We start from the raw sequence: 113,334 nt of genomic DNA on the forward strand, positions 1-113,334 counted from the left end.
GTCCCCCGGGTCGTAGTTCGTGAGGTACTCGTACATCAGCCGGTGGACGCTCGTGCTGAGCAGCCGCTGCGCCAGGAACGGGCTCAGGGAGTCGACACTCTGGGCTACCGCGACGGTGAGGACCTTGTCGTCGTCCGCCGCCACCGCCTGGTGCGGCGCGAGTCCGGCCGACACCGTCAGGGTGGCGGCTGCGGCGGCGAGGAGACGCCGCGCTCTGCTGTGCTGCTCTCGTGTGCTCATGATCGTGACCTCACGTCATTGCTTGCACAGGGACGGCTGGTTGAGCGGCTTTTGGACTGTCAGCGCTTTTCTGCGCGCGTCGACGGCGCATGAAACCCCATGTGGCCTGCGGAAAACAACGAAGTGATGAGATTGAGACAGCCATTGGTCCACACCGGTGAAGAGCCCCTGGTGGCGCCCTGACGGACGTTCGCGGGCTTACGGACCGGGACGGTTGCGGCCGGATGGGCTAACGGGTCCTCGGATGGGCGCCCTGCGCATGCGGGGCCCTTGGCGGCTGCCGATATTTGCTGCCAGGGCGCGGCGATTCCCGCGGCGCGGTCAGGAGGAGGCACCATGCGGGGAGCCACCCATGCCGGACGGATCGCGGTCGCGGTGGCCGTGGCTCTCGCTGCCACGGCCTGCGGAGGCGGGGGCGACAGCGCCGGCGCAGGCGGCGCCGTGCTCAGCTCCTCCTGGACCGATCCGCAGAACCCGCTGGAGCCCGCCAACACCAACGAGGTGCAGGGCGGCAAGGTCCTCTCCATGATCTTCCGGGGCCTGAAGCAGTACGACCCGAAGACCGGCGCCGCCGAGAACATGCTCGCCGAGAGGATCGAGACCTCCGACTCGCGCAACTACACGATCACCGTCAAGGACGGCTGGACCTTCAGCAACGGCGAGAAGGTCACCGCCAAGTCCTTCGTGGACGCCTGGAACTACGGGGCGAGCCTGAAGAACAACCAGAAGAACGCCTACTTCTTCAGCTACATCGAGGGCTACGACGAGGTCCACCCGGAGCGGGGCGAGCAGCGCGCCGACACCTTGTCCGGACTGAAGGTCGTCAACGACCGGACGTTCACCGTCCGGCTCAGCCAGAAGTTCTCCAGCTTCCCCGACACCCTCGGCTACAACGCCTTCGTCCCACTCCCGCGGGCGTTCTACGACGACCACGCCGCCTGGCTGGCCAAGCCCGTCGGCAACGGCCCCTACACGGTGGAGTCGTACACCAAGGGCTCCGAGATGCGCCTGACGAAGTGGGACACCTACCCGGGCCCGGACGCGGCGCAGAACGGCGGCGTCACCCTCAAGGTCTACACGGACAACAACACCGCCTACACCGACCTGATGGCCGGCCACCTCGACCTGGTCGACGACGTCCCGGCCCAGCAGCTGAAGAACGTCCGCGCCGACCTCGGCGACCGCTACCTCAACACCCCCGCCGGCATCATCCAGACCCTGGCCTTCCCCCACTACGACAAGGAATGGAGCACCGCCGGCTCGGTCAAGGTCCGCAAGGGGCTGTCCCGGGCGATCGACCGCGAGCAGATCACCGACACGATCTTCCACAAGACCCGCACCCCGGCCACCGACTGGACCTCACCCGTCCTCGGCAAGGACGGCGGCTACCAGGCGGGGCTGTGCGGCGAGTGGTGCCGGTACGACGCCGCCGCCGCGAAGAAGCTGATCAAGGAGGGCGGCGGGCTGCCCGGCGGGCAGGTGAAGATCACGTACAACGCGGACACCGGCTCGCACAAGCTGTGGGTCGACGCCGTCTGCAACTCCATCAACAACGCCCTGGACAACGACCGGGCCTGCGTCGGCAACCCCATCGGCACCTTCGCCGACTTCCGCAACAAGTCCACGACCCAGAAGCTGTCCGGGCCCTTCCGGGCGGGCTGGCAGATGGACTACCCGCTCACCCAGAACTTCCTCCAGCCGCTCTACTACACAGGCGCCTCCTCCAACGACGGCAAGTGGTCGAGCGAGGAGTTCGACAGGCTCGTCGACGAGGCGAACGCCGAGACGGACCCCGCGAAGGCCGTGAAGATGTTCCAGAAGGCCGAGGAGGTCGTCCGGGACGACATGGCCGCCATCCCGCTCTGGTACCAGAACGGCAGCGCCGGCTGGTCGCAGCGGCTGTCCAACGTGGCCCTCAACCCGTTCAGCGTCCCCGTCTACCACGAGATCAAGGTCGGCTGAGCCCGCCATGGGCCAGTACGTCGTACGCCGCCTGCTCCAGATGGTGCCGGTGTTCGTCGGAGCCACCCTGCTGATCTTTCTCATGGTCCATGTGATGGGCGACCCGGTCGCGGGCCTGTGCGGCGACCGGCAGTGCGACCCGGCGACGGCGGCCCGACTGCGCCAGGAGTTCGGCCTCGACATGCCCGTGTGGCAGCAGTACCTGACCTACATGGGGAACGTCTTCACCGGCGACTTCGGTACGGCGTTCAACGGCCAGGAAGTCACCGAACTGATGTCGACGGCGTTCCCCGTGACCTTCCGCCTCACCATCGTGGCCATCCTGTTCGAGATCGTCATCGGTATCACGCTGGGCGTCCTCACCGGCCTGCGCCGCGGCCGCCCCGTCGACACCGGTGTCCTGCTGCTCACCCTCGTCGTCATCTCCGTCCCCACCTTCGTCACCGGCCTGCTGCTCCAGCTGCTGCTCGGCGTGGAGTGGGGCCTGATCCGCCCGTCGGTCTCCCCGGCCGCCCCCTTCGGCGAACTGCTCCTGCCGGGCCTCGTCCTGGCCACGGTCTCCCTCGCCTACGTCACCCGGCTGACCCGCACGTCCATCGCGGAGAACCGGCGCTCCGACTACGTCCGCACGGCCATCGCCAAGGGCCTGCCCAGGCACCGGGTGGTCACCCGGCACCTGCTGCGCAACTCCCTCATCCCCGTCGTCACCTTCCTCGGCGCCGACATCGGCTTCCTCATGGGCGGCGCGATCGTCACCGAGCGGATCTTCAACATCCACGGCGTCGGCTTCCAGCTCTACCAGGGCGTCCTGCGCCAGAACATACAGACCGTCGTGGGCTTCGTGACGGTCCTCGTCCTCGTCTTCCTCCTCTGCAACCTGGTCGTCGACCTCCTGTACGCCGTACTCGACCCGAGGATCCGCTATGCCTGAACAGCCGTTCCAGCCCGAGGGCGCGGGAGCCGTCGCCGGCAGCGGCGGCACGGGCGGTGCGATGCAGTGGGCGACGAGCGAGGCGGAAACCCTCGAAAGCCCCCTGGCCCCCCACACGGCCACCCCGGGAACCACGACCCCGGCGGCCCCCTCCCCTCCCCCCGAACGCCCCCGCAGCCTGTGGTCCGACGCCTGGCGAGACCTGCGCCGCAACCCGGTCTTCGTCTTCTCGACCCTGATCATCGTCTTCCTCGTCGTCATCTCCCTCTGGCCCTCGACGATCGCCTCCGGCAGCCCCCTCAAGTGCGACCTCGCCAAGGCCCAGCAGGGCTCCGCGCCCGGCCACCCCTTCGGCTTCGACGGACAGGGCTGCGACGTCTACACCCGCACGGTCTACGGCGCCCGTACGTCCGTCGCAGTCGGTGTCTGCGCCACGCTCGGGGTCGCCGTCCTCGGCTCGGTGCTGGGCGCACTCGCCGGCTTCTTCGGCGGCCTGTGGGACTCGCTCCTGTCCCGCGTCACCGACGTCTTCTTCGCGATCCCGGTGATCCTCGGAGGCCTGGTCCTGCTCTCCGTGGTGACCAGCAACAGCATCTGGCCGGTCATCGGCTTCATCGTGCTGCTCGGCTGGCCCCAGATCTCCCGCATCGCCCGCGGCGCGGTCATCACCGCCCGGCAGAACGACTACGTCCAGGCAGCCCGCGCCCTCGGCGCCTCCAACTCCCGCATCCTGCTGCGCCACATCGCGCCCAACGCCGTGGCCCCGGTGATCGTCGTCGCCACCATCGCCCTGGGCACCTACATCGCCCTGGAGGCGACGCTGTCCTACCTGGGCGTGGGCCTCAAACCCCCCAGCGTCTCCTGGGGCATCGACATCTCCGCGGCCTCCCCGTACATCCGCAACGCCCCCCACGCCCTCCTCTGGCCCTCAGGCGCCCTGGCCATCACGGTCCTCGCCTTCATCATGCTGGGCGACGCGGTCCGCGACGCCCTGGACCCGAAGCTGAGGTGAGCCCCCGGCATGTTGCTCGAAGTACGTGACCTGAAGGTGGAGTTCCAAACCCGGGACGGGCTGGTCGCCAAGGCCGTGAACGGCGTCAGCTACGCCGTCGACGCGGGGGAAACCCTCGCCGTCCTCGGAGAGTCCGGCTCCGGAAAGTCGGTCACCGCACAGGCGGTGATGGGGATCCTCGACATGCCGCCCGGGCGGATCACCGGGGGCGAGATCCTCTTTCAGGGGCGGGACCTGTTGAAGCTCAGGGAAGGGGAGCGGCGCAAAGTCCGGGGCGCCGAGATGGCGATGATCTTCCAGGACGCCCTGTCGTCCCTGAACCCCGTGCTGAGCGTCGGCGACCAGCTCGGCGAGATGTTCGTCGTGCACCGGGGGATGTCGCGGAAGGACGCGCGGGCGAAGGCCGTGGAGCTGATGGACCGGGTGCGGATCCCGGCCGCGAAGGAGCGCGTCAAGCAGTACCCGCACCAGTTCTCCGGCGGTATGCGCCAGCGCATCATGATCGCGATGGCCCTCGCCCTCGAACCGGCCCTCATCATCGCCGACGAGCCCACCACGGCCCTCGACGTCACCGTCCAGGCCCAGGTCATGGACCTGCTCGCCGAGTTGCGGCGCGAGTACCGCATGGGGCTGATCCTCATCACCCACGACCTCGGCGTCGTCGCCGACGTGGCCGACCGGATCGCCGTCATGTACGCGGGCCGCATCGTCGAGTCCGCGCCGGTCCACGACATCTACAAGGCACCCGCCCACCCGTACACCAAGGGCCTGCTGGAGTCGATCCCGCGCCTGGACCAAAAGGGCAGGGAGCTCTACGCCATCAAGGGCCTGCCCCCCAACCTCATGAACATCCCGCAGGGCTGCGCCTTCCACCCCCGCTGCCCCCTGGCCCAGGACCTGTGCCGCACCGACGAACCCCCGCTGTACGAGGTCACCGGCACGGACACGACCCGGCACAGTGCCTGCCACTTCTGGAGGGAGTGCCTGCATGGCTGAGGCGATTCTCGAGGTGAGCGGCCTGGTCAAGCACTACCCGCTCACCCGGGGCATCCTCTTCAAGAAGCAGATCGGCGCCGTCAAGGCCGTCGACGGCGTCGACTTCACCCTGCACCGCGGCGAAACCCTCGGCATCGTCGGCGAGTCCGGCTGCGGCAAGTCCACGGTCGCCAGGATGCTGGTCAACCTGGAACGCCCGACGGCCGGTTCGATCAGGTACAAGGGCGAGGACATCACCAGACTCTCCGGCCGCGCCCTGAAGGCCGTACGCCGCAACATCCAGATGGTCTTCCAGGACCCGTACACCTCCCTCAACCCCCGTATGACGGTGGGCGACATCATCGGCGAGCCGTACGACATCCACCCGGAGGTGGCACCCAAGGGCGACCGCCGCCGCAGGGTGCGCGAACTGCTGGACGTGGTCGGCCTCAACCCCGAGCACATCAACCGCTACCCGCACCAGTTCTCCGGCGGCCAGCGCCAACGCATCGGCATCGCACGGGGGCTGGCCCTGCGCCCCGAGGTCATCGTCGCCGACGAACCCGTCTCCGCCCTGGACGTCTCCGTCCAGGCCCAGGTCATCAACCTGATGGACCGCCTCCAGAACGAGTTCGACCTCTCCTACGTCTTCATCGCCCACGACCTGTCGATCGTCCGGCACATCTCCGACCGCGTCGCCGTGATGTACCTCGGCCGGATCGTGGAGACCGGCAGAGACGCCGAGATCTACGACCACCCCACGCACCCCTACACGCAGGCCCTGCTCTCCGCGGTCCCCGTCCCCGACCCCGAGGCCCGAGACCGCCGCGAGCGCATCATCCTCGCGGGCGACGTCCCGTCCCCGACGAACGTCCCCTCCGGCTGCCGCTTCCGCACCCGCTGCTGGAAGGCGGAGGATCGCTGCGCCCAGGAGGTGCCGCCGCTCGCGGTGCCCTCGCGACTGCGGAAGCCGGGCGGCCCCGAGGCACACGACTCGGCCTGCCATTTCGCGGAGGTGGCCGCGGCGGTGGCGGGGCAGAGCAACGGGCCGGGGTGACATGGCGCACCCCGGCCCGTTTACGGCACCCGCACGGCCGTACGCTGTTCAGCCTTCACCGTCCGTATATCGGTACCGCTTCGGTGAAGTTGCCTGCGTGTTAACGCGGTTCGTGCGCCTTTGCGTGGCTATGCCAGGGACCGCTGCAGGAAGTCCAGTTGGAGCAGCAGCAGGTTCTCGGCGACCGCTTCCTGCGGGGTCATGTGCGTGACGCCGGACAGCGGCAGCACCTCGTGCGGACGGCCCGCGGCGAGCAGGGCCGAGGACAGGCGAAGGGAGTGGGCGACGACGACGTTGTCGTCCGCGAGGCCGTGGACGATCATCATCGGGCGGTGCGGTTCGGCCGGGTCCACCAGTCCCGCGTCGTCGATCAGTGAGTTGCGCCGGTAGACCTCCGGCTGCTCGTCGGGGTGTCCGACGTACCGCTCCTGGTAGTGGGTGTCGTACAGCCGCAGATCGGTGACCGGTGCGCCGACCACCGCCGCGTGGAAGACGTCCGGGCGGCGCAGCGCGGCGAGCCCCGCCAGGTAGCCGCCGAAGGACCAGCCCCGGATGGCCACGCGGGTCAGATCGAGCGGGAACCGCTCGGCAAGCGCGTGGAGCGCGTCGACCTGGTCCTGCACCACGATCGCCGCGATGTCGTCCTTGATGGCCTTCTCCCACGCGGGCGAGCGCCCCGGAGTCCCGCGCCCGTCCGCCACGACCACCGCGAACCCCTGGTCGGCGAACCACTGCGAGGTCAGGTACGCGTTGTGCGCGGCGACCACCCGGGAGGCGTGCGGTCCCCCGTAGGGATCCAGCAAAACCGGGAGCGGAGTGTCCCCGGCGTAGTCCCGAGGCATAAGCACGGCGCACGGGATTCTCCGTGCGCCCCCCTCGGTGAGGGTCACGCGCGGGGTCAAACCGGGATCTTCGGCGTGCGACCGGACCGTCGCCGTCGGCTTCCCGTCGCGCAGCACCCGGACCTGGGCCCCGGGCCGATCCGGCGTATGGGACACCAGCACCGTCACGCCCCCGGCGCGCACCGCCGAATGCACACCGGGCTCCTGTGACACGCGCTCCACGCCGAGCTCGTTCACCCGGTACACATGCACTTCACCGATCTCGGGCTCCGCCGCACCCTCGCCCGCCGACGCCGAGACCAGCACGTCGTCGGCGGAGACGTCGAGGACCGCCCGGACATGCAACTGCGGTCCGGTGAGCGGGCGTTCGCCCACCGTGAGCACCCGCGCCCCGCCCTCGTCCGCGATGCGTACAAGGTGCCCGGAGGGGCTCCAACAGGGCACCCCGGGGAAAAGATCCAGCCATTGTGGATCTTCGTCCGCGTGCACCATCCGCGTCGCCCCGGTCGCCGGGTCCACGGCGAGGAACAGCTGGCTGCGCTGGTCGCGCGCCTGTACGAGCAGCAGCGGCGCACCCGCCGCTGACCAGTGCACTCGCGCCAGATACGGGTACCGCGCCCGGTCCCACGCGACCTCCGTGCGCACCCCGTCAAGACCGATCACGAACAGCCGTACCTCCGCGTTCGCCGTCCCGGCCGCCGGGTACGCCACCTGCTGCGGCTCGCGCTCCGGACGCGCCGGATCGGCGATCCACCACCGGCGCACCGGCGTGTCGTCCGCGCGCGCCACCAGCAACGAGTCCGACTCCGGACCCCACCAGAAGCCCCGCGAGCGCCCCATCTCCTCGGCGGCGATGAACTCGGCCAGTCCGTACGTCACCCCGTCCGACTCCGGCTCGGCGAGCGCACGGTCGCCCTCGCCCTCGGCGCCGACGACCCTCAGCGCGCCCTGCGCGACGTACGCGATGTGCCGTCCGTCGGGGGAGGGGCGCGGGTCGATCACCGGCCCGGGTACCGGGAGTTCACGTGCCGTACCGGCCCGCAGTTCGGCCGTGAAAAGCCGCCCTGACAAGGCAAAAGACGCCAACTCGACGGCCGCGTCGGTGGCCTGGGCGACGATGCCGGCGCCGCCCTCACGGCTGCGCTCGCGCCGCGCCCGCTCCTCGGCCGAGAGGTCCTCGGAGGCACCGCCCAGCAGGGCGCGCGGATCGGCCGCCACGCGCTCCCGGCCGTCCGCCGTGTCGAGCACCCACAGCGAACTCGCCGGATCAGTACCGGAGCTGGAGCGCAGGAACACGACGCGGGAACCGTCGGGCGCCACCGCGAACGCGCGCGGCGCGCCGAGCGTGAACCTCTGGGTGCGGGCGTGCCGGCGGGGGAAGGAGACAGGCTCGGTCGTCATGCCCCGACCATATTGGCCAGTGCGCCCCCTTGTGCGGCTGTGCGCCGATCGATGCGCACGGACGGATAGTTATGATCACAAGCGCATAGTGGGTATGAACCTGCTGGCTGCTGCATGGATTTATCTGCCCCCATAGTCCGACCCCCCGCCCCTGGGATTCTTGGAGGTGAACCGCCGTGGCACTCTCGATTTCGGCGGTGGTGCTGCTGGCGATCATCGTCTTCCTGCTGATCAAGAAATCAGGACTGAAGGCGGGCCATGCGGTCGTGTGCATGCTGCTCGGCTTCTATCTCGCGTCCTCGACCATCGCTCCCACGATCAGTGAGCTGACGACGAACATCGCGGGCATGATCGGCGGCATCAAGTTCTGAGCCGCTCGGCGCGGCGCTGTCAGTGGCGCCTCGTAGGGTGGTGCCCATGACGGAACTGCCCGACCGGCGTCTGCTCCTGGTGCACGCGCATCCGGACGACGAGTCGATCAATAACGGCGCCACCATGGCCAGGTACGCGGCCGAGGGTGCCCGGGTGACCCTGGTCACCTGCACCCTCGGTGAGCACGGCGAGGTCATTCCCCCCGAGCTCCAGCACTTGACCGGCACCGCGCTCGGCGAACACCGCCTGGGTGAGCTCACGGCCGCGATGCGCGAGCTCGGCGTCGAGGACTTCCGTCTCCTCGGCGGCAAGGGCCGCTACGAGGACTCCGGGATGATGGGCATCGCCGACAACGACGACCCGGCCTGTCTGTGGCAGGCGGACGTCGACGAGGCGGCCAGGGAGCTCGTCGAGGTGATCCTGGAGGTACGTCCCCAGGTCCTCGTCACCTATGACCCGGACGGCGGCTACGGCCACCCGGACCACATCCAGGCCCACCGCATCGCGATGCGTGCGGCCGAGCTGGCCGACGACGCCGGCTGGCGGATCCCCAAGATCTACTGGAACCGCGTCCCGCGCACGGTGGCCGACGATGCCTTCGCCCGGCTTCAGGCGGATCTGCCCGGGCTGCCGTTCGGCAAGGCGGCCGTTGTCGCCGACGTCCCGGGCGTCGTCGCCGACGAGCGGGTCACCACCGTGATCGACGGCACCGCGCACGCCACCGCCAAGGCCGCCGCGATGCGGGCGCACGCCACCCAGATCGAGGTGGCCGAGCCGACCACGCCGTACTTCGCGCTCTCCAACGAACTCGCGCAACCCCTCTTCGCCACCGAGTACTACGAGTTGGTGCGCGGAGAGAGAGCGGCGGCGCCGGGAGCCGAGAAGGAGACCGACCTGTTCGCCGGAGTGACCCTCGGGGAGGCGTCATGAGCTCGATGCTCGCCCAGCCGCTGAAGCTGAAGCGTCCTTCTGCCCTGCGCGTCCTCGCCCACCTCGGACTCTTCGTGCTCGGCGCCGTCGTCGGACTGGCCGGAGCCCTGGTGCAGCCCGCGTGGTTCCCGGGCGGCCTGCTGCTCGCGCTCGCCGGCGAGGCGGGCCTGTGCCTGGGCGCCGCCCGGGCGACGGGCAGCCGGGCCGGGGCCGTCGCCCCCGCCGGCGGCTGGATGATCACCGTCATCCTGCTCACCGCCAGCCGCCCCGAAGGCGACTTCGTCTTCGGCACAGGCGCCTCGTCCTATCTCTTCCTGCTCGGCGGCATGGCCGTGGCTGTGATCTGTGCCACCCTCGCCCCGGTGCGGCAACCAGGTGGCGACGGCGTCCGACTTGGCAAGTGACGTACCACTTCTCCACAACGCACACGTGCGAGTCCCGTGTGGGTTTCCCAGGCGGTCGTGGGATACGGGCCAGAAGTGGCCAGTATGGTGGTGCGCGCCGCCGAGCCGCCCGGAGCATTGGGGTCGAAACGGCGGCGGAGCCAACCGGGAGAACCTGCCTTGAGTCGTGAAACTGACACTCCGTCCTCCGGGCCCAACGGGCACGGCGGAGCCGCATACCCCTCGGGCACGCCGCCGTACGGGACCCCCATGGCTTCCGACAGCGGTGCGGACGCGGGCCGTTCGGGCACGCAGCCGGAGGAACGCAAGACCGAGACCACGCTGACGACGCGGATCCGGATCAACATCCCCGGATCGCGGCCCATTCCGCCGGTGGTCGTACGCCAGCCCGTCGCCGACGCCGACGGGCAGGGCTCCGGCTCCGGCGCCCCCGCCGAGACGCCGACGCCGTCCGCCGCCACCTCCATGTCCACGGGCACCGTGGAACCCCCGGCCGAACCCACGGCGCAGGCGGGGGAGAAGACGAGCGACTGGTTCGCGCCGCGCAAGTCCGGCGCGCCCAAGGGCGGTCAGGGAGGCCCGCCCTCCAACGGGGCCGGTCTGCCCGGCGGTTCGGGCGGTGGCGCCGGCACGGGCGCCGGTGGCGCGCGTCCGGGGCCCGGCGCCGGTCGGCCCGGTGGAGTCGTCGGCTCGATGAACGTCCCGGGCGGCTCCCGCCCCGGCGCCACCAACGGCGCGGGTCTCCCCGGCGCGACCGGCGGACCCGTGGCTCCCGGGCACGGCGGCGGCACCGGTTCCTTCGACGTGACCGAGGCACTGGCGGCAGGCCCGCGCGGCAATGGCAACGGAAACGGCGCCCGCCCCGGCGACGAGACGCGCCGCGACGACCTGCCGTACTTCTCGGACAACGGCGGCGGCAGCCAGCACGGCCCGAACGGCCAAGGCGGCCAGAACGGCTACGGCACCCAGGGCGGCCCCGGCGGCTTCGACCCCTCCGCCGATTTCAACGCCCCGAACGACTTCGACGACTTCGGCGCCCCGCGCGGCCTGGACGACTTCGGCGGCCCGAGCGACTTCAACGGCCCGAACGGCCGCGGCGGCCAGGGCGGCCCGCACGGCCCCACGGGCCCGACGACCGGCCCGGTCACCGGCGACGGCCCGGCGGTGCCGCCGGTCGCGGGCGGCGGACAGCGCGGACCCGGAGCCCCGGGTGGCCCCGGTGGCCCGCGTGGTTCGGGTGCGCCCGGGCGTCCGGGCGGTCCGCGCGGTCCGGTCGGCTCCGGCATGTCCGCAGGCCCGGGTGGCCCGGCCGGCCCGGGCGCTTCCGGGATCTCCGCAGGCCCGAGCCGTCCTGGCGGCCCCGGTGGTCCTGGCGGCCCCGGCGGCGGCCTGAGTGGTCCCGCGGGCCCCGGTGCCCCTCCCGGACCCTCCGGCCCCGGTGCCCCGGCCGGCCCCGGCATCTCCGCGGGCCCCGGCGGCCCGGGCCACGGCCCGGGCGGTGGGCTCAGCGACGACACCGCGATCCTCACCCCGCAGAAGCCGGCCCCCGAGCCCGGCACCCCGCACTACGGCGGCGTGGCCGACAACGTCTCCGGTCACACCGTCACCAGCGGCATCCCCGTCGTGCCCGCGGGTGCCCAGAGCGGACCCTTCGGGCCGGGCGGTACCGAGCCCTCCGGGCCGCACACGCCCCCGAAGCTGCCCGAGACCGGCTCGTCGGACACCCAGTCCTCCCGCGCGCCCAAGAAGAAGGGCCGCAGCAAGCTGGCGCTGGTCGGCGGCGGAGTGATCGTCCTCGCGGGCGGTGTGTACGGCGCGGGTCTGCTGATGGCCCACTCCGACGTGCCGAAGGGCACCACGGTCCTCGGCGTCGACATCGGCGGCGGCACCCGCGACGACGCGGTCAAGAAACTGAACGACGCCTTCGACGAGCGCGTGAACAAGCCGCTGAAGCTGTCCGTGGACGGCAAGACGGTGACGCTGGAGCCGGACAAGGCCGGGCTGCAGTTCGACATGCAGCAGACGGTCAGCGCCGCCGCGACCAGCGACTACAACCCGGTCTCGGTCATCGGCTCCCTCTTCGGCAACCACCGGGTCGTCGACCCGGTCATGCCCACCGACGAGGAGAAGCTGCACGCCGCCCTGGAGGACGCCTCCGGCGGCTCCGGCTCGGTGACCGAGGGCACCGTCAAGTTCGACACCGGCAAGGCCGTCGCCGTCTACGGCAAGGCGGGCAAGGGCATCGACGTCGCCAAGTCCACCGACGCGGTCGAGGAGGCCTACCGCGTCCAGGTCGAGACCGGTGCGAGCGACCCGGTGACCGTGCCGACGACGACGAAGCAGCCGACGATCACGAACGCCGAAGTCGACCGGTTCATGAAGGAGTTCGCCGAGCCGGCGATGGCCAACAAGGTCACGATCCAGACGGACGCCGCACACAGCATCCCGTTCGGCTCCCTGTCCCTGCCGAAGATCCTCGGCGTCAAGGCCGTGGACGGCAAGCTCGTGGACACGTACGACCTCAAGGCGCTCAAGGAGGCGTACGGCGCCACCTTCGACGGCGTGCAGATCAACGGCGCCAGCGGCAAGCGCGACGTCCTGCCGCAGGACGTCGCCTCCGCCCTGCGCAAGGCCCTGCGCGCCAAGACGGCGGCGGAGCGCACCGTCACCATCGACACCAACCCGAGCTAGCGGAACCACTCGGACCAGGGGGCACCCGGCACTCGCCGGGTGCCCCCTGGCCGTCGTATGACATCTGTCATCCGGCAGTCGGGACCGCCGACACTGCCGGTCGGGGGGCCCGCGCGGCCACCCTGGACCACATGACAACGACAGTGGTCGGATTCGACCAGGTGACCAAGAGCTACGGGGATGTGCGTGCCGTCGACGGCCTGACGCTCGCGATGCACCCGGGGGAGACCGTGGCCCTGCTGGGCCCGAACGGGGCGGGCAAGTCGACCACCCTCGACCTGCTGCTCGGCCTCAAGCGCCCCGACAGCGGCACGATCGGCCTGTTCGGCACCGAACCGCGCGAGGCGATCGTCGCCGGGCGGGTGGGGGCCATGCTCCAGAGCGGCGGACTGATGGACGAGGTCACGGTGGCCGAGCTGGTGCGGCTGGCCTGCGACCTGCATCCGCGGCCGTACCCCGTCTCCGAGGTGCTCGCCCGGGCCGGCGTCACGCAACTCGCCGACCGCAGGGTCGACAAGCTCTCCGGCGGCCAGGCCCAGCGCGTCCGCTTCGCCCTCGCCACCGCCGGCGACAGCGACCTGATCGTCCTGGACGAGCCGACGACCGGCATGGACGTCACCACCCGGCAGGCCTTCTGGGCCACCATGCGCGAACAGGCCGACCAGGGCCGTACGGTCCTGTTCGCCACGCACTACCTGGAGGAGGCCGACGCCATCGCCGACCGGGTACTCGTCCTGCACCGCGGCCGGCTGCTGGCCGACGGCACGGCCGCCGAGATCAAGGCGAAGGCGGGCGCCCGCAGGATCTCCTTCGACCTGCCCGACGGCCCGATCGACGAGGCCGCACTGCGCGCCCTGCCCTTCCTCACCACGATCGACGTGTCCGGGCGTACGGTCCGGCTCCAGTCCGCCGACGCCGACGCGACCGTCCACTCCCTCTACGGCCTCGGCCTCCACCCCCGCAACATCGAGGTCGCCGGGCTCGGCCTGGAGCAGGCCTTCGTCGCCATCACCACCGCCGAGGAGGCGCGTACCTCATGAAGGGCCTGATCCGGCTGGAGCTCACCCGCGCCCTGCGCAACCGCAAGTTCCTGTTCTTCTCGGTGCTCTACCCGTCGATCCTGTTCCTGCTGATCGCGGGCAGCGCCGACAGCACGACGAAGATCGACGGCACCGGCCTGACGCTGCCGACCTACATGATGGTCTCGATGGCCTCCTTCGGCGCCCTGACGGCCGTCCTGATGGGAAACAGCGAACGCATAGCCAAGGAGCGCGAGAGCGGCTGGGTACGGCAGCTGCGGCTGACGACCCTGCCCGGCCGCGGGTACGTGTTCGCCAAGACCGCCAGCGCCGCCGTGGTCAGCCTCCCGTCCATCGTCGTCATCTTCGTGGTCGCCGCCGTGGTGAAGGACGTACGGCTCGACGCCTGGCAGTGGCTCGCGCTCACCGGCGCGATCTGGGCCGGGAGCCTGGTGTTCGCCGCGCTCGGGGTGGCGATCGGATACTCCGCGACGGGGGACGCGGTGCGCCCGATCACGATGATCGTCTACTTCGGCCTCTCCCTGCTCGGCGGCCTGTGGATGCCCACGACGACCTTCCCGCGGTGGCTCCAGGACATCGCCGCCTGGGTCCCGACGCACGCGTACGCTGCCCTCGGGCAGGCCATCGAGCAGAGCCAGGCCCCGCACGCGAAGGACCTCGTCGTCCTCGCCGTCTCCTTCGCCCTGTTCACGGGCGGCGCGGCCTGGCTGTACCGGAAGGACACACTGAAGGCGTGAGCGGCACAGGCGTCGGCATCGGGCAGCGCCCGGAGAACACCAGGCAGCGGTTGGTCAAGCTCCTGTGGACCGGCATCTGGCTGGTCTACCTGAGCGCCCCGGCGAGCGACCTGCTGCACGGCGGCCACAGCACGGGCGTGCGGATCCTCGGCTGGATCGGCCTCGGCGCCTTCGTCACCTGGTACATGCTGCTGCTCTTCCGCACCGGCCGCGGCGAACGCAACAGCGTCGTCCTCGCCTCGCTCGGCGTCCTCGCGGCCCAGTCCACGGTCCTCGCCCTGACCCTGGGCCGGGAGTGGCTGGTCCTCTTCGTGTACGTCTCCATCGCGTCCGGCGCGGCCCTGCCCCTGCGCATGGCCCGCTGGACGATCCCGGGCGCGTGTGCCCTGATGACCCTGATCGCCCTCGCGACACCGGGCGGCAAGGCGTTCCTGGCCAGTCTGCTGGTCCCGGCCCTGCTGGGCGGCTTCGCCATGACGGGCGTACGCGAACTCGTCCGCACGACGATCGCGCTGCGCGAGGCCCGCGCCACGGTCGCCCAACTCGCCGCGAACGAGGAGAGGCTGCGCCTGGCCCGGGACCTGCACGACCTGCTCGGCCACTCCCTCTCCCTGATCACGCTGAAGAGCGAACTCGCGGGCCGGATGCTGCCCGACCACCCCGACAAGGCGGCCCGCCAGGTCGCCGACATCGAACAGGTAAGCCGCCAGGCCCTGGTGGACGTCCGCGAGGCGGTCACCGGGTACCGTCGCCCGCGCCTCGCCGCCGAACTGGCGGGCGCCAAGGTCGCGTTGACCGCCGCCGGAGTCGTCGCCGCCCTGCCCGCCGCCGAACCGGACCTCACCGGCGTCGCCGAGGACAGCGAGACGGCCCTCGCCTGGGCCCTGCGCGAGGCGATCACCAACGTCGTGCGCCACAGCGGCGCCGGACGCTGCACGGTCGAACTCCTGCGCCGCCAGACCCTCGACGGCCCCGTCCTGGAACTCTCCGTCGAGGACAACGGCTCCGGCGACCAGGGCAGCGGCCCCGGCAACGGTCTGACGGGCCTGACGGAACGCCTGGAGACGGCCGGCGGCACCCTGGACGCCGACGGCACCAGGCACGGCTTCCGTCTGACCGCCCGCGTCCCGGTCACCGTCGGCACGACAGCCGTAGAATCCGCGCCATGAGCCCCACGATCAAGGTCCTGCTCGCCGAGGACCAGTCGATGGTCCGCGAGGCCCTGGCCGCCCTGCTCGGCCTGGAGGACGACATCGAGGTCGTCGCCCAGGTCGCCCGCGGCGACGAGGTCCTGGCCGCCGCCCGCGAGCACGACATCGACGTGGCGCTCCTGGACATCGAGATGCCGGGCGCGACGGGCATTGAGGCCGCGGCCCTGCTGCACCGGGAACTCCCCGCCGTGAAGCTGGTCGTCCTCACCACCTTCGGCCGCCCCGGCTACCTCCGCAGCGCCATGGAATCCGGCGCCGACGCCTTCCTGGTCAAGGACGCCCCCGCGGCCCAACTCGCCGAAGCGGTACGGAAGGTCCTGGCGGGGGAGCGGGTCATCGACCCCACCCTGGCGGCAGCGGCCCTCGCCGAGGGCGCCAACCCCCTGACGGAGCGCGAGCGAGAGATCCTCAGAGCAGCGGAGGACGGCTCCACGAACGCCGAACTGGCAGCGACCCTGCACCTCTCCCAGGGCACGGTCCGCAACTACCTATCGACAGCAATCCAGAAACTGGCGGTACGAAACAGAGCGGAGGCGGTGCGGATCGCCAGAGAGAAAGGGTGGCTCTGACCGCCGGGCAGGGCAGCCAACCCAGGGGCGCGGGGAACTGCGCGATCAACCACGACGCACCCGCACTCGCGCAATCACCGAACCCCCCACGGCGCCTGGGCGGACCTTCAGTTCAACATCGCCCGAGCAGCCCGAGCCTCCCCCCGCACCCGCTCGGCCGCCCCCTCATCCACCCCCCTGATCAACTCCGCGTACTCCTCCAACCCCACGGCCCCATCGACGAAGTCACCCCGCTGAACAAGCAACCGCGCCCGCTCAACCCGCAACCGAGCCGGATGCGAAGGCAACGCCAACGACAACTCCACGGCCCACAGCGCCACATCCGTCCGCTCGGGCCGAGCCGCGGCCCACGCCCGGACGTTGTTCAGAATCCGCAGCACCACGTCCAACGGATCGGCCGGCGCCAACATCGACGGCTCCAGCGCCGCCCCCGTGGCCCCCGCCACCAGCAACTCCGCATCGCCCCCGGTCAGCACCCGCCCCCCGTCGAACGGATCGGCCAGCACCTGCTCCTCGGCCGGCCCGAACCCGACGACGAAGTGCCCCGGCAGAGCGACCCCGTACACCGGCGCCCCCGCCCGCCGCGCCACCTCCATCCACAGCACCGACAACAGGATCGGCAGCCCACGCCGACGCACCAGCACCTGATGCAACAACGACGACTCCAGCCGCTGATAGTCCGCGGCGGCCCCCCGGAACCCGTACCGCTCCCCGAGCAGCTCCCGCAGGGCGACGGCCCACGCCCGAGGCCCACCGGGCCGGAACGGCAGCTGCCCCGCCAGCGAGTCCAGCTCCACCTGCACCGCGTCCATCCCCGCCTCGTCCAGCTCCCCGTCCGCCTCGGCCCCCACCAGCAGACACAGCAGGGACAGATCGGGCCGCTCGGACCGCGCCTCTTCGGCGAATCGCCGACGCAGTTCGGCGGAGCGTTCGGGCGGCGGGGGGTAGGGGGGACGCATAGCCGGCTAGTGCCCTTTCACGACGATCGGTACCGCTGCTCACACTGATCGAATGCGGCTGATCAAGCTGATCGGTAGTGGTGATACGAGTGATGCGCGCCGAACCCCATCCCGGCGTACATCTCCCGCGCCCCCACGTTCTCCGCCTCGACCTGCAACCACGCCGCCGACGCCCCCTCGTCCAGCGCCCGCCGCGCCAGCGCGGTCATCACCCGGGTCGCCAGCCCCTGCCGACGCAGCGCAGGATCGACCTCAACGGCGGCGAACCCGGCCCACCGCCCGTCCACGACACACCGTCCGATGGCGGCGGGCGCACCGCCGCCCGCGCCGGGAACCGTCGCGAACCACACCGACGGCCCGCTGCCCAGCACCTTCAGGGCCACCTCGCTCACCCCCTTGCGCTGATACCGCGCGAGCCAATCCTCGTCCGCCTCCCGGGACAGCACCACCCCGGCACCCTCACCCAGGTCCGCGACCGGCGCCAGCGCCCCGACCCACATCTCGGCGGAGACCTCCCGCACCCACCCCAGCCGCTCCAGCTCCGCGCACAGCAGCTCCTGGGTGCCCTCGGCCCCCGTCGCGGTCTGGACGTACGCCGGGAGCCCCCGGTCGCCGTACCAGCGCCGTACGACATCGAGCGCGTCCGGCAGCGGCATCCCGGGGTCGCCGAGCGGCAGCACCGAGTTGGCCCGCCGGGTGAACCCGGACGCGGCCCGCAGCTCCCACGCGCCGAGCATCTCGCTCTCCACCGGCCGCCACGCACGCGTGGAGACGTGCGCGAGTTCCTCGTACGAGGCGGACGGCCCCCGGCGGCGGGCCGGCGCGCTCGGCACGACCTTCCCCGCCACCAGCGACGATTCCGCGATACGGACGGTCTCGCCACTCTTCCGTGTGATCAGCAGCACACCTTCGTTCCATGATGCGAGAACACCCACCGTGTCGGTGAATTTCTCACCCCCGGCCGCAGGATCGTTCAGGCGGCGTACGGAGACGCGTTTACCCACGTCAGCAGCGGTGATACGGACCTCAAGGCGCCCTGTCGCAGAGATTTCCACAGGTCGGTTCACCCCTCCTGTTCGGATCATGCCCAAGAACGGAGATACTAGGGGCGGGCATCGACGACGCCGCGCTCCCGCGCGCCAGGCGGCGGAGCCTGTGGAGGCCCGCCAGCGCCCTATCGAGGAGGAACGACAGCGTGACCTACGTCATCGCGCAGCCTTGTGTCGACGTCAAGGACAAGGCGTGCATCGAGGAGTGCCCGGTCGACTGCATCTACGAGGGCCAGCGGTCCTTGTACATCCACCCGGACGAATGCGTCGACTGCGGTGCCTGTGAGCCGGTCTGCCCGGTCGAGGCGATCTTCTACGAGGACGACACTCCGGAGGAGTGGAAGGACTACTACAAGGCGAACGTCGAGTTCTTCGACGAGCTCGGCTCCCCCGGCGGCGCCAGCAAGCTGGGCCTGATCGAGCGCGACCACCCCTTCATCGCCGCGCTGCCGCCGCAGGCCGAGTAGTCCCCACCGGCGACCCGCACAGCGTGCCGCCTCGGTCTCGTACGGCCTGATCGCCCTTGATCGCCGTACGGGACCGAGGCGTTGCCGTATCCGGCAGTACCAGAAAGTGAGCGAGATTCCGTGTCCGCAGTCTCCGACCGCCTTCCGACCTTCCCCTGGGACAAGCTGGAGCCGTACAAGAAGACGGCCGCCGCGCACCCGGACGGCATCGTCGACCTCTCCGTCGGCACGCCGGTCGACCCGGTCCCCGAGCTGATCCAGAAGGCTCTGATCGACGCGGCGGACTCCCCGGGCTATCCGACGGTCTGGGGCACCCCGGCGCTGCGGGACGCGATCACGGGCTGGGTGGAGCGCCGCCTGGGTGCCCGCGAGGTGACCCACCGCCACGTGCTCCCCATCGTCGGCTCCAAGGAACTCGTCGCCTGGCTCCCCACTCAGCTGGGCCTCGGCCCCGGCGACCGGGTGGCCTACCCGCGGCTGGCGTACCCGACGTACGAGGTGGGCGCCCGGCTGGCCCGCGCGGACCACGAGGTCTACGACGACCCGACGGAGCTCGACCCGCGAGGCCTGAAGCTGCTCTGGCTGAACTCGCCGTCGAACCCCACGGGCAAGGTCCTCTCCAAGCCGGAGCTCACCCGCATCGTGGCGTGGGCCCGCTCGCACGGCGTCCTGATCTTCTCCGACGAGTGCTACCTGGAGCTGGGCTGGGACGCCGACCCGATCTCGGTCCTGCACCCCGACGTGAACGGCGGCTCGTACGAGGGCATCGTCGCGGTGCATTCGCTGTCGAAGCGCTCGAACCTGGCGGGCTACCGCGCCGCGTTCCTGGCCGGCGACCCGGACGTCCTCGGCCCCCTCCTCCAGATCCGCAAGCACGGCGGCATGATGACGTCCGCGCCGACCCAGGCGGCCGTCGTCGCGGCCCTGGGCGACGACGAACACGTCCGCGTCCAGCGCGACCGCTACGCCGCCCGCCGCGACGCCCTCCGGGGAGCCCTGGAAGGCCACGGCTTCCGCATCGAACACAGCGAGGCCAGCCTCTACCTCTGGGCCACCAAGGGCGAGTCCTGCTGGACCACCGTCTCCGACCTGGCCGACCTCGGCATCCTGGTGGCCCCGGGCGACTTCTACGGCGAGGCGGGCGCCCAGCACGTACGCGTGGCCTTCACAGCGACGGACGAACGGGTACGGGCAGCGGTACAACGCCTGACGTAGCGCCAGGGCACTCCCCGCCGACTGCGGCTGCCGCTCCCGCGCCCGCTGCCGTGCCCGCTGTGGGCAGTCGTTCCGCAGGGCGGAACGGGTGGGCACAGCCTGCAGTGCAGGGCGCCGCGCGATCCATACCCTGGCCCGACCGACGTAGGGCACACAAAAGCCGACGGGGCCCAGGGAACTCCCTGGGCCCCGCCGGCTCAGACCAGGCGTCAGCCGACCGTCAGCTGAGGGGCAGGCCCTGCACCGGCAGCGAACCGGTCGCCGGCACGCCGCCCTGCGTGGCCGTACCGGCCGCCTCACCGAGGACGGACCCGACCGACCCGGCCACACCACCGGCGGTCTGCTGCGCCGCGGGCGTCGCCTTCTTCGCCACCTTGCTGCCGGCCTTCGTCGCGGTCGGCACGGCCTTCTTCGCGGCCTTGCCGCCGGTCTTGGTCACCTTGTCGCCGGCCTTCGTGGCGGTCGGCAGCGCACCGTCGACCGCGGTGTCGACGGCGCCACCCGCGATCCCGGTGGCGTTGGTGGCCGCGCCGTCGACGACGCTCGCGCCGTCCAGGGCGGTCAGCCCGCCGACCTTGGTGGCGTCGGGCAGTTCGGGGGCCGCGCTGGCGGAGCCGGCCGCACCGACCCCGGCAGCCGCTCCCGCAGCGACGATCAGCGCGGCACGGGCGATCCGGCGGGTCAGGGGGAGGGACATGATGCTCCTTCGACGGGTATGTCGGATGAGAACGATGAAGTGTCCGACCGCACCCGGCAGTTGACCGACTGGCTGTTGATCTCCGGGCTCGGACGCAGTGACTACCGCTCGAAGCCCGTGAAGGTTGCGGCGCCGCAACGTAAAGAGTTGGCAATGCGTCGCATTATCGCCTGCGGATAAATACGGGCAAAAAGATCCTCGTCGGAAAGCCCGCCGAATCCTTACAGCCCTTGATTCCCAAGGGCTTTTGCCGATACCGGGGTGACCGCGCGGAAACCTGCCCACCCCATCGCCGGCCGACACCTCGGGTGATCCTCACGAGTGAGCCGCCGAACTCCTGTACGTACGGCCCGCGCGTACGACCTGCAGGTCCTAGTGGGTCGTCACGATCCGGACCGAGCCCAGCCCGCTCTCCGCCCCCGAGGAACCCGACGCCGCCCGCCACTGGCTGTCGGTGTTCCCGGCCGTCCACTCCCGCCCGGCGTACGCGACCCGCTTGATATGCAGATCGGAGGCGTTGGCCACGGCCCAGTGGGCCAACTGCCAGCCGCGCTCGCTGACACCGCGCCCGGCGCCGGAACCGGAGTCGCCGGTCACCGGCAGCAGGACGGTCTGCCCGTCGCGCTGGATCACGGTGGGAGTGGGCGAGGGCGTGGCCTTCCGGTCGCCCACCTCGGCCCCGGCCGACTGGAGCGCGTCCTGCCCGAAGTCCCGTACGAGCGCGGCCCGTACGGCGTCCGGACCCGAGGTCCGCGTGGCACCCGGACGCCCCTCGCAGGTCAGCGTGGCCGCCGAACGCCCGGTGAGGGCCGCGGCCAGCAGCGTCGCGTCCGGCTCGTGCTTGGCGTACGCCTCCGGGAAGCCGCTGCGCTGGACGCGCTGCGCGGCGACCGTGAGCGGCAGCTTCGTGTAGCCGCGGACCTTGACCAGGTGCTCGTAGAAGATGCCCGCCGAGTAGATCGGGTCCAGGATCTCCTTCTCGGTGCCCCAGCCCTGCGAGGGCCGCTGCTGGAACAGGCCCAGCGAGTCACGGTCGCCATGGCCGATGTTGCGCAGTCCCGACTCCTGGAGCGCGGTGGCGAGCGCGATCGTCACGGCCCGCTCGGGCAGTCCGCGGCCGGTGCCGACGGCGGCGATGGTCGCCGCGTTCACCGCCTGCTCCGGCGTGAACTCGTACCGCGCCCCGTCGGCCTTGCCCGATACGACCTCGCAGCCGGGTGTGCCCGTGCCGCCGGTGACGTACTGCACCGCGAGATAGCCCGCGACGGCGAGCAGGATCACGAAGGCCGCCCCGCGACGGAGCAGGCGGCCACGGCGTTTCGGAGAGGGTGACGGCTCTGGCACGCCCTACAAGGTAGCTGAGGTTACTGAGGGGTATCTGCATAGTTGAAAATCGGTGGGAAAAGTGAGGTGACGGCCGGGCGGGTTAGGGTCGGATCCATGGCCGACACCTCCCTTGACCTCACGCTGGACGCCGCGAAGCTCACCGCGCAGCTCGTCGACTTCCCCTCCGTCAGCGGCACCGAGCAGCCCCTCGCGGACGCCGTCGAGACCGCCCTGCGCGCCCTGCCGCATCTGACGGTCGACCGGTACGGCAACAACGTCGTCGCGCGCACCGACCTCGGCCGGCCGGAGCGCGTGATCCTCGCCGGGCACATCGACACGGTGCCGATCGCGGACAACGTCCCGTCGAGGCTGGACGAGGACGGCGTGCTGTGGGGCTGCGGCACCTGCGACATGAAGTCGGGCGTCGCGGTCCAGCTCCGTATCGCCGCGACGGTCCCCGCCCCCAACCGCGACCTGACCTTCGTCTTCTACGACAACGAAGAGGTGACCGCGGACCTCAACGGCCTCAAGCACATCTCCGAGGCCCGCCCCGAGTGGCTGGAGGGCGACTTCGCGGTCCTCCTGGAGCCGTCGGACGGCGAGGTCGAGGGCGGCTGCCAGGGCACGCTCCGGGTGCTCCTCAAGACCAAGGGCGAGCGCGCACACTCCGCGCGCGGCTGGATGGGCTCGAACGCGATCCACGCGGCGTCCCCGATCCTGGCCCGCCTGGCCTCCTACGAACCCCGCTACCCGGTGATCGACGGCCTGGAGTACCGCGAGGGCCTGAACGCGGTCGGCATCAAGGGCGGGGTGGCCGGCAACGTCATCCCCGACGAGTGCGTGGTGACCGTCAACTTCCGCTACGCGCCGGACCGCACCGAGGAGGAGGCCGTCGCGCACGTCCGCGAGGTCTTCGCCGACTGCGGCGTCGAGGAGTTCGTGGTGGACGACCACAGCGGCGGGGCGCTGCCGGGCCTGTCCCACCCGGCGGCCGCGGCGTTCATGGCGGCCGTCGGGGGCACCGCGCGCCCCAAGTACGGCTGGACGGACGTCTCGCGCTTCTCCTCCCTGGGCATCCCGGCGGTCAACTACGGCCCCGGCAACCCGCACTTGGCGCACAAGCGGGACGAACGCGTCGAGACGGCGAAGATCCTCGCGGGGGAGGAGCGGCTGAGGGCCTGGCTCACGGCGTAGCGGCGCTTCAGGTCAGTCATGCTCACGTCCCCCGTCCGTAACCCACGTGGATCTACGCTGAGGTGGAACGACCTGCAACACTCGCAGGCCCCGCAGCGGAGGGAGCGCACATGGCTACCGGCAACCCCGAGGGGAAGAAGCAGCCACCGTCGGAGCAGCGTCTGGGACCGGTTCTCCGAAGGCGGGACCAGGTGACGGCGAGCACGACCGACCAGCGGCTGCTGGACGCGGGCGGGCCCTCCGACTGGGTCCACACCGACCCCTGGCGGGTCCTGCGCATCCAGTCGGAGTTCATCGAGGGCTTCGGCACCCTCGCCGAACTCCCGGCGGCGATCAGCGTCTTCGGCTCCGCCCGCACACCGGCCGACTCTCCCGAGTACGACGCCGGAGTCCGCCTCGGCCGAGGCCTGGTCGAGGCCGGCTTCGCGGTGATCACCGGCGGTGGCCCCGGCGCCATGGAGGCCGCGAACAAGGGCGCCTGCGAGGCGGGCGGCATCTCGGTCGGCCTCGGCATCGAGCTGCCGTTCGAGCAGGGCCTCAACCCGTACGTCGACATCGGCCTGAACTTCCGGTACTTCTTCGTCCGCAAGATGATGTTCGTCAAGTACGCCCAGGGCTTCGTGGTCCTCCCCGGCGGCCTCGGCACCCTCGACGAACTCTTCGAGGCCCTCACCCTCGTCCAGACCCAGAAGGTCACCCGCTTCCCGATCGTCCTCTTCGGCAGCGAGTACTGGGGCGGCCTGGTCGACTGGCTGAAGAACACGCTGATCGCCCAGGGCAAGGCCTCGGAGAAGGACCTGCTCCTGTTCCACGTCACGGACGACGTGGAGGAGGCGGTGGCCCTGGTCTCCAAGGAGGCGGGACGCTAGCGCGGGGCTTGAGCCGGGGTTCGTCCGCGTCATGACGGCTGACGGCGGCTGCGCGGCCACCGCCCGGTGGGGGCTGGTCGCGCAGTTCCCCGCGCCCCAGGGTTCTCAGCCTCTCCGGCGTTCGAGGAGCGGGGTCGACGGGGCGGAGCCCCTGCAAGGATGGGACGGGTAGGGGCGGCGGGGGCGAGGAAACGCCTACGCCAGCCCCCGCCGGGCCACCGCCGGAGCCCGATGCCCCGCGATCGACGCCACCATGTCCAGCACCTGACGGGTCTCCGCCACCTCGTGGACCCGGTACACCTGGGCACCCAGCCACGCCGACACCGCGGTCGTCGCCAACGTGCCCACGACCCGCTCCTTCACGGGCTTGTCCAACGTCTCCCCGACAAAGTCCTTGTTGGACAGCGACACCAACACCGGCCACCCCGTGGACACCATCTCCCCGAGCCGCCGAGTCGCCTCAAGACTGTGCCGCGTGTTCTTCCCGAAGTCATGCCCGGGATCGATCAGGATCGACTCCCGAGGCACTCCCAGTCCCAGCGCCCGCTCCGCCAGACCCACGGTCACCCGAAGGATGTCGGCCATGACGTCGTCGTACGCCACCCGATGCGGCCGAGTCCGAGGCTGCGCACCCCCGGCATGCGTACACACCAGCCCCACCCCGTACCGCGCGGCAACCTCCGCGAGCCCGGGATCCACCCCACCCCACGCGTCGTTCAGCAGATCCGCCCCCGCCTCGCACACGGCCGCCCCCACCTCGGCCCGCCAGGTGTCCACGCTGATCACGACATCCGGGAAGCGCCGCCGCACCTCCGCCACGAACCCGACCGTCCGCCGTGCCTCCTCCTCGGCGGTCACCTCTTCCCCCGGACCGGCCTTCACCCCGCCGATGTCGATGATCGCGGCGCCCTCCGCCACGGCCTGCTCCACGCGCGCGAGGGCCGGCTCGTCCCGGAACGTCGCACCTTGGTCGTAGAAGGAGTCCGGGGTCCGGTTCACGATCGCCATGATCACCGGCTCGTGCGTGTCGAACTCACGCCTGCCCAGCCTGAGCATCCCCTGTGACCTCTCCCTGTGTGTCCTGGCATGTCCCGGCCTTTCGGCCGCCTGCGACCCTAACTGTCAGAGTCGCATGGCACGATCGGACACTGACAGATCCGACCGCTCGTATTCACCGACTGCACCGACCGTGGGGGCCGCCGCGATGGTTATGTTCTTGTTCCTGGTCATCGCGCTGGCCGTGGTGGTCGCCGCGGTGACACTCGCCGTGGTGGGCGGCGGCGAGGGCGACGGTCCGCTGCCGGAGGCCGCGCCGGAGCGGCTCCAGGACCTGCTGCCGCCGGACCGCCCGCTCGACCGCGCGGACATCGACAGCCTCCGCTTCCCGCTCGCCGCCCGTGGCTACCGCATGTCCGACGTCGACGACGCCCTCAGCCGCCTCGCCGCCGAGCTCGCCGAGCGCGACGCCCGGATCGCCGACCTGGAGTCCGCGCTGTCCGGCGCGCAGGCGTCGGCCGGCCAGGTGTCGATGGAGAAGCCCCCGCAGGAGGACCAGCAGTGAGCGACGGCGCGGCCCTGGCCGGCCCGGACGGCGCCCTGCGCTGCCCGTGGGCCCTGTCCACCCCGGACTACGTCACCTACCACGACGAGGAGTGGGGCCGCCCGGTCCACGGCGACGACGCCCTGTTCGAACGCCTGAGCCTGGAGGCCTTCCAGTCGGGCCTGTCCTGGATCACGATCCTGCGCCGCCGCGAGGGATTCCGCGCCGCCTTCGCCGGCTTCGAGATCGCCAAGGTCGCGACCTTCACGGACACCGACAGGGACCGCCTCCTCGCCGACGAGGGCATCATCCGCAACCGAGCCAAGATCGACGCGACCCTGGCCAACGCCCGTGCCCTGGCCGACTGGACCCGGGGCGACCTGGACGAACTGATCTGGTCCCACGCCCCGGACCCCAGCACCCGTAAGGCCCCGAGGACGCTCGCTGACGTCCCCGCAGTCACACCCGAGTCGACGGCCCTGTCCAAGGCTCTCAAGAAGAGAGGCCTGCGCTTCGTGGGCCCGACGACGGCATACGCCCTGATGCAGGCGTGCGGCCTGGTGGACGACCACTTGGAAGCATGCGTGGCGAGAAGCGCCCTTTGAGGGGCGCGGGGCTGTGTCGATATGAGGCTCCGCCGCGGGGGCGCGGCCGGCCACATCGGACCCGCAGCCCCCAGCGGCGCTCCGGTCCCTCGGACCTATCGGCCCAAATACTTCGGCTTCTCCTTGTTCACGAACGCCTGCACCGCAATCGCATGGTCCTCGGAAGACCCCGCCCGAGTCTGCAGCTCGTCCTCCTTCTCCAAGGTCTCCGCCAAGGAGTGGGACATCCCGAACGCCACGGCCTCCTTGATCGCCCCGTACGCCACCGTCGGCCCCTCGGCCAACGCCCGCGCCACCTTCTCAGCCTCCGCGCGCAGGTCGGCCGAGGGCACGACCCGGTTCGCGATCCCCAGCTCGTACGCCTCCTGCGCCTTGATGTTCCGAGGGAAGAGCAGCAGGTCAGCGGCCCGCCCCGGGCCGACGACCCGCGGCAGCGTCCACGAGATCCCGGAGTCCGCGGTCAGCGCGACCCCCGCGAAGGACGTATTGAAGGCAGCCGTATCCGCGACCACCCGATAGTCCGCGGCCAGCGCGAAACCGAAGCCCGCCCCGGCAGCGACCCCGTTCACCCCGGCAACCACGGGCTTCCGCATCTCCGTCAGCGCCCGTGTGATCGGGTTGTAGTGCTCCCGCACCGTGCTCATCGTCTGCCGGGACCCGGTCTCCCGGTCCGTCAGCAGCAGCCCGATGTGCTCCTTGAGGTCCTGTCCCACACAGAAGGAACGGTCCCCGGCAGCGGTCAGCAGCACGGCGCGCACGGCACTGTCGTCCGCCGCGGAGCCAACCGCGTCCCGCAGGGCGACCTTGGTCGCGACATTCAGCGCGTTCATCGCCTCGGGGCGGTTCAGCGTGATCGTCGCGAGTCCGTCGCTCACTTCGTAGAGCACGGTGTCGGCCATGGGGTGTCCCCTCCGCTGTCGTGGCTTGGGCGTACTGGTCGGTACGCGCCTGTCTGAAGGACAGCATGGCGGAGATCACCGGCGACGGCCCTGACCGGACGTGTGACCTGCATCAAAGAATTCGTGTCCGGTTCCGCGCGGCGGAAGCGAGTGCGGTGGCGCAGTATCGCAGTCACATCGCCGAATTGAGTGGTTTTGCTCGCGCGCGTTGCCCAAGCGATGCCGACTGATGTTGGTCATCGGGTCCTGAGATGCGGGATAATGGCTTGGAAGCAATGTGTTCGATGCCGGTGTCGCGTGTCTCACGCTGGACGCGCGTGCCCTCCCAGGGCCGTCGGCTTTGACGATGAGCTGGTTTCAGGAAGGGGAACGAGCATGGCGGCCATGAAGCCGCGAACGGGTGATGGCCCGCTCGAGGTGACCAAGGAGGGGCGGGGCATCGTCATGCGCGTTCCGCTCGAAGGCGGCGGTCGGCTCGTCGTCGAGCTGACCCCTGACGAGGCCGACGCGCTCGGCGACGCCCTCAAGAAGGTCGTCGGCTGACGCGGCAGCGACCCTGACCTTTCGGCGACCCCGGCATCGCATCTGGTGCCGGGGTCGCTGCTTTCCCCGCCGCTTGCCTCGCGGTCAGCGTTTGACCGCGCACAGCAGGCCGTCCCCGACCGGCAGCAGCGACGGCACCAGCTCCTGGCTCTCGCGCACCGCGCGCAGCAGCTCCCGGATGCGTATGACCTCGGTGGGCTGCGGGCCCGAGTCGACCGTGCGGCCGTTGGCGAAGACGCCCTCGAAGACGACGAGGCCACCCGGACGCAGCAGGCGCAACGATTCAGCGAGATAGTCGAGAAACTCCAGCCGGTCACCGTCACAGAAGACGAGGTCGTAACCGGCGTCCGCGAGGCGCGGCAGGACGTCCAGGGCGCGGCCCGGGATGAAGCGGGCGCGGTTGCTGGCGAAGCCGGAGGCGCGGAAGGCCTGGCGGGCGAACTGCTGGTGCTCGGGTTCGGGGTCGACGGTCGTCAGGACGCCGTCGGGGCGCATGCCGTGCAGGAGGTGGATACCGGAGACACCGGTGCCGGTGCCGATCTCCGCCACCGCCTTCGCGTCCACGGAGGCGGCCAGCAGTCGCAGCGCGGCGCCCGTGCCGGGCGACACCGAGCGCAGTCCCGCCTCACGGGCCCGGTCCCGGGCCCAGCGCAGGACGTCGTCCTCGGCGACGTAGGCGTCGGCGAACGCCCAGCTCGTCTGCCGGTTGCCGGTAATGGCCCTCTCCTGTCCCCGTGGTTGCCTGGGCGTGACTGTATCCGTTGCGGCCGGGAACCCGCAGATGGGACCGGGCGTTTAGAGGGGTGGGAAGACGACCGGGGGGACACAGTTGGATCACGATGATGAGCGGGGCGGCGAGCAACTGCTGACGCACGCGCATCAGCCGTGCCAGCCCAGATCAAATTCTCGTAAAACCGCTTATCCGGAGCTAACGGGCGAGGTGGCTATGGTAGGGGCTCCACTGGACACCACCAGAGCCGATAGGGGAGGTGCGGCTGCGCCTGTGGATCGGGGAGGAGTGCTGCGGCGCTTCCTCGGATCGGCGGGCAGGCCGAAATCCGTGAACGACACCGCTGACCACAGCCACGCCGGCGACTACGCCCAGACCGCGACCTTCTCCACCGACGCGGACGGGCAGGCGTGGACTCCGCCCACCTGGGAGGAGATCGTCAGCACGCACAGCGGTCGCGTCTACCGACTGGCGTACCGCCTCACCGGCAACCAGCACGACGCCGAGGACCTGACGCAGGAAGTCTTCGTCCGCGTCTTCCGCTCCCTGTCGACCTACACGCCGGGCACCTTCGAGGGGTGGCTGCACCGCATCACCACCAACCTCTTCCTGGACATGGTCCGCCGCAAGCAGCGCATCCGCTTCGACGCGCTGGGCGACGACGCCGCCGAGCGGCTGCCCAGCAAGGAGCCCACGCCCCAGCAGGTCTTCAACGACGCGCACTTCGACGCCGACGTCCAGCAGGCCCTCGACACGCTCGCGCCCGAGTTCCGCGCCGCGGTCGTCCTGTGCGACATCGAAGGACTGTCGTACGAGGAGATCGCCGCGACCCTGGGCGTCAAGCTCGGTACGGTCCGGTCCCGTATCCACCGCGGCCGCTCGCAGCTGCGCAAGGCCCTCGCCCACCGCTCGCCGGAGGCGCGCGCCGAGCGTCGCTCCTTCGTGCCACGTGTGGCCGCTCTGGGGGGAGGGGGCGCGACCGCGTGAGTGGCTCCCGACCCGACCCGGCTGAACGGCTCCTCGCCGAGCAGCACCTTGGCGACCGACTCTCCGCCCTCGTCGACGGAGAGCTCGGTCATGAGACGCGTGAGCGCGTCCTGGCCCATCTGGCGACCTGTGCCCGCTGCAAGTCCGAGGTCGACGCCCAGCGCCGGCTGAAGAACGTCTTCGCGGAGGCGGCCCCACCGCCTCCCTCCGAGAGCTTCCTGGCCCGTCTTCAGGGGCTCCCCGGGGGAGGTGACCTGGACGGCGGCGGCTCGCCGCTCGGCGGGGGAGGGTTCGGCGGACTGTCCGGACGACCCGGCGCCTCCGGGGCCTTCGGCATGAAGCGCGGCGACCGCTTCGAGTTCGGCTACGTCCCTTCCCGTTCGCACGGCTCCGCGCTCCCCGCCACCGACAGCGGCTTCCGTACCCACCCCGTGGGCCGTCAGGACGCCGACCGCTCCGCGTCCTCCCGGATGCGGTTCGCGTTCGTCGCGGCGGGTGCGGTCTCGCTGGCCGCCATCGCGCTGGGCGGTGTCACATCGAGCGCGCCGACCGACACGGAGGCTCGCGGCGGCTCGGGCGGCAGCAATGTGACGCCGGCCCGGACCCAGGGCACCGGCGCCGCGGCGACGGCCGAGAACCAGCGTCGCCGCGCGGTCGGCCCGCTCCTAGCGCAGGGCCAGGGCGCCTCCGACACACCGGTGGCCCCGACCGAGGTGTCGGCGCCGCTCCTGCCCGGGATGCCGGCCCAGCCCGTCGACGCGGACCTGCACACCCTGACGGCGCCCGTGGTGGCCGGCGCGGCCGCCATGTCCCCGCTGATACGCCCGCTCAGCGCGAACCCGCCGCTCGCCCTGACCGCATGGTCGACGACCCCCGGTATCGCGACGACGCCCGACCTGTTCGCCGCGCCCGTCCCCGACGCGACCACGGCCCCCTCCACCCCGTCGGCCACCGGCCGCTGACCCGACATCTGCGCAGCGGCCCACGAACCTGGTTGAATCCGGGGTGGGCCGCGCGCCGTGCCGGTGGGCCGGGCGCGGAGTCGAGGAACTGCGGCCGCCGTTGACGCCGCGTGCCGGATGGGGGAGGTAGGTCGGGGTCGCATGGTTCCCCGGGGGGAATCGAGTGCGACAGCGCAGAGTCGAGTAGGCATTCGGGCGCCGCGGCGTTCCCGGTGGCGGCCCGCCGTGAAACCGGGGTCGCCTGCGTCCGCCTCCGACGACGTGGGCCGTTCGGTCCTCCGTGCGGATGCGGCCCGGAATGAAGCGTCCTACTCGAGCCACGGTCAGCAGCGAGCAGGAAGCAGAGCATGAACGAGGGGAAGCCCGCGAAGGCGAAGTGGTGGAACCGACCCAGACCGCAGGGACCTTCGGGCCAGGCGGACGGGGTGGCACCGACGCCGGACGAGTCGGGCGGGGCCGAGCCGGCCGTATCGGCACCTGAAGGCGCCGGGGACCGGGACCGGACCGGTGACACGGACGGTGACTTCGAGCTGGCGCGGCCCGCGGTGGGCACGGTCGGCGACAGGGCGTCGGACGGGGGCGACTTCGAGCTGGCGCGTCCCCTGGCGAGCGCAACCGGCGGCAGGGCTTCGACGGAGGGCGATTTCGAGCTGGCGCGACCCGCCGACGCCCCTGAGCTCTCCGTCCCGCCGGTGAGTGACGCTGCGCCAGTCCCCACCCCCCCGGCTCCCGCCACCCCTGTTCCCGCGGCTGCCGCCCCTGCTGTCTCTGCTCCCGCAGAACCCGGCGACCCGCGCCCCCAGCCCCTGCACGCCCCCGACCCCTACAGCACCCCGCCCTACGGCGAGCCCGGCCCCTGGGCCCCCGCCCCGCCGGTCCAGCACCCGGCGACCACGCCGGCGCACGGGACGGCCGTACCGTCGCCGCCGCCACCGACGCATGGCGGGCCGGCGCTCGTGCCCGGCGCGCCCGCGCCGTCGGCACCCCCGGCCCCGCCCCCGGTGGCCGCCGAACCCGCCCATGTCCCCAGCCCGGCCCCCGGCATCCCCGCGCAGGCGGGGCCCTCCGCCCCCGACGCCCCCGCCCAAGCCGTCCCGGCCCCCACCTACGCCGAAGCCCCGCCCCCGCCCCCTGCCAACCCCTGGCAGAACTACGACCCCTGGTCGCGCGAGGCCCGCCCCGGCGCGCCCCTCCAGCAGAACGGCGCCGCGGTCCGTACCCAGGAGCAGCGGCACAAACGGGGAATGAAGGTGCTCCTCATCGGCGCCGTGCTGCTCGCGCTCGTCTCCGGAGGCGTCGGCGGGGTCGTGGGGGCGTCTCTGGAGCGCAACGGCGGGGTCGGGGACGTCGAGCTGCCCCAGGCCGAAGCCGAGCCCGCCGGGCGGGCGCCGGACAGTGTCGCCGGGATCGCCGCGCGGGCGCTGCCCAGCGTGGTGACCCTGCATGTCAGCGGGAGCGAGGAGCAGGGCACCGGGACCGGGTTCGTGCTCGACGACCGCGGTCACATCCTCACCAACAACCACGTCGTCGAACCCGCGGGCGACGACGGCGAGATATCCGTGACCTTCCACAGCGGGGACACCGCCAAGGCCACCGTCGTCGGCCGCGACGGCGGCTACGACCTCGCCGTAGTCAAGGTCACCGGAGTCAGCGGCCTGAAGCCCCTGCCGCTCGGCAACTCCGACAACGTCCAGGTCGGCGACCCGGTCGTCGCCATCGGCGCCCCGTTCGACCTGGCGGGCACCGTCACCTCCGGCATCATCAGCGCCAAGGAGCGGCCCATCACGGCCGGCGGCGAGGGCGGCGACGCGAGCGACGTGTCGTACGTGGACGCGTTGCAGACCGACGCGCCCATCAATCCCGGCAACTCCGGCGGCCCACTCCTCGACGCCCGGGCCCGGGTCGTCGGCATCAACTCCGCGATCCGTTCCGCCGACAGCGGTTCCGACCTCGACGGCGGCCAGGCCGGCTCCATCGGCCTCGGCTTCGCCATCCCGGTCAACCAGGCCAAGCGGGTCGCCGAGGAGCTGATCAACACCGGCAGGGCGACCCACCCGGTCATCGGCGTCACCCTCGACATGGACTACACGGGCGACGGAGCCCGCGTCGGCACCAAGGGCAGTGACGGCGGCTCCGCGGTCACCGACGGCGGCCCCGGCGACAAGGCCGGCATCAAGCCGGGCGACGTCATCACCGAGGTCGACGGCCAGCGCGTCCACTCCGGTGAGGAACTCATCGTCAAGACCCGCGCCCACCGCCCAGGCGACCACCTGGAACTGACCTTGGAACGCGGCGGCAAGGAGATCAGGATCTCGCTGACGCTCGGCTCGTCGAGCGGCAACTGAGACTCACAGAAACCTCACACCCGACGTCGCCCAACCGCCCCACTTATGCCCTGACAAGGCAAACAACCCGGAAAACCGCACGCCTACCCGCATTCGGAGGCCTCGGGACAGTACCGGTCGTAGCGGATCGCCGGGTACCGTGGACCCGGCCCGGACCACGGAAGACCCGCATTCGACCACTGAGGGCCGAGGACCGAGGACATCGCAAGGAGCTTCAGGTGTTCAATGACATAGGACCTCTCGAGCTGGTGACGCTCGTCGTCCTCGCCGTGCTCGTCTTCGGTCCGGACAAGCTCCCGAAGATGATTCAGGACGTCACGCGGACGATTCGCAAGATCCGCGAGTTCTCGGAGAGCGCCAAGCAGGACATCCGGTCGGAGCTCGGACCGGAGTTCAAGGACTTCGAGTTCGAGGACCTCAACCCCAAGACGTTCATCCGCAAGCAGATGGACAACGACGAACTGGGCATCAAGGAGATCCGCAACGGCTTCGACCTGAAGAAGGAGATGGCCGAGGTCACCGACGCCGTCCACGGCCGCGAATCGGAGTCCTCGTCCTCGTCCGCCTCGTCGTCCTCCTCGGGTGCCTCCGGCGGCAGCGTCGACATGACGAAGAAGCCCGAGCAGCCCCGCGACGAGCGCCCGCCCTACGACGCGGACGCCACCTGAGCCGTACGAACACGCGGGCGGGACACCGCTCGTACGTGACGCTTCTCATACTCCGCCCGGGTCGCGCACGGCCTGAACCCGCCCTCTGTGCGCCCCGCGCGCCGGGCGGTTTCCCTGCCGTTCGGAGCGGTGTGGCTATGCTGCCGAGTTGTTGTGCGGACCGGACGAGTACGCCCGAAGGGGGGCGGGCCGGGCTGGTCCGGCGAGAACGAGGAGGCGTCCGGGCACATGGAGACGACGAGTCAGACGACTAGTCGGGCAGTCGCGCAGGAACCGGCCGTGGAGAGTGGACAGCAGTTCCCCTCCGCCCGGCGCACGGTCGACGGCTACCTGCTGGCGCCCTTCCCCTGGTACGGCCTCGACGAGGCCTTCACCGGGCCGCGCTGGCTGATGCAGGTCGGCACGGCGGCCGACGGGACCGTGGAACACGGTTCGACCGGGCACGGCGACGAGCCCTCCGTACGCAACGAGGCGACGGAGGACCGGGAGAAGTTCGCGGTGGTCGTGACCGTCGCGGCGCACCCGTCCCGACGGAGCGCCGACGGCACGGGGCTGCTGGAGGCCACGTCGGTGTCCTCGGCGGCCTGGCTCGCGGGGGTGGGACTGCTGTCCTTCACCTGGCCGGGGCAGATGGACCACTCGCTGCGGGACGACTGGCTGGAGCAGCAGACGGAGACGGCGTGGGCGCTGGCCGACGATCTGGACGGGCCTGACTGGTCGACGTTGTCCCTGCCGGTGGACGGCGTACCCACGCCCTTCCACTACCGGGAGTCGGAGTTCGGGTGGGTGCTCGCCGGCTCGACTCAGGAGGGGGTGCATGTGGGGGCGTACGGGCGCGGTATGAGTGCGTACGGGCTCGGCTTCGCCATGATCAAGGATATTTCCGCGTACGCGTAAGCAGAAGGGGCACCGGTGATATCGGTGCCCCCTCGCCGTAGGGCTTGATGCCGTCTGGCGACTGCGCGTGCGTCGTGGCTGGTCGCGCAGTTCCCCGCGCTCCTGGGGCGTCTAGAACTTGTTCCTTGGAGTGATCCCCAGGGACAGTCCCGAAAGACCCCGCTGGCGTCCGCCCAGCTTGCCCGCGATGGCGCGCAGGGCCGAGCCCGCCGGGCTGTCCGGGTCCGTCAGGACGACCGGCTTGCCCTCGTCGCCGCCCTCGCGGAGGCGGACGTCGATGGGGATGTTGCCGAGGACCGGGACCGTGGCGCCCGTCGTGCGGGTGAGGCCGTCGGCGACGACCTGGCCGCCGCCCGTGCCGAAGACGTCGACCATCTCGTCGCAGTGCGGGCAGGGCAGGCCGGACATGTTCTCGACCACGCCGACGATCTTCTGGTGGGTCTGGACGGCGATGGAGCCCGCGCGCTCGGCGACCTCGGCCGCAGCCTGCTGCGGGGTCGTCACGACCAGGATCTCGGCGTTCGGGACCAGCTGGGCCACGGAGATCGCGATGTCGCCGGTGCCGGGCGGGAGGTCCAGGAGCAGGACGTCCAGGTCGCCCCAGTACACGTCCGCGAGGAACTGCTGAAGCGCGCGGTGGAGCATCGGGCCGCGCCACACGACCGGGGCGTTGCCCGGGGTGAACATGCCGATGGAGATGACCTTCACGCCGTTCGCGGACGGCGGCATGATCATGTTCTCGACCTGGGTCGGACGCCCGTCGGCGCCCAGCATGCGCGGCACGCTGTGGCCGTAGATGTCGGCGTCGACGACGCCTACCTTCAGGCCGTCGGCCGCCATCGCCGCGGCCAGGTTGACCGTCACCGAGGACTTGCCGACGCCGCCCTTGCCGGACGCGACCGCGTACACGCGGGTGAGCGAGCCGGGCTTGGCGAAGGGGACCTCGCGCTCGGCGGTGCCGCCGCGCAGGGCGTTCGCCAGTTCCTTGCGCTGCTCGTCGCTCATCACGTCGAGCGTGACATCGACACGCGTGACGCCCTCGACCGCGGAGACGGCGTCCGTCACACGCTGTGTGATGGTCTCGCGCATCGGGCAGCCGGAGACCGTCAGGTACACGGTGACCGCGACCGCACCGTCCGCACCGATCTCCACCGACTTGACCATCCCCAGTTCGGTGATGGGGCGGTTGATCTCGGGGTCGTTCACCGTCGCCAGTGCTTCGCGCACCGCGTCTTCCGTAGCCATAAGGACGATGGTACGGCCCGGTAGCCATGCCCCGGAAAGCCCGTCAGCGGTCGTCTACGTCACGTCCAGGCGACCGATCTGCCGGGAATACCCCGGCCTCGCGGTGACCGTTGGGCCGCTCCTCCAGCTCTTTCATCAGGTCCTGCAGCTCCGAGCGCATCCAGTCGCGGGTGGCCACCTCGCCCAGGCCGATGCGCAGGGCGGCGATCTCCCTGGTCAGGTACTCGGTGTCGGCGATGGACCGCTCGTTCTGCTTGCGGTCCTGTTCGAGGTTGACCCGGTCGCGGTCGTCCTGCCGGTTCTGCGCGAGCAGGATCAGCGGGGCGGCGTACGAGGCCTGAAGGGACAGGGCCAGGGTCAGGAAGATGAACGGGTACTCGTCGAACTTCAGGCTGCTCGGAGCGGCGATGTTCCACAGCACCCACACGATGATCACGACCGTCATCCAGACCAGGAACCGCCCGGTCCCGATGAAGCGGGCGATCCGCTCCGAAAGCCGTCCGAAGGCCTCCGGGTCCCACTCGGGCAGGATGCGGCGGCGCGGCGGCCGGGGTTGGTCGAGGCGCGCCCGGGGCGCCCGGGTGGCCGCGGTGGCGCCCGACGCCACACGCTCGCGCGTGCCCTCCCGCTCAGGAGCCATGGGCCGCCACCCCCTCGCCCGTGTCCTCATCCAGGTGGAACTCCGTCTCCCGCCAGTCCTCGGGCAGCATGTGGTCCAGTACGTCGTCCACGGTCACCACGCCCAGCAGCGACCCGGACTCGTCGACGACGGGCGCCGCGACCATGTCGTACGTCGCGAAGAACCCGGCGACGACCGGCAGCGCGGCGTCCGGTTCCAGGGCCTCCAGCGCCTCGTCGACCATCGAGCTGACCAGGGTGTACGGCGGGTCGCGCAGCAGGCGCTGGAAGTGGACCGTGCCGAGGTACTTGCCGGTGGGTGTCTCGTCGGGCGGGCGGCAGACGTAGACCTGGGCGGCCAGGGCGGGGGACAGGTCGGGGTTGCGGACGCGGGCGAGCGCGTCGGCGACGGTGGCGTCGGGGCGCAGGATGATCGGCTCGGTCGTCATCAGCCCGCCGGCCGTGTGCTCCTCGTACGCCATCAGGCGGCGCATGTCGGCCGCGTCGGCGGGCTGCATCAGGCTCAGCAGCCGCTCCTTGTCCTCCTCCGGGAGCTCACCGAGCAGGTCGGCCGCGTCGTCCGGGTCCATGGCCTCCAGGACGTCGGCGGCGCGCTCCTCCTTCAGCTTGCCGAGGATCTCGATCTGATCGTCCTCGGGGAGCTCTTCCAGTACGTCGGCGAGGCGGTCGTCGTCGAGGGCGGCGGCGACCTCGGCGCGGCGCTTGGGGGAGAGGTGGTGCAGGACGTTGGCGAGGTCGGCGGGGCGCAGCTGCTCGAAGGTGGCCAGGAGGCTCTCGGCGCCCTGCCCCTTCTCCTCCAGGGAGAACCCGGTGACGGCGGACCACTCGACTGTCAGCGACTCGCCCCTGGCCCGTCGGAAGGCGCCGCTCCGCCCGCCCTTGCGTACGAACACCTTGTCGATCTCCCAGTCCCGGCGCGCCGGGAGCTGCCCGACCGACAGATCGAGGACGGTGACCTCCTCGCCGGTCTCGACGAGGGTGACGCGGCGGTCGAGGAGCTCGCCGAAGACGAGGCGCTCGGTGGGGCGCTGTTCGAAACGGCGGACGTTGAGCACACCGGTGGTGATGACCTGTCCGGACTCGATGCTGGTGACGCGGGTCATGGGCAGGAAGATGCGGCGCCGGGTGGAGAGTTCGACGACCAGGCCGAGCAGCCGTGGCGGGCGCCGGCCGACGCGCAGCATGACGACCAGATCACGGACGCGGCCCACCTGGTCGCCGTTCGGGTCGAACACGGCGACGCCGGCCAGGTGCGAGACGAAGATCCGGGGAGCGCCGGCTGCCATGGCTGAGGCTCCTTTGCGTGCGGGGTGTGCTGTGTCGCTGTCGCGGCTGTGCCGCCGGGCCGCAATTCCGAATTGCCCGCTCGGGTGAGCTTCAGGCTAGCCCGTCCGGATCCGATACGCCCTGGTGAGCGGTCCGGACGGACTGGCTCCGCCGCGACCCCGACTCACCGGTACGCTGCGGTACGCCGACCGGTCCCACAACAGAAAGGCAGCCCCACCTGTGACTGCGATTCCTCAGGGTCGTACTCGCCGGGCCGCGATGGCGAGCGCCGTGTGCGCGCTGGTCGTGTCGGGAGCAGGCCTGACGGGATGCAGTGAGGACCCGGACGAGGGCACCAACGGGGTCGGCAAGCTGTCGGCCGCCGAGATCCAGCGCAAGACCCGTACGGCCGCCGACTCCGCCGACGCGGTACATCTCGCCGGGAACGTGGTGGCCGGCGGGCGCACCTACAAGCTCGACATGCAGCTGACGTCCGACGGCGGGACCGGGTCGGTCAGCGCACAGGGGGCCACCTTCCAGCTGCTGCGGATCGACGAGCAGCTGTACCTGAAGGCCGACGCCGGCTTCTGGAGCGACGCGGGCGGCGACGGCAAGGCGGACGCCGGGGCCGTGGACAAGCTGAACGGCAAGTACGTGAAGGTGCCGCAGGGCGACCCGACGTACAAGAAGTTCAGCGGCTTCACCGACAAGGGCCTGCTCCTGGACGGCCTGCTGACCCTGCACGGCACACTGGCCACGGACGGCCACCACGAGCAGGCGGGCACCCGCACCATCCGCATCACCGGCGACAAGGGCTCCGGCGGCACCCTGGACGTCTCACTGGAGGGCAAGCCGTATCCCCTGCTGCTGACCCGCGCGGGCGACGGAGGAACCCTGACCTTCTCCGACTGGGGCAAGGACTTCACTCTTGAGAAGCCGGCCAAGGACGACACAGTGGACTACGGCAAGCAACTACCGACGTCATGACAGAAGACGGCCTGTCGCGGACCGCTCAACGCCGCCTTCTTTTGAACAGCAGCCGCGGCACCCCCGCCGGGATCGGCTGACGCGTAGTCGCCGGCGACGGCACCGGCGCCTCGGCCAGCGACCCGTCCGGCAGCACCCCCATGGCGCCGGTCGGCTCCAGACGCAGCACCCGGCACTCCCGGCCCCAGCGCTCCGGCATCGCCTCGCCGTCGGGGGCGTTCAGCCGCTTGCCCTTCAGCTCGGCGACCGCCGCCTCCCACGCCTCGGAGCCCGAGACGAGCTCGACGACTTTCGCGTTCCAGGAGACCAGCCGGCCCCTCTTGTCCTTGCTGCGTACGATGACCTCGGCGGAGCCGCCGTCGGCCAGCCCCGGCAGCGGCTGCTCGCCCGGACCGTCGCCGACGACACACGCGGCACCCTCGTGCCACGCGTGCCACAGCGCCCGGGCCGGGAGACCGGGGCCCTTGACCCAGATGAGGCCGGACTTCTTCGTGGCCTCCTCGAGGAGGGCCTGGTCGAGCAGCTCGCTTGTCATGGCCCAAGACTAACCAGCGGACTCCGGCCCGGTCAGAGCCAGCCGTTCCGCTTCAGCGTGCGGTGGATGCCGAGGCAGATGGCCACGGTGATGCTCATGATCACCGGGTAGCCGTACTTCCAGTGGGTCTCCGGCATGTAGTCGAAGTTCATGCCGTAGACACCACACACCATCGTCGGTACGGCGATGATCGCGGCCCACGAGGTGATCTTGCGCATGTCCTCGTTCTGCGCGACGGACGCCTGCGCGAGGTTGGCCTGGAGGATCGAGTTCAGGAGCTCGTCGAAGCCGATGACCTGCTCGTGGACGCGGGCGACGTGGTCGGCGACGTCCCGGAAGTACTTCTGGATGTCCGGGTCGATCAGCCGCATGGGCCGCTCGCTCAGCAGCTGCATGGGGCGCAGCAGCGGCGACACCGCCCGCTTGAACTCCAGCACCTCACGCTTGAGTTGGTAGATCCGGCTGGCGTCCGTGCCGCGCGGCGTGCCCTTGCGGCCCGGCGAGAAGACCTCGGTCTCCACCTCGTCGATGTCGTCCTGCACCGCGTCCGCGACGGCGATGTACCCGTCGACGACATGGTCGGCGATGGCGTGCAGCACGGCCGACGGGCCCTTGGCGAGCAGCTCGGGGTCGTCCTGGAGGCGGTGCCGGAGCGCCCGTAGCGAGCCCTGGCCGCCGTGCCGGACGGTGATGAAGAAGTCCCGGCCGGTGAAGCACATGACCTCGCCGGTCTCGACGACCTCGCTGTTGGCGGTGAGCTCGTCGTGCTCGACGTAGTGGATGGTCTTGAAGACGGTGAACAGGGAGTCGTCGTAGCGCTCCAGCTTCGGCCGCTGGTGCGCCTGCACCGCGTCCTCGACGGCGAGCGGGTGCAGCCCGAACTCACTGGCGATGCCGGCGAATTCGGCCTCCGTCGGCTCGTGCAGTCCGATCCACACGAAGCCCCCGTCGCGGCGCACCTGGCGCATCGCCTGGTGCGGGGTCAGCGGCTTGTCGGTCTCCAGCCGGCGGCCGTCGCGGTAGACGGCGCAGTCGACGACGGCGGAGGGGGTCGCGGGGTCGCGGGTGGTGTCGTACGGGCCGCTGTCCTTGCGCAGCGAGATGCGGGAGGGGCGGACCACGGCACGCAGGTCGCGGATCATCGACATGAGCAGGCTCCTTCGCAACGGGCAACGAAGCGTGAAGGACCGCAGCACGGTTGGAACTGCCCGGAATGGGGACGTCCTGACCTCAGGATGTTTGGCACGTCCACAAAGCGGGGAGCACCGCACCGTTGCGGTGGAAGCTTCGTTGCTGATTCAGATCAGACGATCAGGCAAAGCGAAACGAAGTGCTCTTCCGTGGGAGGACGCAAGCGTGAAAGGACGGCGGTCAGCCGGAGCGGAACAGCCGGATCAGCTACATCAGCGGCGGGAAGAGCGAGTGGTACTGCACGGTCGACTTCGATCCATGACAGCCCCACCTCCTCCGGCCGGTCCCTCGTAAGGGACGTTCCATACCCCGTGAGGGGTTCCCCGTAGGGGAGTTTCCATCAGCGTCGGGACTCGATCGCGACTCCCCAGAGCCTCAAGGGCCTGGGTGTTACCCCCGTCTGCGTGCTGCCCCGAACACCGGGCAAGAGTATCAGCCGACTGAAGTGTCAAGGCGCTGCTTTGCCCTGTACTGACGAGTTCTATGCTCGCGGCATGGCTGATGTTCTTCCTCTGGTCGAAGCCCGGTTGCGCAGTGCGCTGGGCGAACCGGACGCGCGCGCGGCGGTCACCTTCCTCGGCACGGACCGCATCGAGGTGCTCCGTTTCCAGGAGGGCGACCTCGTCCGCTACGCCACGCTCGGCATGTCCGCGCAGCCCATGAGCGACCCCACCGCGATGGTCGCCGACCCGGTCAAAGGCCCCCGCGCCGAGCTGGTCCTCTCGGTCCGCGCCGGGATCGCCGACACCGACAAGGCGCTCCGTCCGCTCGCCGTGCTCGCCGCGTCCCCGCAGGTGGAGGGTGTGATCATCGCCCCCGGTGCCTCCCTGGACGTCGGTGAACCGCTCTGGCCCGGCGCCCCCTTCACCTCCGTCCTGGTCGCCGAGCCGGGCGGCCTGGTCGAGGACCTGGAGCTCGACGCGCCCGCCGATCCCGTGCACTTCCTGCCGCTGCTGCCCATGACACCGAACGAGGCCGCCTGGAAGCGTGTGCACGGCGCCCAGGCCCTTCAGGAGCGCTGGCTGACGAACGGGACGGACCTTCGGGACCCCGCCCGTAAGTCCGTCCCGCTGGACTGACCACGCGTGAGCAACCTCACCAACCAGTGGCCGAAAACCGTCAGTTGGCGAACACGGCGACGCTGTCCTCGGTCGCGTGCCTCGTCTCCAGCTCCTCCGCCTCGTGCGTGAGGGAGTTCCGCCGCACGACGACCACGAGCGCGCCCGCCACGGCCGTGACCGCCGCCACCACGAACGGGACCCGGATGCTGCCGGTCCACTCCTCGATCCGCGGTGCGAAGTAGGGCGCGGCCGCCGCCGCGAACCAGCGCACGAAGTTGTAGCCCGCGCTCGCCACCGGTCGCGGCGCGTCCGACACGCCGAGCGCCAGTTCCGTGTAGACGGTGTTGTTCACCCCGATGAAGGCGCCGGACAGGATCGTGCACACGACGGCGGTGGTGTGGTCGCCGTAGCCGAGGACGAGCACGTCGAGGGCGAGCAGCACCAGTGACCCGCCGAGCACCTTCAGCGAACCGAACCGCCGCTGCATGCGCGGTGCCACGATCACTGAGGACACGGCCAGCAGCACGCCCCAGGCGAAGAACACCGCGCCCGAACGGTACGGGCTCATGTTCAGAACGAACGGCGTGAAGGCAAGCACGGTGAAGAACGTGTAGTTGTAGAAGAACGCCGAGACCGCCGCGGATGCCAGGCCGCCGTGGCCGAGCGCCTTGATCGGGTCCAGCAGCGAGGTCTTGCGGGCCGGCTTGGGCTGCTCCTTCAGGAACACCGCGATGCACAGGAAGCCGACCGCCATCAGGAAGGCCGTACCGAAGAACGGGTAGCGCCAGCTGGCGTCCCCGAGCAGCGCGCCCAGCAGCGGCCCGCACGCCATGCCGAGGCCGAGGGCGGACTCGTAGAGCAGGATCGCCGCGGCGCTGCCGCCGGCCGCCGCGCCGACGATGACGGCGAGGGCGGTCGAGACGAAGAGCGCGTTGCCGAGCCCCCAGCCCGCCCGGAACCCGACCAGTTCACCGACCGATCCTGACGTGCCCGCGAGCCCGGCGAAGACGATCACGAACGCGAGGCCGAGCAGCAGGGTCTTGCGGCCGCCGATCCGGCTGGAGACGAAGCCGGTGACCAGCATCGCCACGGCGGTGATGAGGAAGTACGAGGTGAAGAGCAGGGAGACCTGACCGGCCGTGGCGTTCAGGCCGCTCGCGATGGACGGCAGGATCGGGTCGACGAGTCCGATGCCCATGAAGGCGACGACGGACGCTCCGGCCGTCGCCCACACGGCCTTCGGCTGCCGCAGGATGCTGCCCGCTCCCGCGTCGAAGGTGTCCATACCGATGCTCCCATCCGGTCCGAGGTGGCTGTCAGCTACACATAGTATGTTAGCTAGTCTAATTAATGTAAGCTACATCTATATTTGGCCGGTGAATCGGTTCCGTCCGGACGGGTGATCGTCCTTGACGTGACGCAGAAGGGGTAGGACCGTGGGGGCCTATGAGGGGCGAACCCAGTTGCCCGAAGTGTGGTGGCCGGGTCAGGGCTCCCGGACTCTTCGCCGACACCTGGCAGTGCGACGTGCACGGCACCGTGCATCCGGTGCAGCCTGTGATCCCGCCCAGCGTCGAGGCCCTCGGTGTGGTCGTGCACCGCACTCAGGTGCCGGTCTGGATGCCGTGGCCGCTGCCGATCGGCTGGCTGTTCACGGGCGTCGCCAGCGCGGGCGACGACCGTACCGGAGGTCGTGCGACGGCCGTCGCCTGCTCCGGACCCGGCCCGCTCGGCGGCATGGGCGAGATGATCCTGGTCGCCGAGGAGCTCGGGGTCGGGCTCGGGGCGCGCTACGCCGGTATCGACGGCCCGGATCCGGGGTCGTACATGAACGTCGAGAAGCCACCCCAGGCCAAGGTCCTCGCCGCCGGGCGTCCTACGCCGCTGTGGCATGTCTCGGGTGCGCCCGACGACCGTGCCGTGTTCGCGGGGGAGGCGCTCGGGATGTGGCTGTGGGCGGTCGTGTGGCCCGAGCAGTCGGGGCTGCTGATGTACGACGAGCTGGTGCTGACGGATCTGCGGGATGCGGGGGCCGAGGTGGAGTTGGTGCCCTGCGGAGCGTTGTCACCGCGCTTGCTTGGGCCGTAGCGCCCACGGAAGAGGGGGTGTCTCTTGTGTGGCGGCTGCGGGTCTTCTGTGGCTGGTCGCGCAGTTCCTCGCGCCCCTGGGTGGGTGACGGTAAGGGGCGTGTGGCTGTGCAGGGGGTGACAGGGATGGTTGAAAAGCTGGTTATCCTTGAGCGTCCCTGCCTGTCCCGGCGTTTGGAGTTCGTGCGTGCGTATCGATCTGCACACCCACTCCACTGCTTCCGACGGGACGGATGCACCGGCTCAGTTGGTGCGTAATGCTGCCGCTGCCGGGCTGGATGTCGTGGCGTTGACCGATCACGACACGACCCGTGGGTATGCCGAGGCCATCGCCGCGTTGCCGGAGGGGCTCACTCTCGTCACCGGTGCCGAGTTGTCCTGCCGTATCGACGGGATCAGCATGCACATGCTGGCCTATCTCTTCGACCCCGATGAGCCCGCGCTGCTCGCCGAGCGGGAGTTGGTGCGGGACGACCGGGTGCCGCGGGCGCAGGGCATGGTCGGCAAGCTGAACGAGCTGGGCGTGGCCGTCACCTGGGAGCAGGTGCTGCGGATCGCCGGTGAGGGATCCGTGGGACGGCCACATGTCGCGACGGCGCTGGTCGAGCTCGGTGTCGTACCGACTGTCGGGGACGCCTTCACCGAGGACTGGCTGGCCGACGGTGGCCGGGCCTTCGTCGAGAAGCACGAGACCGACCCGTTCGAGGCGATCCGGCTGGTCAGGGCCGCGGGCGGCGTGACCGTGTTCGCGCATCCCGCCGCGAGCAAGCGGGGCCGTACGGTGCCGGAGGCCGTGATCGCCGAGATGGCCGCGGCCGGGCTCGACGGCATCGAGGTCGACCACATGGACCACGATCCCGACACGCGGGCGCGGCTGCGCGGGCTCGCGAAGGAGCTCGGGTTGCTGACGACCGGGTCCAGCGACTACCACGGCAGCCGCAAGACGTGCGTGCTCGGCGAGTACACGACGGATCCCGAGGTGTACGGCGAGATCACGCGGCGGGCCACCGGAGCGTTTCCCGTCCCGGGGACCGGCGGGGCCTAGCCAGGTCACCTTCACGTCCGTTTTCGAGGCACCCGGCGCTGTCGGCCGTGCCCACCCGTTCCGCCCCGCGGAACGACTGCCCACAGCGGTAGCGGCACAGCGGCTGTAGCCCCGCGCTGCCTGACCACCGCGCGTTCACTCACCTCGCAAGGCCCTCCACTCATGTTCGACCTCGCTGTCTTCGGCTCTCTCTTTCTGACCCTCTTCGTCATCATGGATCCCCCCGGGATCACCCCGATCTTTCTCGCGCTCACCGCCGGGCGGCCGGCCAAGGTGCAGAGGCGGATGGCCTTTCAGGCGGTCTGTGTGGCAGGTGGGGTGATCACGGTGTTCGGGCTTCTGGGGCACCAGATCCTGGACTACCTGCATGTATCCGTGCCCGCGCTGATGATCGCGGGCGGGCTGCTGCTCCTGCTGATCGCGCTCGACCTGCTCACCGGCAAGACGGACGAGCCGAAGCAGACCAAGGACGTCAATGTCGCCCTCGTCCCGCTGGGCATGCCGCTGCTGGCCGGACCGGGCGCGATCGTGTCGGTCATCCTGGCCGTGCAGAAGGCCGGCAGCGTCGCCACGCAGGTGTCGGTGTGGACGGCGATCCTCGCCATCCACGTGGTGCTGTGGCTGGTGATGCGGTACTCGCTGCTGATCATCCGGGTCATCAAGGACGGCGGCGTGGTCCTGGTGACGAGGCTCGCGGGCATGATGCTGTCGGCCATCGCGGTGCAGCAGATCATCAACGGCGTCACCCAGGTGATCCAGGGCGCCTGACCTCGACGTATGCGCGAAGCCCCCGTACGGCCCAAGGGCCGTACGGGGGCTTCGAAGCTTCTGCGGTGATCCGCGTCTGTTATGAGGCCGTGGTCTCGGCCGGTCGGATCCACAGCCGCTGCCCTGTCGCGGCGGCCTGCTGAACGATCCGGTTGACGGAGGCGGCGTCCACGACGGTGCTGTCCACGGGGGTCCCGTCGAACTCGTCGAGTCGCATGATTTCGAAGCGCATGGCTTCTCCCTTCGTCTGGTCATCCTCCTGCGGAGAACTACTGGGGTTACACACGTATGCAACGGGCTGCGTGTTACAAACATTCCCTACGCTAAAGAAATTTTTCGAACGGCTAACTACTGACCGGTAAGCGGCCGCCTAGTGATCAAGGCGGGACTGACCGGGACCGGTTGTGTTCGCAGCGTGACCGCCGGGACAATGGGAGCGATGAACGACGACCTCGCGGCGCTCGCCGCCCGCATCGACCACACCAACGAGCTGCTGCAGCGCATGCTCGCCGAGGTGGCGAAGACGCCCTCGACCCATGCGATCTTCGTCGACGCGGGCTACCTCTACGCGGCCGCGGGACGGCTGGTCGCCGGCACGGAGGACCGCCGGGCCTTCGACGTGGACACCGAAGGGCTGATCGAGGCGCTCATCGACCGGGCGCGCACCATCTTCGCGGACAGCAGGCTGCTGCGCGTCTACTGGTACGACGGCGCGCGGCGCCGTATCCACACGGCGGAACAGCAGGCGATCGCCGAGCTCCCCGACGTGAAGGTCCGCCTGGGCAACCTCAACGCCAACAACCAGCAGAAGGGCGTCGACTCACTGATCAGGACCGACCTGGAGTCGCTGGCCAGACACCGGGCCATCAGCGACGCCGCCCTGCTCGGCGGCGACGAGGACCTGGTGTCGGCGGTCGAGGCGGCGCAGGGGTACGGGGCACGGGTGCACCTGTGGGGCATCGAGGCACCGGAAGGGCGTAACCAGGCCGAGCCGCTGCTCTGGGAGGTCGACAGCCAGCGCACCCTCGACCTCGACTTCTTCAAGCCGTACGTCGCCCGGCGCACGGCCGCCGCCTACGAGGGTGCCGGGTCCCGGCCGACGCGGGAGGACGTCCGCTTCGTAGGCGCGCAGATCGCGGCGAAGTGGCTCGCGGCACGGGGCCGCGAGTCGCTCGTGGAACTGCTGCCCGGACATCCGTATCTGCCCGGCTCCGTCGACCAGGACCTGCTGGTCGAGGCGGAGGGGCTGCTCCAGTACTCGCTGCGCGGCCAGTCGGATCTGCGACGGGCGCTGCGGGACGGGTTCTGGGAGCACCTTCAGGCGCAGTATTAGGGTCCCCTAGGTCTCGGTCGCGCGTACGCCCGCGTCGTCCACGGTGTCCCAGAAGTCGGCGACCGCCTGGGCCGTGCGCAGGGGCTGGTCGGCGTTGGGGGAGTGCTCGGCGCCGGGGATGACCGTGCGGCGGGCGTTCAGCCGGGCGGCCATGTCGTCGAGGACCGGGACCGGCCAGGTGTCGTCGCTGGCGCCGGACAGTACGTGGAACGGGAGCGGCAGGGCCGCGAGTTCGTCGACGCGGTCCGGCTCCGTGCACAACTGGCGTCCCGTGGCGAGGAGTTGCGCGGGCTTCGTGCCGAGCCAGCGGCGGCGCAGCAGCTCCTGTCCGCCGATGCCGCGCGCCGGACCGCCGACCTCCTCGGGCGGGCCCATCGCGAGGATCGCCTCCCATGTCTCGGCCATGTCCATCACGCCGAGCGCGTCCCGCAGCAGCTTCACGCGCTGCTGCTGGGAGTCGGAGATCTGCGCGGGGCCCGACGCCATCAGGGTCAGCGAGCGGAACGGCGTGTGGTCGAGGAGGACGGCGGCCCGGGCGATCTGGCCGCCGAGGGAGTGGCCGAAGAGGTGGAGCGGGGCACCGAGGTCGCCGAGAGCCGCTGCCTGCGCGAGCACGTCCCTGGCCAACTCGCCCTGCGCGTAAGGGGCTTCGTCGCGCTCCGGACCGTCCGACTCGTGCTGGCCCCGCCCGTCCACGGCGACCGTACGGTAGCCGCGTGCCGCGAGCGGCTCGTGCATCAGCGTGAAGTCCTCCTTGCTGCCGGTGAACCCGGGGAGCAGCAGGGCGACCCCTCGGGGCTCGACGCCGGCGGCGACCGGGGAGTCGACGACGGCGAACGTGCCGCGGGAGGTGGACAGGGGGTAGGCGCGGGCGTTCGGGGGCGGCGTGAAGGCGGGTTCGGTGGTCACGGGGGGAGGGTAGCCCGTGCACCGCCTGACCCCCACCCACCGGCCCGGGAACGCCGACGGCCCGGCCCCGCGCTGGGCGGGACCGGGCCGTCGTACGGGAGATCAGCTCTCCGCGGGCTCCGTGGCTGCCGTGGCCTTGCGGGTGCGGCGCACCTTGGGCTTCACCTCGGCGGTGCCGTCGGCGGCCTCCACGGTCGCCGCGGCCTTGCGGGTCCGACGCCGAGGCGCGGGTGCCTCCGCGGCCGCCGGCTCCTGCGTGGCCTGGGCCGGGATGTCGGCGGCCGGCGCGGCGGCCGCCTTGCGGGTCCGGCGGACCTTGGGCTTGGCCTCAGCGGCCTCGGCCGTGTCCACGGCGGCCTCCGCGGTGGCCGTCGCCTTACGGGTCCGGCGCGGCTTGGCCTCGGCGGCTTCCGGCTCCACGACGGTCGCCGCGGCCTTGCGGGTCCGGCGCGGCTTCGCCTCCGTGCCTTCGGCCGTGTCGACGGCTGCTTCGGCGGGGGCCGCTGCCTTGCGCGTACGACGCGTCTTCGGCTTGGCCTCGGTGGCCTCGGCCGTATCGACGGCTGCCTCGGCGGCGGCGGTCGCCTTGCGGGTGCGCCGCGTCTTGGGCTTGGCCTCGGCTGCCTCGGTGGTCTCCGGCTCCTGGGCCGTCTGGGCCGGGATGTCGGCGGCGGCCGGGGCCGCTGCTTCGGCGGGCGCCGCGGTCTTGCGGGTGCGGCGCGTCCTGGGCTTGGCCTCGGTGGCCTCGGCCGTGTCGACGGCTGCCTCGGCGGCGGCCGTTGCCTTACGGGTCCGGCGGCGCGGCTTGGTCTCCGCGGCCTCCGGGGTCTCCGGGGCGGCCTCGGTGGTGCCCTCGGCCGTGTCGACGGCGGTCTCCGCCGGGGCGGTCGCCTTGCGGGTGCGGCGGCGCGGCTTGGTGGCGGGAGCGGGAGCCTCTTCGGACTCCGCGACCTGGGAAGCCGTGGCCGCCTCGGACGGCTGGACGGCCTCTTCGACCTTCGCGGTCTCCGAAGGCTTGGCGGCCTCGGGCTCCGTCGCCGTCACCGTCGTCGTCTCGGCCGAAGTCGCCTTCGGCTCCGCCGACTTGCGGGTGCGGCGGCGGCGCGGCTTCGCCGTGGCCTCGTCGGTGACCTCCAGGGAGGGGCCCTCCGCCGTGGCGACGGCCGCCTCAGCGGCCTCCGCGGGCTCGGGCGCCGAGGACGTGGCCGGCACGGCAGCGGTCGGCTCCGCGGCCCCGCCGCGGGTGCGGCGACGGCGGCGCGGGGTGCGCGGCGCGGTCACGGCCTCCGACGCGGCGGCCTCGACGGTCTCGTCCGCCGTAGCGGGACCGGCGGCCGGCGCCGATGTCCCGTCCAGCGCGGCCCCGCCGCGCGTACGGCGGCGGCGACGCGGCGTGCGGGCCGGGCGCTCGCGGTCCGACGAGGAGGAACGGGACTCGTCCCGGCCGCCCCGGCCACCGCGACCGCGGCCACCGCGCCCACCGGTCTCGCCGAGGTCCTCCAGCTCCTCCGCCGCCAGCCCGGCGCGTGTGCGCTCCGAGCGGGGCAGGACGCCCTTGGTGCCCACGGGGATCTTCAGTTCCTCGAAGAGGTGCGGGGACGTGGAATACGTCTCCGGCGGATCGTTGAAGTCCAGCTCCAACGCCTTGTTGATGAGCTGCCAGCGCGGGATGTCGTCCCAGTCGACGAGGGTGATCGCCGTACCCGTGTTGCCCGCGCGGCCCGTACGGCCGATGCGGTGCAGGTACGTCTTCTCCTCTTCCGGCGACTGGTAGTTGATGACGTGCGTCACGCCCTCGACGTCGATGCCGCGGGCGGCGACGTCGGTGCAGACGAGGACGTCCACCTTGCCGTTGCGGAAGGCGCGCAGCGCCTGCTCGCGGGCGCCCTGGCCGAGGTCGCCGTGGACCGCGCCGGAGGCGAAGCCGCGCTGCTGCAGCTGGTCGGCGAGGTCGGCCGCGGTGCGCTTCGTACGGCAGAAGACCATGGCCAGTCCCCGGCCGTCGGCCTGCAGTATGCGCGCGACCATCTCCGGCTTGTCCATGTTGTGCGCGCGGTAGACGTGCTGCGCGATGTTCGCGACCGTCACGCCCTCGTCGTCCGGCGCGGTGGCGCGGATGTGGGTGGGCTGCGACATGTAGCGGCGCGCGAGGCCGATGACCGCGCCCGGCATGGTCGCCGAGAACAGCATGGTCTGGCGCCGGGCCGGCAGCATGTTGATGATCTTCTCGACGTCGGGCAGGAAGCCCAGGTCGAGCATCTCGTCGGCCTCGTCGAGGACGAGCGCCTTGATGTGCTTGAGGTTGAGCTTCTTCTGGCCTGCGAGGTCCAGGAGACGGCCCGGGGTGCCGACGATCACGTCGACGCCCTTCTTGAGGGCCTCGACCTGCGGCTCGTAGGCCCGGCCGCCGTAGATGGCGAGGACGCGCACGTTGCGCACCTTGCCCGCGGTCAGCAGGTCGTTGGTGACCTGCGTGCACAGCTCGCGCGTGGGGACGACGACGAGCGCCTGCGGGGCGTCGGTGAGGTCCTCGGGCTTGGCGCGCCCGGCCTCCACGTCGGCGGGGACGGTGACGCGCTCCAGGAGCGGGAGACCGAAGCCCAGGGTCTTGCCGGTGCCGGTCTTGGCCTGGCCGATGACGTCCGTGCCGGAGAGGGCGACGGGGAGGGTCATCTCCTGGATGGGGAAGGGGGTGACGATGCCGACGGCCTCAAGGGCCTCGGCGGTCTCGGGAAGGATTCCGAGCTCTCGGAAAGTCGTAGTCAGGGTGCTGCCTCTTCTGTGTGCGCGGTGCGAGGCGAGCGCGGGGGTCTTGACGGACCGTGCCGGGGACGTCGGCTGCCTTACGGGCTGGCCGTAGGGCACGGGACCACTGCCGACGCTCTAGCGCTCGTACCGCTGAGGGTGTCCCTCCGGTCGTCGTACGCAACAGTGCCGTACGGCCGGGGAGGGCTGTCGGGTCGGAGCCGATCGGGCCACCGACCGGGCATCCTCATAACGTGCGGCCCGTCGAATACGTCAGAGTACTCAGCGGGCGCATTACCACCATACCCCGGAATCGCGCACATGCGATGGCCGAATTGGTCACGTAGTCGGCGTCACAGTGATTGACCAGGGACTTCCGTGACACGGTGAGCGGGCTATTGTGCGCTTCATGACGACGCCTGACAACACCTCCGACGTCCCTGACCCCTCCGACACCCCCGCCGAGCACACCGGGGTCGCCGCCCAGGACTGGGCGCGGGCCGCCGCCGATCCGCAGTACCGGGCCGCTGTCGTGGATCTGCTCGGCGCGCTGGCCTACGGGGAGCTCGCGGCGTTCGAGCGGCTGGCGGAGGACGCCAAGCTGGCGCCGACGCTGGCGGACAAGGCGGAGCTGGCGAAGATGGCGTCCGCCGAGTTCCATCACTACGAGAAGTTGCGGGACCGGCTCACCGAGATCGGGGCGGAGCCGACGCAGGCCATGGAGCCGTTCGTCGCGGCGCTCGACGGGTTCCATCGGCAGACGGCGCCCTCGGACTGGCTGGAGGGGCTGGTCAAGGCGTACGTCGGTGACTCGATCGCCAGTGACTTCTACCGGGAGGTCGCGGCTCGGCTCGATTCGGACACGCGTGGGTTGGTGCTCGCCGTGCTGGACGACACCGGGCATGCGTCGTTCGCGGTGGAGAAGGTACGGGCGGCGATCGACGCCGATCCCCGGGTGGGTGGGCGGCTCGCGCTGTGGGCCCGACGGTTGATGGGGGAGGCGTTGTCGCAGTCGCAGCGGGTGGTCGCCGACCGGGACGCGCTGTCGACGATGCTGGTGGGTGGGGTCGCGGACGGGTTCGATCTCGCGGAGGTCGGCAAGATGTTCTCGCGGATCACTGAGGCTCATACGAAGCGGATGGCTGCGCTGGGCTTGGCGGCGTAGGTTTCTCGCCCCCGCCGCCCCTACCCGTCCCATCCCCAGGGGCTCCGCCCCTTCGACCCCGCCAGGGGGCTGCCGCCCCCTGGACCCCCGCAATCGGCCCTCCGGGCCTCGTCCTCAAACGCCGGACGGGCTGGAAGTGCTCGTCCTCAAACGCCGGATGGGCTGGAAGTGCTCGTCCTCAAACGTCGGACGGGCCGAGAACGGGGCGTCAGTCGTCCGGCGGCCGGTCGTTGTCGGGGCTTACGCGGTCGCCGAGTGGCGGCGGAGTCTTCCCGCCGGGCGTACCAGCAGGGAGAGGGAGGCGGCGGAGACGACCGCCGAGCCGACGAGGATCACGAAGAGGTTGCCGAAGTCCAGCGCGGTGTGGGTGATGAAGGCGCCGAAGAGGGCGCCGGCGACACCGGTCGGCAGGACCAGGGAGCGGGCGGGCAGGCGGTGCGGCAGGCGGTGGGCGGTGGCCCATGCCAGGGCCAGGCCGAGGATCGCGGAGCTGAGCGCTTCCAAGAGCATGCTGGGGGTCCCTCCCACATGGCCGACCTGCTCGAAACGGTCGTAGCCCGTCATACCCCTGACCTGCGGAATGCAATCCTCCTCGGTGAGAGGCCTGTGCTCCGTCCGTGGAGAAACGCGGGAGGGGCCCGGCGACCGTGGTCGCCGGGCCCCTCCCGTCCTGCTTGTCCGCCGACGCCTGTTACAGCGCGCCGAAGCCCACCTTGCGCGGAGCCGGCTCACCGAGCTCCACGTACGCCAGGCGGTCGGCCGGGACCAGGACCTTGCGGCCGTGCTCGTCCACGAGGCTCAGCAGCTGCGACTTGCCGGCGAGCGCCTCGGACACCGCCCGCTCCACGTCCTCGGCGCTCTGACCGCTCTCCAGAACGATCTCGCGGGGCGCGTGCTGCACGCCGATCTTGACCTCCACGGCTATGTCCCTCCGACGGTCAGTGAAGTGCGCGACCTTCCGCGCCGTACCCAGCACACATTAGCCCGGTGAGGGGACGTTCACGCTCCGCCCAAGAACGCCAGGAGCGAACAGTGGACGGGAACAAACGCCCGGCACGTGTGCGTGCCGTCGCCTCATGCCGTCGCCTCAGTGGTGCTCGGTGCCGTGCAGCGGGAAGCCCGCGATGCCGCGCCAGGCCAGGGACGTCAGCAGCTGCACCGCTTGGTCGCGGGGCACGCTTCGGTCGCTGTGCAGCCAGGAGCGGGCCACGACCTGGGCGAGGCCGCCGAGGCCGGAGGCGAGCAGCATCGACTCCGCGCGGGAGAGGCCGGTGTCCTCGGCGATGACGTCACAGATCGCCTCGGCGCACTCGTTCGTGACCTTGTCGACGCGCTCGCGCACGGCCGGCTCGTTGGTCAGGTCCGACTCGAAGACCAGCCGGAAGGCGCCGCCGTCGTCCTCGACGTACGCGAAGTAGGCGTCCATCGTCGCGCGGACGCGCTGCTTGTTGTCGGTCGTCGACGCGAGCGCGTTGCGCACCGCCTGGATCAGTGACTCGCAGTGCTGGTCCAGCAGGGCGAGATAGAGGTCGAGCTTGCCCGGGAAGTGCTGGTAGAGCACCGGCTTGCTGACGCCGGCGCGCTCGGCGATGTCGTCCATCGCGGCAGCGTGGTATCCCTGCGCGACGAAAACCTCCTGGGCAGCGCCCAGGAGCTGGTTCCGTCGGGCACGGCGCGGCAGGCGAGTGCCCCGCGGGCGTGCCGCCTCTGTCTGCTCGATGGCTGTCACGCCGCCTCCCAATGTCGTCCACATGCGGTGTGCGCCGCGTCGCCATCGTACTTTTCGGTAACCCTGGTGTGCGCGGTGCGAGCGCAGAATTTCACGGACCGGACAGTGACGAAAGTCGCGCAGAAGGTTTGAAACCCGGTCGGAACGGGCAAAAAGTGGCCTCTCTCCTGCTCAACGGCACTCTCTTCCGTGCCGTGCTGTACCTGCGTTCGCACTCAGCGGCCCCTGTGCCGCTCCGCGTCACCGGTAGTCGTCCTCGTCGATGGAGACCACGCGCGCCTGCTCGATCAGATCGGCCTCGTTGGCCCGGTCCTGGTTCGCGCCGGTCAGCCGGTCGTCGCGGTCGGGCCTGACGTCGGCCTGCTGCTCGGCGGCGTCGGCCGCGGGGGCCTCGACGTCGAACTCCTCGTCCTGCTCGGTGTCCTCGACCGCGAAGGTCTCGGGGTCGCTGGGATCGACGGCCATGGCGGGCTCCCTTCCTAGAACGTCCCCGTGGGGCACGACGTCCCTGGGTGAAGCAGGGGTCCACATCCGGGTGCCCTGCGTACGAGCCTAGGAGACACCGGATCCGGACGCTATGCGATCCCGCGGGGGATCTGTGGGTGATTCGGGCGTCCTCGGGGTGGTTTCTGTGGTCGTGGTGCGGGTGCCCGGTTTCCCGGCCGGGAAGCTGCCATGTACGTGTCGACTTGTGACGGCGAACACATGAACCACTGCGTGATCGTCTCGTAACATTGCCGCATGTCTTCGACCGAGCTCCCGTCAGCGCCGGCCGTCAATGTGCTCCCCAAGGTGGCGACCGTCAGGGTCGCGGAGGGCGAGCGGCTGCGCGCGGTCGGGCTGCCGGGGATCACGCTGACGGTGCGGTCGAGACCGCCCGCGCGCGAGGGCCTGCCGCCCGCACTCTACGTCCACGGACTCGGCGGCTCCTCGCAGAACTGGTCGGCACTGATGGAGCTGCTCGACGGCGACGTCGACTGCGAGGCGGTCGACCTGCCGGGCTTCGGCGACTCGCCGCCACCGGACGACGGCGACTACTCGATCACCGCGCACGCACGCGCGGTGATCCGCTATCTCGACGCCTCCGGCCGAGGCCCCGTACACCTCTTCGGCAACTCGCTCGGCGGCGCCGTCACCACGCGCGTCGCCGCCGTACGTCCCGACCTGGTCCGTACGCTCACGCTCGTGTCTCCCGCCCTGCCCGAGATCCGCGTCCAGCGCAGCGCCGTGCCCACGGCCCTGCTCGCGGTGCCCGGGGTGACGACGCTCTTCACCCGGGTGACCAAGCAGTGGACGGCGGAGCAGCGGGTCCGTGGCGTGATGCACCTCTGCTACGGCGACCCCACGCGCGTGTCGCCGGAAGGATTCACCCACGCCGTCGAGGAGATGGAACGGCGGCTGCAACTGCCGTATTTCTGGGACGCGCTGACGCGTTCCGCGCGCGGCCTGGTCAACGCCTACACGCTGGGTGGGCAGCACGCGCTGTGGCGTCAGGCCGAGCGGGTGCTGGCCCCGACGCTGCTCGTCTACGGCGGCCGCGACCAGCTCGTGGGCTACCGCATGTGCCGCAGGGCCGCCCGCAGCTTCCGTGACTCCCGCCTGCTGAGCCTGCCGGAGGCCGGGCACGTGGCGATGATGGAGTACCCGGAGGTGGTCGCCCGGGCGTTCCGTGAACTCCTGGCGGAGTCGGGGGAGGCGTCGGCAGGGGAGCCGACGGCCGCGGGGCCCGCTCGGGGCGGGACCCTGAGTAAGGAGGCCGCCGCGGACCGGGGCGACGCCGTGACCGAGAACGCGGGGAGCTGAGGCGCGACGTGGGACGTCACAGCCGCCGCGGGCCCGCCGCCAAGCCCAAGCGCGACACCGCGGACACGACGGCACGACAGGACGCCCGGGGTGACTCCCGTGGGGTACCGCCGGAGACGAGTGCGGGCCGGCGAGGGCCGTCCGCGCCGGGAGCGGGTCCGGGAGCGGGGCAGAGCGGTTGGCCGCAGGGGGGCGGGCCGGGCGGTCGCCGGGTGCCGGGTCCACCGCTTCCTCGGCAGGGGATGCCTGGCGGTGGGGCTCCGATGTACGGCGGCCGGGGCTTTCCCGAGGGCACGCCGGCGCAGGGGGTTCCGCGGCTGCCCGACGGTACGCCCGCGCATGGCTTCCCGAGGTTCCCCGACGGCACGCCGGCGCACGGGGTTCCGCGGCTGCCCGACGGCACTCCTGCCCATGGTTTTCCCAGGTTCTCCGACGGCACCCCGGCCCGGGGTGTCCCGAGGCTGCCCGACGGCACCCCCGCGCACGGCACCCCCCGGGCCGGTGGCGGCCATCCCGAGCAGCGTGAACCCGGCGGTGCCTGGGGTGAGTTGAGGGGGCGTACCGGGGTCGCGTACGGCGCTCCCGCGGGCGCCGGCGCGCCGCCCGCGACCGGCGTTCCGCTGCCACGGCCCCGGCGGGCATCGCCGTCCGAAGGGCCCCGGCAGGAGTACCTGGAGGCCTTCGACGCGGACGTCGACGTCTTCGCGCCCCGTACGTCCGAGACCGCGCACGCGGCCGGCCTCTACGGCTCCGTGACCGACTGGGACACCCGGTCCGGTGCCGGCGACGGCGTCGCGGACGATGCCGAGACGGACGTGGACGACGACACCCCGCCGACCGGCGAGCCCGTCGCGGCCAAGGGCGGCAAGGGCCGGACCTTCTCCGGCATCGCGGCCGCCGCCGTGGTCACCGTGCTGGCCGTCGTGGTCGCCGGTCAGGTCGCCAAGGGGCGGGACGACAACGACGTGCAGTCGCAGTCCGCCGCGGATCGGGCGCGGGACGACCGTGAGTCGGCCTCGCGCGGGGACGGGCGGCCGACGCCCTCCGGTTCGCCGAGCGTGGCCCCGCTGACGTACGAGCAGAAGATGGGGCGGACGTACGCGCTGAGCGCCACGCTCAAGGGCTCGGGGAAGTTCGAGGCGATCCCGGGTGTCGACAAGGCGCCCGGCAGAGGGCAGAAGTTCAGCTATCGCGTGGACGTGGAGGAGGGGCTCGGGCTGGACGGCGAGCTCTTCGCCGAGGCCGTGCAGAAGACGCTCAACGACGACCGCAGCTGGGCGCACAACGGCGCCCGTACCTTCGAGCGCATCTACTCCGGCAAGCCGGACTTCGTGATCACGCTGGCCAGTCCGGGTACGACGGCCGACTGGTGTGCCAAGTCCAGTCTGGACACCACTGTCGACAATGTGTCGTGCGACTCCGCCGCCACCGAGCGCGTCATGATCAACGCGTACAGATGGGCTCAGGGGTCGGAGACGTTCGGTGATCGGATCTACGAATACCGGCAGATGCTGATCAACCACGAGGTCGGTCACCGGCTCGGCTACCAACATGTGACCTGCGACAAGGACGGTGAGCTCGCTCCGGTCATGCAGCAGCAGACCAAGTTCCTCGACCACGACGGAATCCGCTGTCGCCCCAACCCCTGGGCGTACCCCGGGAGTTGACGGGTGTCCCCTCGGTACGTGGCCGGCATTCACTGTCGCTGACGTTCGGGCCGTCCGGGTCCCTGTGACGATGCGTGCGCGCTTGGGTCCCTAGCGCGACGGAACGCGACCTGCACGGGAAAGTTACGACCGTTCACCCCTTTTGGTGGCGCGATGGACAACCGTCCATCGCGCCACCGCCTTGTCCGCATACGTTCGTCCCGCTGTGAGCCGCCGGGGGAACGGCGGCTCCCCTTAGGGAGATCGGGGGTGTGCTCGTGCGCATCGGACTGATTGCGGAGGGTGGCTATCCGTATGTGAGCGGTGACGCCAGGCTCTGGTGCGACCGGCTCGTGCGCGGGCTCGGGCAGCACGAGTTCGACATCTACGCGCTCAGCAGCAGCGAGCGCCAGGAGGACGAGGGCTGGGTCCCGCTGCCACCGCAGGTCAGCCGTGTGCGTACCGCACCGCTGTGGGCGGCCGAGGACGACGGGGTGGTATACGGCCGCCGCGCGCGCCGCAGGTTCGCCGACTGCTACGGCGAGCTGGTGGCCGCTCTCTGCGCCGGGGGTGCCGCAGCCGGTCTGGGGTCCGCCGCAGACGCATCCGCAGCTTCCGAGCACGCCTCGGCCACTGAGGCGGACCGTTTCGGCAACGCGCTGTACGGGCTCGCCGAACTCGCCCGCGACGAGGGTGGGCTGGTGGGAGCGCTCCGCTCCGAGGCCGCCGTACGCGCCCTGGAGCGCGCCTGCCGAGCGCGGGGTGCCCTGCGCACGGCGCGCGAGGCGCGCGTCCCCGATCTGCTCTCCTTCGCCGCGCATCTGGAACGCGCCCTGCGCCCCCTCTCGCTGGACTGGTACGAGGACGACGGCCTGGGCTCGGTCGACCTCTGCCACGCCACTTCCGGTGGCGCCGCGGCCCTCCCCGGCCTGCTCGCCCACCACTTCAGCGGCGTACCCCTCCTGCTGACCGAGTACGGCGTCCGCCTGCGCACCCACTACCTGGCCGCACCCGAGGCCTCGCCCGCCGTACGCTCCCTGCTCGCCGCCCTGCACGGCAGGCTCGCCGCCGAGGCCTACGCCCGGGCCGCCCTCATCACGCCCGGCAACGGCCACGCCCGCCGCTGGCAGGAGCGCTGCGGCGCCGACCGCGCGAAGCTGCGCACGGTCTACCCCGGCATGGACGCCTCCCGCTTCGCGGAGGTCGGCGAGGCCCCGGGGTGCGCGGAGCCGGACTCGCTGGTCTGGGTCGGCCGTATCGAACCGGCCAAGGACATCGTGTCGCTGCTGCACGCCTTCGCCGAGGTACGCAAGGAGGAGCCGAAGACCCGCCTGCGGATCGTCGGCAGCCCGTCGGGCGCCGAGGGCGCCGCCTACCTCGGCCATTGCAGGGCACTGGCCGCGCAGCTCTTCCCCGACGAGGCCGAGGGCCCGCACACCGTCGGCGACAATCCCGTCTCCTTCGAGGAGATCGGCGGCCCGGAGATCCCCACCCTCGCCGACGCGTACGCCTCGGGCGGCGTGGCCGTCCTGTCCAGCGTCGTCGAGGGCTTTCCGATCGGCCTGGTCGAGGCCATGTTCAGCGGGCGCGCGACCGTGTCCACCGACGTCGGCGCGGTGGTGGAGGTCATCGGTGGTACCGGTCTCGTCGTCCCCCCGCGCAATCCGCGGGCGCTCGCCGAGGCCTGTGTGGCGCTGTTGCGCGACCCCGAGCGGTGTGAACGGCTGGGCGCGGCCGCACGCGCGCGTGCGCTCGAACTGTTCACTGTCGAGCAGAACGTCGCGGCATTTCACGGCATTTACCTGGAGATCGTCTCGCGCACACCGGTCCGCCGCCTCGTTCTGGACGAGGCCGGCGACCCCCTGCCCTTCGCCGTCCCCGCCGAAGCCCATGTCCCCGGCCGGTGGACCGACCGCACTGCACGCCTGGTGGCTCGCGGCGGCCCGGTTCGACCGCCGGGAGCCCCCGTGCGCGCCACCGTGCTGCCCGCGACGGAGGGAGCGCGATGAGCGGCGGCCTGGGCGGACTGGACCGCCCCGGGGTTCCGACCAGCCCAGGGGCCTGGGACGAGCGGTCGGAGGAGTGGCTCACGGTGGAGGGGGACGCCCCGGAGAGAGTGGAGGGAGACGTCCGGGAACGTGCCCCCGAGTCGCGGCCCGCCACGGTCGACGCACCGACCTCCAGCCGCACCTACGGCCCCCGCCCCGCCTCCTCCCGCCGCACCGGCGCGGACCCCGTCAAGGCACTGATGCACCGTCACCGCGCCCTCTGTGAACGCGCGGTGGACCCCTTGGAGATCGCCGCCGGCCTGGAGGCCCACGGCATCACCGACCGCACCGCGTCACGCTTCCTGCACCGGGACGTCTTCTCCCTCGCCGAGGAGATCTACGCCCGCGTACCCCGCGACGCCGACACGCCCGCCGGCCCTCCGCCCCCCGGCGCTCCCCGCGCACGCGCCGACTGGATCCTCCTCAGCCTCCTCCCCGGCACTCTCTGCACGGCGGCCGTGATCGCCCTGCACCTCACCCACGGCCAGTCCCGCCTGATCGCGGCCGCCGCGGGAGCCCTCGCCGTGGCCCTGGCCCTGCGCGCCGCCCTGGCCCGAGGCCCCCTCGCCGGCAAGGACCGCAGACATCCCTGTGCCACCCGAATCGCCTGGCTCGCCGCCTACGCCCTCCTCGGCGACGGACTCCTCCAGGCAGCCGCCGCCGGCGGACCCGACGCCCTCCCGAACGGCGCGGTCGACAGCCCCTGGCCGTTCACCACCGCCCCCGTCCTGGCCCTCAGCCTCTCCTGCGCCCCCGCGGCGTGGTGCGCCCACCTCCTCGCCGTACGGGCCCGTCGCAAGCTCTCGTCCAGCCGGGCCCTGGAGGAGTTCGCCGCCTCCGCGAAGCCGCTGCTCCTGGGCACCCTCACCCTCTATCTCTGCGCGCTGGCGGCCCTGCTGACCCTGACCACCACTGCCCTGGACGAGCCCCTCGCCTACCCCCAGACCCTCGCCCTGGGCGGCCTCCTGTTCCTCGCCCGCCTCCTCACCACGCACGGCTTCACCCACGCCCCCGCGCTCGTCCTGACCGCCGCGGCCTCGGCCGAGGCCACGGCCCTGGCCGCCCTCTTCGCGGCCCGCCTCCCCGGCTGTGCCTGGCTGGCGACCCCTGTCGAGACCCTCATCGACACCTGGGGCCCGGCCGCCGTCCCCGCCGCCGCCTGCGGCACGGCCGCCCTGATCCTCCTGCTGCACGCGACCCGCACCCTCACGAGGGCCTCGGCACACGCGACGCGGGACCAGCAGTGAACCCCCGCCGAGCGGCACCGACCGCCGCGCGCGCCACAGCCCTCACCGTTCCGCAACCGGAGGCATCACCACCCCAGCCCCCTCCGTCTGAGACCCCTTGAAGGAGAACCCCAAATGATCACCTCCCGACCCGATCACCCCTCGGCCCCGGGAGCCGCCCGATGAGAGTCCTGCTGATCGGAGCCAACGGCTACCTCGGGCGCTTCGTGGCCGACCGTCTCCTCGCCGACCCCGCCGTCCAACTCACCGCTCTCGGCCGCGGTGACGACGCCGACGTCCGCTTCGACCTCGCCTCCGGCAGCCCCGGTGCCCTCACCCGCTTCCTCGACGCGGTCCACCCCGGCGTCGTCATCAACTGCGCCGGTGCCACCAGGGGCGGCGCCCGCGAACTCACCCGCCACAACACGGTCGCCGTCGCCACCGTGTGCGAGGCACTGCGGCGCAGCGGCTGCGGCGCCCGCCTCGTGCAGATCGGCTGCGGCGCCGAGTACGGCCCGAGCCAGCCCGGCTCCTCCACGGCCGAGGACGCCGTCCCCCGCCCCGGCGGCCCGTACGGCGTCAGCAAACTCGCCGCCACCGAACTGGTCCTCGGCTCCGGCCTGGACGCCGTGGTCCTCCGGGTCTTCTCACCCGCGGGCCCCGGAACCCCCGCCGGTTCGCCTCTCGGCCGACTCGCCGAGGCCATGCGCCGCGCCATGCAGTCGGGCGACGGCGAGCTGAAACTCACCGGCCTCGGCGCGCAACGCGACTTCGTCGACGTCCGCGACGTCGCCCGCGCCGTCCACGCCGCCTCGCTGTCCGCCGCACAGGGCGTCATCAACATCGGCTCGGGGCGCGCCGTCCGCCTCCGTGACGCCGCCGCCGTCCTCGCGCGCGTGGCCGGATACGGCGGCGCCCTCCACGAACTCGACGGCCCGCCCGGCCCGTTGCGCCCGTCCATCGGCCACCCCCGCGCCGACTCGGACCACGCGATGCACGTGAGCCACGCGGTCCATGCCGCCCACGCGGTCTCGGGCCAGTCCGCCCCGGTCGTGTACCCGTACCCGGACGGCTGCGGCAGCTGGCAGCAGGCCGACGTGCGCACCGCACGCGACCGGCTCGGCTGGCGCCCCCGGATCAACCTGGAGGAGTCGCTGGGCGACATCTGGATGGAGGCGGCATGCCGTATCTGACCGGCACCACGCCGATCACGGCGAACACGGACCTCCGCACCGGCCTCGGCGTCCCCGGCTACGCACACCCCTTGCTCGCCCCGGCCGAGTGGGGCGAACTCACCAGGCCCGGCACTCCCGTGCACTGGGTCGTCCTCGACGTCGCCGACGGCCCCGGAGCCCGTCCCGACCCGCACTGCCTGCAAGCCGCCGGCATGCTCCACAACGCGGGCGTCCGCGTCCTCGGCCACCTGGACACGGCCCACCTGGACGCCGCCCGCCTCGACACGGCACGTGGCGCCCGCGCCTTCGGCGAGGTGATCTCCGAGGCCCAGCGCTATCTCGACTGGTACCGGGTCGACGGCTTCTTCCTGGATCGCTGCCCGACCGAGCGGGCCGCTCTGCCCGAGATCTGCCGTACGGTCACCACGCTCCGGGCGCTGCGTGACGAGGCCCACATCGTCCTCGGCCACGGCACCCACCCCCACCCGGGCTACGCCGAGTGCGCCGACCAACTGGTCACCTTCCGTGGCTCGTGGCGTGACTACCGCTGGTCGCAGGTGGCCGAGTGGACGGCCGACTACCCGCCCGACCGCTTCTGCCACTTCGTCCACGGAGTGCCCCTCGGCCACCTCGACGAGGCGCTGCGCATCGCCCGCTGGCAGGGCGCCGCGACCGTCTGGTTCACCGACCACACGGACCGCGGCGGACGCGCAGACCCGTGGGAGGCCATGCCCGGCTACTGGGACGAAATCGTCTCGCGGATCGGAACAGGTGTCTCGGAATGAAAAAGGCCATGGCACTGTTACGGAGAGAACAACCGTAGTGATCGACCGACCAACGGAGTCCCCGTGTCGCTGCCACCCCTGGTCGAGCCGGCCCCCGAGCTCACCGTAGACGAGGTTCGCAGGTACTCCCGCCACCTGATCATCCCCGATGTGGGGATGGACGGGCAGAAGCGGCTGAAGAACGCCAAGGTGCTCTGTGTGGGCGCCGGCGGCCTGGGCTCGCCGGCGCTGATGTACCTGGCCGCGGCGGGCGTCGGCACGCTCGGCATCGTGGAGTTCGACGAGGTCGACGAGTCGAACCTCCAGCGTCAGATCATCCACAGCCAGGCCGACATCGGCCGCTCCAAGGCCGAGTCCGCGCGCGACTCCGTCCTCGGCATCAACCCGTACGTGAACGTGATCCTTCACGAGGAGCGGCTCGAGGCCGACAACGTGATGGACATCTTCAGCCAGTACGACCTGATCGTCGACGGCACGGACAACTTCGCGACCCGCTACCTGGTCAACGACGCCTGTGTGCTGCTGAACAAGCCGTACGTGTGGGGCTCGATCTACCGCTTCGACGGCCAGGCCTCCGTCTTCTGGTCCGAGCACGGCCCCTGCTACCGCTGCCTCTACCCGGAGCCCCCGCCGCCGGGCATGGTCCCCTCCTGCGCCGAGGGCGGCGTCCTGGGTGTGCTGTGCGCGTCCATCGGCTCCATCCAGGTCACCGAGGCCATCAAGGTCCTCACCGGCACCGGTGAGCCACTGGTCGGCCGCCTGATGATCTACGACGCCCTGGAGATGCAGTACCGCCAGGTCAAGGTTCGCAAGGACCCGAACTGCGCGGTCTGCGGCGAGAACCCGACCGTCACCGAGCTCATCGACTACGAGGCCTTCTGCGGCGTCGTCTCCGAGGAGGCCCAGGAGGCGGCCGCCGGTTCGACGATCACTCCCAAGCAGCTCAAGGAGTGGATCGACGACGGCGAGAACATCGAGATCATCGACGTCCGCGAGATCAACGAGTACGAGATCGTCTCGATCCCCGGCGCCCGGCTGATCCCGAAGAACGAGTTCCTCATGGGCACCGCCCTTCAAGGCCTTCCGCAGGACAAGAAGATCGTCCTGCACTGCAAGACGGGTGTCCGCAGTGCGGAAGTCCTCGCGGTCCTGAAGTCGGCGGGCTTCGCCGACGCCGTGCACGTCGGCGGCGGCGTGATCGGCTGGGTCAACCAGATCGAGCCCGACAAGCCGGTCTACTGACCCGAGGGGTCCCTGGCTTTCACGGCGGGGGCTTCGAGCACCCGTGGTGCTCGAAGCCCCCGCCGTCGTCATGAGCAGACCTTGCCGTCCTCGGGCACCGTCCCCTCCAGCAGATACGCGTTCACCGCGGAGTCGACGCAGTCGCTCCCCTTCCCGTACGCGCCGTGGCCCTCGCCCTTCCAGGTGAGCACCACACCGACGCCCTTGCCCAGTTCGTCCGCCATCCTCCGGGTGCCCTCGTAGGGCGTCGCCGGGTCGCCGGTGGTGCCGACCAGCAGGATCGGTGGCGCGCCCGGCGCGCTCACTTCCGGGGTGTCGTACTGCCCGGCCGCCGGCCAGTCGTGACACCAGCCCCCGACGTCCCAGCCCAGCATGGGGCCGAACACGGGCGAGATCTTCTCGAACCTCGGCAGCAGCTTCTTCGTCTCCTCGACCGTCGGCCGCTGCTTGTCGTCCAGGCACGATATGACCCGTTGTGAGTGGTATCCCGTGCCGTAACGGCCCGACGGGTCGCGCTCGTTGTACTCGTCGGCGAGCGCCAGGAGTTCCGAGCCGTCGCCCTGCTCGGCCGCCTCCAGGGCGCTGGTCAGGGTCGGCCACCGCGACTCGCTGTACAGCGGCTGGATGAGGGCGGTGAGCGCGAGTGTCTCCGTGAGCCTGCGCTCGGACGACGTCGGCAGCGGGCTCGCGTCGATCCGCTTCAGCAGGTTCATGATCTTCCGTGTGCCCGCCTCGGGGTCTTGGCCGGTGGAGCGGAGGTAGTTGTTCAGCGCGCGCTGGAAGCCCCTGGCCTGGTTCTCGGCGTGCCCCGCGGAGTCGGCGCTCGGGTCGGAGACCGCGTCCAGGATCAGGCGCCCGACGTTCTTCGGGAACAAGTGGGCGTACACCCCGCCGAGTTCGGTGCCGTAGGAGATGCCGAAGTAGTGCGTCTTCTTGTCGCCGAGAACCTGGCGCAACAGATCCATGTCGCGGGCGGTGTCGGTGGTCGACACATGGGCCATCAGAGGGCCCGCGGACTTCTCGCAGCCCTTGCCGAAGGCGGCGGCATCCCGGAAGTACGCAGTCTCCTCGGCCGGAGAGTCCGGTGTGATGTCCACGGACTCGGAGGCCTGGATCTCCTTGTCACCGCGGCAGCGCACGCCCTCACTGGCGCCCACCCCGCGCGGGTCCCAGCTCACCAGGTCGTACCGCTTGCCCAGCTCGGACGCGGTGGAGGCGTACCACGACAGGGTGGACACCCCTGAGCTGCCGGGGCCACCGAAGTTGAACAGCAGCGAGCCGATGCGGTCGTCGCCGGTGGCCTTGGTGCGGATCAACGCGAGGTCGATCGTCCCGCCCTTCGGTTCGGACCAGTCCAGCGGTGCCTTGAGCGTCGCGCACTGCCACTCGTCGCCCGGCGCGGGGGAGTCATCGGTGGCTTCGCAGCGTCCCCAGTCGAGTTTCTGCGAGGTCAGGGACGACGGCAGCGGGGTCGTCGAGCCGGCGGAGGAGGCCGACGCCCCCGTGCCGCTCGTCTCCCCCTCGGCATCCGCGCTGTCCGACGAGCCGCCGCTGCAACCCGTCGCCAACAGGGCGGCGGCCGCCGTCAGGGCCGTCCACCGTACGAAACGCGCCATCTCACTTCCCCCCTCGCAGGCCGTCCGCACCGTGCCGCGGATGGCGGTCTGGCCATAGTAGGCGGATCACGGAAAGACCGTCGGAGCCTGTGGATAACTCTCTGACCTGCGATTTTAATGGTGCCCGGCCGGTCTCAGGAGCAGACGGTGCCGGTCGCCGGCACCTTCCCGTCCAGCAGGTATCCGTTCACCGCGTCCTGCACGCACTTGTTCTTGCTGTTGTAGGCCCCGTGCCCCTGACCCTTGTACGTCAGTTGCACACCCACCCCCGCGCCCAGCGCTTCCACCATCCGCTGAGCGCCCTCGTACGGCGTGGCCGGGTCGCCCGTGTTCCCCACCACGAGGATCGGTGCCGCACCCGGCGCGCTGACGTCGGGATGGTCGGCGGCACCCGGCACGGCCCAGTCGGTGCAGCTGAGCAGGGACCAGGCGAAGGCATCGCCGAACAGGGGCGAGGCGGCCCGGAACTCGGGCAGTTTGCGCTCGACGTATTCCGGGGTGTACCGCGGCTTGTCGTCGGCGCAGTTGATCGAGATGTTGGCGGCGGTGATGTTGCTGTACTCACCGTTCTCGCTGCGTCCGTTCAGCGAGTCGGACAGCAGCATCAGGATCCTGCCGTCACCGTCGTACGCCTGCTCGAGACCCTCCGTGAGGTACTGCCAGAGATCCTTCGAGTACAGCGCCTGCGCGATGCCGTTGGTCGCCGCGCTCTGTGTCAGATCGCGCGGGAAGACACCCTGGATCGGCTTGCGGTCGAGGTCCTTCAGCAGCTTGGCGATGCGGTCCTTGACGTCCTGGGCGGTGTCGCCGATGGGGCAGTCCTCGGTCTTGGAGGTGCAGTCCTCGGCGAAGTTGTCGAGGGCGAGCTGAAAGCCCTTGACCTGCCCGAATGTGCCCTGCTCGGAGTTCTGCGTCGGGTCGACCACCGCGTCGAAGACGGCGCGGCCCACGTTCTGCGGGAACAGGTGGGCGTAGACGCCGCCGAGTTCGGTGCCGTAGGAGATGCCGAAGTAGTGCAGCTTGTCGTCGCCGAGTACCTGTCGCATCAGGTCCATGTCGCGGGCCGCGTCGGTGGTGCGCACATGCGGGAGCATCCTTTCGGAGTTGTCCTCGCACGCCTCGTTGAACTCCTTGGTGTTGTCCAGCAGTTCGGTCCGCTCGGTGGCGTCGTCCGGCGAGGTGTCCTGCTGGAAGTAGGCGTCGAGCTGCTGGTCGTTCTCGCACAGCACGGGTGCACTGCGACCGACCCCGCGCGGATCGAAACTCACCAGGTCGTAGCGGGTGCGCAGCTTCTCGTAGGCGTCGCCGAAAGAGGGCAGTGCGGTGACGCCCGAGGCGCCCGGCCCGCCGAAGTTGAAGATCAGCGAGCCGATCCGCCGGTCCTCGGTGCCGCTGGTCCGCACCCGGATCAGCTCGATGTCGATCGTGTCGCCCTCGGGATCGTTCCAGTCGCGGGGCGTCTTCATCGTGGCGCACTGCCATGACCCGCCGTCCGGCAGGGGCGACGGGCTGCCCGCGCCGCCTTGCGCCTGGGAGGGGGCCGGACAGTCCTTCCAACGCAGTTCCTGGGCGGTCAGATCCTCGTCCCCGGAGTCGTCGTCGCTGCATCCCGCCAGCAAGGAGGACAGCAGCAGGGCTGCGGCGGTCAGGGCAGCGGCACGCGTCCGGGGCGGGTTCGGCATGGTCCCATCCTGGGGTCGTACGGGGTGGGGCGCTCGGGGCGCGAGCCGTACGAGGTACGTACGAGGTACGACGGCGCCTTGACCTGTTCCGACCTTTACGACGTACGACGTCGGCGGAGTCGAGTCATACGACAAGCCCCGCTGTCCCGCATAGCCGCCTCGCGATACGCCTGCTCGCGATACGCCTGCTCGCGATGCGCCGCCTCGCGCTACAGCGCGCCCTTGCGGGTCAGGTGGTTGAAGGCGAGCCATCCCGGCAGCACGGGCAGCCACAGTGTCAGGAGCCGGAACAGCAGCACGGCGGGCGCGGCGACCTCGCTGGGCAGACCCACGGCGATCAGACCGACGGTCAGGGTCGCCTCCACGGCGCCCACGCCGCCCGGGGTCGGTGCCGCGGAGCCGAGCGCGTTGCCCGCCAGGAAGACGACGGCGACGCTGGCGATGCTGAGCGAGGTGCCCTCGCTGCCGAACGCCCGGATCGAGGCGTCCAGGCACATCACGAAGCAGGCGGTCAGCAGCAGCATGCCGCCGATGCCGGTGACCAGCTTCTGCGGTCGCTGAAGCACGTCGAGCATGCGCGGGACGACACCCGCGAAAAGCGACCTCACGCGCGTGACGACGAATTTCCGCAGGAACGGCACCGAGGTCACCACGAGCACCAGCACCGCCACCGTCAGCAGACCCGCGATGACCGTCCGGGACGGCGACAGCGACGGCGTCTTCTCGGTACCGGTCAGATAGCCGAAGGACAGCAGCATCAGGATGTGGCAGCCGAGCCCGAACAGCTGCGACGCGCCGACGCTCGCCACCGCGAGCCCCGGCCGCACTCCCGCGCGTTGGAGGAAGCGGGTGTTCAGGGCGACGCCGCCGACCGCGGCCGGCGCGACGATCTTCACGAACGATCCGGCGACCTGGGCCGCCACCGTCCGCCGGAAGGGCACCCGCTCGGGCACGAAGCCCAGCAACGCCATCGCCGCCGCGAAGTAGCTGGCCGCCGAGAACAGCACGGCCGCGGCCACCCAGCCCCACTGCGCGTTGGAGATGAGCGGGCCGAACTCGATGTGCGTGAGCTGCGTCAGCAGGAAGTACGCGCCGATGGCTCCGGCGATGAAGCTGATCAGCGTGCGCGGCCGCACCCGCTCAAGACGGGCTGGTTCGACCGGCGCCTGCGGCCTGATCCGCAGCACCTCGTGGCGGATCTGGGTGAGCAGATCCTCCTCGCGCGCCTCGTCCAGAGCCTCGTCGATGGCCCGTTTCTCGGCCCGCGCCTGCGCCCGCACGGTCTTCTTGTCCGGCTTGTCGAGGGTCGGCGCGGCCTCGCTCGGGGCCTCCTCGCTGCGGGCGTGTTTCGCGTGCTTGGACGCCTCCAGTACGGCGTCGCGCTCGCGTTGGGCCCTCTCTCTGGCGAGTCTTCGCAGCGTCGCGCGCGTGGAGCGGCTCAGGGCGATGGGCTGGAGCATCGGCAGACAGTCGGCCACCGTGTCGGGGCCGAGCACACTCACCGCCGAGGCCACCGCGCGCTCGGCGCCCACGCGCAGGCCGAGGGTCACCAGCAGCTGGGAGATGTCCATGCGCAGCAGCAGGCTGTTCGCCGCGATCTCGCCGATACGCAGGTCGGTGATAATCACCTTGCCGGAACGATCCACCAGAATCGCGTCACCCACCAGCCTGCGGTGCGCGATGCGCCGGGACTGCAGCGCCTTGACCTGGAGCCAGGTGTCGCGCAGCAGTTCGTCGGTGATCTCCTTGTCCGCCAGCGAGTCCAGGGTGTGCCCGCCGGTGTGCTCGTAGACCAGCATCACGGCGTCCGGGCCGAGCTCGGAGGTGGCGATCAGCTTGGGCGCGTTGGCACCGGCCGCGATGGCCGCGTAGGCGAGCAGTGCCTCCTGCTCCAGGGCCTGACGGAGCGACTGGAGGCTGCTTCGGGTGGCGAAGCCGCGCAGTGTCAGATTGCGCCACGCGCGATAGAAGAAGCCCTGAGCCTGCTGCTCCCGGTCGACCACCGTCACGTCCAGCGGCGGACCGTCCTCCAGGGTGACGAAGTAGCGCCGGCCGCGGTCGCCGGTCTCCTGTGTGTCGGAGCTCTCCTCGCGGGCAGCGCTCACCGGGCGGAAGCCGACGTGCCTGAGGCCCGCCATCAGGGTCCGTCCGGTGGGCCGGACATTGGGCGAGCCGACCGCGTACAGCGTGCCGTAGGCGACGGTCCAGCCGATCAGCAGCGTCAGGAGGATCGAGAACGGCGTGGTGTAGCCGGTGACCAGCATGGAGAAGGCGTAGAGGATCAAGACCGCCCAGAGCACCGCACGCCAGCGGGGTCTGCGGGACATGCCCACGGCGGTCATGTACGCGATCACCGGCGCGAGGTACCCGTGCACCGGGTCGGTGAGGGAGCCGATGTCGCCGGGCGAGGGCTGGGTGAGGGCGTCTCGGATGGACTCGGGGGCGGCCCGCGCGACCCACAGGTCCGTGGCTAGCGTCACTCCGTGTGCCAGGACGGCCGCGAGGACACCGTCGGCGATCCGCAGTCCGTCCCGCTTGATGAGCCGCTCGATCGCGAAGGCGACGGGCACCAAAAGGATGGCGATGCTGGAGACGAGCCCGGCCATCTTGCTGAACACGTCGGGCGCCTGGCCGGTGCCCTTGTTGATGTCCTGTTCGAGGCCCGAGGTGGTGCCGTGCGCGAACGCGGCGATCGCGAGCAGCAGCACGATGCCGAGCACGCCCACGAGGAGCCGCATGAGGTCGGAGGGACGGTGCACGCGCGCGGGGAGCAGCGGTTCGTCGCCCTCGACCTCGTCGACGTGCGTCTCGTCCAGTTCGTACGCGGCCTCGTCCTTCTCGCCGGTGTCGCTGTCGCTGCCCCTGTCGCCGCCGTCGCCGGTGTCCTTCTCGTCGGCGTTCGCGGTGCCAGGGCGCGACGAAGCGTCAGAGGTGCCTTCCGCGTCCTCCGGGTGCGCACCCTGCTGCTTCATCGTCTCTTCTTGATCTCGTATCACCAGTCACCGCCCGCACGATGGTGGCATGCTGCACCGACACACGGGGGCATCAGGGTGCAAATGCGGGGGCGCACAGTCTGCCCGAAGCGTCGCCACAGGACGAGGCACACGCACGGTGGCGAGCGCGTCACATTGTCGGTGGGGTGGGGCAGGATGGGCCGGATGAGTGAGGAGAGTCTTCCGGACCATGATCGTCCGGACCGCGACGACGTCCGCCCGGGCCGCGACGACATCCGCCAGGACCACGACGTCCGCCCGGAGCACGCGGACGCGCTGCCGGAGTACGCCGAGCGGGTCCTCGAGGTCGCCGAGCTGGTGCCGCCGGGCCGCGTCATGACGTACGGGGACGTCGCGGAATGGCTGGAGGAGGGCGGGCCCCGCCAGGTCGGCCGGGTGATGGCCCTCTACGGGGGCGCCGTTCCGTGGTGGCGGGTGGTCCGCGCGGACGGGGTCCTGCTGCCCGGGCACGAGCTGCGGGCGCTGGAGCACTACCGCGCGGAGGGCACGCCGCTGAAGGAGGCGAGCAGGGCCGCCGAGGGCCACCTGCCGCGCCTCGACATGAGGCGGGCGCGCTGGGACGGCGGCGAGCGTGCACAGGGTCACACCTGACAGCTTCCGCCATCGCAGGACCCGCTGTGTGACCCGTGATTCGTATGGGGGAAAGAGGGCACGTCCGTGGCATGACGTACGTTCGTGAGGTGAGGGACGTACGTGTCGCAAGTGAACCGAGGGATGAATCGGAAGCCCTGCTTCCGCACCACCCGTCGGCGTAGCGTCGGCTGCGCGTGTCCCCCTCACCCCGCGGCCACCGCCCTCCACGCGCGAGGGGCGTCCCACCAGCACACCCACCAGGACCGGCGAACCACGTGAGCTCCTCTTCCTCCACCAGGCGCCTGTCGCACCCCCAGGTGCGACAGGGGACCCGTGGCGCTTACCGGCTGGTGCGTACTCCTGTCGTGAGCACGGCTCCCCCTCGTCTGGACGCGGCACAGCGCTCCGTGGTTGACCACAGGACCGGACCACTGCTCGTTCTCGCAGGCCCGGGCACCGGCAAGACCACCACGCTCGTCGAGTCGGTGGCGGCCCGCATCGCCCGTGGCTCGGACCCCGAGCGTGTCCTGGTGCTGACGTTCAGCCGCAAGGCCGCCGTGGAGCTGCGCGACCGCATGGCGTTGCGCATGGGAGCGGCCCGCGCGCCCCGGGCGACCACGTTCCACTCGTTCTGCTACGCCCTGGTCCGCGCTCACCAGGACAGCGACCTGTTCGTGGAGCCGATGCGACTGCTGTCCGGCCCCGAGCAGGACGTGACCGTACGGGAGCTACTCGCGGGCCAGCCGGACCTGGAGCGGCTCGGACTCGCCCATGTGCGCTGGCCGGACGAGCTGCGCGCCTGTCTGACCACGCGAGGCTTCGCCGACGAGGTCCGTGCGGTCCTCGCCCGCAGCCGCGAACTCGGTCTCGGCCCCGACGCGCTGGACGCCTTCGCCCGCCGTATCGGCCGACCCGACTGGCGTGCCGCGGCCTCCTTCCTCGCCGAGTACCTCGACGTGCTCGACATGCAGGGCGTCCTCGACTACGCCGAACTCGTCCACCGCGCGGTGCTCCTCGCCCGCCGCCCCGAGGCCGCCCGGCGGCTCGCCGCGCGGTACGACGCCGTGTACGTCGACGAGTACCAGGACACCGATCCGGCCCAGGTACGGCTGCTGCAGGCCCTCGCCGGCGGCGGGCGCACCCTCGTCGCCTTCGGCGACCCCGACCAGTCGATCTACGCGTTCCGGGGCGCCGACGTGAACGGCATCCTGGAGTTCCCGCACGCCTTCCCGCGGACGGACGGCCGCCCCGCGCCCGTCGAGGTCCTGCGCACCTCCCGCCGCTCCGGCGCTGCCCTGCTGGCCGCGACACGGCTGCTGACCCAGCGCATGCCGCTCACCCGGCTCCCGGCGGAGAAGGTACGCGCCCACCGGGAGCTCGCCCCGGTCCGTGAGGGCGGCCGCGTCGAGGTCTTCACCTACCCGACAGCCGGCACCGAACTGGACAACATCGCCGACATCCTGCGCAGGGCACACCTGGAGGACGGCGTGCCCTGGGGCGAGATGGCCGTCCTGGTGCGCGCCGGGTCGCGCACGATCCCGACGGTGCGCAGGGCGCTCACCGCCGCAGGGGTGCCCCTGGAGATCGACGGCGACGATCTGCCGCTGCGGCACGAGCCGGCGGTGGCGCCGCTGCTGACGGCATTGCGGGCGGTCGCCACGGCGGAGGCGTTGGTACGCCCCGAGGCCGAGGCCGAGGCTTCGACCGAGGAGCCGGAGCCGTCCTGGCTCGACACCGAGACCGCCCTCACGCTGCTCGCCTCCCCCCTCGCCGGCATGGACGCCGCCGACCTGCGCCGTCTCGGGCGGGCCCTGCGCGAGGAGGAGCGGGCCGCGGGCAACCCCTTGCCGCCGCCCTCGGACGCGTTGCTCGCACGGGCCCTGGCCGAGCCGGAGCGGCTGGCGGTGCACGACCCCACGTACGCGCGTGGCGCCCAGCGCCTCGGCGCACTGCTCCGCAAGGCCCGTGAGCGCCTCGCGGGCGGCGGTACGGCCGAGGAGGCGCTGTGGGACCTGTGGGAGGGCACACCCTGGCCCACCCGCCTGGAGCGGGCCACCCGTCGCGGCGGCGCCGCCGGCCGCAATGCCGACCGCGACCTCGACGCCGTGTGCGCCCTGTTCGCGACAGCGACCCGCGCGGAGGAGCGCACGGGCGGTCGGGGCGCTCTGAACTTCCTGGCGGAGATCGAGGCCGAGGACATCGCCGCCGACACCCTGGCGCGGCGCGCCGTACGCCCCGACGCCGTGCGCCTGATGACCGCGCACCGCTCCAAAGGGCTGGAGTGGCGCCTGGTCGTCGTCGCGGGCGTCCAGGAGGGCCTGTGGCCTGACCTGCGCCGCCGCGGCTCCCTCCTGGAGGCCGACCGCATCGGCCGCGACGGACTCGCCGAACCGCTCACCCCGGGAGCCCTGCTGGCGGAGGAGCGCCGCCTGTTCTACGTCGCCGCCACGCGCGCGCGTGAACGCCTCGTCGTCACGGCCGTGAAGGCCCCGGCTGACGACGGTGACCAGCCCTCCCGCTTTCTGACCGAGCTCGGCGTCGAACCGAGGGACGTCACGGGCCGCCCGCGCCGCCCCCTGGCTGTCGCCGCGCTCGTCGCCGAGCTGCGGGCGACGACGGTCGACCCGCGCGCGTCGGACCCCCTCAGGGAGGCCGCCGCCCGCCGGCTGGCCCGGCTCGCCGCGCTCGCCGACGAGGACGGTCGCCCGCTGGTGCCCTCCGCGCACCCGTATCGCTGGTGGGGCATGTTCGAGCCGACCGAGTCCAAGGTGCCGCTGCGCGACCGCGACCAGCCCGTGGTGCTCTCCGGAAGCGCCCTCGACCAACTCGCCAACACCTGCTCCCTGCAATGGTTCCTGGGCCGCGAGGTGAAGGCCGACGCGCCCGCGACCGTCGCCCAGGGCTTCGGCAACGTGGTGCACGTCCTCGCCGACGAGGTCGCCTCCGGGCACACCCCGGCCGACCTCGCCGTCCTCATGGAGCGCCTCGACTCCGTGTGGAACGCCCTGGCCTTCGACGCGCCGTGGAAGTCGGCGCAGGAGAAGGACAACGCGCGCGTGGCGCTCGAACGCTTCCTGAAGTGGCACGTGATGGACCGCGCGGGTCGCACCCCGGTGGCCAGCGAACACGACTTCGACGTCACCCTGGAGGCGGGCGACTTCGAGGTGCGCATCCGCGGCCAGATGGACCGCGTCGAGGCCGACAGCGAAGGACGTGCCTACGTCGTCGACTTCAAGACCGGCAAGCAGGCACCCAGCGCGGCCGAGGTGGCCCGCCACCCGCAGCTCGCCGTCTATCAGCTCGCCGTCCACGAGGGCGCCGTCGACGAGGCCTTCGACGGCGTACGTCCCGAACCGGGCGGCGCCGAACTGGTGCAGCTGCGTCAGGGTGCCGCCAAGCGGGACGGCGGCGAGACACTGCCCAAGGTGCAGGCGCAGGAGCCCCTGGACGGCGCCGAGGGGGAGTGGGTCGGCGACCTGCTGGCCACGGCCGCGGGCAAGGTCCTCGACGAACGGTTCACACCCTCTGCGGGCCAGCACTGCACCCACTGCGCGTTCCGGGCGTCCTGCAGCGCACGGCCCGAGGGGCGGCACGTGGTCGAGTGACGCCTCGTCAGTGACCGGAGTGACCCATCGCACCTCCCGTGCTGACCTGCGATTCTCCCGCCCTAGAGGGGTGATCCGGCACCCACTGTCAGTGGCCGCGGCTAGCCTCTTTCGATGTGCCCGCCCGTATCACCGATCCCGATCAGCTCAAGGAGCTCCTCGGCATCCCGTTCACTCCGGAGCAGACGGCCTGCATCACCGCGCCGCCCGCCCCGCAGGTGATCGTGGCCGGAGCCGGATCGGGCAAGACGACGGTGATGGCGGCGCGCGTGGTGTGGCTGGTCGGCACCGGCCAGGTCGCCCCCGAACAGGTCCTCGGCCTGACCTTCACCAACAAGGCCGCCGGTGAACTCGCCGAACGCGTTCGCAAGGCGCTCGTCAAGGCCGGCGTCACCGACCCCGATGTCATCGACCCGGACAACCCGCCGGGCGAGCCGGCGATCTCGACGTACCACGCCTTCGCGGGCCGTCTGCTGACCGACCACGGCCTGCGCATCGGCCTCGAACCGACCTCCCGCCTCCTCGCCGACGCCACCCGCTACCAGCTCGCCGCGCGCGTGCTGCGCGAGGCCCCAGGCCCGTACCCGGCCCTCACCCGCTCCTTCGCCGACCTGGTCAGCGACCTCCTCGCCCTGGACTCCGAACTCGCCGAGCACCTCGTGCGGCCCGAGGCCCTGCGCGCGTACGACGCCGAACTGCTGCTCGGCCTCCAGAGCGCCAAGCTCACCAACGCCGACCTGCGCAAGGTCCCCGAGGCGGCCGCCGCGCGCCGGGAACTCGCCGACCTCGTGGTCCGCTACCGCGCCGCCAAGAGAGAGCGCGACCTTCTCGACTTCGGCGACCAGATCGCCCTGTCGGCACAACTCGCCGGGGTCCCCGAAGTGGGCCGCGTCCTGCGCGACGAGTTCAGAGTGGTCCTCCTGGACGAGTACCAGGACACGTCCGTCGCCCAACGCGTCCTCCTGGCAGGCCTGTTCGGCGACGGCACCGGCCACCCGGTGACCGCCGTCGGCGACCCCTGCCAGGCGATCTACGGCTGGCGCGGCGCCTCCGTCGCCAACCTGGACGACTTCCCCGAGCACTTCGCCCACGCCGACGGCCACCCCGCCACCCGCCAGGCACTCAGCGAGAACCGCCGCAGCGGCGGCCGCCTCCTCGACCTCGCCAACGGCCTCGCGGAGCCCCTGCGCGCCCTGCACGCGGGCGTGGAGGCCCTCCGCCCGGCCCCAGGAGCCGAGCGCGACGGCACGGTCCGCTGCGCGCTGCTGCCCACCCACGCCGAGGAGATCGACTGGATCGCCGACTCCGTCGCACACCTCGTCCGCACCGGCAGGGAACCCGGCGAGATCGCCGTCCTGTGCCGTACCGCGACGGACTTCGCCGAGATCCAGGGCGCGCTCGTCGCCCGGGACGTCCCCGTCGAGGTGGTCGGACTGTCAGGGCTGCTCCACCTGCCCGAGGTCGCCGACCTGGTCGCCGTCTGCGAGGTACTCCAGGACCCCGGCGCCAACGCCTCCCTGGTCCGCCTGCTCACCGGCCCGCGCTGGCGGATCGGCCCGCGCGACCTCGCCCTCCTGGGACGCCGCGCCCGGATGCTGGTGTCCCACGCGCGCGTGGACGGTGACGACGACCGGGACCGTCGGCTCGCCGAGGCGGTCGAGGGGGTCGACCCCGCCGAGGTGATCTCCCTCGCGGACGCCCTCGACACGTTCCTGGAGACGCCGCTGGACGGCGACGGTGACGACGACAGGCTGCCGTTCTCGCCGGACGCGCGCGTGCGGTTCGCGCGCCTGGCCACCGAACTGCGCGACCTGCGCCGCTCCCTGTCCGACCCGCTGATGGACGTCCTGCACCGCGTCCTGGCCGTCACCGGCCTGGAAGTGGAGCTGTCGGCGTCCCCGCACGCGCTGGCGGCCCGCCGCCGCGAGACCCTCTCCAACTTCCTCGACATCGCCGCCTCGTTCGCGGCCGGCGACCACGAGGCGACCCTGCTGGCCTTCCTCGGCTTCCTGCGCACCGCCGCCCAGTACGAGAAGGGCCTGGACAACGCCCTGCCCGGCGGCGAGAACACCGTCAAGGTGCTCACCGCACACAAGTCCAAGGGCCTGGAGTGGGACGTCGTCGCCGTCCCCGGCCTGGTCACCGGCACCTTCCCCAGCACCCAGGGCCGCGAGAAGTGGACCGCGCAGGGCAAGGTGCTGCCGCACGAACTGCGCGGTGACACCGACACGCTCCCCGACGTCACCTCCTGGGACTCCCGCGGCCTGAAGGCCTTCCACGAAGCCATGAAGGAGCACCAGCACACCGAGGAACTCCGCCTCGGCTACGTCACCTTCACCCGCCCCCGCTCCCTGCTCCTCGGCTCCGGCCACTGGTGGGGCCCGAGCCAGAAGAAGCCCCGCGGCCCCTCCGACTTCCTCCAAGCGCTGTACGACCACTGCGCTGCCGGTCACGGCGAGATCGAGGCGTGGGCCGACGAGCCGGCCGAGGGCGAGGAGAACCCGGCCCTGCACCGGGAGACCGCCGACCAGGTGTGGCCGCTGCCCCTCGACGACGCCGCCCTGACCCGACGCCGTGCTGCCGCCGAGACCGTCCTGGCCCACCTGGAGAACCTCGGCTCCCACGGGGACGGCCACCCCGCCGCGACGCACGACCCGGACACCTACGAGGACCCGGAATGGCCTCCGCCGCCGGACGACGATGCGTTCGACGGCGAGCTTCCCGATGCGATCCCCGATGAATTCTCGGGGGACGGCGATCCCTTCGAGGGGGACTCCCCGTCCGAAGAGGACTCCGGCGACTGGGACTCCTGGACCACGGACCGTCCCACTGCCGCGCGCGTCCCGACCGTCCCGCACCAGGCCACGTCCCCGGAGCCCTCCGCGGGGCCCACTGCTCGCCCTCACCCCGGCGAACCTGCGCCCCTCACCCCGGAGGAAGCCCGCACCATAGCCAGCTGGGACCGCGACCTCGACGCCCTCACCGGGGAGCTTCTGCGCGCCCGCGCGAGCGTCACGGACGTGCCCCTGCCCGCTTCGCTGACCGCGTCGCAACTGCTGCGGCTGGCCGCAGACCCGGACGGGTTCGCGCAAGAACTCGCGCGCCCCATGCCGCGCCCTCCACAACCCGCCGCACGTCGAGGCACCCGATTCCACGCCTGGGTCGAGGCCCGCTTCGAAGAGCTGACGCTGCCGATGCTGGAGCCGGAGGAGCTGCCCGGCAGCGAGGCCGAGATCGCCGACGAGCGAGACCTCGAGGCCCTCAAGGACGCCTTCGAGCGCACGGCGTACGCGCACCGCACGCCGTACCGGGTCGAGGCCCCGTTCCAGCTCGTGATCGCCGGCCGTGTCGTACGGGGCCGGATCGACGCCGTGTACAAGGACGTCGACGCCGAGGGGACGACGACGTACGAGATCGTCGACTGGAAGACCAACCGGAGCCGCACCGCCGATCCGCTCCAGCTCGCCCTGTACCGGCTCGCCTGGGCCGAACAGCAGGGCGTTCCCCTGGGGTCGGTCAACGCGGTGTTCCTGTACGTCCGCACAGGCGAGGTCGTACGCCCGGACGACCTGCCGGGCCGGGCCGCACTGGAGCGGCTGCTGACCGGGCAGCCGGTCGCGGAGGCGGGGTGTGAGGAACCGCCCACCGAGGATGTCGGTGCGGGCCGATAGGCTCGTGACCATGAGCCAGACCCCGGACAGCGCTGTCCGCACGTACATCGAGCAGCATCGCGCCGCCTTCCTCGACGACCTCGCCGAGTGGCTGCGCATCCCCTCCGTGTCGGCCCAGCCCGACCACGCGCCCGATGTACGCCGCAGCGCCGACTGGCTCGCCGCCAAGCTCAAGGAGACCGGTTTCCCGACCACCGAGGTCTGGCCCACGCCGGGCGCGCCCGCCGTCTTCGCCGAGTGGCCCTCCGACGACCCCGAGGCGCCCACGGTCCTCGTCTACGGCCACCACGACGTGCAGCCGGCCGCGCGCGAGGACGGCTGGGACACTGAGCCCTTCGAGCCCGTCGTCCGGGACGGACGCCTCTACGCGCGCGGGGCGGCCGACGACAAGGGCCAGGTGTTCTTCCACACACTCGGCGTCCGCGCCCACCTCGCCACCACCGGCCGCACCACCCCGGCCGTCAACCTGAAGCTGCTGATCGAGGGCGAGGAGGAGTCAGGCTCCCCGCACTTCCGCGCCCTGATCGAGGAGCACACCGAGCGGCTCGCGGCCGACGCCGTGATCGTGTCCGACACCGGCATGTGGTCCGAGGACACTCCGACGGTGTGCACGGGCATGCGCGGCCTCGCCGAGTGCGAGATCCAGCTGTACGGCCCCGACCAGGACATCCACTCCGGTTCCTTCGGCGGCGCGGTGCCCAACCCCGCGACCGCGGCCGCCCGCCTGGTCGCCGCCCTGCACGACCAGCACGCGCGCGTGGCGATCCCGGGCTTCTACGACGGCATCGTCGAGCTGACCGACCGCGAGCGCGAGCTCTTCGCCGAGCTGCCCTTCGACGAGCAGCGGTGGCTGCGCACCGCCAAGTCGTACGCCACCCGGGGCGAGGCCGGTCACACCACCCTGGAGCGCGTCTGGGCCCGCCCCACCGCCGAGGTCAACGGCATCGGCGGTGGCTACCAGGGCCCTGGCAACAAGACGATCATCCCGTCCACGGCCATGGTGAAGCTCTCCTTCCGACTGGTCGCGGGGCAGGACCCCGACCACGTCGAGAAGGCCGTCCGCGCCTGGGCCGACGCACAGGTACCCGCCGGGATCCGCTGCGAGATCACGTTCGGCGGGGCCACGCGCCCGTGCCTGACGCCGCTGGACCACCCGGCTCTCCAGTCCGTCGTACGGGCCATGGGCCGCGCCTTCGAAGGTCCCGTCCGCTACACACGTGAGGGCGGCTCCGGACCCGCCGCCGACCTTCAGGACGTCCTCGGCGCACCCGTGCTCTTCCTCGGCATCTCCGTGCCCTCCGACGGCTGGCACGCCCCGAACGAGAAGGTCGAGCTCGCCCTGCTCCTCAAAGGCGTCGAGGCCACCGCCTACCTCTGGGGCGACCTGGCCGCGAACTGGCGCCATGAGCCCTGAGGCGTCCGGGCCGTCCGAAGGGGCATCGCGCGCGGGTCACACTGAGAAGGCCGCCCCGCACGACCGAGCCCTGCCGCACCCGGTCGACTCCCGTCCCACGTCCAGCCGATACGCCCGCCGAAGCACACCGTTCCACTGGGGGAGTTGGAAGCACCCGTGACCACCTCGACCGACCACACCGCCGACCGACCCATCTCGCTCACCGCCCCGAGCGGCATCGACCGCGCCGCCCACCACCGGCTCGACGAGGCCTGGCTCGCGGCGGCATGGAGCCACCCCACGACCCGCTGCTTCGTGGTTTCCGGCGGCCAGGTCCTCATCGACGAGACAGCGGACGGGCGCACCGAACTCGTCATGACCCCCTCCTTCGAGGCCCCCCTCACCGAGGCACACCGCTACTTCCTGGGCATCGACCAGGACGGCGTCAGCTACTTCGCCCTTCAGAAGGACGCGCTGCCCGGCCGCATCGACCAGTCCGCGCGCGCGGCCGGGCTGCGCGAGGCGGGCCTGCTGCTGTCGCCGCGCGACGCCGGTCTGATGGTGCACGCCGTCGGCCTGGAGAACTGGCAGCGCACCCACCGTTTCTGCTCCCGCTGCGGCGAGCGCACCGTGATCGCCGCGGCCGGCCACATCCGCCGCTGCCCCGCCTGCGGTGCCGAGCACTACCCGCGCACCGACCCCGCCGTGATCATGGCCGTCACCGACGAGGACGACCGCATCCTCCTCGGCCGTCAGGTCCACTGGCCCGAGGGACGCTTCTCGACGCTCGCCGGCTTCGTCGAGCCCGGGGAGTCCATCGAGCAGGCAGTGCGCCGTGAGGTCTTCGAGGAGGCCGGTGTCACCGTCGGAGACGTCGAGTACGTCGCCAGCCAGCCGTGGCCCTTCCCGTCCAGCCTCATGCTGGGCTTCATGGCCCACGCCACCTCCACCGACGTCCAGGTCGACGGGGACGAGATCCACGAGGCCCGCTGGTTCTCCCGCGAGGAACTGCGCGCCGCCTTCGACTCCGGCGAGGTCATGCCGCCGTACGGCATCTCGATCGCGGCCCGCCTGATCGAGCTCTGGTACGGCAAGCCGCTGCCGACGCGCAGCGTCTAGGCGACAAAGAGGGTCAAAGAGGCCAAAGAGGAAGGGGGGCCGTCCCGGCTAGGACGGCCCCCCTTCCTCTTCTGCGCGTCGCTCACACGCCGATCTTCTGCTTCACCTGAGCAAGCGACGGGTTCGTCAGCGTCGAACCGTCCGCGAAGAGCACGGTCGGGACCGTCTGATTTCCGCCATTCGCCTTCTCGACGAACGCAGCGGACGCGGGGTCCTGCTCGATGTTGATCTCGGTGTACGCGATGCCCTCGCGCTCCAGCTGCTTCTTCAGCCGCTGGCAGTAGCCGCACCACGTGGTGCTGTACATCGTCACAGTGCCCTGCATGTCTCGCGCGCTCCTCTGATGGCTCGGGAAACCGGTCGTTCAGAGGGGCAACGTACGCGACCGGGGCGCCATTCCCACCCGGGGTATGCCCCGCACGTGACGCCTGCCGCATTAGTACGACTACCGATGCCTGCCTGTGGACAACCGGCACAGCCGTCTCCGGCGACCTGGCAGCATGGCGGTGTGACAGCAGCAACGCACTCCACCCTCTTCCCGCAGGTACCGGATTCTGCCGACGCGGTGCTCGAAGGGCTCGACCCCGAGCAGCGCGAGGTGGCCACCGCCCTGCAGGGCCCGGTGTGCGTGCTCGCGGGCGCCGGCACGGGCAAGACCCGGGCGATCACCCACCGCATCGCCTACGGGGTCCGCGCCGGCATCCTCCAGCCCTCCAGCGTGCTCGCCGTCACCTTCACCAACCGCGCCGCCGGAGAGATGCGAGGACGGCTGCGCCAGCTCGGTGCCACCGGAGTCCAGGCCCGCACCTTCCACTCGGCAGCCCTGCGGCAGCTCCAGTACTTCTGGCCGAAAGCAGTCGGTGGCTCCATGCCCCGGCTGGTCGACCGCAAGATCCAGCTGGTCGCGGACGCCGCCGCCGCCTGCCGTATCCGCCTCGACCGGAACGAGCTGCGGGACGTCACCGCCGAGATCGAGTGGTCCAAGGTCACCCAGACCGTCCCGGCCGACTATCCGCCCGCCGTCGCCAAGGCAGGCCGCGACGCCCCTCGTGACCCGGCCGAGATCGCCCAGATCTACAACGTCTACGAGGAGCTCAAACGGGACCGCTCCGTCATCGACTTCGAGGACGTCCTGCTGCTCACCGTCGCCATCCTCCAGGACCGGCACGACATCGCCGATCAGGTCCGCTCCCAGTACCAGCACTTCGTGGTCGACGAGTACCAGGACGTCAGCCCGCTCCAGCAGCGCCTGCTGGAGCTGTGGCTCGGCGAGCGGGACAACCTGTGCGTGGTCGGTGACGCCAGTCAGACGATCTACTCCTTCACAGGAGCAACCCCCGACCATCTGCTCGACTTCCGCACCCGTCACCCCGGTGCCACCGTGGTCAAGCTGGTCCGCGACTACCGCTCCACCCCCCAGGTCGTCCACCTCGCCAACGGCCTGCTCGCCCAGGCCCGAGGCCGCGCAGCCGACCACCGCCTGGAACTGGTCTCCCAACGCGAGGCGGGCCCGGAACCCGGCTACACCGAGTACACCGACGAGCCCGCCGAGGCCGAAGGCGCCGCCCGCCGGATCCGCGAACTCATGGACTCCGGCGTCCCGGCCGCCGAGATCGCCATCCTGTTCCGTACGAACGCCCAGTCCGAGACCTATGAGCAGGCCCTCGCCGACGCGGGAGTGCCCTATCAGCTGCGCGGCGCCGAGCGGTTCTTCGACCGTCCCGAGGTGCGCAAGGCCGGTATCGCCCTGCGCGGCGCGGCCCGCTTCGGCGGCAACGACTCACTCCTCGACGACGCCCCCGACCTCCCCTCTCAGGTGCGTGCCGTGCTGTCGGGGGAGGGCTGGACGACCCAGCCGCCGGCCGGCTCCGGTGCCGTCAGAGAGCGCTGGGAGTCGCTGGCCGCCCTGGTGAACCTCGCCCAGGACTTCGCCGGCGCCAAACCCGACGCCACCCTCGCCGACCTCGTGGCGGAGCTCGACGAGCGGGCGAACGCCCAGCACGCCCCGACCGTCCAGGGCGTCACCCTCGCCTCCCTGCACTCGGCCAAGGGCCTGGAGTGGGACGTCGTCTTCCTGGTCGGGGTCGCCGAGGGCATGATGCCGATCACCTACGCAAAGACCGACGAGCAGATCGAGGAGGAACGCCGCCTCCTCTATGTCGGTGTCACCCGCGCCAGGCGGCACCTGCATGTCTCCTGGGCGCTCACCCGCGCGCCCGGCGGCCGTCCGAACCGCCGTCCCAGCCGCTTCCTCGACGGACTGCGTCCCGGGTCGACCGGCGCCGCAGGACGCACCGCCGCGGGCGGCTCCGGGGGCGTGGTGCGCGGCTTCACGAGCAGACCGGACACCGTCCCGAGACGCGCCCAGCGCACCCCGGCGCGCTGCCGCGTCTGCGGGCGCACCCTCACCGACGCCGGCGAGATGAAGCTGATGCGCTGCGAGACCTGCCCCTCCGACATGGACGAGGGTCTCTACGAACGACTTCGCGAGTGGCGCGGGGCCCAGGCGCGGCTGAGCGGACAGCCGGACTTCTGCGTCTTCACGGACAGAACCCTGATGGCCATCGCCGAGGCGGAGCCGGTCAGTCCGGTTGAGCTGTCCCGCATCCCCGGCGTCCTCAAGCGCAAGCTCGACCGCTACGGAGCCGATGTGCTGGCCATCTGCGCAGGCCAGGAGGTTGGGGAGGGCGCCGACGGGGAATGACACGAACTCGTCGAAAAAATAGTTTGCGCATGCCCCAGCAATCCCCATAGGTTCTTAGCCACGGGAACGGAGGCCTTCTCGGAGGCCCCAATTCCGTGTTCTACTTGCATACCCGTCGGACTGGCTCACCCCAGTCCCCTTAGACGCCGAGAGGAGGCGAGTCCAGTGATCAGCATCAACACCAGCTCCATCAGCATCGTGAAAATGACCGATCGCTCGGTCGTCGCTTCCCTGTGCATGCTCGGCGCCTTCAACCAGGGCACCGGTCTGTCCGGCATCCGTGCCGACCGTCCGGCGTCCGCCCTGTCTCTCGCGGGTCTCCCTGTCCGCGAGCGCAATGAGCGACCGACCAAGGCACTGGAAGCGGCAGTAGAGGCAAAGGCGCAGGCCTATGCCTTCACGGCGACCGGTGCCGGATTCCGGAAGCAGACGACGCAGCACCACCAGATGTGGGCCTTCCGTGGGCCAGAACCCTGGAGTGATCCAGCCTGATCGCCGATCAGGCCGGCGCCTTCAGGGCCGCGGAACCCCATCCGGGATCCGCGGCCCTTCTGTTTGTCCCCCAACAGGGATGACAGAGCGAAGGGGCCTCGGGACAAGGAAAAACCCGGTACCAGCCGCCACCCGGTCCCACAGGACCGGAACGAAAAGACGAGGAAGACGAACCGTGCAACTCGAAGCGCACGCCCCGTCCGTACCGCCCTCAGACGCGATCCCCAAGCCCGGCTTCACGGAGGACTCCACCTTGACCCCCCTCACCGCGCTCACCGCGCTCGACGACGCCATCGAGAACCTCGGCGTACCCGTCCCCTGCCGCTCCTACGACCCGGAGGTCTTCTTCGCCGAGTCGCCGGCGGACGTCGAGTACGCCAAGTCCCTCTGCCGCACCTGCCCGCTGATCGAGGCCTGCCTCGCCGGCGCCAAGGAGCGGCGTGAGCCCTGGGGCGTCTGGGGTGGCGAGCTGTTCGTCCAGGGTGTCGTCGTCGCCCGGAAGCGGCCGCGTGGCCGCCCGCGCAAGAACCCGGTCACGGCATGAACACCGCAGGAACGATCGACCGCCCCCTCACGCACGACCCCCAGAAGCAGGCCCCGATGAAGCCGTCCACCCACGAACTCGCAGGCTCCGCGCCTGAAGACTTCACCACCAGTGGCGCGAACGACTCGCGTCAGAACAGGAACCGAGAGATGCAACTCATCCAAGAAGCCCTGGCACGTGCGCATATGCACGAGCGACACCACGAGGCCGAGCAGGAACGCCGGGCCATGCGCCTGGCGACCGCTCGCCGCATGCAGCGCAGGGCCGAGCGTGCCTCGCTGCGCGCCCGCCGTGCGCTCGCCATGGCGGTCATGCAGTAACCCGACCACACCATCATGTGGTGGCCTCCCGGCCCGGGAGGCGGTGGCTCCCCGCGGGGGCCGGTCCGTGCGAACGGACCGGCCCCCGCGGTGCGTTGTGCCCGCTGATCAGCGGGGTCCGGCGGTATCGTCGCCGAGTGAAGAGTCCTTCCGGAGGCAGTGACAACGGCGGCTCAGCGACGGAGCCCCAGCCCCTCGTGTGCGCCCGCTGCGGCGCCCGGGCCGACGCCCCGCAGCCCACCTGGACCTGCTCCGTGGAGAACGGCGCCCGCCACTACATCTGTGACACCTGCTCCCGGGAGAACCTCAGAGCGATCGAGGGGCGGCTCGACTCGTCCTGGTGGTAGACCGGCTCACGCCTCGGCCGCCGACTCCTCCTCGTCCGTCATCTCCTCAGAAACGAACCCCGGCAGCCACTCCTCCAGTTCCTCGCGCAGCCGCACCGTCGCCCCCAGCTGGCACAGCACTCCGATCGTGCTCAACGTCACACGGTGGATCAGGAGGTACGCCGGGGGCAGGTTGAGCCGCTTGCCCAGTTGGTAGGCGGGGGAGCGGGGGTCGGCCACGCGGGCGGCCTGGCTTCGCATCCAGCCGCGGGTGAAGGTGAACTCGTCGACCTGGGCCGGTTCGATGATCGGCAGGAGGTAGTCGAGTACGGCGTCGGGCTCCAGGTCGATGGACTCCTTGACGAAGCCCTCGGCACAGAGAAGGTCGTAGACAGCGTCCGCCTCGCCGTCCAAGGTCATCCGCAGGGACTCGCCGATCGGCGTCGGAAGACCGCCGGGAAGTCGGTCGACCGTGCCGAAGTCCAGGACGCCGAGCCGCCAGTCGTCCGCACCGTCGGGGCCGCCCGGCAGAAGCCGGAAGTTGCCCGGGTGCGGGTCGGCGTGCAGCAGGCCGGTGCGGGCGGGGCCGGAGAAGAGGAAACGGGCCAGGAGCTGACCGGCGCGGTTGCGCTGCTCCTCGGTGCCGTCCGAGATCACCTCCGAGAGCGGGATGCCGTCGATCCACTCCGTGACCAGGACCTGATCGCACTGCTGGACCACGGCCGGCACGACGACGTCCGGGTCGTCGGCGAACTCCTCCGCGTGCGCCTGCTGGGCCTGCGCCTCCAAGGCGTAGTCCAGTTCCTCGGAGACCCGGTCCTTGAGCTCCGCGATCAGCGGCTTGATGTCCATGCCGGGAATCAGCGGACCAAGCAGACGGGCGAAACGGCTCAACTGATTCAGGTCGGACAGCAGGGCCTCGCCGGCTCCCGGGTACTGGACCTTGACCGCCACCTCGCGGCCGTCGTGCCACACACCTCGGTGCACCTGCCCGATCGAGGCCGCCGCGGCGGGCTTGTCCTCGAACTCCAGGAACAGCTCGTGCCAGTCCTCGCCCAGCCGCTCCGCCAGCACCGCGTGCACGGTGCGCGTCGGCATCGGGGGCGCAGCCTCCTGCAACTTGGTGAGCGCCGCGCGGTAAGGACCGGCGATCTCCTCGGGCAGGGCCGACTCGAAGACCGACAGGGCCTGGCCGAACTTCATCGCGCCGCCCTTGAGCTCGCCGAGCACCTTGAACAGTTGCTCCGCCGTGCGCTGCTGCAGCTCGCGGCCGACGATCTCCGCGGACTCGCCGACGATCCGCTTGCCGAGTCCCCAGGTCGCCCGCCCGGCGAAGCCGAGCGGAAGCGCGGCGAGCTTGGCGGTACGGGTGACCGCCTTGCGGGGAAGATCAGACATGCGCCCTCCAGGTCCCAGCCAGCCGCTCCGCGTCTGCCTTACGGCGTAACTCCTTCGACGGCCCTTGCTCCGCCATTGTCTCGTGTGACCCCGCGTCCTCGGAGGGGTGTTCTCCCTCACCTTTGTCCGTGGCGCCGCACGGGCAAGCGGGGTGTGCCCACACCGGTCGGGCGTGCCAGCTGAGACCGGGCAGGGACACCTCCCAGCGTGCACCCGCGCTCGACGGAACCCGGCCGTCCAGAAAGGCGAGGGCGTGCGCGGCGGCCAGTCCGGCGACCGTGGTGGCCAGCGTGAGATCGCAGGGCCGCACCTGGCGTGCCCTGCCCAGGCCAGACCGCCACTGCGCGACCAGGCGGGGCCAGACCGGGTCCCGGTCGGTACGCCCCTCGTGGAGACAACCGGCGCAGCCCGTCTCGCCGGGCAGGACGAACGGGCCGACCACGCCGGTTCCCTCCACGACGCCGGCGTACAGATGAGGCGTGCCGGAGGAGATCAGGGGTTCGGCGGCGGACGGGGAGGGGGCGTGCACCGCGACGTCGTCCCTCGGCGCGATGATCACCAGCGAGTGGCCGGTGTCGTCCGGATCGCGAGATGACCGGGAGCTACGGCGCGGCGGGCGGTCCGGTGCGCAGCGGCGAGCGGCCCGCCGCGCTGCCTCGTCCCTGCGCTCGCCGACCGCCTCCGCGGGCAGCCCGCCCGGCGCCACGTCCGCCGGCTCGACACGGCCGACGTCCCGCACGTCGACCTGCCCGACTCCGGCGCCCGACAGCAGCGAGGACACCATCGAACCCACCCGGCCGGCTCCCCTCACCTGCACGCGCAGTGAGCGGCGGGCGGCAAGCCGGTCCATCGCCTCGCCCGGCTCGGACGTGGTCAGGGACAGGGAGGCCAGATCGGGGCGCAACCGGTCCAGGACATCCTTCTTGCGTCGCAGGGCGTCGGCGGCCGGGCCGCCGCCCTTCGCGTCGTCGAGGAGCCCGGCCCCTGCCAGTCGCCGTACCAGCCCCTCGACATGACCGTCCGGCAGATCCATACGGCGGCCCTCCTCGCGCAGCAGCTCCAGACCGCGGGTGCCGTTGAGGAGATCGAGGAAGCTGCCCGTCGCCGTGTCCATCGGACCCAGCGTCAGCGCGTGTGCCGGAGTCATGCCGAACTGCACGGTGTTGAGATCCCGCCAGCCGCGCCGGAGCGCGGGCTTCAGCAGCGGAGCAACCGGCGCCGCCGCGTCTTCCGATGCCGTTGAATCCGTTGAATCCGTTGAATCCGTCGTAACCGTCGCTTGCATGAACGGCCCCCGTAAGCCCTCGTGGAACATCCCCGTGTGCCGGTGGAGCTCGGTCGCAGCTCCGCCGGTGACTGCCAGCATGCCCCGACGCGGCGTCCGATGCCGAAAGTTGTCCACAGGCGGTGGATATTCGTCGTACAAATCAAACGCATGGTGGGGGATCGGCATCGAACCGTCCCGGAGTCGGGACTTCCCCCATGTGCAGCGGGTAACGTCGGGGCGTGTCCGCCGACCCACTGCACCGCGCCGGAACGCCGCAGCGCCGTACGACGAGCCCGCCGTCGAGCGGCTCGGGGGCGAGCGCGATCGAGGTCCGCAGGAGCGCCCGGCGCCGCCGGACTGTCTCGGCGTACCGCGAGGGCGACCGCACCGTCGTGCTCATCCCGGCCAGGATGTCCGAGGCGGAGGAGCAGCGCTGGGTCAACGTCATGCTCGACAAGCTGGCCGCCCAGGAGAGCAAGCGGGTCCTCGGTGACGCCGAACTGGCCGAGCGTGCCGAGCGGCTGTCGGAACAGTACTTCGACGGCCGCGCCCGGCCCAGCTCGGTCCGCTGGGTCACCAACCAGAACACACGCTGGGGCTCGTGCACCCCGGCCGAGGGCAGCATCCGTCTTTCGCACCGGTTGCAGGGCATGCCCGAGTACGTCGTCGACTACGTCCTTCTCCACGAGCTGGCGCACCTCCTGGTGCCCGGTCACGGGCCTCGCTTCTGGCGGCTGCTGGAGGCGTATCCGCGCACCGAGCGGGCGAAGGGCTACCTCGAAGGCGTGGTCGCCGCCGAGCGCCTGCCCCATCTGCCCGGCGCGCGCGGCGAATGACTCGCCCCTCCCTGTCCGACCGCTTCCCGGCAGCGCCCTGAGGCCCTCCGGAAGCATTGCGTCCGCTTCGGTCGGGCGAGCGTTGTGTACCGGGTCTGTACCGGCTTCGCTCGATGTCCGAGTTTGCCGTTAGCCTGGCGCGACGCACTCACATTCGGGATGGGGGACGGTCGTTACGCATGGCCAGGGAATTCCAACGCGGCCACAAGGCCAGGATCAGTGACCTCACCACGGGCACAGATCTGTACGTAGGGGTACAGATCACCGCTCCAGGGCTGACCTTCGACATCAGCTGCTTCGGTCTCGACGCCGACGAACGGCTCTCGGACGACCGCTACTTCGTCTTCTTCAACCAGCCGAAGTCCCCCGAGGAGTCCATCCAGCTCCTCGGTGCCCAGGCCGGGGACACTGAGTCCTTCCGGATCACGCTCGACAAGATCCCTCCGCAGATCCAGAAGCTGTCCTTCACGGCGACGATCGATGGCGCCGGACAGATGTCGCAGGTCAGCCCCGGATACATCCGCATCGTCGCGGGCGGCGAGGAGGTGGCCCGGTACGCCTTCAGCGGCTCGGAGTTCTCCACCGAACGCGCCGTCATGCTGGGCGACTTCTACCTCAAGGACGTCTGGCGGTTCGCCGCGGTCGGTCAGGGCTTCGACGGCGGCCTCGATGCGCTGCTGAGGAACTTCGGCGGCGAGGTCGCCGAGGAGGAGACGCCCGCCGCGCCGCAACCGCAGCAGCCTCAGGCAGGCGCGGCTCCAAGCTTCGCACCGCCCGCCCAGGCCACCGCACCACCCGCGTTCGGCGCCCCGGCCGAGGCCCCCGCCCCGGCTCCCGCCCCGCAGCCCGCCGCCCCGGCGCCAGCGCCCGCCCCGGCCGCGCAGGGCTTCGCGCCCCCGCCGGGAGCCACGCCGCAGCCTCCGAGCCCGGCGCCCCCGGTGCACGCGCAGCCGACCATCGTCGCGCCCATGGCACCGCCCGGCGGTGCCCCGCCGCCGCCCGCCCCGGCGCCCGCGCCCTACGGCCAGCCGAACCAGCAGCCGTACGGCCAGCCCTCCGCGCCGCCGCCTCCGGGCTACGGCTACCCCCAGGCACCCCAGACGCCCGCCCCGCCGCCCGGTTACGGCCAGCCGACCCCGCCTCCCGGCTACGGTCAGCAGCCCCCCTACGGGCAGGTCCCGGGCCAGCAGGCGCCGTACGGAGCCCCGCAGGGTGCGCCCCAGGGCGCTCCCCAAGGCGCCCCCCAGGGGCCCGGCGTGGCCGCGGCGCTCCAGCAGTTCAAGGAGACGCCCACCGGCCAGCGCTGGACGCAGCAGAACAAGAAGCTGGTCCGCGTCGACCTCGGCGTCGGCGGTCAGCCCGTGCTCGCCCGACAGGGCAGCATGGTGCTCTATCAGGGCAAGGTCGACTTCAGCTACAAGGGCGCCGGCTTCTCCGGACGGATCGTGGGCAACGCGACCGGTCAGGAGATGCAGCTGATGCGCTGCACCGGCCAGGGCCAGGTCTTCCTCGCCGAGAACTCCACGATGCTGCACCCCATCGAGCTCCAGGGCGACGGCATCTGCGTCTCCGCGGAGAACGTCCTCGCCTTCGACGAGAGCCTCCAGTACGAGGTCCGCCGCATCGAGGGCCACGGGATCCCCGGTGGCGCGCTGTTCACGATGCAGTTCACCGGCACCGGCACGATCGTCGTGAAGACGCACGGCACGCCCGTGGTCCTCCCGGTCACGCCCACGACGTTCGCCGACGCCAACGCCGTGGTCGCCTGGTCGTCCGCCGCCCAGGTGATCGTCTCCAGCCAGGTACGGATGCGTCGCAACGCCTACCCCGGCGACACCGGCGAGAGCGTCAACCTCCAGTTCCGGGCCGCTCCCGGCAACTTCATCGTCGTCCAGCCGTACGAGATCTGAGGGAGCCCGTCATGAACCAGCCACTCGCGGGCTTCGCCCCCGCACCCGTCACCGCCCGCATGGAGAACCACGGCAACCACATGGCGAAGATCGCCATGCAGACCGGGAACGACCTCTTCGCGCGCGTGGGATCGATGGTCGCCTACGAGGGCTTCGTCCAGTACGAGCCCAACCCGCCGGCCGTCCGCCAGATCGCCAAGGACTGGATGACCGGCGAGGGTGCGCCCCTGATGAAGTGCACCGGCGACGGGCTGCTCTACCTCGCCGACTACGGCGCCAACGTCGTGGTCATCAACCTCAACGGCGACGGCATCTCCGTCAACGCCACCAACCTGCTCGCCTTCGACGCGCATCTGACGTGGGGCGTGGAGCGGGTGAAGGGCCTGGCGAAGTTCGCCGGACAGGGTCTGTGGAACACCAAGATCTCCGGGCAGGGCTGGGTCGCGCTGACCTCCCGGGGCAAGCCGATCGTCGTGGACTGCGGCGGTGGCGAGGACGAGACGTACGTCGACCCCGACGCGCTCGTCGCCTGGTCGCCCAACCTCAAGGTGAAGGGCAAGCGCAGCTTCAAGGCGCAGTCACTCATCGGCCGGGGCAGCGGCGAGGCCTACCAGATGGCCTTCTCCGGCCAGGGCATCGTCGTCGTCCAGCCCAGTGAGGACAGCACCGACCGTCTCCGGGTCCGGGGCTGAGGGGGAGCCAGAACGCCATGCAGAGTCCGCTTTTCGCCTACAACGACCAGCAGACCCAGGACCGCTGGAGCCTGCAGAACAAGCAGATGCTCCGCGTCGCCCTGGAGGGCCACGACGACATCCTCGCCCGCAAGGGCACGATGGTCGCCTACCAGGGCCTCGTCGAGTTCGACGCCGAGTACCAGAACAACCAGCAAGGACGCGCGCGTGCCCAGACCGGCGAGGGCCTCGACCTCATGCGCTGCCACGGGCAGGGCACGGTCTACCTCGCCAACCTCAAGCAGCACGTGCATCTGGTTGACGTGGAGCAGGACGGGCTGACCGTCGACAGCAGCTATGTGCTGGCGATGGACTCCTCGCTGCACCACGAGGTCATCGCCGTGGACAGCCTCTACGGCATCTCCGGCTCCGGTAAGTACCAGCTCAACATCACCGGCCGCGGCAAGGTCGCCCTCATGACCTCCGGTGCGCCGCTGATGATGCAGGTGACGCCCGACAAGTACGTCAACTGCGACGCCGACGCGATCGTCGCCTGGTCGACGAGCCTGCGCGTGCAGATGCAGGCCCAGACGCACTCCTCCGGGGTCTGGCGGCGCCGTGGCAACACCGGTGAGGGCTGGGAACTCAGCTTCATGGGCAGCGGCTACGCGATCGTGCAGCCCAGCGAACTGCTGCCGCCGCAGAACGCCCAGGTCGGCTCCGGCCTCGCCGCGCAGTACGGCATGGGGCAGCAGGGCGCCCGGGGGCAGAACCAGGGCAACGTCTGGAGCTGACCGTCCGGAGAACGGATGTAAGGGGCGACCGCCATGGCAGTCGCCCCTTACGCGTGCCCGAAGGTCAGAGCCTCCCTCGCGTCGCCTCCAGCAGCCGTACGACCGACTCGTCGGCCACGCCAGCCACCTCGTCGTAGGCGAACCAGCGCAGGTCGAGCGACTCGTCGCTGATGGCCTCCACGGCGCCCGCCGGGGCGAGCGCCGCGTACTGGACGTCGAGGTGCCAGGCGCACGGGGTGTGATGGCGGTCCAGCCGCACGGGGCCGCCGGGCAGCAGGGTCAGCCCCGCGATGCCCGACTCCTCGCTCCCCTCACGCAGCGCTGCCGCCGCCAGCGTGTCGTCGGCCGGCTCGCAGTGGCCGCCCATCTGCAACCACATGCGCAGCTTCTTGTGGAGGGTCAGCAGCACGCGCCCGCGCGAGGGGTCGATGACCAGGGCGCTCGCCGTGATGTGGCCGTCCCCGCAGGCCTTCCACATGCCGTCCGGGTGGCTCTCCAGGTGCTCCAGATACGTCCGGCGCAGCTCTTCCTGGCCCTCGTACCCCTTGAGCACGAGGACCGCGTCGTCATACAGGCTCACTCGGTGCCGTCGCCCTTGTCGCCGTCCTTGGACTCGTCGTCCTTCGTCAGGTCCGGCTTCCCGGCCGAGCCGCCCGCCGCCTCGCCGAGCATCTTGTCCAGCTCGGAGAAGTCGATCTGCTCGCGGTGCACGAAACCGTCCGGGTCGTCCAGGTCGGTGGCCGTCGGCAGCATGTCCGGGTGGTGCCACAGGGCGTCCCGGCCGTCGACACCGCGCGCGTCCGTGAGCGAGGCCCACAGCCGGGAGGCGTCCCGCAGGCGGCGCGGGCGCAGCTCCAGGCCGATCAGCGTGGCGAACGTCTGCTCCGCGGGGCCGCCCGAGGCGCGGCGTCGGCGCAGCGTCTCGCGCAGGGCGTCAGCGGACGACAGGCGCGGCTTGGCGGCGGCGTGCACCACCGCGTCCACCCAGCCCTCCACGAGCGCCAGAGCCGTCTCCAGACGGGCCAGGGCCGCCTTCTGCTCCGGGGTGTCCTCCGGCTGGAACATGCCCTGCTGGAGGGCGTCCTGGAGCTGCTCCGGGTTCTGCGGGTCGAACTGGCCGACCACGTCCTCCAGCTTGGCCGTGTCGACCTTGATCCCGCGCGCGTAGCCGTCGACCGCGCCGAACAGGTGCGAGCGAAGCCACGGCACATGCGCGAACAGGCGCTGGTGGGCGGCCTCGCGCAGGGCGAGATACAGCCGCACCTCCTCCTTCGGCACGCCCAGGTCCTTGCCGAACGCCTCGATGTTGATCGGCAGCAGCGCGGCCTTGCCGACCGGGCCGAGCGGCAGGCCGATGTCGGTGGAGCCGATGACCTCGCCCGCGAGCACGCCGACGGCCTGCCCGATCTGCGTGCCGAACATGGCACCGCCCATCGAGCGCATCATGCCGATCAGCGGGCCTGCCATGGCCTGCATCTCCTCCGGCAGGACGTCGCCCATCGCGGAGCCGACGCGCTCGGCGACCGGGTCGACGAGCTCCTGCCACGCGGGCAGGGTCGCCTCGACCCACTCCGCGCGGGACCACGCCACGGCGGAGCCCGCGCCGGACGGCAGGGACGTCGCGTCGTCGAGCCACAGGTCGGCCAGGCGTACGGCCTCCTGGACGGCGGTGCGCTCGGCGGGGCCGACGCTCGCGTCCTTCGTGCCGTCCGCGGTGCCCTGGGAGACCGTCTGGCGGGCGATCTGCTTGGCCATGTCCCAGTTCACCGGGCCGCCCTCGTACGAGAGCATCTGCCCCAGCTGCTGGAACGCGGCACCCAGGTCGGTGGGGTTCAGCGAACCGAACATGGCAGCGAACGGATTGTCCGCGCCGGGGCCGCCAATGCCCCCGGCACCGGGCAGCCCGCCGAAACCGAACGGGTTGGCCGGACCCTGACCACCACCGCTCTGCTGGTCCTTCTTCTTGCCCTCGTCGCCGTCGTCCGGCTCCTCCGGCGGAAGGCCGAATCCGAATGGGGTGTCACTCACGGGATTCCTCGGCTGGTAAGGCCACCGGCTGGCACCGGCGGCGCGGCTGCCCGATAACACCACCCAGCGTAGACACCGCGAGCCGATCGGGCCTCGGTGCTTCGCCGACTCTTGGCCTGCGGCAGGATGGATGCCACCTGGTACGTACGCGTCACTCACGTTCGTACTGAAGACAACCGCTGGAGACGCCCGGTGAGTTCCCCTGATCCGCAGGTTCGCGCAGCGCGAAACCAGTCAACCCCATCCGCGCGCGGCGTGCGCGGGCCCGTCGTCGCCGTGACCGGTGCCGCGTCCGGCATCGGCGCGCTGCTCACGGAGCGGCTCGTCGAGTCCGACGAGGTCAAGCAGGTCATCGCCATCGACGAGCGGCGCGGTGAGTGCGCGGCGGCGCAGTGGCACATCCTCGATGTGCGGGATCCGGCCATCGCGGACAAGCTGCGGGGCGCCGACGTGGTCGTGCACCTGGCGCTCGACCTCGATCTGGAGACCGATCCCGCCGCCAGGACCGCGTACAACGTTCGGGGGACGCAGACCGTGCTGACGGCCGCTGCGGCGGCCGGGATCCACCGGGTCGTGCTGTGCACCTCGGCGATGGTCTACGGGGCGCTGCCCGACAACGAGCTGCCGCTGTCCGAGGACGCCGAGCTGCGGGCCACGGCGGAGGCCACCGGCGTCGGTGACCTGCTGGAGATCGAGCGTCTCGCGCGCAGGGCGCCCCGGGCCCACCCGGGACTCAATGTCACCGTCGTCCGGCCCGCGGTACTCGTGGGCGGCACCGACACGGCGCTGACCAGGTACTTCGAGTCACCTCGGCTGCTTGTCGTCGCCGGGTCGCGGCCCGCCTGGCAGTTCTGCCACGTAGAGGACCTGTGCAGTGCCCTGGAGTACGCCGTCCTGGAGAAGGTCGACGGGGAACTCGCCGTCGGATGCGACGGGTGGCTGGAGCAGGAGGAGGTCGAGGAGCTCAGCGGCATCCGGCGCATGGAGCTGCCGTCGGCGGTCGCCCTGGGCGCTGCGGCCCGGCTGCACCGGATCGGCCTGACGCCCTCTCCGGCCGGGGACCTGGCCTACACGATGTATCCCTGGGTGGTGAGCGGGAGCCGGCTCCATGACTCGGGGTGGCGGCCGCAGTGGACCAACGAGGAAGTACTCGCGGAGCTGCTGGAAGAGGTCTCCGGCAGGCACACCGTCGCCGGGCGGCGGCTCGGGCGCAAGGACGCGACGGCGGCCGGTGCCGCGGGAGCGACGGTGGCCCTGCTGGGCGCGGCGGCCGTGGTGCGGCGGGCGCGGAAGGCCCGACGACGGATCTGAGCGGGGTGCCTCGGGCGACGGCCGACAGGAGCCTCGCGCATGTAGGAGGCTCCAAACCCGTACGCGCGCGTGCCGGGCGATAACGCTATTCCCCGTCCTCGCGCGCGTGCGGCACGATGGGGCCATGGCACCTACCAACGACCACCCCGGTGAGCAGGGCGCTCAGGACCCCATCAAGATCATCGGCATCCGCGAGACAGCGCTCTCCGTGGACGAGGTCTTCCGGGCCGTCGGGGACGACGCCTCCGGGGGGACCGCCTTGTTCGTGGGAACCGTGCGGAACCACGACGGGGGTGCCGATGTCGACGAGCTCGGGTACTCCTGCCACCCCAGTGCGGAGGCCGAGATGCGGCGGATCGCCGAGAAGGTCGTCGCCGAGTACCCGGTGCGGGCGCTCGCGGCCGTGCACCGCGTCGGGGATCTACAGGTCGGGGATCTCGCCGTCGTCGTGGCCGTCTCCTGCCCCCATCGCGGAGAGGCCTTCGAGGCCTGCCGCAAGCTGATCGACGACCTCAAGCACGAGGTGCCCATCTGGAAGCACCAGAAGTTCTCCGACGGGACGGAGGAGTGGGTCGGCGCCTGCTGAGCGCTTCGCCCAACACGCCCGCCCGACAAGCCCGCCCCGTACGCCCGCTCAACTGGCCTGCCAGGACAGGTTCCCGGCACCCGTACACCCCACTCCGGTTGCGTAACCGCACCCCTGGCCCGAGCGTTGTCAGTGCCAGTGGTTAATCTGTTGATCAGTCAGTTTGCGGTCGCTCAATGGGACGGGAGGACAGCATGGCGGCGCTCGCCTGGTTGCTGATTCCGCTTGTGGCTGCGGTCTGTGCCGGTCTGTGGGGCGGCTGGGCCAACCGCACCCGCAAGGCGCGGGGTGACGGGCCGGAGCTCGACGGCTATGCCCGTTTCCGAGCCGCCATGGAGAAGCCCTCGTCCCGCACATGATCACGGGGGCGGGCAAGCGGCACTGACGGAGCACGGTCAGACGGCCCTGACGGGGCACTGACAGGACTGTCACGTACTGTCGTGGCATGCCACGCCGCACCGCGACGATGCTCGCCTCCACCCTGATGCTGATCGCGCTCCTGTGCGCGGGAGTCTTCATCCCCGTGCCCTACTCGGAGATGTCCCCGGGGCCGACGGTGAACACGCTCGGCGATCACGGCGGCGAGCCGGTGCTGCAGATCTCCGGCCACAAGACCTACCCGGCCTCCGGGCACCTCAACATGACCACCGTCCGGGTCACCGGCGCCGACTACAAGATGAACCTGGTGGAGGCCGTCTACGGATGGCTCGCGCACGACAACAAGGTCGTGCCGCACGACACCCTCTACCCGGACGGCAAGACCGAGGAGCAGTCCACCCAGGAGAACGCCGAGGAGTTCAGTCAGTCCCAGGAGAGCGCCAAGGTCGCCGCCCTGGAGGCGCTGGACATCCCGGTGCAGAGCTGGGTGATCGTCTCGACCGTCGTGAAGGGAAGCCCGGCCGAGGGCGAACTCCACGCGGGTGACGTCATCAAGTCCGTCGACGGTACGGCCGTGAAGGAACCCGCCGACGTCGCCAAGCTGGTGACCAAGCACAAGCCCGGTCGGGACGTCGTCTTCACGATCGTGCCGGCCAAGGAGCAGGCCGCCGCGGAGAAGGAGCGCAGGACGCCGACGAAGACCGAGAAGGTCACCATCAGGACCGCCCAGTCCGACGACAGCGGCGAGAAGCGCGCCATCGTCGGGATCTCCGCAGGGACCGACCACACCTTCCCGTTCACCATCGACATCAAGCTCGCCGACGTCGGCGGCCCCAGCGCCGGCCTGATGTTCGCGCTCGGGCTCTACGACAAGCTCACCCCGGGCAACCTCACCGGCGGCAAGTTCGTCGCCGGCACCGGCACCATCGACGACGCGGGCAAGGTCGGACCCATCGGCGGCATCGAGATGAAGACCATCGCCGCCCGCGACAAGGGCGCCCAGTACTTCCTCACGCCGGCCGACAACTGCGCGACCGCCGCCAGGGACGTCCCCGACGGGCTCACCCTGATCAAGGTCGACACCATCGACGACGCCCTCGGCGCCCTGGAGGACATCCGCTCCGGCGACACCGCCGGCCTGCCGGAGTGCACGACCAAGAGCTGAGCGAGCAGGCATCGAGCACACGAGAGTGGGGGCGCCCCTCATCGCCAGGGCGCCCCCACTGCCGTACGAGCTCCGATGTCGTACCGGAAGGTCTCAGTCCGCGAACGTCGCCGCCAGCGCCTCCGCCAGACCCGGGATCAGGTCCGGGCCTGTGAGGACCTCCGTCGGGGTGTCCTTCTCGCGCAGGCGCAGGGCCGACTCGCGGGCGCCGTCGCGCAGCACCGCGACCGTCATGCGGACCTCCTGACGGTCGGGGTGGTCCGCCACCCACTTCGCGAGCTTGGCGTCGCTCAGGCCCTGCGGGACCTGCGCCTCGGCGGACGGCGGCAGCATGAGGCGCTCGACGGTCAGCGCGCAGCCGACCACCGCGTCGGGCCAGGCGATGGTGCCGAGGAACTCATCGAGCGGCTTGCCCGTTTCAATCTCGTCCTGCTCGATCGGGGTCAGGCCGGAGGACTCCTGCTCGTCCCCCAGGCCGAGCTGGGCGGCGAGGCCGGGTTCCTGGGCCCGCAGCCGTGCGGTGTCTACGAGGGCGAAAAGGCGGGCGGGCTGGTCCCAGCCGAGGCCGGAGGCGTACTCGTCGATCTCGAGAACGGCCCGGGTGAGCGGGCTCGCCGCCATGGGAGTGTTGGACATGGTCACAATCCTCTCTCGTTCCTGGGCGGAATCGGGAACTGAGTAAACGGTGAGTAAGTTGCATAGGTGTGGGCCCGCGATCACGGGGGGCCACGGAGGGTCCACGAAGACGCGGGCCTGACGGATCAACAGCGAACCTCGGGGTGCGAACCTTGGCTTTCCAGATGCCGGACCGCGGCGGAGGCCCGACCGGGCCACGGATCAGAGTGGGCCGCCCGTCCCGGCGCGTCCGGACGCTGCTCATGACACTGGGCGTCCTCGCCGTCCTCGGCATGGTCTTCACCATGTTCGCGGGCTTCTGGACGGACTGGCTCTGGTACCGCTCGGTGAACTACTCGTCGGTGTTCACGACCACGCTGTGGACGAAGATCGGGCTCTTCTTCGTCTTCGGTCTGTTGATGGCCCTGGCGGTCGGCTTCAACATCTGGCTGGCGCACCGGCTGCGCCCGCCGCTGAGCGCCATGTCCATGGAGCAGCAGAGCCTCGACCGCTACCGGATGGGCATCGCGCCCTACAAGAAGTGGCTGCTGCTCGCGATCACCGCCCTCGTCGGCCTGATCGCCGGCGCCTCCGCCTCCAGCCAGTGGCGCACCTGGCTGATGTGGGTCAACGGCGTGCCCTTCGGCGAGAAGGACCCCCAGTTCCACCTGGACGTCGGCTTCTACGCCTTCGACCTGCCCTGGTACCGGTTCCTGCTCGGCTTCGGCTTCGCCGCCGCGATCCTCTCCGTGATCGCCGCCGCGCTCACCCACTACCTGTACGGCGGGCTGCGCATCACCAGCCCGGGCGCCCGCGCCACCGCCGCGGCCACCGGCCATCTGTCGGTCCTCATCGGCATCTTCGTCGCGCTGAAGGCGGTCGCGTACTGGCTCGACCGGTACGGCCTCGCGGTCAAGTCCAGTGACTTCAAGGCCACCGACAACTGGACGGGCCTGAGGTACGTCGACGCCAACGCCTATCTGCCGGCCAAGACGATCCTGTTCTGCATCGCCGTCATCTGCGCGCTGCTGTTCTTCGCCACCCTGTGGCGGCGCACCTGGCAGCTGCCCGTCATCGGCTTCGGCCTGATGGTGCTCTCGGCGATCCTCATCGGCGGCCTGTACCCCGCGATCGTCCAGAAGTTCCAGGTCCAGCCCAACGAGCAGGCCAAGGAAGCGCCGTACGTCGAGAAGAACCTCAAGGCGACGCGCGAGGCCTACGGCATCGACGGCACGCAGGTCACCGAGTACCCGGGCACGAGCAAGACCGAGGACAAGACCCAGCTGCGCGACGACGTGGACGCCACGGCGAGCATCCGCATCCTGGACCCGAACATCGTCTCGCCGACGTTCCAGCAGCTCCAGCAGATCAGGAACTACTACGCGTTCCCGACCAACCTGGACGTCGACCGGTACAGCAAGGACGGCAAGGACCAGGACACGGTCATCGGTCTGCGTGAGATCAATCTCAACGGCATTCCGAAGCGGAACTGGATCAACGACCACTTCCGCTACACCCACGGCTACGGCGTGGTCGCCGCCGAGGGCACCAACGCCGACGCCCAGGGCCGACCGGACTTCACCGAGTCCGACCTGCCGTCCAAGGGCGACCTCGGGACGTATGAGCAGCGGGTCTACTACGGCGAGAAGACCACCATGTACTCGATCGTCGGCGGTCCCCAGAAGGAGATCGACTACTCCGACGACAGCGGGGAGAAGACCTACAGCTACAAGGGCGACAGCGGCGTAAGCCTCTCCAACCCGGTGAACCGGGCCGCGTACGCGGTGGCGTTCGGCGAGCCGCAGATCCTGTACTCCGGTGCGATCGGCGACGGTTCGCGCATCCTGTACAACCGCACGCCCAAGGAGCGCGTCGAGGCGGTCGCCCCGTGGCTGACCATCGACGGCGACGCCTACCCGGCGGTGGTGAACGGCCGCATCCAGTGGATCGTCGACGCGTACACGACGACGAACGGCTACCCGTACTCCTCGCGTACGACCCTCGGTGACACGACGGCGGACTCGCTGACCGCGACCAACGACCAGCGGGCGGTCGTGGCCCAGCAGAACCAGGTCAACTACATCCGCAACTCGGTGAAGGCGACCGTCGACGCCTACACGGGCGAGGTCAAGCTCTACCAGTGGGACACCGAGGACCCCGTCCTGAAGACCTGGATGAAGGCATTCCCGGGCACGGTGGAGTCCAAGAGCGAGATCCCCAAGGACCTGATGGCGCATCTGCGCTACCCGCAGGACCTGTTCAAGGTCCAGCGCGAGCTGCTCACCCGCTACCACGTGAAGGACGCGACGACGTTCCTCAGCGGCAGCGAGGTCTGGCAGGTGCCGGACGACCCGACCAACAAGTCGGGCAGCGCGGTGCCGCCGTACTACCTGAGCATGAAGATGCCCGACCAGCAGGCGCAGGCGTTCTCGCTGACGACGACGTTCACACCGAACGGCCGGGACAACCTCAGCGCCTTCATGGCCGTCGACGCCGAGGCGGGCACCAGTGACTACGGCAAGATCAGAGTTCTGAAACTGCCCACCAACACCACGGTCAACGGACCCAGTCAGGTCCAGAGCCAGTTCAACTCCGAACAGAACATCGCCGAGACCATCAGGCTGCTGAGAGGCGGCGACTCGGAGGTCGAGTACGGCAATCTGCTGGCGGTCCCGCTGGACGGCGGACTGCTCTATGTGGAGCCGGTCTACGTACGCGGTGGCGGACTGAAGTACCCGCTGCTGCGGAAGGTGTTGGTTTCCTACGGCGGCACCACCGCCTTCGAGGACACCCTCGGCGAGGCGCTCAACAAGGTCTTCGGAGCCGAGGGCCCGACCACCGAGCCACCGGACGAGGGGGACGAGGACGGCGGCGGTACGACACCTCCGCCGACGTCCAGCAACCCGAACGTCCAGGACGCGCTCAACGACGCCCAGAAGGCCTTCGAGGCCGGCCAGGAAGCCCTGAAGAAGGGCGACTGGGAGGCGTACGGCCGGGCGCAGGAGGACCTTGAGGACGCGCTGAAGCGGGCCGAGGACGCGCAGACTCAGGCGGACAAGACGGGCGGCAACGGCGGCGGCGAAGGCGGCGGCGGTGCGAGCCCGAGTTCGAGTCCGAGCCCGTCCGGCAGTCCCACCAGCGGATAGGGACGCCGGTTGATCGAATAGCCCACCCCGCGCCGTGATACGGTTGCAGAACAACGGCGCGGGGTGGAGCAGCTCGGTAGCTCGCTGGGCTCATAACCCAGAGGTCGCAGGTTCAAATCCTGTCCCCGCTACTGAAGTCGGCGAACATTTCGTACGACAGCGAAGGCCCGGATCCTCCAGAGGATCCGGGCCTTCGTGGTGTGCGAACGCATGTGCCGGGGCAGGGGGACGGCCGCGCCGCCGTGGGGAGTTGGGAGAACTGTGTTTGACTTGTCTCTCTGTGGGCATGTCGACAAAACGCTGAAGTGACCTCACTGGCTGCGGTATACCAGGTGTACCCAGGTTGCAGGTGGTGCGACGATGGACGTTATGGGGGACAAGGCAACTCTGTTGGAGACAGGGCGGTTTGTGCAGCCTGCCGACTTTGTGCAGCCGACGGGCGATTTGGCGCGGTCGACGGACGGTGCCTCGCAGCCGGTGGGCGATTTCCCGGAGCCGGAGGGCGGGCTCGCCCTCGACCGGCCGACGGACCCGGACGAGACCGGGGCGGCCGCCGAGGAGGCACGGCAGTTGCTCGCCGCCGAGGCCGGTGACGTGGAGGCGATGAGCGTCCTCGGGGCCATGCTGTTGCGCCGCGGTGACCTCGACGGAGCCGAGCCCCATCTGCGTGCCGCCACCGCCGCGGGCGACCGGGCCGCGGCCAACAACCTGGGAGTCCTTCTTCACCAGCGGGGATACGCCGACGACGCCGCCGGATGGTGGCGGATCGCCGCCGTCGCGGGGTCGGCCGCGGCCGCGCACGCGCTGGGACGCCATCACCGTGAGCGCGGCGACGAGCCCGCCGCCGAGTACTGGCTGCGGCAGGCCGCCGAGCAGGGACACGCGCTGGGCGCCTACGCCCTCGCCGATCTGCTGGAGCACCGCGGCGACGACGGGGCCGAGCAGTGGATGCGGGCCGCGGCCGAGCGCGGGCACCGGGAGGCGGCGTACCGGCTGGCGCGTGCGCTGGACCGGCAGGCGGTGCGCACGGGCGAGGAGGGATCCGACAACGGTGTCGCGCCGAGCGAGTCGATGCTGGACGAGGCCGCGCAGTGGTACCGCCAGGCCGCCGCGCGCGGGCACCGCAGGGCCGCGCTGCACCTCGGGGCGATCCTGGAGAAGCGCGGGGAGCTCAAGGAGGCCGGGCGCTGGTATCTGACGTCCGCCAAGGACGGCGAGGCGCGGGCCGCCTGCGCGCTCGGGTTCCTGCTGCGGGACGCCGGGGACACCGAGAGCGCGGCCGTGTGGTGGCTGCGGGCCGCGCAGGACGGTGACGGCAACGCGGCCAACGCGCTGGGCGCGCTGCACGCCGAGCGCGGCGAGACACAGACCGCCGAGCGCTGGTACCGGGCCGCGATGGACGCCGGCGACGTGAACGGCGCGTACAACCTCGGGCTGCTCTGCGCCGAGCAGGGGCGCACCGTACAGGCCGAGCAGTGGTACCGGCGGGCGGCGTACGCCGGGCATCGTGAGGCGGCGAACGCGTTGGCGATCCTGCTGCTTCAGGGCGGGGACGCGACGGGGGCCGAGCCGTGGTTCTCCAAGGCCGCGGAGGCCGGCAGCGTGGACGCCGCGTTCAACCTGGGGATCCTGCACGCCGGGCGGGGCGAGGAGCGGGCCGCGCTGCGGTGGTACGAGCGTGCCGCGGCCGCCGGGCACACGGAGGCGGCGCTCCAGGTCGGGATCGCTCGGTTGCGGGACGGCGACGAGCATGCCGCCGAGCGGCATCTGCGGCGCGCGGCCGGGGCGGGCAGTGGGGAGGCCGCGTATCGGCTGGCGACCGTCCTGGACGCTCGCCGTCCGCCGGAGCCCGCGCATGAGCTCGGGGAGACGGTGCACGAGAAGACCGAGTGCGAGGAGTGGTACGAGCGGGCGGCCTCGCAGGGGCATCGGCGTGCGCAGGTGCGGGTGGGGATGCTCGCGGCGGCGCGGGGCGATGTGGTGGAGGCGGCGCGGTGGTACCGGGCGGCCGCCGAGGCCGGGTCGCGGAACGGGGCGTTCAATCTGGGGCTGCTGCTGGCTCGGGAGGGGAGTGAGCCGGAGGCGGCGGTGTGGTGGACGCGGGCGGCGGATGCCGGGCATGGGCGGTCGGCGTTGCGGCTCGCTCTGGTCTACGCGCGTCGGGGGGAGTTGGCGGAGGGGCAGCGGTGGGCTGATCGGGCGGTGGTGTTGGGGCCGCGGGAGGTTGCGGAGCGGGCGGCGCGGTTGCGGGACGCTCTGCGGGAGGAGTTGTCGGCGTGAGGTTTGGCGATGGGTTTTTCGCCCCCGCCGCCCCTACCCGTCCCATCCCTTGAAGGGGCTCCGCCCCTTCGACCCCGCTGGGGCTGCCGCCCCAGACCCCGCCATCGGCCCGGAGGGCCTCGTCCTCAAACGCCGGACGGGCTGAGAATGCGGCTCGCCCTCAAACGTTGGACCCGGCTGAGAATGCGGCTCGTCCGCAAACGTTGGACGGGCCGAGAATGCGGCTTGGCCGTATGCGCCGGACGGGCTGAGAGTGCATGGACAGTGAGCGATTTGCTCTGTCCGCACCGTTGACGTAATGTTGCGTTCACCGACGCGGGGTGGAGCAGCTCGGTAGCTCGCTGGGCTCATAACCCAGAGGTCGCAGGTTCAAATCCTGTCCCCGCTACTGAAGGCCTGGGGCCGGAATCCGAAAGGGTTCCGGCCCCAGGTGTTTTACCGACCAGGTGTTTCACCTACGACCAGGTGATTTCACCTTGAGGGCGCGTGGCCCACTGCCTCCTCGTAGAGTGTGCGGTTCACTGTGCGTGACTCCGGGAGTGGGGTTCCCTCCGCCACGCCTTGGGCCTCGTAGGCCGACTGGAGCCGGGTCGTCGTGCCGGAGCGGATTTCCCAGTCCATGCGGAGGGGTGGGGTGGACTGGAGGATGGATGCGTCTGACTTCAGAAGTTTGGAAAGGTATGTGACGAAGGTCGCATTCTGCTTGTAGTCGGACGCGAAATACGAATTCACCGTGCGGATGTAGGCCCTGAGGAGTGCGACGCCGGCGTCGAGGTCGTCCTGGAGCAGGCTGCGGCCGTAGAGCATGCCGCCCAGGGGTTCGCCCTGGGGCTGGCCGCCGAGGAAGGCGTAGCCCTGTCGGCCGTCCACCTTGCGCCAGACCGGGTCCAGGAGCCAGGCGGAGTCGACGCCGCCGTTCCGCAGGGCCGTGAGGACGTCGGCTGAGCCGAGTTGCTGGTACCGGATGTCGGCCAGGCCGCCGCCGTGCTGTTCCAGGGCCTTCTCCATGGGGTACGCGATCACCGAGCCCTTGCCGATCATCGTGCCGAGCCTGCGGCCCGCCATGGTGACGCGGCTCGCGCTCTCGCCCTCCTTCAGGCGTACCCACAGGCCGCTCTTCGATCTGGGGTCGGGGGAGAAGTTCGCCGCGACCCACTTGATGTCGAAGCCGCCCTTGATGCCGTTCATCACGGCCGCCTCCGGGGCCGCCCACAGGGCGTCGATGTCCCCCTTGGCCAGCAGGGGCAGTGCGTCCGGGGTGGGCAGGACCTTCAGCTCGACGTCCAGGCCCTCCTTCTTGAACTCCCCTTTGTCGAGCGCGACTTGCAGGGGAGCCACGTACTCGGCGCTCAGCGTTCCGGTGGCGATCGTCAGCTTGCGGGGCTCGGACAGCGACTGTGGGGGAGGGGATCCGGGGCGGCAGCGGGCCGGGGGGCGGGTCGGGGAGAGGTCCTTCGGGTCCGTCCAGGACTTCGCGCCGCAGCCGTCCACCGGGCGGACCGTGCGCTGGCCGGCTGCCGCAGCCGATGAGGAGTCCGAGCCGGACGGCGACGAACACGCTGCCGACGCCAGCAGCGCGGCCGCGGCGGTGACCGCGGTGAGGGTGGCGCCGTATGCGTGGGTCCTTTCGTTCATGACCGGCCCCTTTCGTTCATGACTGGCCCCGTCCCCGGTCCCTCGGTGCCCACGGGGTGAGCAGGCGGCCGGCGAAGCGGATCAGTTCGGAGAAGAGCACTCCGAGCACGGCGACGCAGACGATGCCGACGAACATCACGTCGTTCTGGAAGAGCGCGCGCGAGTCGAAGATCAGATGGCCCAGGCCGTCGGTCGCGGCGATCTGCTCCGAGGCGACGATCACCAGCACCGCCACGCCCGCAGCGATGCGTGCGCCCACCAGGACGGCGGGGAGCGACGCCGGAAGCAGGACATGGCGGAACATCTGCCATCGCGAGGCGCCGAAGACCTGGCCCGCGTCGCGATGGCCGGAGGGGATGGACATGACCGCGGACATGGTGGAGATCCAGACGAAGAAGAACACCGTCGCCGCCACCAGTGCCACCTGCGGGCCCTCGCCCAGGCCGAACATGTTCAGGAAGATCGGCAGCAGGGCCAGTTTCGGTACGACGTACAGCGCGTCCAGGAGCGGTTCCAGGGCCGCTCGTACCAGGGACAGGGAGCCCATCAGCAGGCCCAGGGCGTAGCCCGCCGCCGTGCCGGCCGCATATCCGGCGAGGACGCGCTTCAGCGTCGCCCACACGTCCGGCCAGAGGTCGCCGGCCGCGGCACGGTCCCAGCCGTCGGCGAGGATCGTGGACGGAGCCGGGTAGACACGGTCGTCGATCCAGGCCTGGGTGGCGGCCAGTTGCCAGAGGAGGACGAGGGAGAGGGGCACGGCGAGCGCCAGGGAAAGCTCCAGGGCGCGCCTGCGGCGGTGGGTGCGGGCGGGGTGGAGTTCCTGTGGGCCGGGGCGGCGGACCAGTACGGAGCCGGCGGGTGGCTTCGTGAGCGTCGTCATGCCGGTACCGCCTCCTTCCGCAGCAGGTCCCACAGCTCGCTCTTCAACGCCGTGAACTCGGGGGTGGCGCGGATGTCACCGGTGCGCGGGCGGGGGAAGGGCGGGCGGTGTTCGGCGATGATCCGGCCCGGGCGGGCGGACATGACGAGGACCCGGTCGCCGAGGACGATCGCCTCCTCCAGGCTGTGTGTGATGAACAGCGTGGTCGTCCTCAGCGACTGGGTGAGTTCGAGGAGCTCGTCCTGGAGGATCGTGCGCAGCTGGGCGTCGAGCGCCGCGAACGGCTCGTCCATCAGCAGCAGTTCGGGCTCCACGGCCAGCGCCCGGGCGATGGCCACGCGCTGGCGCATGCCGCCCGAGAGGGCGGCCGGGTAGGCGTCCGCGAAGTCCGACAGGCCCATGCGGGCCAGCCAGTCCTCGGCACGGGCGTTGGCCTCGCGGCGCGGGACGCGCTGGATGTCCAGGCCGAAACGGACGTTGGCGCGAACGGTCTTCCAGTCGTAGATGCCGTAGTCCTGGAAGATCATGGCGGCCGGCCGCGCGCTGGTCGTCCGGATCTCCAGGGTGCCGGTGCTAGGGCGGAGCAGCCCCGCGGCGATCCGCAGCAGTGTGGACTTGCCGCAGCCGGAGGGGCCGACGACACAGACGAACTCGCCGGGCGCGACGGTCAGATCGAGGGGGCCGAGGGCGTGCACCGTGTGGGGGGTTCGGCCGAAGGTACGCGTCAGGTCGGTCGCTCTCAGTTTGGGGTACGGCTCTCCCACTTCGGTCTCCTCGCGGAGTGCGGAACGGACGTGTGGGTGCCGTCGACCATATGACGGTCCGTCAGATTCGGAAACCCCGCCCGCGCATGGGCAGCACAAAGCCCCGGCACCACCGGTGCCGGGGCTCAGGATGCGGGCTTTGAGAGGGCTAGGCCTTCGCGCAGTTCGGGCAGGTGCCGCGGTACGTCACCTCGACGTCCGAGACCGTGAAGCCGAAGCGCTCGGAGTCCGGGAGGTCGGCCATCGGGTTGCCCGTGGGGTGTACGTCACGGATCGCGCCGCACTGGGCGCACACCAGGTGGTGGTGGGGCCGGTGGGCGTTCGGGTCGTACCGCTTGGCGCGCTTGTCGGTGGAGACCTCGAGCACCTCGCCGAGGGTGACCAGCTCGCCCAGCGTGTTGTAGACGGTCGCGCGGGAGATCTCGGGCAGCTTGGCGACGGCTCGCGCGTGCACCTCGTCGGCAGTCAGATGGACGTGATCGCCAGCGAGGACCTCGGCCACGACGCGCCGCTGCGCGGTCATCCGCCATCCGCGTCCGCGCAGCCGTTCCAGAAGGTCACTCATGGAGAACACCTTAACAGCAGAAGGACCAGGTTCCGAATGAATGTGACTTTGGAGCCCGGCTCGAATTGGACAGAGTCCAGTATGGGACCGAGATCGTCTCTGCCAGTGTGCGGGAGCGGCTGGAGTCGCACCGAATCGACGCGGGAGGGGATGGGGATGCGCGGCTGGCTCCGGCGCCGGACCGCTTGCCGCGGCGGACGGGCCGGGTTCCTTCGGGGGTCCGGCCCGTCGCGCGTGGTCAGGCCGGCACGTGCTGTCGTACGGGTGCCCAGCAGCGGATGATGTCGCGCACCGAGACGATGCCCACGGGCTCGTCGTGATCCAGGACGATCAGATGTCGGAAGCCGCCGTGCGCCATGGCGCGGGCCGCCTCCTCCAGGGTCCAGACCGGGGCGGCGAACACGACGTCGTTGGTGGTGTGGTCCTGGGTGCGTTCGTCGTCCGGGTTCTGGCCGAGGCCGACGGAGTTGAGGATGTCGCGTTCGGTGAGGATGCCGATGCCGCCGGCGTCGGGGTCGTGCACCACGGCCGCGCCGACCCGACGGGCGGACATCAGTGCGGCGGCCTGGCGAAGGGTGTGAGTGGGGCCGATGGTGAGGACCACGGTGCTCATGGCGTCACGTACGAGCATGGATGGAGCCACCTCCTGAAGTGCCCCCGCACCGTTTGTTCATCGTTTCACAAATTCACAAGTGGGGGGACTCTCAGAGTGACAGGTAAAGAGGGGGTCAACAAGAGGGCGTTCAGTAGCGCTCGTTGAGGTACCCGAGGAGCTCGTCGTGCAGCAGGCCGTTCGAGGCGGCGGCGTTGCCGCTGTGCGGGCCGGGGCGGCCGTCGAGGCCGGTGAAGGTGCCGCCCGCCTCCGTCACGACGATCGCGGTGGCGGCCATGTCCCACAGGGACAGCTCGGGCTCGGCGCAGATGTCCACGGCACCCTCGGCGACCATCATGTACGGCCAGAAGTCGCCGTACGCGCGCGTGCGCCACACCTCGCGGGTGAGGTCGAGGAAGCCGCCCAGCCGTCCCTTGTCCTCCCAGCCGCTGAGGGAGGAGTACGCGAACGACGCGTCCGTCAGCTTCGAGACCTGGGAGACGTGCAGACGAGTCGCGGAGGAGAGGCTGCGGCCGGTGAAGGCGCCGTGGCCCTTGGCCGCCCACCAGCGGCGGCCGAGGGCGGGGGCGGAGACGACGCCGACGACCGGCTGGTAGCCGCCCTCTGCCGCCTCCATCAGGGCGATGAGGGTGGCCCAGACCGGGACGCCGCGTACGTAGTTCTTGGTGCCGTCGATGGGGTCGATGACCCAGCGGCGGGGGCCGGTGCCCTCGATGCCGTACTCCTCGCCGAGGATCGCGTCTCTCGGGCGGGCGCGTTGCAGCTGGCCGCGGATGAGGTCCTCGGCGGCCTTGTCGGCCTCGGTCACCGGGGTCATGTCCGGCTTCGTCTCGACTTTGAGGTCGAGGGCCTTGAAGCGGTCCATGGTGGCGGCGTCGGCGTTGTCCGCGAGGACGTGGGCGAGGCGGAGGTCGTCGAGGTAGTCCGGCATGGAACGAACGCTATCTGTCGTGGTCGGGGTGGGGCTACAGGGCCCAGCCGATCAAGTTCCCCGGGTTTTCCTCGCCCCCGCCGCCCCTACCCGTCCCATCCCCAGGGGCTCCGCCCCTTCGACCCCGCCAAGGGGCTCCGCCCCCTGGACCCCCATCGGCCTCAACGGCCTCGTCCTCAAACGCCGGACGGGCTGAGGGGTGCCTTGGGCAGCGAAGCCCCCTGCGGGTGGGTGGGGGCTTGGGACGGCCTTGTCCTCGGACGTCGGGTGGGCTGGGGGTCACCGGACCGGTGAAGTCCCCTGGGGGTGGGTGGGGGCTTGGGGTGGCCTTGTTCTCGGGCGGTGGGTGGGCTGGGGGTCACTGGACCGGTGAAGTCCCCTGGGGGTGGGTGGGGGCTTGGGGTGGCCTTGTTCTCGGGCGGTGGGTGGGCTGGGGGTCACTGGACCGGTGAAGTCCTCTGCGGGTGGGTGGGGGCCTGGGACAGCAATGGCCCGTCCTCGAATGTCGGGCGGGCTGGGGGTGGCTGGGGTGGCGTAGCGCCTGTGGGTGGGTAGGGGTTGGTGATGCCTTGTCTTCGAATGTCGGGCGGGCTGAGGGTGCCTGGGGCCGGCGAAGCCCCTGCGGGCACGCGGGGGCCGCGCGCGCCCCCGCGTGCCTTCGCGAACCCTTGACAGTGCCCCTGTGCGCGTCAAATCTGGGCGCAGAGCCGCTCCTCCCAGGGAGGCGATGATGCCTGCAGCGCGGGAATCACTGCTGGACGCCGCTTACACGGCGCTGGCGCGTCGGCCGTGGTCCGCCGTGCGGATGGTGGACGTGGCCGCGGCGGCCGGAGTGTCCCGGCAGACGCTGTACAACGAGTTCGGGAGCAAGGAAGGGCTTGCCCGCGCGCTCGTCAGAAGGGAGGCCGACGGCTACCTCGCCGGCGTAGAGCGCGCCCTCGCCACCCACAGTGACGCCAGGGAACGTCTCACCGCCACCGCGGAGTGGACCGCCGCACTCGCCCGGGACAACGCCCTCGTCCGCGCCATGCTCACGGGCTGCTGGAGCGAGCGCCTGCCCTCACCGACGCTGTCCGCCGTACCGTCCACCTCCGCCGTACCGGCACAGCGCCGCGCCGACGGCCCGCTCCCGTCTCCGGGCGACTTCGTGGCCCTCGTCCGTGACCGGGCCGTGGTGGTCATCTCCGGGCCTGGCATCAACAAGTCCGACATCGCGGACCTCGCGCGATCATGCGAACTCGTCGTCAGGCTCGCTCTCTCCTGTGTCGCCGCCCCACCCGGCGAAGGCGGCGTCGCCGACCTCGTACGCAGCGCGCTGCACCGGCAGTTGGCGGGATGACCGAGGCCCCGGGTCGAGGCCACGAAGTCAGTGTGCCGAGCCCGACAGCTGCAGGCCGACGACGCCCACGATCACCAGGCTGATCGACACGATCTTCAGCGTCGACACGAGGTCCCCGAGGAAGATCATCCCGTAGATCGCGGTACCCGCCGCCCCGATCCCTGTCCACACCGCGTACGCCGGGCCCACGTCCAGTTTCTTCAGGGAAAGCGTCAGCAGGCCGAAACTGCCCAGGGCGAAGATGCAGAAGGCGACCGTCGGCCAGAGCCGACTGAAGCCGTGCGACAGTTTCAGGCAGACGGCGAAGCCGGTTTCGAGCAGCCCCGCCACGATGACCAGCAGCCACGCCATGTGCTGTCCTCCCGTATGCCCACGTTCTGTGACCGCTTCGCCAGGCTTGGATCAGGCTCGGTGCGATTATGCCTTTACCGGACTCGCGGGGGGACAAACAACGCGGAGGTCAGTCCCCTTCCTCAGTCGCCTTCCGTGCGCTCCCGCGTCGCCAGCAGCCGTCGCAACGAGTACAGCCGCGCGGGATCGGCGTGCCCCTCCGCCACCCATTCGTCCAGCGCGCAGTCCGGTTCGTCATGACTGCACGCACGCGGACAGCCTTCGGTTCCCGGGACCAGGTCGGGGAACGCGTGGATCACCCGGGACGGGTCGATATGAGCCAGGCCGAAAGAGCGGACGCCGGGGGTGTCGATCACCCAACCGTCCGTCACCGTCAGCGGCAGCGCCAGCGCCGACGTCGTCGTGTGCCGCCCCCGCCCCGTCACCGCGTTGACATGGCCCGTCGTACGCCTGCGTTCCTCCGGCACCAACGCGTTCACCAGCGTCGTCTTGCCCACCCCCGAGTGACCGACGAACGCCGTGACCCGACCCTCCAGATGCTCCCGCACCCGGTCCGCCGCACCCCCCACCGCCAGTTCCTCCCGACTGGTGACGACGTACGGAATGTCCAACGCCCCGTACAGTTCGAGGAGTTCGTCCGGCGAGGCGAGGTCCGACTTCGTCATCACCAGCAGCGGTTCCAGGCCGCCGTCGAACGCCGCCACCAGACAGCGGTCGATCAGCCTGGGCCGCGGCTCGGGGTCGGCGAGGGCGGTGACGATGGCGAGTTGGTCGGCGTTGGCGACGACGACCCGCTCGTAGGGATCGTCGTCGTCGGCGGTACGGCGCAGCAGCGATGTCCGCTCCTCGATCCGTACGATCCGCGCGAGTGTGTCCTTCTGGCCGGACAGGTCGCCGACCAGCGCGACCCGGTCCCCGACCACCGCCGCCTTGCGGCCGAGTTCGCGGGCCTTCATCGCCATCACGACCCGGTCCTCGACGAGACAGGTCAGGCGACCCCGGTCGACGGTGAGGACCATGCCCTCGGCGGCGTCCTCGTGCTTGGGCCGGATGTTCGTACGGGGTCGGGTGTTCCGACGGCCCGGACGGGTGCGGATGTCGTCCTCGTCGGTGTGCTTGCCGTAGCGGCGCATGGCTGTTTCTCCGCGTCCCTACGCCCCGAGCATCCCGGTCCACAGCTCGGGGAAGTCCGGCAGGGTCTTCGCCGTCGTCGCCACGTTCTCGATCCGTACGCCCTCGACCGCGAGGCCGATGATCGCCCCGGCCGTCGCCATGCGGTGGTCCTCGTAGGTGTGGAAGACGCCGCCGTGCAGCCGGCGCGGGCGGATGTGCAGTCCGTCGGCCGTCTCCGTCACGTCACCGCCGAGTTCGTTGATCTCCTTGGTGAGCGCGGCCAGCCGGTCCGTCTCGTGCAGACGCAGATGCGCGACACCGCGGAGCGTGGAGGGGGAGTCGGCCAGAGCGGCCACCGCCGCGATGCCCGGGGTGAGTTCGCCGACCTCGCCCAGGTCCACGTCGATGCCGTGGATGGCACCTGAACCGGTGAACACGAGCCCGTACTCGGTGAGTTCGCAGGAACCGCCCATCTCGGTGAAGATCTCGCGCAGCCGGTCGCCGGGCTGGGTGGTGCGGGCCGGCCAGTCCGGGATGAGGATCTTGCCGCCGGTGACCAGTGCCGCCGCCAGGAACGGCTGGGCGTTGGACAGGTCCGGCTCGATGGTCAGGTCGCGGCCGAGCAGGGCACCCGGCGTGACCCGCCAGACGTTCGGTTCGCCGCCCGACTCCGGGGTGTCGACCTGGGCGCCGACCGAGCGCAGCATGTCCACGGTCATGCGGATGTGCGGCATGGAGGGGAGGGAGGAACCGGTGTGCCGGACCTCCACGCCCTGGTTGAAGCGCGGGCCGGACAGCAGCAGCGCCGACACGAACTGGGACGACGAGGAGGCGTCGATCTCCACCGGGCCGCCGTCCAGGGCACCCCCGCCGTGGACCGTCAGCGGCAGCGCGCCCCGGCCGTCGTCGTCGATGCGGGCACCGAGGACGCGCAGGGCGTCGATCACGCCGTGCAGGGGACGCTCGTACGACCTGGGGTCGCCGTCGAACCGGATGGGCCCGTCGGCCAGCGCCGCCACCGGCGGCAGGAAGCGCATCACCGTCCCGGCGTTGCCGACATCGACCGTGGCCGGTCCGCGCAGGCCCGCGGGGAGCACCCGCCACGCCTCGCCGGTGCCCTCGGGGCCGACGCCCTCCTCGATGCCGACGCCCATCGCCCGCAGCGCGCCGGCCATCAGCAGGGTGTCGCGGGACCGGAGGGGGCGGCGCAGCCAACCCGGCTCGGAGGCGAGAGCTGCGAGGACGAGGGCGCGGTTGGTGACCGACTTGGACCCGGGCACGTGGACCGTCGCGTCGACGGCTCCGCTCGCGTGCGGGGCGGGCCAGAGGGCGGTGTGTGCGGCGGGGTTTTGGGCCATGGGTTCACTTTATAAGGAGGGGGTTGTGCAGGCCGTTCTTCGGGGGCGGCGCCGTGGGGGCTGGTCGCGCCCAGGCGGCGGAGTCGCAGATCCATACGGCCCCGCGCCCCTGAGGTCGGCTGTCATACCGCCAGTAGCCAGCGGCCCCCGCCTATCAATGAGCACAGCGACACCGCGTGGAACAGGAACAGCCACAAGCCCGCGGGCACGTGAGTCAATCGCGACAACTGGTCCGCGTCCGAGTCTCCCGCCCCTCCCCGCGACCGTTTCGCCTGCAGTTCGAAGGCCGGTCGCACCCCGCCCAGCAGCAGGAACCAGACGACCGCATACGCGAACGCCGCCTGCACCTGCGGGCCCGTCAGCCAGCTGACCAGCACGAAGGTGCCACCCGTCACGAACACCGTCAGCGCCCCGTACGCGTTGCGGATCATCACCAGCATCGCCACCAGCAGGGCCGTCGCCAGCCAGAGGAGCAGGGTGATCCGGCCGGAGGCCAGCAGGGCGGCGCCGCCCAGGCCCAGCAGCGGGGGAGCGGTGTAGCCGGCGGCCGCGGTGAGGATCATGCCGATGCCGTGCGGCTTGCCGCGGCTGACGGTGAGGCCGCTGGTGTCGGAGTGCAGGCGTATGCCGGTCAGGGTGCGGCCGGTCAGCAGGGCGACCAGGCCGTGACCGCCCTCGTGGGCGATGGTGATGGCGTTGCGCGACAGGCGCCACAGGACGTGCGGGACGACCACGACGAGCGCGGCGACCAGCGTGGCGATCACCACCCACAGATCCGGGTCGGGCTGGGTGCCGGCGACCTCGTCCCAGAGGGAGGCGAGCGAGGCGGATGCGGTGCTGTCCATGTAAGGCGATGGCTCCCTGTGGTCGGGTCAAGAGGGGCCGGCGCGTTGCGCCGTCGTTGAGGGGTGGTGGTCGGGCGACGGGTGGGCCTGGCAGTGTGGCACGCATGTGCGGACGGTATCTGAGACGCCGACTTAACAGGGACCGTTCCTGACAACAAACATGCAGGTCACAGCGTCAGAACCGCGGAGGGATCCAAGGTTCTTGCTTTACCCGTGCCGGCTGTGCGCTGACTTGGAGCCGCGAAAGGTGTTGCGGAGCACTTCTTACTTACCTGTAAGTTATGTGCATGACTGTGATCCTGGCCGAAGTGGCCGCAACCGACATCAATGCCGTTGAGGCGTTCTGCGATCGATGGGAGAGGGCCTGGAACCAGCACGACGGCGATGCCGTGGCGGCACTGTGTGCCGAAGATCTGGTGTACGACGAGCCGGCGCTGGGTGAGACGGCGTACGGCCCCGACAGCATCCGCGACTTCGTGACGCGCATGGCACGCACCTTCCCCGACTACTCGTTCACCCGCATGGGGCTGTACGGGGAGG

103 protein-coding genes and 2 tRNA genes (2 of these 105 cut by a window edge) are annotated in these 113,334 nt (G+C 71.0%); 64 read left to right on the top strand and 41 right to left on the bottom strand.

All coding sequences use genetic code 11. The features are described from left to right. Positions 1–240 carry the beginning of an ABC transporter substrate-binding protein gene (locus tag ACZ4UU_RS24945; RefSeq protein WP_471905593.1) on the bottom strand. The gene continues 1,581 nt to the left of window position 1, outside the view, so the window shows 240 of its 1,821 coding nt (coding positions 1–240); its start codon is at positions 238–240; the stop codon falls past the left edge of the window. A 336-nt stretch (positions 241–576) separates the two neighbouring features. Between ACZ4UU_RS24945 and ACZ4UU_RS24950 the strand changes: the two genes are divergently transcribed. The 5 genes from ACZ4UU_RS24950 to ACZ4UU_RS24970 are packed head-to-tail and all read left to right on the top strand — an operon-like array spanning position 577 to position 6,177. Next, the gene (locus tag ACZ4UU_RS24950) at positions 577–2,202 is read left to right on the top strand and encodes a peptide ABC transporter substrate-binding protein (RefSeq protein ID WP_471905594.1); all 1,626 of its coding nucleotides are present in this window, start codon (positions 577–579) and stop codon (positions 2,200–2,202) included. Between the two features lie 7 nt (positions 2,203–2,209). Then, entirely contained in the window at positions 2,210–3,133 is a 924-nt protein-coding gene (locus ACZ4UU_RS24955) for an ABC transporter permease (protein WP_471905595.1), read from the top strand. Further along, on the top strand, positions 3,126–4,145 hold the full coding sequence (locus tag ACZ4UU_RS24960) for an ABC transporter permease (protein ID WP_471905596.1): 1,020 nt from the start codon (positions 3,126–3,128) through the stop codon (positions 4,143–4,145). The genes ACZ4UU_RS24955 and ACZ4UU_RS24960 overlap by 8 nt, the downstream gene beginning before the upstream one ends. A 9-nt stretch (positions 4,146–4,154) precedes the next feature. Next, on the top strand, positions 4,155–5,141 hold the full coding sequence (locus ACZ4UU_RS24965; protein ID WP_471905597.1) for an ABC transporter ATP-binding protein: 987 nt from the start codon (positions 4,155–4,157) through the stop codon (positions 5,139–5,141). After that, complete coding sequence (locus ACZ4UU_RS24970; protein WP_471905598.1) at positions 5,134–6,177, top strand: ABC transporter ATP-binding protein; 1,044 nt, start codon at positions 5,134–5,136, stop codon at positions 6,175–6,177. The genes ACZ4UU_RS24965 and ACZ4UU_RS24970 overlap by 8 nt, the downstream gene beginning before the upstream one ends. Before the next feature lie 128 nt (positions 6,178–6,305). Here the strand turns inward: ACZ4UU_RS24970 and ACZ4UU_RS24975 are convergent, their stop codons facing one another. Next, the gene (locus tag ACZ4UU_RS24975; RefSeq protein WP_471905599.1) at positions 6,306–8,420 is read right to left on the bottom strand and encodes a S9 family peptidase; all 2,115 of its coding nucleotides are present in this window, start codon (positions 8,418–8,420) and stop codon (positions 6,306–6,308) included. 176 nt (positions 8,421–8,596) lie between these two features. Between ACZ4UU_RS24975 and ACZ4UU_RS24980 the strand changes: the two genes are divergently transcribed. The 8 genes from ACZ4UU_RS24980 (at position 8,597) to ACZ4UU_RS25015 (ending at position 16,374) form a co-directional block, all read left to right on the top strand. Continuing rightward, the gene (locus tag ACZ4UU_RS24980) at positions 8,597–8,791 is read left to right on the top strand and encodes a hypothetical protein (RefSeq protein ID WP_030048865.1); all 195 of its coding nucleotides are present in this window, start codon (positions 8,597–8,599) and stop codon (positions 8,789–8,791) included. 46 nt (positions 8,792–8,837) lie between these two features. Then, positions 8,838–9,722 carry an N-acetyl-1-D-myo-inositol-2-amino-2-deoxy-alpha-D-glucopyranoside deacetylase gene (mshB, locus tag ACZ4UU_RS24985; RefSeq protein WP_471905600.1) on the top strand — a complete coding sequence of 295 codons (885 nt, stop codon included), beginning with the start codon at positions 8,838–8,840 and terminating at the stop codon, positions 9,720–9,722. Further along, positions 9,719–10,126: a DUF6113 family protein gene (locus ACZ4UU_RS24990; RefSeq protein WP_471905601.1), complete on the top strand. Its 408-nt coding sequence runs from the start codon at positions 9,719–9,721 to the stop codon at positions 10,124–10,126. The genes mshB and ACZ4UU_RS24990 overlap by 4 nt, the downstream gene beginning before the upstream one ends. 159 nt (positions 10,127–10,285) lie before the next feature. After that, positions 10,286–12,817, top strand: a complete 2,532-nt coding sequence (locus ACZ4UU_RS24995; RefSeq protein WP_471905602.1) for a hypothetical protein — start codon at positions 10,286–10,288, stop codon at positions 12,815–12,817. A 131-nt stretch (positions 12,818–12,948) separates the two neighbouring features. After that, positions 12,949–13,857 carry an ABC transporter ATP-binding protein gene (locus tag ACZ4UU_RS25000; protein ID WP_471905603.1) on the top strand — a complete coding sequence of 303 codons (909 nt, stop codon included), beginning with the start codon at positions 12,949–12,951 and terminating at the stop codon, positions 13,855–13,857. Then, positions 13,854–14,594: an ABC transporter permease gene (locus ACZ4UU_RS25005; RefSeq protein WP_471905604.1), complete on the top strand. Its 741-nt coding sequence runs from the start codon at positions 13,854–13,856 to the stop codon at positions 14,592–14,594. The genes ACZ4UU_RS25000 and ACZ4UU_RS25005 overlap by 4 nt, the downstream gene beginning before the upstream one ends. After that, the gene (locus ACZ4UU_RS25010) at positions 14,591–15,763 is read left to right on the top strand and encodes a sensor histidine kinase (protein ID WP_471905605.1); all 1,173 of its coding nucleotides are present in this window, start codon (positions 14,591–14,593) and stop codon (positions 15,761–15,763) included. The genes ACZ4UU_RS25005 and ACZ4UU_RS25010 overlap by 4 nt, the downstream gene beginning before the upstream one ends. Beyond that, complete coding sequence (locus ACZ4UU_RS25015) at positions 15,760–16,374, top strand: response regulator (protein WP_471905606.1); 615 nt, start codon at positions 15,760–15,762, stop codon at positions 16,372–16,374. Before ACZ4UU_RS25010 ends, ACZ4UU_RS25015 begins: the two co-directional genes overlap by 4 nt. Positions 16,375–16,481: 107 nt before the next feature. Here ACZ4UU_RS25015 and ACZ4UU_RS25020 read toward each other — a convergent pair whose 3' ends face one another. Together ACZ4UU_RS25020 and ACZ4UU_RS25025 are read right to left on the bottom strand one after the other, a co-directional pair. Further along, the gene (locus ACZ4UU_RS25020) at positions 16,482–17,333 is read right to left on the bottom strand and encodes a transglutaminase family protein (RefSeq protein WP_383457742.1); all 852 of its coding nucleotides are present in this window, start codon (positions 17,331–17,333) and stop codon (positions 16,482–16,484) included. A 62-nt stretch (positions 17,334–17,395) separates the two neighbouring features. Then, entirely contained in the window at positions 17,396–18,388 is a 993-nt protein-coding gene (locus tag ACZ4UU_RS25025) for a GNAT family N-acetyltransferase (RefSeq protein WP_471905607.1), read from the bottom strand. A gap of 140 nt (positions 18,389–18,528) precedes the next feature. Between ACZ4UU_RS25025 and fdxA the strand changes: the two genes are divergently transcribed. Both fdxA and ACZ4UU_RS25035 read left to right on the top strand, forming a co-directional pair. Then, positions 18,529–18,849, top strand: coding sequence for a ferredoxin (gene fdxA, locus ACZ4UU_RS25030; protein WP_030929316.1), 321 nt, complete (start codon positions 18,529–18,531; stop codon positions 18,847–18,849). A gap of 120 nt (positions 18,850–18,969) precedes the next feature. After that, positions 18,970–20,064 carry a bifunctional succinyldiaminopimelate transaminase/glutamate-prephenate aminotransferase gene (locus ACZ4UU_RS25035; protein ID WP_471905608.1) on the top strand — a complete coding sequence of 365 codons (1,095 nt, stop codon included), beginning with the start codon at positions 18,970–18,972 and terminating at the stop codon, positions 20,062–20,064. A 220-nt stretch (positions 20,065–20,284) separates the two neighbouring features. Here the strand turns inward: ACZ4UU_RS25035 and ACZ4UU_RS25040 are convergent, their stop codons facing one another. Both ACZ4UU_RS25040 and ACZ4UU_RS25045 read right to left on the bottom strand, forming a co-directional pair. Next, the gene (locus tag ACZ4UU_RS25040) at positions 20,285–20,761 is read right to left on the bottom strand and encodes an ATP-binding protein (RefSeq protein WP_471905609.1); all 477 of its coding nucleotides are present in this window, start codon (positions 20,759–20,761) and stop codon (positions 20,285–20,287) included. 372 nt (positions 20,762–21,133) lie between these two features. After that, positions 21,134–22,105 (bottom strand): VldE C-terminal domain-containing protein, encoded by a 972-nt coding sequence (locus ACZ4UU_RS25045; protein WP_471905610.1) that lies wholly within the window; start codon positions 22,103–22,105, stop codon positions 21,134–21,136. 96 nt (positions 22,106–22,201) lie between these two features. Between ACZ4UU_RS25045 and dapE the strand changes: the two genes are divergently transcribed. Then, on the top strand, positions 22,202–23,281 hold the full coding sequence (gene dapE, locus ACZ4UU_RS25050) for a succinyl-diaminopimelate desuccinylase (protein ID WP_471905611.1): 1,080 nt from the start codon (positions 22,202–22,204) through the stop codon (positions 23,279–23,281). Positions 23,282–23,391: 110 nt separating this feature from the next. After that, entirely contained in the window at positions 23,392–24,150 is a 759-nt protein-coding gene (locus ACZ4UU_RS25055; protein ID WP_471905612.1) for an LOG family protein, read from the top strand. 195 nt (positions 24,151–24,345) lie between these two features. Here ACZ4UU_RS25055 and folP read toward each other — a convergent pair whose 3' ends face one another. Beyond that, positions 24,346–25,206 carry a dihydropteroate synthase gene (gene folP, locus ACZ4UU_RS25060; protein WP_471905613.1) on the bottom strand — a complete coding sequence of 287 codons (861 nt, stop codon included), beginning with the start codon at positions 25,204–25,206 and terminating at the stop codon, positions 24,346–24,348. Positions 25,207–25,360: 154 nt separating this feature from the next. Here folP and ACZ4UU_RS25065 point away from each other — a divergent pair, with 154 nt between their 5' ends. Both ACZ4UU_RS25065 and ACZ4UU_RS25070 read left to right on the top strand, forming a co-directional pair. Continuing rightward, entirely contained in the window at positions 25,361–25,711 is a 351-nt protein-coding gene (locus ACZ4UU_RS25065; RefSeq protein WP_471905853.1) for a DivIVA domain-containing protein, read from the top strand. After that, the gene (locus ACZ4UU_RS25070) at positions 25,708–26,295 is read left to right on the top strand and encodes a DNA-3-methyladenine glycosylase I (RefSeq protein ID WP_471905614.1); all 588 of its coding nucleotides are present in this window, start codon (positions 25,708–25,710) and stop codon (positions 26,293–26,295) included. The genes ACZ4UU_RS25065 and ACZ4UU_RS25070 overlap by 4 nt, the downstream gene beginning before the upstream one ends. Positions 26,296–26,390: 95 nt before the next feature. Here ACZ4UU_RS25070 and chcB read toward each other — a convergent pair whose 3' ends face one another. Beyond that, a complete protein-coding gene (gene chcB / locus ACZ4UU_RS25075; RefSeq protein WP_471905615.1) occupies positions 26,391–27,194 on the bottom strand; it encodes a 2-cyclohexenylcarbonyl CoA isomerase in 804 nt (267 codons plus the stop codon). 65 nt (positions 27,195–27,259) lie between these two features. Between chcB and ACZ4UU_RS25080 the strand changes: the two genes are divergently transcribed. After that, complete coding sequence (locus ACZ4UU_RS25080; protein WP_471905616.1) at positions 27,260–27,424, top strand: hypothetical protein; 165 nt, start codon at positions 27,260–27,262, stop codon at positions 27,422–27,424. Between the two features lie 145 nt (positions 27,425–27,569). Beyond that, positions 27,570–27,737, top strand: a complete 168-nt coding sequence (locus tag ACZ4UU_RS25085) for a DUF3117 domain-containing protein (protein ID WP_003966491.1) — start codon at positions 27,570–27,572, stop codon at positions 27,735–27,737. 84 nt (positions 27,738–27,821) lie between these two features. On the opposite strand, the gene ACZ4UU_RS25090 is transcribed toward ACZ4UU_RS25085, so the two are convergent. Continuing rightward, the gene (locus ACZ4UU_RS25090) at positions 27,822–28,520 is read right to left on the bottom strand and encodes an O-methyltransferase (RefSeq protein ID WP_471905854.1); all 699 of its coding nucleotides are present in this window, start codon (positions 28,518–28,520) and stop codon (positions 27,822–27,824) included. Positions 28,521–28,755: 235 nt separating this feature from the next. Between ACZ4UU_RS25090 and sigE the strand changes: the two genes are divergently transcribed. The 5 genes from sigE to ACZ4UU_RS25115 all read left to right on the top strand — a co-directional run bounded on the left by sigE (position 28,756) and on the right by ACZ4UU_RS25115 (position 34,326). Then, entirely contained in the window at positions 28,756–29,454 is a 699-nt protein-coding gene (sigE, locus tag ACZ4UU_RS25095) for an RNA polymerase sigma factor SigE (RefSeq protein ID WP_037798098.1), read from the top strand. Continuing rightward, complete coding sequence (locus tag ACZ4UU_RS25100; protein WP_471905617.1) at positions 29,451–30,416, top strand: anti-sigma factor family protein; 966 nt, start codon at positions 29,451–29,453, stop codon at positions 30,414–30,416. The genes sigE and ACZ4UU_RS25100 overlap by 4 nt, the downstream gene beginning before the upstream one ends. Before the next feature lie 347 nt (positions 30,417–30,763). After that, positions 30,764–32,761: a S1C family serine protease gene (locus ACZ4UU_RS25105; protein WP_471905618.1), complete on the top strand. Its 1,998-nt coding sequence runs from the start codon at positions 30,764–30,766 to the stop codon at positions 32,759–32,761. 218 nt (positions 32,762–32,979) lie between these two features. Beyond that, complete coding sequence (locus ACZ4UU_RS25110; protein WP_471905619.1) at positions 32,980–33,429, top strand: sec-independent translocase; 450 nt, start codon at positions 32,980–32,982, stop codon at positions 33,427–33,429. Between the two features lie 228 nt (positions 33,430–33,657). Continuing rightward, positions 33,658–34,326: a hypothetical protein gene (locus tag ACZ4UU_RS25115; protein WP_471905620.1), complete on the top strand. Its 669-nt coding sequence runs from the start codon at positions 33,658–33,660 to the stop codon at positions 34,324–34,326. 111 nt (positions 34,327–34,437) lie between these two features. Here ACZ4UU_RS25115 and ACZ4UU_RS25120 read toward each other — a convergent pair whose 3' ends face one another. From ACZ4UU_RS25120 to ACZ4UU_RS25130, 3 genes are read right to left on the bottom strand one after another with little or no spacing between them, the layout of a single operon-like run. Next, the gene (locus ACZ4UU_RS25120; protein WP_471905621.1) at positions 34,438–35,571 is read right to left on the bottom strand and encodes an Mrp/NBP35 family ATP-binding protein; all 1,134 of its coding nucleotides are present in this window, start codon (positions 35,569–35,571) and stop codon (positions 34,438–34,440) included. A gap of 43 nt (positions 35,572–35,614) precedes the next feature. After that, positions 35,615–36,211, bottom strand: coding sequence for a DUF1003 domain-containing protein (locus ACZ4UU_RS25125; protein ID WP_471905622.1), 597 nt, complete (start codon positions 36,209–36,211; stop codon positions 35,615–35,617). After that, entirely contained in the window at positions 36,201–37,496 is a 1,296-nt protein-coding gene (locus tag ACZ4UU_RS25130; RefSeq protein ID WP_471905623.1) for a magnesium transporter MgtE N-terminal domain-containing protein, read from the bottom strand. The genes ACZ4UU_RS25125 and ACZ4UU_RS25130 overlap by 11 nt, the downstream gene beginning before the upstream one ends. Before the next feature lie 220 nt (positions 37,497–37,716). Between ACZ4UU_RS25130 and ACZ4UU_RS25135 the strand changes: the two genes are divergently transcribed. Then, positions 37,717–38,463 carry a hypothetical protein gene (locus ACZ4UU_RS25135; RefSeq protein WP_471905624.1) on the top strand — a complete coding sequence of 249 codons (747 nt, stop codon included), beginning with the start codon at positions 37,717–37,719 and terminating at the stop codon, positions 38,461–38,463. A gap of 25 nt (positions 38,464–38,488) precedes the next feature. Here ACZ4UU_RS25135 and ACZ4UU_RS25140 read toward each other — a convergent pair whose 3' ends face one another. Further along, positions 38,489–38,998 (bottom strand): hypothetical protein, encoded by a 510-nt coding sequence (locus ACZ4UU_RS25140; RefSeq protein ID WP_471905625.1) that lies wholly within the window; start codon positions 38,996–38,998, stop codon positions 38,489–38,491. Positions 38,999–39,030: 32 nt separating this feature from the next. Beyond that, a complete protein-coding gene (locus ACZ4UU_RS25145; protein WP_471905626.1) occupies positions 39,031–40,146 on the bottom strand; it encodes a magnesium and cobalt transport protein CorA in 1,116 nt (371 codons plus the stop codon). A gap of 537 nt (positions 40,147–40,683) precedes the next feature. On the opposite strand from ACZ4UU_RS25145, the gene ACZ4UU_RS25150 reads away from it, so the two are divergent. After that, on the top strand, positions 40,684–41,268 hold the full coding sequence (locus ACZ4UU_RS25150) for a suppressor of fused domain protein (protein WP_471905627.1): 585 nt from the start codon (positions 40,684–40,686) through the stop codon (positions 41,266–41,268). A gap of 40 nt (positions 41,269–41,308) precedes the next feature. Here the strand turns inward: ACZ4UU_RS25150 and ACZ4UU_RS25155 are convergent, their stop codons facing one another. Next, on the bottom strand, positions 41,309–42,535 hold the full coding sequence (locus tag ACZ4UU_RS25155) for an MFS transporter (protein WP_471905628.1): 1,227 nt from the start codon (positions 42,533–42,535) through the stop codon (positions 41,309–41,311). Between the two features lie 161 nt (positions 42,536–42,696). Between ACZ4UU_RS25155 and ACZ4UU_RS25160 the strand changes: the two genes are divergently transcribed. The 3 genes from ACZ4UU_RS25160 to ACZ4UU_RS25170 all read left to right on the top strand — a co-directional run bounded on the left by ACZ4UU_RS25160 (position 42,697) and on the right by ACZ4UU_RS25170 (position 45,150). After that, entirely contained in the window at positions 42,697–43,338 is a 642-nt protein-coding gene (locus tag ACZ4UU_RS25160) for a DUF6758 family protein (RefSeq protein WP_217210468.1), read from the top strand. A 186-nt stretch (positions 43,339–43,524) separates the two neighbouring features. Further along, the gene (locus ACZ4UU_RS25165; protein ID WP_471905629.1) at positions 43,525–44,382 is read left to right on the top strand and encodes a PHP domain-containing protein; all 858 of its coding nucleotides are present in this window, start codon (positions 43,525–43,527) and stop codon (positions 44,380–44,382) included. Positions 44,383–44,544: 162 nt separating this feature from the next. Then, entirely contained in the window at positions 44,545–45,150 is a 606-nt protein-coding gene (locus tag ACZ4UU_RS25170) for a MarC family protein (protein ID WP_471905630.1), read from the top strand. Between the two features lie 79 nt (positions 45,151–45,229). Here the strand turns inward: ACZ4UU_RS25170 and ACZ4UU_RS25175 are convergent, their stop codons facing one another. Further along, positions 45,230–45,382: a hypothetical protein gene (locus ACZ4UU_RS25175; RefSeq protein WP_093747204.1), complete on the bottom strand. Its 153-nt coding sequence runs from the start codon at positions 45,380–45,382 to the stop codon at positions 45,230–45,232. A 207-nt stretch (positions 45,383–45,589) separates the two neighbouring features. Here ACZ4UU_RS25175 and ACZ4UU_RS25180 point away from each other — a divergent pair, with 207 nt between their 5' ends. Further along, positions 45,590–46,483 carry an NYN domain-containing protein gene (locus tag ACZ4UU_RS25180; protein ID WP_471905631.1) on the top strand — a complete coding sequence of 298 codons (894 nt, stop codon included), beginning with the start codon at positions 45,590–45,592 and terminating at the stop codon, positions 46,481–46,483. A 6-nt stretch (positions 46,484–46,489) separates the two neighbouring features. On the opposite strand, the gene ACZ4UU_RS25185 is transcribed toward ACZ4UU_RS25180, so the two are convergent. Together ACZ4UU_RS25185 and ACZ4UU_RS25190 are read right to left on the bottom strand one after the other, a co-directional pair. Beyond that, a complete protein-coding gene (locus tag ACZ4UU_RS25185; protein WP_471905632.1) occupies positions 46,490–47,392 on the bottom strand; it encodes an alpha/beta fold hydrolase in 903 nt (300 codons plus the stop codon). A 102-nt stretch (positions 47,393–47,494) separates the two neighbouring features. Then, positions 47,495–50,065: a DEAD/DEAH box helicase gene (locus tag ACZ4UU_RS25190; RefSeq protein WP_471905633.1), complete on the bottom strand. Its 2,571-nt coding sequence runs from the start codon at positions 50,063–50,065 to the stop codon at positions 47,495–47,497. A gap of 472 nt (positions 50,066–50,537) precedes the next feature. Here ACZ4UU_RS25190 and ACZ4UU_RS25195 point away from each other — a divergent pair, with 472 nt between their 5' ends. Beyond that, a complete protein-coding gene (locus tag ACZ4UU_RS25195; protein ID WP_471905634.1) occupies positions 50,538–51,302 on the top strand; it encodes a ferritin-like domain-containing protein in 765 nt (254 codons plus the stop codon). Positions 51,303–51,542: 240 nt separating this feature from the next. On the opposite strand, the gene ACZ4UU_RS25200 is transcribed toward ACZ4UU_RS25195, so the two are convergent. The 4 genes from ACZ4UU_RS25200 to ACZ4UU_RS25215 form a co-directional block, all read right to left on the bottom strand. Beyond that, positions 51,543–51,812, bottom strand: a complete 270-nt coding sequence (locus ACZ4UU_RS25200) for a hypothetical protein (protein ID WP_471905635.1) — start codon at positions 51,810–51,812, stop codon at positions 51,543–51,545. Between the two features lie 181 nt (positions 51,813–51,993). After that, on the bottom strand, positions 51,994–52,221 hold the full coding sequence (locus tag ACZ4UU_RS25205) for a DUF3107 domain-containing protein (protein WP_062668721.1): 228 nt from the start codon (positions 52,219–52,221) through the stop codon (positions 51,994–51,996). 168 nt (positions 52,222–52,389) lie between these two features. Next, complete coding sequence (locus ACZ4UU_RS25210; RefSeq protein ID WP_234765491.1) at positions 52,390–53,031, bottom strand: TetR/AcrR family transcriptional regulator; 642 nt, start codon at positions 53,029–53,031, stop codon at positions 52,390–52,392. 240 nt (positions 53,032–53,271) lie between these two features. Further along, the gene (locus tag ACZ4UU_RS25215) at positions 53,272–53,496 is read right to left on the bottom strand and encodes a hypothetical protein (protein ID WP_471905636.1); all 225 of its coding nucleotides are present in this window, start codon (positions 53,494–53,496) and stop codon (positions 53,272–53,274) included. A gap of 276 nt (positions 53,497–53,772) precedes the next feature. On the opposite strand from ACZ4UU_RS25215, the gene ACZ4UU_RS25220 reads away from it, so the two are divergent. The 7 genes from ACZ4UU_RS25220 (at position 53,773) to moeZ (ending at position 62,956) form a co-directional block, all read left to right on the top strand. Beyond that, positions 53,773–54,834, top strand: a complete 1,062-nt coding sequence (locus ACZ4UU_RS25220) for an alpha/beta fold hydrolase (protein WP_471905637.1) — start codon at positions 53,773–53,775, stop codon at positions 54,832–54,834. 8 nt (positions 54,835–54,842) lie between these two features. Then, on the top strand, positions 54,843–56,501 hold the full coding sequence (locus tag ACZ4UU_RS25225) for a DUF3152 domain-containing protein (RefSeq protein WP_471905638.1): 1,659 nt from the start codon (positions 54,843–54,845) through the stop codon (positions 56,499–56,501). A 257-nt stretch (positions 56,502–56,758) separates the two neighbouring features. Next, a complete protein-coding gene (locus tag ACZ4UU_RS25230) occupies positions 56,759–58,489 on the top strand; it encodes a DUF3492 domain-containing protein (RefSeq protein ID WP_471905639.1) in 1,731 nt (576 codons plus the stop codon). Further along, positions 58,486–59,775, top strand: coding sequence for a hypothetical protein (locus ACZ4UU_RS25235; protein WP_471905640.1), 1,290 nt, complete (start codon positions 58,486–58,488; stop codon positions 59,773–59,775). The genes ACZ4UU_RS25230 and ACZ4UU_RS25235 overlap by 4 nt, the downstream gene beginning before the upstream one ends. A 161-nt stretch (positions 59,776–59,936) precedes the next feature. Then, a complete protein-coding gene (locus ACZ4UU_RS25240) occupies positions 59,937–60,947 on the top strand; it encodes an NAD-dependent epimerase/dehydratase family protein (RefSeq protein ID WP_471905641.1) in 1,011 nt (336 codons plus the stop codon). After that, positions 60,935–61,714, top strand: a complete 780-nt coding sequence (locus ACZ4UU_RS25245) for a spherulation-specific family 4 protein (protein ID WP_471905642.1) — start codon at positions 60,935–60,937, stop codon at positions 61,712–61,714. Before ACZ4UU_RS25240 ends, ACZ4UU_RS25245 begins: the two co-directional genes overlap by 13 nt. 63 nt (positions 61,715–61,777) lie before the next feature. After that, positions 61,778–62,956 (top strand): adenylyltransferase/sulfurtransferase MoeZ, encoded by a 1,179-nt coding sequence (gene moeZ / locus ACZ4UU_RS25250; protein ID WP_471905643.1) that lies wholly within the window; start codon positions 61,778–61,780, stop codon positions 62,954–62,956. A 68-nt stretch (positions 62,957–63,024) separates the two neighbouring features. Here the strand turns inward: moeZ and ACZ4UU_RS25255 are convergent, their stop codons facing one another. From ACZ4UU_RS25255 to ACZ4UU_RS25265, 3 genes are all read right to left on the bottom strand, one after another. After that, on the bottom strand, positions 63,025–64,572 hold the full coding sequence (locus ACZ4UU_RS25255; protein ID WP_471905644.1) for an alpha/beta hydrolase: 1,548 nt from the start codon (positions 64,570–64,572) through the stop codon (positions 63,025–63,027). A gap of 134 nt (positions 64,573–64,706) precedes the next feature. Further along, on the bottom strand, positions 64,707–66,254 hold the full coding sequence (locus ACZ4UU_RS25260) for an alpha/beta hydrolase (protein WP_471905645.1): 1,548 nt from the start codon (positions 66,252–66,254) through the stop codon (positions 64,707–64,709). A 209-nt stretch (positions 66,255–66,463) separates the two neighbouring features. Continuing rightward, on the bottom strand, positions 66,464–69,226 hold the full coding sequence (locus tag ACZ4UU_RS25265) for a lysylphosphatidylglycerol synthase transmembrane domain-containing protein (RefSeq protein WP_471905646.1): 2,763 nt from the start codon (positions 69,224–69,226) through the stop codon (positions 66,464–66,466). 186 nt (positions 69,227–69,412) lie between these two features. Here ACZ4UU_RS25265 and ACZ4UU_RS25270 point away from each other — a divergent pair, with 186 nt between their 5' ends. The 5 genes from ACZ4UU_RS25270 to nudC all read left to right on the top strand — a co-directional run bounded on the left by ACZ4UU_RS25270 (position 69,413) and on the right by nudC (position 79,629). Next, entirely contained in the window at positions 69,413–69,859 is a 447-nt protein-coding gene (locus ACZ4UU_RS25270) for an MGMT family protein (protein WP_471905647.1), read from the top strand. A gap of 257 nt (positions 69,860–70,116) precedes the next feature. Beyond that, on the top strand, positions 70,117–73,446 hold the full coding sequence (locus tag ACZ4UU_RS25275; protein WP_471905648.1) for an ATP-dependent helicase: 3,330 nt from the start codon (positions 70,117–70,119) through the stop codon (positions 73,444–73,446). Positions 73,447–73,562: 116 nt separating this feature from the next. Continuing rightward, complete coding sequence (locus tag ACZ4UU_RS25280; protein ID WP_471905649.1) at positions 73,563–77,117, top strand: UvrD-helicase domain-containing protein; 3,555 nt, start codon at positions 73,563–73,565, stop codon at positions 77,115–77,117. 10 nt (positions 77,118–77,127) lie between these two features. Continuing rightward, positions 77,128–78,531, top strand: a complete 1,404-nt coding sequence (locus ACZ4UU_RS25285; protein WP_471905650.1) for a dipeptidase — start codon at positions 77,128–77,130, stop codon at positions 78,529–78,531. Between the two features lie 156 nt (positions 78,532–78,687). Then, positions 78,688–79,629, top strand: a complete 942-nt coding sequence (gene nudC, locus ACZ4UU_RS25290) for an NAD(+) diphosphatase (protein ID WP_471905651.1) — start codon at positions 78,688–78,690, stop codon at positions 79,627–79,629. Positions 79,630–79,711: 82 nt separating this feature from the next. Here nudC and ACZ4UU_RS25295 read toward each other — a convergent pair whose 3' ends face one another. Continuing rightward, on the bottom strand, positions 79,712–79,954 hold the full coding sequence (locus ACZ4UU_RS25295) for a mycoredoxin (protein ID WP_037886733.1): 243 nt from the start codon (positions 79,952–79,954) through the stop codon (positions 79,712–79,714). A 183-nt stretch (positions 79,955–80,137) separates the two neighbouring features. Between ACZ4UU_RS25295 and ACZ4UU_RS25300 the strand changes: the two genes are divergently transcribed. The 5 genes from ACZ4UU_RS25300 (at position 80,138) to ACZ4UU_RS25320 (ending at position 84,036) form a co-directional block, all read left to right on the top strand. Next, positions 80,138–82,333 (top strand): ATP-dependent DNA helicase UvrD2, encoded by a 2,196-nt coding sequence (locus ACZ4UU_RS25300; RefSeq protein ID WP_471905652.1) that lies wholly within the window; start codon positions 80,138–80,140, stop codon positions 82,331–82,333. A 165-nt stretch (positions 82,334–82,498) separates the two neighbouring features. Further along, positions 82,499–82,825, top strand: coding sequence for a hypothetical protein (locus ACZ4UU_RS25305; protein ID WP_471905653.1), 327 nt, complete (start codon positions 82,499–82,501; stop codon positions 82,823–82,825). A 175-nt stretch (positions 82,826–83,000) separates the two neighbouring features. Continuing rightward, positions 83,001–83,369 (top strand): WhiB family transcriptional regulator, encoded by a 369-nt coding sequence (locus ACZ4UU_RS25310; RefSeq protein ID WP_062718104.1) that lies wholly within the window; start codon positions 83,001–83,003, stop codon positions 83,367–83,369. Further along, complete coding sequence (locus ACZ4UU_RS25315; RefSeq protein ID WP_383451641.1) at positions 83,366–83,689, top strand: hypothetical protein; 324 nt, start codon at positions 83,366–83,368, stop codon at positions 83,687–83,689. Before ACZ4UU_RS25310 ends, ACZ4UU_RS25315 begins: the two co-directional genes overlap by 4 nt. Before the next feature lie 137 nt (positions 83,690–83,826). Then, the gene (locus tag ACZ4UU_RS25320; RefSeq protein WP_471905654.1) at positions 83,827–84,036 is read left to right on the top strand and encodes a hypothetical protein; all 210 of its coding nucleotides are present in this window, start codon (positions 83,827–83,829) and stop codon (positions 84,034–84,036) included. 6 nt (positions 84,037–84,042) lie between these two features. Here the strand turns inward: ACZ4UU_RS25320 and ACZ4UU_RS25325 are convergent, their stop codons facing one another. Beyond that, a complete protein-coding gene (locus tag ACZ4UU_RS25325; RefSeq protein WP_471905655.1) occupies positions 84,043–85,413 on the bottom strand; it encodes an ABC1 kinase family protein in 1,371 nt (456 codons plus the stop codon). Then, positions 85,406–86,560, bottom strand: a complete 1,155-nt coding sequence (locus ACZ4UU_RS25330; protein WP_471905656.1) for a TOMM precursor leader peptide-binding protein — start codon at positions 86,558–86,560, stop codon at positions 85,406–85,408. Before ACZ4UU_RS25330 ends, ACZ4UU_RS25325 begins: the two co-directional genes overlap by 8 nt. Positions 86,561–86,919: 359 nt before the next feature. Between ACZ4UU_RS25330 and ACZ4UU_RS25335 the strand changes: the two genes are divergently transcribed. From ACZ4UU_RS25335 to ACZ4UU_RS25350, 4 genes are all read left to right on the top strand, one after another. After that, a complete protein-coding gene (locus tag ACZ4UU_RS25335) occupies positions 86,920–87,516 on the top strand; it encodes a M48 metallopeptidase family protein (protein ID WP_471905657.1) in 597 nt (198 codons plus the stop codon). Positions 87,517–87,695: 179 nt separating this feature from the next. Further along, positions 87,696–89,426, top strand: a complete 1,731-nt coding sequence (locus ACZ4UU_RS25340) for a TerD family protein (RefSeq protein WP_471905658.1) — start codon at positions 87,696–87,698, stop codon at positions 89,424–89,426. Positions 89,427–89,437: 11 nt separating this feature from the next. Next, positions 89,438–90,118, top strand: a complete 681-nt coding sequence (locus tag ACZ4UU_RS25345; protein WP_062718094.1) for an AIM24 family protein — start codon at positions 89,438–89,440, stop codon at positions 90,116–90,118. Positions 90,119–90,135: 17 nt separating this feature from the next. Then, positions 90,136–90,891: an AIM24 family protein gene (locus ACZ4UU_RS25350; protein WP_471905659.1), complete on the top strand. Its 756-nt coding sequence runs from the start codon at positions 90,136–90,138 to the stop codon at positions 90,889–90,891. 64 nt (positions 90,892–90,955) lie between these two features. On the opposite strand, the gene ACZ4UU_RS25355 is transcribed toward ACZ4UU_RS25350, so the two are convergent. Beyond that, a complete protein-coding gene (locus ACZ4UU_RS25355; RefSeq protein WP_471905660.1) occupies positions 90,956–91,471 on the bottom strand; it encodes an NUDIX hydrolase in 516 nt (171 codons plus the stop codon). After that, positions 91,468–92,919: a zinc-dependent metalloprotease gene (locus ACZ4UU_RS25360; RefSeq protein ID WP_471905661.1), complete on the bottom strand. Its 1,452-nt coding sequence runs from the start codon at positions 92,917–92,919 to the stop codon at positions 91,468–91,470. The genes ACZ4UU_RS25355 and ACZ4UU_RS25360 overlap by 4 nt, the downstream gene beginning before the upstream one ends. A 192-nt stretch (positions 92,920–93,111) precedes the next feature. Here ACZ4UU_RS25360 and ACZ4UU_RS25365 point away from each other — a divergent pair, with 192 nt between their 5' ends. The 4 genes from ACZ4UU_RS25365 to ACZ4UU_RS25380 all read left to right on the top strand — a co-directional run bounded on the left by ACZ4UU_RS25365 (position 93,112) and on the right by ACZ4UU_RS25380 (position 96,359). After that, positions 93,112–94,230 (top strand): SDR family oxidoreductase, encoded by a 1,119-nt coding sequence (locus ACZ4UU_RS25365; RefSeq protein ID WP_471905662.1) that lies wholly within the window; start codon positions 93,112–93,114, stop codon positions 94,228–94,230. A 124-nt stretch (positions 94,231–94,354) separates the two neighbouring features. Further along, a complete protein-coding gene (locus ACZ4UU_RS25370; protein WP_471905663.1) occupies positions 94,355–94,816 on the top strand; it encodes a molybdenum cofactor biosynthesis protein MoaE in 462 nt (153 codons plus the stop codon). 176 nt (positions 94,817–94,992) lie between these two features. After that, positions 94,993–95,175: a hypothetical protein gene (locus ACZ4UU_RS25375; RefSeq protein ID WP_471905866.1), complete on the top strand. Its 183-nt coding sequence runs from the start codon at positions 94,993–94,995 to the stop codon at positions 95,173–95,175. A gap of 86 nt (positions 95,176–95,261) precedes the next feature. Next, the gene (locus tag ACZ4UU_RS25380; RefSeq protein WP_471905664.1) at positions 95,262–96,359 is read left to right on the top strand and encodes a YlbL family protein; all 1,098 of its coding nucleotides are present in this window, start codon (positions 95,262–95,264) and stop codon (positions 96,357–96,359) included. 93 nt (positions 96,360–96,452) lie between these two features. Here the strand turns inward: ACZ4UU_RS25380 and ACZ4UU_RS25385 are convergent, their stop codons facing one another. Then, positions 96,453–96,995, bottom strand: coding sequence for a PPA1309 family protein (locus tag ACZ4UU_RS25385; RefSeq protein ID WP_471905665.1), 543 nt, complete (start codon positions 96,993–96,995; stop codon positions 96,453–96,455). Positions 96,996–97,159: 164 nt separating this feature from the next. On the opposite strand from ACZ4UU_RS25385, the gene ACZ4UU_RS25390 reads away from it, so the two are divergent. The 4 genes from ACZ4UU_RS25390 to ACZ4UU_RS25405 all read left to right on the top strand — a co-directional run bounded on the left by ACZ4UU_RS25390 (position 97,160) and on the right by ACZ4UU_RS25405 (position 102,788). Further along, positions 97,160–100,120, top strand: coding sequence for a UPF0182 family membrane protein (locus ACZ4UU_RS25390; protein ID WP_471905855.1), 2,961 nt, complete (start codon positions 97,160–97,162; stop codon positions 100,118–100,120). A gap of 57 nt (positions 100,121–100,177) precedes the next feature. Continuing rightward, positions 100,178–100,251: transfer RNA gene (locus ACZ4UU_RS25395), tRNA-Met, on the top strand. A 229-nt stretch (positions 100,252–100,480) separates the two neighbouring features. After that, on the top strand, positions 100,481–102,400 hold the full coding sequence (locus ACZ4UU_RS25400; RefSeq protein ID WP_471905666.1) for a tetratricopeptide repeat protein: 1,920 nt from the start codon (positions 100,481–100,483) through the stop codon (positions 102,398–102,400). Positions 102,401–102,714: 314 nt separating this feature from the next. After that, a tRNA-Met gene (locus ACZ4UU_RS25405) sits at positions 102,715–102,788 on the top strand. Positions 102,789–102,871: 83 nt separating this feature from the next. Here the strand turns inward: ACZ4UU_RS25405 and ACZ4UU_RS25410 are convergent. From ACZ4UU_RS25410 to hisN, 6 genes are all read right to left on the bottom strand, one after another. Next, a complete protein-coding gene (locus ACZ4UU_RS25410) occupies positions 102,872–104,035 on the bottom strand; it encodes an ABC transporter substrate-binding protein (protein ID WP_471905667.1) in 1,164 nt (387 codons plus the stop codon). Positions 104,036–104,051: 16 nt separating this feature from the next. Further along, the gene (locus ACZ4UU_RS25415; RefSeq protein WP_471905668.1) at positions 104,052–104,915 is read right to left on the bottom strand and encodes an ABC transporter permease; all 864 of its coding nucleotides are present in this window, start codon (positions 104,913–104,915) and stop codon (positions 104,052–104,054) included. Beyond that, positions 104,912–105,679 (bottom strand): ABC transporter ATP-binding protein, encoded by a 768-nt coding sequence (locus ACZ4UU_RS25420; protein WP_471905669.1) that lies wholly within the window; start codon positions 105,677–105,679, stop codon positions 104,912–104,914. The genes ACZ4UU_RS25415 and ACZ4UU_RS25420 overlap by 4 nt, the downstream gene beginning before the upstream one ends. A gap of 148 nt (positions 105,680–105,827) precedes the next feature. Continuing rightward, a complete protein-coding gene (locus ACZ4UU_RS25425; RefSeq protein WP_048582111.1) occupies positions 105,828–106,244 on the bottom strand; it encodes a Fur family transcriptional regulator in 417 nt (138 codons plus the stop codon). 238 nt (positions 106,245–106,482) lie between these two features. Next, entirely contained in the window at positions 106,483–106,875 is a 393-nt protein-coding gene (locus ACZ4UU_RS25430; protein WP_471905670.1) for a CBS domain-containing protein, read from the bottom strand. 112 nt (positions 106,876–106,987) lie between these two features. Next, positions 106,988–107,788 (bottom strand): histidinol-phosphatase, encoded by an 801-nt coding sequence (gene hisN, locus ACZ4UU_RS25435; RefSeq protein WP_471905671.1) that lies wholly within the window; start codon positions 107,786–107,788, stop codon positions 106,988–106,990. Positions 107,789–108,515: 727 nt separating this feature from the next. On the opposite strand from hisN, the gene ACZ4UU_RS25440 reads away from it, so the two are divergent. Continuing rightward, positions 108,516–109,127: a TetR/AcrR family transcriptional regulator gene (locus tag ACZ4UU_RS25440; RefSeq protein ID WP_391418686.1), complete on the top strand. Its 612-nt coding sequence runs from the start codon at positions 108,516–108,518 to the stop codon at positions 109,125–109,127. Positions 109,128–109,154: 27 nt separating this feature from the next. On the opposite strand, the gene ACZ4UU_RS25445 is transcribed toward ACZ4UU_RS25440, so the two are convergent. From ACZ4UU_RS25445 to ACZ4UU_RS25460, 4 genes are all read right to left on the bottom strand, one after another. Beyond that, positions 109,155–109,478: a DMT family transporter gene (locus ACZ4UU_RS25445; protein WP_471905672.1), complete on the bottom strand. Its 324-nt coding sequence runs from the start codon at positions 109,476–109,478 to the stop codon at positions 109,155–109,157. Positions 109,479–109,600: 122 nt separating this feature from the next. Further along, positions 109,601–110,611, bottom strand: a complete 1,011-nt coding sequence (gene rsgA / locus ACZ4UU_RS25450) for a ribosome small subunit-dependent GTPase A (RefSeq protein ID WP_471905673.1) — start codon at positions 110,609–110,611, stop codon at positions 109,601–109,603. 18 nt (positions 110,612–110,629) lie between these two features. After that, positions 110,630–111,949: a 3-phosphoshikimate 1-carboxyvinyltransferase gene (gene aroA, locus ACZ4UU_RS25455; protein ID WP_471905674.1), complete on the bottom strand. Its 1,320-nt coding sequence runs from the start codon at positions 111,947–111,949 to the stop codon at positions 110,630–110,632. 122 nt (positions 111,950–112,071) lie between these two features. Further along, positions 112,072–112,794, bottom strand: a complete 723-nt coding sequence (locus ACZ4UU_RS25460; RefSeq protein ID WP_471905675.1) for a M50 family metallopeptidase — start codon at positions 112,792–112,794, stop codon at positions 112,072–112,074. 287 nt (positions 112,795–113,081) lie between these two features. Here ACZ4UU_RS25460 and ACZ4UU_RS25465 point away from each other — a divergent pair, with 287 nt between their 5' ends. After that, on the top strand, positions 113,082–113,334 hold the 5' portion of the coding sequence (locus tag ACZ4UU_RS25465) for a nuclear transport factor 2 family protein (protein ID WP_471905676.1). The gene runs 188 nt beyond the window's last position; the window shows 253 of its 441 coding nt (coding positions 1–253); the start codon lies at positions 113,082–113,084; the stop codon falls past the right edge of the window.

The sequence above is a fragment of the Streptomyces sp. NPDC028907 genome, from assembly GCF_055564995.1.

Excerpts from the sequence above, each read along its gene's own strand:
- ACZ4UU_RS24950 (WP_471905594.1), top strand. The coding sequence starts at position 577 with ATGCGGGGAGCCACCCATGCCGGACGGATCGCGGTCGCGGTGGCCGTG.
- ACZ4UU_RS24955 (WP_471905595.1), top strand. The coding sequence starts at position 2,210 with ATGGGCCAGTACGTCGTACGCCGCCTGCTCCAGATGGTGCCGGTGTTC.
- ACZ4UU_RS24960 (WP_471905596.1), top strand. The coding sequence starts at position 3,126 with ATGCCTGAACAGCCGTTCCAGCCCGAGGGCGCGGGAGCCGTCGCCGGC.
- ACZ4UU_RS24965 (WP_471905597.1), top strand. The coding sequence starts at position 4,155 with ATGTTGCTCGAAGTACGTGACCTGAAGGTGGAGTTCCAAACCCGGGAC.
- ACZ4UU_RS24970 (WP_471905598.1), top strand. The coding sequence starts at position 5,134 with ATGGCTGAGGCGATTCTCGAGGTGAGCGGCCTGGTCAAGCACTACCCG.
- ACZ4UU_RS24975 (WP_471905599.1), bottom strand. The coding sequence starts at position 8,420 with ATGACGACCGAGCCTGTCTCCTTCCCCCGCCGGCACGCCCGCACCCAG.
- mshB (WP_471905600.1), top strand. The coding sequence starts at position 8,838 with ATGACGGAACTGCCCGACCGGCGTCTGCTCCTGGTGCACGCGCATCCG.
- ACZ4UU_RS24990 (WP_471905601.1), top strand. The coding sequence starts at position 9,719 with ATGAGCTCGATGCTCGCCCAGCCGCTGAAGCTGAAGCGTCCTTCTGCC.
- ACZ4UU_RS25000 (WP_471905603.1), top strand. The coding sequence starts at position 12,949 with ATGACAACGACAGTGGTCGGATTCGACCAGGTGACCAAGAGCTACGGG.
- ACZ4UU_RS25005 (WP_471905604.1), top strand. The coding sequence starts at position 13,854 with ATGAAGGGCCTGATCCGGCTGGAGCTCACCCGCGCCCTGCGCAACCGC.
- ACZ4UU_RS25015 (WP_471905606.1), top strand. The coding sequence starts at position 15,760 with ATGAGCCCCACGATCAAGGTCCTGCTCGCCGAGGACCAGTCGATGGTC.
- ACZ4UU_RS25020 (WP_383457742.1), bottom strand. The coding sequence starts at position 17,333 with ATGCGTCCCCCCTACCCCCCGCCGCCCGAACGCTCCGCCGAACTGCGT.
- ACZ4UU_RS25040 (WP_471905609.1), bottom strand. The coding sequence starts at position 20,761 with ATGTCCCTCCCCCTGACCCGCCGGATCGCCCGTGCCGCGCTGATCGTC.
- dapE (WP_471905611.1), top strand. The coding sequence starts at position 22,202 with ATGGCCGACACCTCCCTTGACCTCACGCTGGACGCCGCGAAGCTCACC.
- ACZ4UU_RS25055 (WP_471905612.1), top strand. The coding sequence starts at position 23,392 with ATGGCTACCGGCAACCCCGAGGGGAAGAAGCAGCCACCGTCGGAGCAG.
- folP (WP_471905613.1), bottom strand. The coding sequence starts at position 25,206 with ATGCTCAGGCTGGGCAGGCGTGAGTTCGACACGCACGAGCCGGTGATC.
- ACZ4UU_RS25065 (WP_471905853.1), top strand. The coding sequence starts at position 25,361 with ATGTTCTTGTTCCTGGTCATCGCGCTGGCCGTGGTGGTCGCCGCGGTG.
- chcB (WP_471905615.1), bottom strand. The coding sequence starts at position 27,194 with ATGGCCGACACCGTGCTCTACGAAGTGAGCGACGGACTCGCGACGATC.
- ACZ4UU_RS25080 (WP_471905616.1), top strand. The coding sequence starts at position 27,260 with ATGGCGGAGATCACCGGCGACGGCCCTGACCGGACGTGTGACCTGCAT.
- ACZ4UU_RS25085 (WP_003966491.1), top strand. The coding sequence starts at position 27,570 with ATGGCGGCCATGAAGCCGCGAACGGGTGATGGCCCGCTCGAGGTGACC.
- ACZ4UU_RS25105 (WP_471905618.1), top strand. The coding sequence starts at position 30,764 with ATGAACGAGGGGAAGCCCGCGAAGGCGAAGTGGTGGAACCGACCCAGA.
- ACZ4UU_RS25115 (WP_471905620.1), top strand. The coding sequence starts at position 33,658 with ATGGAGACGACGAGTCAGACGACTAGTCGGGCAGTCGCGCAGGAACCG.
- ACZ4UU_RS25120 (WP_471905621.1), bottom strand. The coding sequence starts at position 35,571 with ATGGCTACGGAAGACGCGGTGCGCGAAGCACTGGCGACGGTGAACGAC.
- ACZ4UU_RS25125 (WP_471905622.1), bottom strand. The coding sequence starts at position 36,211 with ATGGCTCCTGAGCGGGAGGGCACGCGCGAGCGTGTGGCGTCGGGCGCC.
- ACZ4UU_RS25130 (WP_471905623.1), bottom strand. The coding sequence starts at position 37,496 with ATGGCAGCCGGCGCTCCCCGGATCTTCGTCTCGCACCTGGCCGGCGTC.
- ACZ4UU_RS25140 (WP_471905625.1), bottom strand. The coding sequence starts at position 38,998 with ATGACAAGCGAGCTGCTCGACCAGGCCCTCCTCGAGGAGGCCACGAAG.
- ACZ4UU_RS25145 (WP_471905626.1), bottom strand. The coding sequence starts at position 40,146 with ATGTCGATGATCCGCGACCTGCGTGCCGTGGTCCGCCCCTCCCGCATC.
- ACZ4UU_RS25150 (WP_471905627.1), top strand. The coding sequence starts at position 40,684 with ATGGCTGATGTTCTTCCTCTGGTCGAAGCCCGGTTGCGCAGTGCGCTG.
- ACZ4UU_RS25155 (WP_471905628.1), bottom strand. The coding sequence starts at position 42,535 with ATGGACACCTTCGACGCGGGAGCGGGCAGCATCCTGCGGCAGCCGAAG.
- ACZ4UU_RS25160 (WP_217210468.1), top strand. The coding sequence starts at position 42,697 with ATGAGGGGCGAACCCAGTTGCCCGAAGTGTGGTGGCCGGGTCAGGGCT.
- ACZ4UU_RS25170 (WP_471905630.1), top strand. The coding sequence starts at position 44,545 with ATGTTCGACCTCGCTGTCTTCGGCTCTCTCTTTCTGACCCTCTTCGTC.
- ACZ4UU_RS25175 (WP_093747204.1), bottom strand. The coding sequence starts at position 45,382 with ATGCGCTTCGAAATCATGCGACTCGACGAGTTCGACGGGACCCCCGTG.
- ACZ4UU_RS25180 (WP_471905631.1), top strand. The coding sequence starts at position 45,590 with ATGAACGACGACCTCGCGGCGCTCGCCGCCCGCATCGACCACACCAAC.
- ACZ4UU_RS25190 (WP_471905633.1), bottom strand. The coding sequence starts at position 50,065 with ATGACCCTCCCCGTCGCCCTCTCCGGCACGGACGTCATCGGCCAGGCC.
- ACZ4UU_RS25200 (WP_471905635.1), bottom strand. The coding sequence starts at position 51,812 with ATGCTCTTGGAAGCGCTCAGCTCCGCGATCCTCGGCCTGGCCCTGGCA.
- ACZ4UU_RS25215 (WP_471905636.1), bottom strand. The coding sequence starts at position 53,496 with ATGGCCGTCGATCCCAGCGACCCCGAGACCTTCGCGGTCGAGGACACC.
- ACZ4UU_RS25220 (WP_471905637.1), top strand. The coding sequence starts at position 53,773 with ATGTCTTCGACCGAGCTCCCGTCAGCGCCGGCCGTCAATGTGCTCCCC.
- ACZ4UU_RS25235 (WP_471905640.1), top strand. The coding sequence starts at position 58,486 with ATGAGCGGCGGCCTGGGCGGACTGGACCGCCCCGGGGTTCCGACCAGC.
- ACZ4UU_RS25240 (WP_471905641.1), top strand. The coding sequence starts at position 59,937 with ATGAGAGTCCTGCTGATCGGAGCCAACGGCTACCTCGGGCGCTTCGTG.
- ACZ4UU_RS25245 (WP_471905642.1), top strand. The coding sequence starts at position 60,935 with ATGCCGTATCTGACCGGCACCACGCCGATCACGGCGAACACGGACCTC.
- ACZ4UU_RS25255 (WP_471905644.1), bottom strand. The coding sequence starts at position 64,572 with ATGGCGCGTTTCGTACGGTGGACGGCCCTGACGGCGGCCGCCGCCCTG.
- ACZ4UU_RS25260 (WP_471905645.1), bottom strand. The coding sequence starts at position 66,254 with ATGCCGAACCCGCCCCGGACGCGTGCCGCTGCCCTGACCGCCGCAGCC.
- ACZ4UU_RS25265 (WP_471905646.1), bottom strand. The coding sequence starts at position 69,226 with ATGAAGCAGCAGGGTGCGCACCCGGAGGACGCGGAAGGCACCTCTGAC.
- ACZ4UU_RS25270 (WP_471905647.1), top strand. The coding sequence starts at position 69,413 with ATGAGTGAGGAGAGTCTTCCGGACCATGATCGTCCGGACCGCGACGAC.
- ACZ4UU_RS25285 (WP_471905650.1), top strand. The coding sequence starts at position 77,128 with ATGAGCCAGACCCCGGACAGCGCTGTCCGCACGTACATCGAGCAGCAT.
- ACZ4UU_RS25295 (WP_037886733.1), bottom strand. The coding sequence starts at position 79,954 with ATGCAGGGCACTGTGACGATGTACAGCACCACGTGGTGCGGCTACTGC.
- ACZ4UU_RS25315 (WP_383451641.1), top strand. The coding sequence starts at position 83,366 with ATGAACACCGCAGGAACGATCGACCGCCCCCTCACGCACGACCCCCAG.
- ACZ4UU_RS25325 (WP_471905655.1), bottom strand. The coding sequence starts at position 85,413 with ATGTCTGATCTTCCCCGCAAGGCGGTCACCCGTACCGCCAAGCTCGCC.
- ACZ4UU_RS25330 (WP_471905656.1), bottom strand. The coding sequence starts at position 86,560 with ATGACTCCGGCACACGCGCTGACGCTGGGTCCGATGGACACGGCGACG.
- ACZ4UU_RS25340 (WP_471905658.1), top strand. The coding sequence starts at position 87,696 with ATGGCCAGGGAATTCCAACGCGGCCACAAGGCCAGGATCAGTGACCTC.
- ACZ4UU_RS25345 (WP_062718094.1), top strand. The coding sequence starts at position 89,438 with ATGAACCAGCCACTCGCGGGCTTCGCCCCCGCACCCGTCACCGCCCGC.
- ACZ4UU_RS25350 (WP_471905659.1), top strand. The coding sequence starts at position 90,136 with ATGCAGAGTCCGCTTTTCGCCTACAACGACCAGCAGACCCAGGACCGC.
- ACZ4UU_RS25370 (WP_471905663.1), top strand. The coding sequence starts at position 94,355 with ATGGCACCTACCAACGACCACCCCGGTGAGCAGGGCGCTCAGGACCCC.
- ACZ4UU_RS25375 (WP_471905866.1), top strand. The coding sequence starts at position 94,993 with ATGGGACGGGAGGACAGCATGGCGGCGCTCGCCTGGTTGCTGATTCCG.
- ACZ4UU_RS25380 (WP_471905664.1), top strand. The coding sequence starts at position 95,262 with ATGCCACGCCGCACCGCGACGATGCTCGCCTCCACCCTGATGCTGATC.
- ACZ4UU_RS25385 (WP_471905665.1), bottom strand. The coding sequence starts at position 96,995 with ATGTCCAACACTCCCATGGCGGCGAGCCCGCTCACCCGGGCCGTTCTC.
- ACZ4UU_RS25390 (WP_471905855.1), top strand. The coding sequence starts at position 97,160 with ATGCCGGACCGCGGCGGAGGCCCGACCGGGCCACGGATCAGAGTGGGC.
- ACZ4UU_RS25400 (WP_471905666.1), top strand. The coding sequence starts at position 100,481 with ATGGACGTTATGGGGGACAAGGCAACTCTGTTGGAGACAGGGCGGTTT.
- ACZ4UU_RS25410 (WP_471905667.1), bottom strand. The coding sequence starts at position 104,035 with ATGAACGAAAGGACCCACGCATACGGCGCCACCCTCACCGCGGTCACC.
- ACZ4UU_RS25415 (WP_471905668.1), bottom strand. The coding sequence starts at position 104,915 with ATGACGACGCTCACGAAGCCACCCGCCGGCTCCGTACTGGTCCGCCGC.
- ACZ4UU_RS25425 (WP_048582111.1), bottom strand. The coding sequence starts at position 106,244 with ATGAGTGACCTTCTGGAACGGCTGCGCGGACGCGGATGGCGGATGACC.
- ACZ4UU_RS25430 (WP_471905670.1), bottom strand. The coding sequence starts at position 106,875 with ATGCTCGTACGTGACGCCATGAGCACCGTGGTCCTCACCATCGGCCCC.
- hisN (WP_471905671.1), bottom strand. The coding sequence starts at position 107,788 with ATGCCGGACTACCTCGACGACCTCCGCCTCGCCCACGTCCTCGCGGAC.
- ACZ4UU_RS25440 (WP_391418686.1), top strand. The coding sequence starts at position 108,516 with ATGATGCCTGCAGCGCGGGAATCACTGCTGGACGCCGCTTACACGGCG.
- ACZ4UU_RS25445 (WP_471905672.1), bottom strand. The coding sequence starts at position 109,478 with ATGGCGTGGCTGCTGGTCATCGTGGCGGGGCTGCTCGAAACCGGCTTC.
- rsgA (WP_471905673.1), bottom strand. The coding sequence starts at position 110,611 with ATGCGCCGCTACGGCAAGCACACCGACGAGGACGACATCCGCACCCGT.
- aroA (WP_471905674.1), bottom strand. The coding sequence starts at position 111,949 with ATGGCCCAAAACCCCGCCGCACACACCGCCCTCTGGCCCGCCCCGCAC.
- ACZ4UU_RS25460 (WP_471905675.1), bottom strand. The coding sequence starts at position 112,794 with ATGGACAGCACCGCATCCGCCTCGCTCGCCTCCCTCTGGGACGAGGTC.